The sequence below is a fragment of the Qipengyuania xiamenensis genome, assembly GCF_019711495.1.
Classification (GTDB): domain Bacteria; phylum Pseudomonadota; class Alphaproteobacteria; order Sphingomonadales; family Sphingomonadaceae; genus Qipengyuania; species Qipengyuania xiamenensis.
Genome location: NZ_JAIGNM010000003.1, coordinates 166,480 through 281,300, shown reverse-complemented (window position 1 = coordinate 281,300; position 114,821 = coordinate 166,480). Strand labels below are relative to the sequence as shown.

Here is a 114,821-nt window from a genome sequence, read left to right as displayed (position 1 = left end):
TGCGCGAGCGCTTGCCGACCGAATAGGTCACGCCGGTGACGCGGCCGTCCTCGATTTCCAGCTTCTGGACGGTGACCCCGATACGCACGTCGAGGTTCTTGCTGCCGCGTAGCGGTTCGACATAGGCGCGCGCGGCGGACCAGCGTTCACCGTCTTTCTGCGTCACCTGGTAAAGGCCGAAACCGGCCTGCTTCTCGCCGTTGAAGTCCTTGTTATGCGGCAGCTGCAGCTGGGTCGCGGCCTCGACAAAGGCACGGCTGCCCGGATTGGTGAACTTCTGGTCCGAAACGAAAAGGGGCCCCTCGTCCCCGTGATAAGCGTCTGCGCCGCGCTCGTTGGTTTCGGCGCGTTTGAAATAGGGCAGGACGTCGTCATAGCCCCAGCCCGTACAGCCGAGACTTTCCCAATTGTCGTAATCCCAGCGGTGCCCGCGGATATAGACCATGGCGTTGATGGCAGACGAGCCGCCCAGACCCTTGCCGCGCGGCTGGTAGCCGATGCGGCCGTTGAGGCCCTTCTGCGGGACGGTCTCGAAGCGGTAGTTGATCTTGTCGGTGCTGAAAGCGAGCATGCCCGGGATCGTCACCCGGAAACCGTCGTTCCGTCCGCCTGCCTCGAGCAGGCAAACGCTCTTGCCCGCCTTGGCCAGCCGCCCGGCAACCGCGCTGCCGCCGCTGCCGCCGCCAATGACCACTACGTCGAATTCGTCCATGGGTTCTCCTCTCGATTCGAGAGGTTAGGCAGCCTCGGCCTCGCCCGCAATCGGGTTTTCTTCCGAAACCGTTTTCCCCTCACGTTCCAGCCATGCCTCGCGGATTTCATCGCTGGTCTGGCGGCTGCCGTCGTGGGTCCAGCCGGGTTCGCGCAGGAGATAGGACAGCTTGTGCTTCCACGGGGCGCGCCACATGTCCTGCGCAATGCCGATCCATTCGTGGAAGACCGCCCACAGCAGGTTGAAGCTGCCGAGCTGCTTCACGATGCCATAGCGGATCTTCTCGTCCTCCACTTCTGGCTCGAACGTGCCGAACATCTTGTCCCACACGATGAAGACGCCCGCGTAATTGCGGTCGAGATAGCGCGGGTTGGTCGCGTGGTGGACGCGGTGGTGGCTCGGCGTGTTCATCACCGCCTCGAACCAGCGCGGCATCCGGTCGATCGCCTCGGTGTGGATCCAGAACTGGTAGATCAGGTTGAACCCGCCGCAGATGGCGATCATCGCCGGGTGGAAGCCCAGCAGGACCAGTGGCAGCGCGAAGGCGAAGCCCAGCGTCAGGAAGCCGGTCCACGTCTGGCGGAGCGCGGTGCTCAGATTGTAATGCTGGCTCGAATGATGGTTCACATGGCTCGCCCAGAACCAGCGCACGCGGTGGCCGAAGCGGTGGACCCAGTAGTATTTGAGATCGTCGAGCACGAAGCATGCGATCCACGCCCACCAAGCCCAGCCGATGTCGAAGGCGCGGAATTCCCATACGAACAGGTAGAGCGCGAAGAACAACCCGCCGAACAGCAGGCCGGCCACCGTGCTGCCAAGCCCGAAGGCGAGGCTGGTGAGCGTGTCCTTCGGTTCGTACGCGCGCGGGTTGCGTCGCCAGGCCCAGATCATCTCGATCAGGACCAGCGCAACAAAGCCGGGAACGGCATATTCGGTGGGCGAGAAATCGGGCATGGCGTTCGCGCTATCCTATAGCCTCGATGCGCTTAACCCAAGCTTGAGGATCTGCGATCGCCAGCCGCGCAGAACCGTAGCGGCGCTCTGCGGTGTCGATGACCAATGTGGTGCCGTCGATCCGCGCCTTTGCCTCGCTAGTCAGGACACGACCTGCGAAATGCGTTCCGTGCGGACGCAACAACAGGATCCGCCCCTGTGCATCGCCGAGAAGCGCGCCGCGACCTTCCTGATCCAGCGCGATTTCTGTCGCGCTGAAGCCGTCGATTGCTTCAATGGCGGCGAAACGCGCCTCGTCTTCGCTGGAAAGCGTGTTCTGCGGACCCAGCTTCATCCACCATGCCAGCCCTGCAAGCGCAAGTATCGCGACGAGGGAACCGAGGAACTGGAGGAGGGCGGGTGGCAGGTCCATTGCTTTGCCGGATTGGCACGGGCCTCGCTTTGCGGCAAGCAGGTGCAAGCTTCGGGGAGAGAAATTATGAGGACCGCCGCCTTTTTCGCCAGCGCCGCCATGGCATTCGCAATGCCGCTCGCCGCGCAGACGTCCGAACCGCTCGATGAAGTTGCCGCTCAGGAAGAGCTTACCGGCCGCGTCGCCCAGCAATTGTGGGACTGGGCTGAGCTTGGCTATCTCGAAACGCGCTCCAGCGCCCTGTTGCAGGACGAGCTGGAAAGCGAGGGTTTTTCGGTCGAGGCGGGCATCGCCGGTATCCCCACCGCCTTCGTCGCGGAATGGGGTGAGGGTGGTCCTGTCATCGCAATTCTCGCCGAATATGACGCGCTTCCGGGTATCAGTCAGACCGCCTCGCCGACGCGCGAGCAGTCCGCGCATGGTGCAGGCCATGCTTGCGGACACAACCTGTTTGCGGCCGGTTCGCTGACTGCGGCCATCGCTATCCGCCGCTGGCTCGAGAAGACGGGGACTCCGGGCCGCATCCGGCTTTACGGGACGCCGGCAGAGGAGGGCGGATCGGGCAAGGTCTACATGACCCGCGCCGGCATGTTCGACGATGTAGACATTGCGCTCCATTGGCATGCCGATGACGAGAACAGCGCGGCGGCACGCACCAGCCTTGCCAACCGCTCGGCCAAGTTCCGTTTCCGCGGCGTATCCGCCCATGCGGCAGGCGCTCCCGAACGCGGGCGCAGCGCGCTCGACGGCGTGGAAGCGATGAACATGATGGTCAACATGATGCGCGAACACACGAGCATGGATACACGCATCCACTACGTCATCACCGAGGGTGGGGCTGCGCCGAACGTGATCCCCGATTTCGCGGAAGTTTTCTATTACGTCCGCCATTCCGATGCCGACGAGGTTCGCGCGCTCTGGACGCGGCTTGAGGCCACGGCGAAGGGTGCCGCCATGGGTACGGGCACCGAGGTTGAGTGGGAAATCATCCACGGCAACAACCCGCTGCTCGTGAACGAGACGCTGGCGCGCATGATGGACCAGAAGCTGCGCAGTCTCGGCGGGATCGAGTACACTGCCGAGGAACGCAAATGGGCGGAGACGATCTCGGAGAGTTTCGGTGACAACGCCATCCCGCTCGAGGAAGCCGGGAAGGTACAGCCCTATGCCAAGAGCCTCGGCTATGGCTCGACCGATGTCGGTGATGTGTCGTGGGCCACGCCGACCGTTGGCGTGCGCACGGCGACTTGGGTACCAGGCACGAGCGCGCATAGCTGGCAGGCGGTTGCGGCCAGCGGTCATTCGATCGGTCACAAGGGCGCGCAGCACGCCGCGAAAGCGCTGACGCTCATAGCGGCGGAACTGTTCGCCAACCCCGAGCTGCGCGAAGCAGCGCGGTCGGAATTCGATGCCGCGCGCGGTGCAGATTACGAATACGTCTCGCTGCTAGGCGACCGCGATCCGCCGCTCGATTACCGCAAGTAACTAGCTGCCGGCACTGCCGGAAAGCATCTCGAGGGTCTGGCGGATGGGCGACACGTCATACCCGCCAGCCGCTGCCTTGCTTGCGATCTCGTCGGGATCGGCGCCGGCCTTGGCCTGCGAAAGCGCCCACAGGAAGGTCGAGCGAGTGCCCGACCGGCAGAAGGCGAGCACCTTGCCCTCGGCATTGCCAAGCGCCTCGGCCATGGCATCGACCTGAGGCTGGCTGAACCCTCCGCCGCTGACCGGGATTGCGACATAATCGATTCCGGCTTCGTGTGCGGCGCTTTCGATGGCGCTGCTGTCGGGCTGGTCGGGCGCTTCGCCATCGGGGCGGTTGTTGATGATCAGGGTCACGCCCTCGGCCTTGGCCGCCGCAACATCGGCAGGCTCGATCTGCGGCGAGGCCAGCAGGTTGTCGGTAATCTTCCTGAAGTCGGCCATCGATCAGCCCTCCTGTGCGCTGGTTTCGGGTACGCGGCGCTTGCGTTGAATGATGTTGAGGATTTCCACGCCGACGGAGAAACCCATCGCGGCGTAGATATATCCCTTGGGAACGTGGAACCCGAAGCCGTCGGCGATCAGGACAAGCCCGATCATGACGAGGAAGGCCAGCGCCAGCATTACGAGGGTCGGGTTCTTCTCGATGAACTTCGCCAGCGGATCGGCGGCGATCATCATGATGCCTACCGTGATGACCACCGCGATGACCATGATCGGGATGTCGTCGGTCATGCCGACGGCGGTCAGGATCGAATCGACCGAGAAGACGAGGTCGATCGCCACGATCTGCGCGATGACCGCGCCGAAGGTTGCTTTCACAGCGTCGACCGGGCCCGGCGTCTTGTCGAGCAGGTCGCCGGAATTGTCTTCCGGTTCCATCGAGTGGTGGATTTCCTTGGTCGCCTTCCAGAGCAGGAACAGCCCGCCGACCAAAAGGATCAGATCGCGGCCGGAGAAGGCCGTTTCGAATGTCGGCTCGCCGTAAGGCCCCGGCTCACCCGTGATGCCCAGATCGAAGAGCGGGGCCTGCAAGGTGACCAGCCAGCCGATCAGCATCAGCATGCCGATACGCATGATCAGCGCCAACGCGAGGCCAATCCGCCGCGCGCGCTGCTGCTGGTGCTCGGGCAGCTTGTTCGACAGGATCGCGATGAAGATGAGGTTGTCGACACCGAGGACGATTTCGAGTGCGATCAGGGTGAGGAGCGCCAGCCATGCCGCCGGGTCGCTGAACAGTGCGATAAGATCCATGAGAACGCTCGTTGCCGAAGCACAGGGCGCCTTGCAAGGGAAACGAGCGGGCAAGGCGCCATGCGAAAATGTCACATTTGTGCGCCAGACGGCCCCTCGACGCTAAAATATTCGCATGCTGTGAAGAATCACGCTATGCCTCGGTCCGTGCGGGAGGATTTCATCATGGAATCCACCTGACGTATGCGAACGGCACGCCTTGCAGCCTACGTGTCCTCGCGATGATTACTTGGCTGCGCGACAAGGTATTTTAGGACTTATGGGTTACGACAGAGGGCGGCGCCGCGGACGGGACAAGCGGGACAACATCGGCGAAGATAGCTACGATCCGTTTGGTGGTCCTCCCGGTGGTTTCGACCAGGGCGGCGGTTATGGCGGCGGAGACCGTGGTGGTTTCGGGGGCGGTGATCGCGGCGGCTATGGCGGCGGCGGTGGTGACCGTGGCGGCTACGGCGGCGGCAATCGCGGCGGTGGCGGCTTTGGTGGCGGCAACCGCGGCGGCGGTGGTGGCGGCGGCTTCGGCGGCGGCCCGCGCGGCGGCGGTGGCGGCGGTGGCAACCGCATGCCCGCGCAGGTCGTCGGCACCGGCAAGGGTACCGTGAAGTTCTTCAACTCGCAGAAGGGATTCGGCTTCATCCAGCAGGAAACCGGCGGCGAAGACATCTTCGTCCACATCAGCGCAGTCGAACGTGCCGGCCTTGAAGGTCTCGCCGAAGGCCAGGAACTCGAATTCAACCTCGTCGATCGTGGCGGCAAGGTTTCCGCCCAGGACCTGCAGGTCGTTGGCGACGTGATCCCGGTCGAAGCGAAGAGCGAAGCGCCCCGTCGTGAACTGACCGGCGAAAAGGCAACCGGAACGGTCAAGTTCTTCAACTCGATGAAGGGCTTCGGCTTCCTGACGCGTGACGATGGCCAGCCGGACGCATTCGTGCACATCAGTGCAGTCGAGCGCTCGGGCCTGTCCGTCATCAACGAGGGCGAACGATACGAGTTCGACCTCGAAGTCGACCGACGCGGCAAATATTCCGCGGTCAATCTGGTCCCGGCCGAATAATCCGGACCTCTCCTTTGCGCTGTGTTTGACCAAGCCTGCGCGAAGGAATAGATCGCTGGCAAATACGCAGATGGCGGCTCCCAAATCCGGGGCCGCCATTTGTCTTTGATCCCGTGAGGAGAGAATACGAGAAATGTCGATCAGCCCGTTGATGCCCGTCTATCCCCGTTGCGGCGTGCGCCCTGTGAAGGGGGAGCACTGCCACCTGATCGACGAGGACGGCACGCGCTATCTCGACTTTGCCAGCGGCATCGCGGTCAACCTGCTCGGCCACAGCCATAAGGGCCTGATCGGCGCGATCCAGAAGCAGGCTGAGACGCTGATGCATGTCTCGAACCTCTACGGCAGCCCGCAGGGTGAAGCGCTAGCGCAGCGCCTCGTCGACAAGACTTTTGCCGACACCGTGTTTTTCACGAACTCGGGTGCCGAGGCGGTGGAAACCGCAATCAAGACCGCGCGTGCCTATCACCAGCATGAAGATGGCGATGCGAACCGCACCGAGCTGATCACCTTCACCAACGCGTTTCACGGCCGCACGATGGCGACCATCAGCGCCTCGAACCAGGAGAAGATGCACAAGGGCTTCCATCCCTTGCTTGCAGGCTTCCAATATGCCGAGTTCGACAATCTCGAGAGTGCCAAGGCGCTCGTCAGCGACAAGACCGCCGGCTTCCTCGTCGAGCCGATTCAGGGCGAGGGCGGCATCCGCCCGGCTTCGGACGAGTTCATTCATGGCCTCAAAGCCATGTGCGACGAGCACGACCTCATGCTGGTTTTCGATGAAGTGCAGTGCGGCGTCGCCCGTACCGGCAAGCTATATGCCTACGAACACTACGGTGTGGAGCCGGACATCATGGCCAGCGCCAAGGGTATCGGCGGCGGCTTCCCGCTCGGCGCCTGCCTCGCGACGGAAAAGGCGGCGCGTGGCATGGGCTTCGGCACCCACGGCTCGACCTATGGCGGTAACCCGCTCGCAATGGCGGCCGGCATGGCTGTGATGGATGCGGTCGCCAATGACGAGTTCCTTGCCGAAGTGACCGAGAAGGGCGAGCGCCTGCGCAGCCGTCTCGAACAGTTCATCGGCAACTATCCCGACCTCTTCGATTTCGTCCGCGGCAAGGGGCTCATGCTGGGTCTGCGCATGAAGGTCGAGAGCCGGCCTTTCTTCGTGCACCTGCGCGACAATCACCAGCTGCTCTGCGTTGCAGCAGGCGACCAAACGCTGCGCGTCCTGCCCCCGCTGGTGGCCGACGATGCCGAGTTCGATGAATTCTTCGAGAAGCTTTCCGCTGGCGCGGCAAGCTTCGATCCGGCGGCAAGCTGATGGCTGGCGGCGACGCGCTCGACCTGGCCCCGGCAGTGAGGAGTTTCCTCGACCTGTCGGATGCTGGCGGGGATGCGATCGCCGCCATTCTCGCCGACGCGCAGGACCGCAAGGCTGCGCGCGCTGGCTGGCCCAAAGGACTACCGGACGCAGATGCTCCGCTCGCAGGGCATGTGCTCGGGATGATCTTCGAGAAGAATTCCACCCGCACGCGCGTCAGTTTCGACATCGGCATGCGCCAGCTCGGCGGCACCTCGCTGATCTTGGATTCGGGTACGAGCCAGCTGGGCCGCGGTGAGAGTATTGCCGATACCGCGCGGGTACTCAGCCGGATGGTCGATGCGATCATGATCCGGACCGACGATCACGCCAAGGCCGAAGAACTTGCGCATCATGCGCATGTGCCGGTCATCAACGGGCTGACGGATCGTTCGCATCCGTGCCAGATCGTCGCCGACCTGCTCACCATGGTCGAGCATGGCAAGGCATTGCCGGGCCTCGAAGTCGCATGGCTCGGTGACGGCAACAACGTTCTGCACTCGATTCTCGAGGCGGCAGGCATCTTCAAGTTCAACGTCCGCATGGGCGTTCCCAAGGGATACGAACCGGAAAGCGAGTTCGTCGAGATGGCCCGCAAGGGCGGTGCGAGTGTCACGCTGACGCATGACGCTGCCGAAGCAGCGCGCGGTGCCGACGTTATCGTGACCGACACATGGGTTTCGATGGGGCAGGACCACGCGCACAACAAACTTGCGGCGATGGCCCCATTCCAGGTCGGCAGCAAACTGATGGCCGAGGCCAAGCCCGATGCGAAATTCATGCATTGCCTTCCGGCGCATGTCGGCGACGAGGTTACCGAAGAGGTCTTCGAGGGCTCGCAATCGATCGTATTCGACGAGGCGGAAAACCGCATCCACGCGCAGAAATCGATCCTGCTCTGGTGCTTCGGGAAGCTCGGCGCCTAATCGCACCCCTGTTCAATCGGTCCGTGCGCACCCATATGCGCGCGCATGACCGAAAACCCGCATTCCGATACCGAGACCTATTCTGGTCACACGCTCAGCTTCACTATTCCTTCGCGCGACACGCGAGGCCGCATCGTGCGCCTCGATTCGACCCTCGACGAGATCCTGTCCGCGCATGACTACCCTGCGCCGATCACTCATCTCCTGGCCGAAGCCCTTGTGCTGACCACCCTGATGGGTTCGCTGCTCAAGGATGACGGCTCGCAGGTGACGATGCAGGCGCAGACCGAGGCCGGAGCCATCAACCTGCTCGCCTGCGATTACCGCAGCGGCGAACTGCGCGGCTATGTCGATTTCGACAATGACCGGCTGGTAGAACTGGGAGCAAACCCGTCGCTCTTTGCGCTGTTCGGCAAGGGCTATCTCGCGATCACCTTCGATATTGCGAAGGGCAAGGGCCGCTACCAGGGCATCGTTCCGCTCGAAGGCGAGACTCTGGCCGAGGCGTGCGAAACCTATTTCTTCCAGTCGGAACAGGTCCCGACCCTGATCCGCACGGCCGTGCGTTCGAGTAGCGAGGGGTGTCTTGCTGCCGGAATGCTGATCCAGCACCTTCCCGATGGCGAGGAGGGGCGCGAGCGGCTCCATGCACGCCTCGACCATCCCGAATGGGAGCATGTTTCCATGCTTGGTGGCTCGATCAAGCACGAGGAACTGCTCGACAGCGATCTTTCGATGGAGGCGATCGTATGGCGCCTGTTCCACGAAGAAGAGGAGGTGCGCATTGCAGCCGGGACCGAAATTTCGCGCGGTTGCCGCTGTTCGATAGAGCACTACCAGACGGTGCTGGCCAAGTTCCCGGAAGCCGATCGCGCCGAGATGCGCGACGAGAACGGGATCATTATGGTCGACTGCGCATTCTGCTCCCGGAAATTCCCGGTCGAGGCGTAACCTAGCGGGCGAGCTGCCCGAAATACTCCGGTTATCGCTGTTATGGAACGGTTCATCGTCCGCGTATACTATATTGGGTAAGTTCGTGCGGCTTGCACGTGTGATAAAGGTTGAGTGATGAAGTCCATGTCGAATCGCAAACTCGTCGTATTGAGTGCGCTGCTGGCTGCCGTTCCGGCGGCTGTGTTCGGCGGGCCTGCGCTTGCGCAGTCGTCGCTTGCCATGCTCGACACGCTTGAAAAGGGTGCGTGGGAAGTCCGATTCCGCGATGGAACCGCGCCTCGCTCGATTTGCGTGCGAAGCGGGCGAGAGCTCATCCAGCTTCGCCATAGCGAGTCGGGTTGCAACCGCTTCGTGGTCGAAGACGGCGCCAATGAAGTGACCGTCCAGTATACGTGTCGCGGCAATGGCTACGGTCGCACCAATATCCGCAAGGAAGGTAGCAATCTCGTCCAGATTGACAGCCAGGGGATTGCGGACGGCCGCCCGTTCCAGTTTTCTGCCGAAGCGCGCCGTACCGGAAGCTGCCGATAAACTTGCAGCGCGGGCCGCTTGCGCTTAGCTGCGCGGCATGAACCAGACAGCCGAAAATCCGACCGAAACCGCAGTTGTCCTGCTTTCAGGAGGGCTCGATTCCATGGTGACCGCCGCGATTGCTCGCGAACGGGGCCATGCTGTTCACGCGCTGACTATCGATTACGGCCAGCGCCATGTTCGCGAATTGCAGTCAGCAAAGGCAATCGCCGCAAAGCTTGGTGTAGAGCGTCACGTCGAACTGCCGCTGGATCTCAGGCGCTTCGGAGGGTCTGCCCTGACCGATGATATCGACGTGCCGAAGGAAGGTGTCGGCAACGATATTCCGGTCACATATGTGCCTGCCCGAAACCTCGTGTTCCTCGCGCTGACCACCGCCTTTGCCGAAACATCGCATTCCCGCGATATCTTCATTGGCGTGAACGCGCTGGATTACTCTGGCTACCCCGACTGCCGGCCAGAATTCATCGCGAGTTTCGCGGAGACTGCGCGGCTTGGAACCAAACAGGGTGTCGAAGGCGAACCCTTCACGATCCACGCGCCGCTCCAGCATATGAGCAAGGCCGACATCGCCTGTGAATGTCACCGGCTCGGTCTCGACCCTGCTTGGAGCTGGTCCTGCTACGATCCGACGCCGGAAGGGCTCGCTTGCGGGGCATGCGATTCATGCCGACTTCGCCGAAAGGGGTTTGACGAGGCAGGACTTGTCGATACGACAGTCTACGCAAAAGACGCACCTGCCCTGACGGAGTAGTAATTTGACCCAGCCGACGCCTGCCGAAGCAACCGAAGTTCCAGCAGGCGAGGCCGATACGAAGGTCCCCGCATACAGCTGGTATGCGCTCGGGGTCCTCGTGATCGTCTATGTGCTGAACTTCGTCGATCGCAATATCATCTCGATCCTTGCAGAGGACATCAAGGCAGACCTCGGCCTGCGCGATGACCAGATCGGCTTTCTCTACGGCACCGCCTTCGGTGTGTTTTACGCGCTCTTCGGCATCCCTCTCGGCAAACTGGCCGACAGCTGGCACCGCGTGAGGCTGATGACGGCCGGCTTGGCAATCTGGTCGGCGTTTACTGCCCTCTCCGGTTTTGCGAAGAACTTCACCACGCTTAGCGTGGCACGCATCGGTGTGGGCGTGGGTGAGGCGACCGCCAGCCCGAGTGCCTATTCGCTGATCTCCGACTGGTTTCCCAAGAAGATGCGCGCAACGGCGCTCGCGATCTATTCGTCGGGCCTCTACATCGGCGGTGGTATTTCGCTGCTGATCGGTGGCGCGATCGTCGAAAACTGGAACCAGTCGTTCCCGACCGACGCGCCGCTTGGACTCGCAGGCTGGCAGGCCGCTTTCATTATCGTGGGTCTTCCCGGCCTGCTTCTCGCAATGCTGGTGTTCACCCTGCGCGAACCGCTGCGCGGTCAGAGCGAGGGCATCATCACTCCCGCACCCAAGGACCCGTTCCGTGGCTTCTTCAAGGAACTGGTTGCGGTCATCCCGCCTTTCACCCTGATTGGCGCCGCCCAAGCAGGTGGCCGTGGGATAGCTCTCAATCTCGCAGGCGCGGCAATCATCGGCGGTATTGCCTATCTGATGGCTGATCTTACCGGTAATGCGCAGCAGTGGGGCGCAGTCGGTGTTGGATACTACGCGATCTTCTCGTGGGCCTCGACCCTCAAGCGTCGGGACGAACCGACCTTCTCGCTCATCTGGGGAACGCCGGCTTTCCTTTCGACGATCCTCGGATACGGCATGGTCGCCTTCATGTCCTACGCGGCGTCGTTCTGGGCGGCACCCTACGCCATCCGCATTCTCGAAGAGGCTCCGTCGACTGCCGGCTGGTGGATCGGTGGACCCGGCGCCGTGGCCGGTTTCCTCGGTGTGATCATCGGCGGACGTATGGCCGATTATCTTCGCGAACGCATGCCGACGGGGCGACTTTTCGTCGTGGCATTCGGCCTCGTGGCAGCGGCGCCGTTCCTCTACATCATGTTCACGACGCTCGACCCTACGACCTTCTATATCGCAGCGTTCATGCAATCGCTCTGCGGCAGCTCTGCGCTGGGCGCGGCTGCAGCAACCACACAGGACCTTGTCCTTCCGCGGATGCGCGGCACTGCAACGGCGACATTCTTCCTCGCCACGACGCTGGTCGGCCTTGCGCTAGGCCCGTACATGGCAGGTCAGGTGTCGACGATGACGGATAGCCTCTCGACGGGCGGTCTCAGCCTCTTGATTGCGGTTCCGATCGGACTGGTCATGCTCTTCATTGCATACCGCACGGTTCCGACGGCGGAAGCGACACTGCTCGAGCGTGCTCGCGCGGCTGGCGAAGAGGTCTGACGCGGCCGCCTAGCGGGTTTGCATGAGCACTCCGCAGGCTACCCGTGAGCCTGCATCGCCTGCGGGGTCGCTGCGGTAATCATCGGCCCTGGCGTGGATGACGATTGCGGTACCATCAGCATCGAAGATCTGTTCCCGCAGGATTGCGGTGTCGGCGCCAAGATCAACATCGGCACTGGCACTACGCGACGCACCGACGACGAGATTGGGCAGATCTCCCAGATGTTTGCCCTGCGGGTTCAGCGAGCCATGCTCGTTCCCTCCGGGATTGAGGTGACCGCCAGCGCTTGTGAAGCCGGGCGCTTCGCACTTGCCCGTCGTGTGGAGGTGGAAGCCGTGCTCGCCGGGTTCGAGACCGGTAGCCAGTACAGCCAGTGTGAGGGTCTGCCCGTTGGAAACCAGCTGAGCGGTTCCGGCAGGCACTCCGTTAGCGAAGGTCAGCCGGGCCTCGGCGACCCGTTCACTGGGTAGATCGCCCACGGTCGAACAGGCTGCAAGAGCTGCGGTGGCGGTGAATGCGAGGGCGATCTTCATTGGCGTGCGCGTCATCATTGGTCCTTAGCTAAGCAAAACGTTTCGATAGCCCCAACGAAAAAGGGGCCGGATTGCTCCGGCCCCTTCTCGATGTTTCAACTCTTGCGAGTGAATTACATGCCCGAACCCGGACCGTAGGTGACTTCCACACGACGGTTCTGGAGTTCACGGACGCCGTCTGCGGTCGGAACGCGCAGCTGGCTTTCGCCGAAGGCTTCGCTGCTGATCCGGCCATCGGGGATGCCGCGGGCGGTCAGGTAGTCGCGAACCGACGAGTTACGACGCTGGGCGAGGCCCATGTTGTACTGCGTCGAGCCCGAGGTGTCGGTGTGGCCAGCGAGCATGACCGAAGCCGTGCCGCAGTTGGCGTAAGCCGAAACCGCGTTGTCGAGGATCGTCGCTGCTTCCGGCGTGATGTCCGACTCGTCCCAGTTAAAGAAGACGATGTACGGGCCCTGCTGGCAAACCGGAGGCGGCGGCGGAGGCGGCGGCGGCGGCGGAGGCGGCGGAGGCGGCGGCGGAGGCGGCGGAGGCGGCGGCGGAGGCGGCGGCGGCGGCGCCGCGCCGAAGTTGTAGCTCAGAGTGCCCATCAGCGAGTGGGTGCGCCACTTCGCATCAAGATCAGCACCGGTGACATCAACCAAAGCGACGTCTTCGGCGGTGAACATGCGGTACCGGAGACCAACATCCAAATTGTCAGTCAAAGGAGCGCGGACGCCAGCAAGCAGCTGCCAAGCAAGGTCGCTGCTGGAATCATCAATAGCCGTTTGAGTCTGTGAAACAATCGCCTCGAGGTTGGTACGGGCTACACCAATACCGCCGCCGACATAGGCTTGAATGCCATCGTCGGCACCAAAGTCGAACATTCCGTTGAGCATGAAGCTCAGGGCATTGATGCTACCATCAACGGGATCAATGATAGTACCATCACCAAGCGCCACTGTATCATGTTCGGCATCGCGGTAGCTAACTTCCGCTTCAAGCCGAAATGCACCGAAGTCATAGCCGACATAACCGCCGCCATCGAAACCGGTGTCGGTATTGACGCTAATCTCATCGGAACCGTCATTGACGTCGATATCGAGATCTTCAGCGATCATCGGCCCAAATTCTGCGCCGATGTACCAAGAGTCTTCTTTTGCGAGAGCAGGCGAAGCAAGGGCCGTGGAGGCCATCGCCAAACCTATAACGAGATTTCGCATTATTTATTTCCCCTTTTTGCGAATTGGAGCCACCGAGTAGACGTTATCTAACTTCGCCTTGTCGCGGTGGCAAGCGGGCAATGGTTGGGAACTGTTGCAAGAATGTCGCGCGTTCTGATTGATACTTTTCAGAAAACTGACTGCGAAGTCCCTCCATGACCATGGCCCAACGTAGGATGCCGTTGGTGGTTCCCTGTTGGGTATGAAATACACTACAATCCTGCAAAGATCTCGAAGAAGCCTAAATGGCGTTGGGCCTCCCGAAGTCGCGCGGCCTACCACGCCGATGGCGTGGTATAGTGCTGCTAAGGATCTGGAAAAACTAATCCGTAGTCCTGCAACCTATTTTGCCATTTCATCCCATTCTACCTCAAACGCTCTGTGTCTATGAGCACGTCGCTGCGCTGCCAAAGACAAAGAGCCAATTAGCTTAATCGCGCGATTGCCATTGAGTCTCGCCTCGCTTAGGTCAGCGGGCCCCTTTCGGGACGCGAGGAATCACCCCCAATGTTGATGAAACCGCTGCGCGGGCTCTATGACTGGACGATGGACAAGGCCGCGCATCCGCATGCGGTGTGGTGGCTGGCGTTTTTTTGCTTTGTCGAGTCGAGCTTCTTCCCGATCCCGCCGCACCCGCTGCTGGGCCTCATGTGCCTGGCCGAGCCCAAGAAGGCGGTGAAGTTCGCCACGATCGCCACACTGTCTTCGGTCGCAGGCGCTCTGCTCGGCTATGCAATTGGCTGGGGCCTGTACGACACGGTGGGAGTATGGCTGATTTCGACGCTCGGCCTGACTGACGCCTTCCCGGTCGCTGCGTGTCACCTGAAAGAGTACGATTTCGAGGCGATCCTGATCGCCGGCGCCACGCCGGTGCCGTTCAAGCTGTTGACGATCACGGCGGGCTTCGTCGGCATGAACCTTGCTACCTTCGTCCTTTCCAGCCTCTTCGCCCGCGCGCTCATCTTCATGACCGTTGGGATCCTGTTCCGTGTCTTCGGTGCACCGATCAAGCGGGTGATCGACAAGTATCTCGGTACGGTGACCACCGTTTTCGTGGTTCTGGTGGTGGGCGGTGTGCTCATCCTCACGCAGCTCGGCGGCAACGACGAAGAAGGCGGTCCCTGCTCGGCTGCACAACTGGAGCAGGCTCAGTGACCTACTCTCTGCCGCGCCGTCTCGTGGCAGAGGCGGTCGGTAGCTTCTTCCTGTTCGCGGGCGTCATCGGCTCGGGCGTGATGGCCGAGGCGCTGGCCCAGGGAAACGACGCGCTCGCGCTTCTCGCAAACACCATCGCAACAGGCGCGATCCTTTACGTGCTGATCGCCATGCTCGGACCGATATCGGGCGCGCATTTCAATCCGGCGGTGACGCTGGCCTTCGCGCTTCGACGCGAAATCGCGGTGCGAACGGCGCTGGCATTCGTGCTCGTTCAGGTTGCTGCGGGCGTGATCGGCGCCTTCGTCGTGCACCTGATGTTCGACATGGAGATCATCCAGTTCTCGACCAAGGCGCGCGCGGGGCTGGGGCAGTGGAAGGGCGAATTCGTGGCGACCTTCGGGCTGGTGCTGACCATCCTGGTGCTGCTGCGCACCCGCGTGGAGGCGATCCCCATGGCAGTCGCGCTCTACATCACCTCTGCTTACTGGTTCACCAGCTCGACCAGCTTCGCCAATCCCGCGATCACGCTGGTCCGGAGCCTGTCGGACAGTTTTGCCGGCATCGCGCCAGCCGACGTGCCGGGCTTCGTCCTCGCGCAGATTGCAGGAGCGATCGTAGCGACAGTGGTAGCTGGCTGGCTGGCGAGGCCGGAGAATGCGGAAGGCTAGGCCAGCGCAAAGCGGGCCAGCCGGTCGCGGTCGGGAACCCGGACCGATCCATAGCCGCGTTCGACGAGCCCGCGCTGCTGGAGCTCCTTCAGTGCCGCATTGGCCGTCGCCCGCGTCACGCCCAGCAGGTCGGCAAGTTCCTGCTGTGTGATCGTGATCGAGGCGGTCCCGCCTTCCTCCCCCGCCATCGTCGCAAGAATACCCGCCAGGCGCGCGGGATTGGTCCCGTGGCGCAGACCGGCGACGATCGAAAGCGTATCCTGCAATTGCTCCGACAGCGCACCGAGCAGGGCCCGGGTCGAGGCCGGATAATTGCCGAGTGCCTCCAGAAAGGGTTTCGCCGCGATCAGCCGCAGGCGACTTTCGCCGCGCGAAACAGCATCCACGATTCGTGGCTTGCCGGAGAATACCGCCAGTTCGCCGTAGGAGTCGCCCGCCCCGAGCAGCGCCACGGCGCGAAACTCTCCATCCGGCAGGAATTGCCCTACGCGCACGGCGCCTTCTTCGATCAACCAGAAGCCATCAGCCGGATCGCCGCGTTGCTGGATGATCTGGTCATCGGCGAATGCGCGCTCACGCGACGTGCGGACCAGATGCGCCTGCAGTGCAGGGTCGAGCGCCGAGAAAAGCATCGGCGTGACAAGGGAGCGCCGAGTCGCGCTCAATTGTAAAATTCTCGACATTCTTACGCTTCGGTAAAGGCTAGGCAGGGATTCGACAAGTTTGCCCGGAGAACGCCCGTGCCCTCATCGACCATTGCCATCCTCGCCATCTACCTCGGTTTTGCGGCGCTCGAACTGTGGCGATCGAACCTGTTTTCAAAGGCAGAGCAGACCCGCGATGACGGAATCGTGGAGGCAGTGAGCATCATCGTCCTGCTCGGCTTCACGCAGCCGATGGTGCTGTTCGGTGCAGCCGCGGTGGCCGGGCTGATCGCTCCGCAGTACGAAGGCGCTCTGTCGGGTCTCAACGTCTTCGCGGCGATCGGGCTGTTCCTGATCCTCGACGACATGATGCAGTACTGGTGGCACCGTGCCGCGCACACGTTTCCGTGGCTCTACAATCTGCATCGCCCGCATCACAACGCGCGCTACATGAGCATCCGGCTCGTTTACCGTAACAACCTGTTCTATTACGCGATGATGCCGGGAATCTGGCTTTCCGGCGTACTGATTTACCTCGGCCTTGGCTGGGTATATGCAGGCTATATCGTGGTGAAACTGCTGGTGATCACCGGCGCGCATTCGGACGTCGCCTGGGACAAGCCGCTCTATGCGAAGAAATGGCTGTCGCCGGTGATGTGGGTGGTCGAGCGCACGATCTCGACGCCATCGACGCACCATGCCCATCACGGGCGCCATGCCGACGATGCCGCGACCCACTACAAGGGCAACTACGGGAACTTGCTGTTCTTCTGGGATGTGCTGTTCGGTACCGCGAAGATCACGCGCAGCTATCCGGAAAGCTATGGGGTCGAGAACCTTCCAGAGACGTCGCTGGGCGAGCAGCTTGCATGGCCGCTGTTCGGACGCATCCCGCAAGAGACCAAGCCACAGGACGAGGTAGGAGAGGGGACGGCGCAAAGCGCCGCCTGACGGAAGGGCCGGTCGGGTTTGCGACCCTCCCGGCCGGCTCTTCTTTTCCTCAGCCCTCGAACTTCGTCTCGAGCGTGATCTCGCAATCGAGCAGCTTCGATATCGGGCAGTTTGCCTTGGCGTCAGCGGCCAGTTCCTCGAACTTGGCCCGGTCCATCCCCTCAACTTTGCCCTTGGTCGCCAGGGCAGACTTGGTGACCCTGAATCCGCCATCTTCCTCTTCGAGCGTAACCTCCGCGCTGGTGGTTACGCGACCATCGCTGAACCCGGCTTCGGCAAGCTTGAAGGAAAGCGCCATGGTGAAGCAGCTCGCATGGGCGGCGGCCACCAGTTCTTCCGGATTGGTGCCGGGTGCATCTTCGAAGCGGGTGTTGAAGCCATAGGGCTGGGCGGCCAAAGCACCCGAACCGGTTGACACGTGACCCTTGCCGTCCTTGCCGAGGCCCTCGTAGGTCGCGCTGCCGCTATTCGTCGTCTTCATCGCAGAAATCTCCTTTCCCCGATGAGACGGACGAGCAGGCAGCCGCGTTCCCTGACGGCCTAGATGATGCCGATTTCCTTGCCCGACTTCTCGAAGATGTCGAGGATCTGGCCGACTTCCTCTTCGGAATGTTCGGCGCACAGCGAGCAGCGCAGCAGCGTCATGTTCGCAGGCGTCGCCGGCGGGCGCGCGAGGTTCACGTAGAGGCCGTTCTTGATCAGCGCTTCCCACATGGCTGCGCCCTGCTGGAGGTCGGGCATGATCACCGCGATGATCGCGCTCTGCGGTTCCTCGGTGCCAAGCTTGAAGCCGAGATCGCGCAGACCCTTGTGGAGGTTCTTCGAATTCTCCCAGAGGTGCGCGCGCTTGTTCGAACCGTGCATCAGCTTGCGGATGCTGGTCGCCGCAGTCGCGACAACGCTCGGTGGGAGCGAGGCGGTGAAGACATAGGGGCGACAGACGAGGCGCATGATCTCGAACTTGGGATGGTTCGAGACGCAGAAACCGCCGACCGTGCCGACGCTCTTGGAGAAGGTGCCGATGATGAAATCGACATCGTCGATCACGCCGGCATCTTCGACCACGCCACGACCGTGTTCACCGATGAAGCCCATCGAATGCGCTTCGTCGACCAGCACCATCGCGCCGTATTTCTTGGCGACGGCGACCATTTCCTTCAGCGGAGCGACGTCGCCCAGCATCGAGTAGACGCCTTCGAGGATGACGAGCTTGCCGGCATCTTCCGGAATGCGCTTGAGGCGCTTTTCCATCGCTTCGATGTCGTTGTGCTTGAACGGCACGACTTCGGCATTGCCCATGGCGCAGCCGTCCCAGATGCTGGCATGGCTGTCGATGTCGAGGATGATGTAGTCACCCTTGCCGGCGATGGTGCTGATGATCCCGAGATTGGCCTGGTAGCCGGTCGAGAAGACCATCGCGTGGTCCATGTCGTAGAACTCGCGCAGGGCTTCTTCGCATTCCTTGTGGCCCTGGTAGGTGCCGTTGAGAACGCGGCTGCCGGTGGTGCCCGAACCGAAATCGGCCAGCGCCTGCTTGCCCGCTTCGACCACGTCCGGGTCGAAGGTCATGCCCATGTAATTGTAAGTGCCGAGCAGGATCGTCTCGCGACCGTTGCAGATCGCGCGGGTCGGCGAGAGGACCTTTTCCATCACCAGGTTGAAGGGGTCGGTCTGGCCGGTTGCGAGCAGTCCTTCGCGTAGAGCGATGATGTCGTCGAACTTGGAGAAGAGGTCCTTGTCGCCTGCGTGGCCCTCGATCGGTTCCGGCTGGTCCGGCTGGATGATACCTTCGCTCATGCGTCGGCCTGCAGCTTGTTTACCGCGTCGACCAGCTGGCCGTAGTTTTCGATCTCGGCCTGCTGGTTCATCGAGATGATGATGTCGAACTCGTCTTCGATATCGGCAACGAAATCCATGACCGTAAGGCTGTCAAATTCCAGATCGTTCTGGAAGGTCGTCTCTTCGGTGATGGTAACGCCCTTCTTGTTGAAGGGTTCGGCGAGTTCGCGGATCTTCGCGTCTACCTGGGCACGGTCCATGAAAAGGTCCAATTCTAACTTGTGCAGTGCGACCCGCATTCGCGGATCGTAACGAATGAGGCGGCAAAGCGGTTTCCGCCGCGTTTTGTCAAGCGCGGGCTAATCCATTCGATTGCATGCCGCGCCCCCGATTATCCGTCGAGCAGCTTGCGCACGGCGGCCATGAAGGGCCCGATCGACACCGGCTTGGCGAGATAATCCTGCGCGCCTGCTTCGCGAATGCGTTCTTCGTCGCCCTTGCCGGCATAGGCGGTGACCGCCAGCACGGGAACCTCGTCGAAATCGGAATCCGCCTTCAGTTGGGTGATCAGGTCGACCCCGCTGATATTGGGCAGCTGGATATCCATGATGACCAGCTCGGGGTGGAACTTCTTCGCGGTCGCCACCACATTGCTGCCATCGGAAACCGGCACCACCTCGTATCCGCTCGCTTTGAGCACGTCGCAAAACAGCTTACGGTTGAGGTCGTTGTCCTCGACAACGAGGATTCTCTTTGCCACGGGGCGGGTCACTCCTGTCACTTGCTGGCAGGGCTTAGGAGTTAGCAGGACCAGTGACAATTCCGAGAGGTGACAAATCGGCGGATGGAGACGCTCGCGCGCCCGAAGTCCTCGCGCTCGAGGCACTCGGCTGGGCGCTGACCGACGAACGCCGCGCCGATCGCCTGCTGTCGCTGACCGGCCTCACGCCCGAGCGCCTGAGGCACGGGATAATGGAACGGGCCGTGCAGGCCGCCGTTCTTGAATTTCTGGCGGCTCATGAACCCGATCTCATCGCCGCCGCCGATGCACTGAACACCAAACCGGAAACGCTGGTCGCCGCTGCCAGGGAGCTGAATTCATGACACGCCCGCTCATCATCTCGGACTGCGACGAGGTGCTCCTCTATATGGTCTCGCCGTTCAAGGACTGGCTGGCCGAAACGCAGGGCGTGGAATTCCGCATGACCGGAAACGATTTCAGTCAGGCGTTGCGCTGGCAGGATAGCGGCGAGGTGCTTGCACCCGACGATATCTGGAAAATGCTCGGCCGGTTCTTCGATACGGAAATGCATCGGCAGGATCCCATCCCCGGCGCAATCGAAGGCATCAATACGCTGGCCGAGGAGGCCGATGTCGTCATCCTCACCAACCTCGTCGACAAGCGGCAGCAGATGCGTACCGAACAGCTGGCGGGCCATGGCCTGAACGCGCGGGTATTCACCAACCAGGGCCCGAAGGGTCCGGCACTGCAGAGCATCCTTCAGGAGTATTCGCCCTCGAAGGCCATCTTCATCGACGATCTCGCGCAGCATCACCGTTCGGCCCGCGAGGCGATCTCCGAAATCACGACGCTCCATTTGTGCGGCGAACCGATGCTCGCCCCGCACATCGATTGCGCGCATAGTTCGGGCCATGCCGATGCCCGGATCGACACTTGGGCCGAAGCGCTGCCGTGGCTGCGCAGGCAATTGGAAAAGGAAGAAGCATGAGAGTTCACGAACGACTTGAGGAAATGGGAGTGAAGCTCCCGAAGGCAGCGGCTCCCGTTGCCAGCTACCAGCCGGTCGTCGTCGATGGTCATATCGCCTATGTTTCGGGGCAGCTGCCGTTCGTTGACGGCAATCTCGTCACCGGCAAGCTCGGCAAGGACGTGTCGATCGAGCGCGGGCACGAAGCTGCGCGCGCATGCGGCCTGATGATTCTCGCGCAGCTCGAAGCTGCCGGCCTGCTCGAACGGGTCGCGCAATTCGTGAAGCTGGGTGGTTTCGTTGCCTCGGTTCCCGAGTTCACCGACCAGCCCAAGGTCATCAACGGAGCGTCGGACCTGATGTACGAAGTCTTCGGCGATGTCGGCAAGCACGCCCGTAGTGCCGTCGGCGTGCCGGTCCTGCCGCTCGACGCTGCTGTCGAAGTCGATGCGATCGTTGCTCTCAAGGCTTGATGCACTGATTGTCGGCCAGCCCGACCCGGCGCGGGTCGGCTGGCTGCGCGACTGGACCTATGCCCATCGCGGCCTGCATTCGGACGGCGTTCCGGAAAACTCGCTGGCCGCTTTCGCGCTCGCGGCCGAGCGCGGGCTCGGCATCGAATGCGATATCCAGCGCAGCCGCGACGGCTGTGCGATGCTCCTCCACGACTGGGAGCTAGACCGATTGACCGCCGTCAGCGGTCCCACCGCCAGCCATTCCGCCGAGGAACTCTCGCAAATTGCCTTCCTCGACAGCGAGCACAAGATTGCCCGCCTCGACGATCTGCTACCAATCCTGGGCGGCAGGGTCCCGATCCTGATCGAGATCAAGTCGAAGCGCGGCTATGACGTAAAGCGATCCTGCCGCGCGGTTGCCCATGCGCTGAAAGGCTATGCAGGACCGCATGCGGTGATGAGCTTCGATCCTCGCGTTTGTGTGTGGTTTGCAGAACATTCGCCGCAAACGGTGCGCGGCCTCGTCATGCGCGAAGACGAACAAGGGATGACGCAGAAGGCGTGGCAACGCCACGTCGCACTTTGGGCGGCGCGACCCGAATTCATCGCCTACCATGTCGCGGCCCTGCCGAATCCGATGGTCGAGGGCCTGAGAGAGCGCGGCCTGCCGGTGCTCACATGGACCGTGAATTCGACCGAGACGCGGGCGCATGCCGGGTTGCACGCCGACGCGTCGATTGCCGAAGGGGAAGGGCTGGCGTGAACGGCGAGGGGCTTGCTGCACGTGTCGCCGGATCGGTCGGCGCGATCGACCGTGCGGCATGGAATGCGCTGGCGGGCGACAATCCCTTCATGAGCCATGAATTCCTGACCTCGCTGGAGGATTCGGGCAGCGTGGGGCCGGGCACCGGATGGCAGCCCGTCCCGCTGGTCATTTCTTCCGAAGACGGCCCTCCGCTCGCCGCAATGCCGTCATATGCGAAGGGGCACAGCCAGGGCGAATATGTCTTCGACCATGCCTTTGCCGATGCGTGGGAGCGGGCAGGGGGGCGCTATTACCCCAAGCTCCAGATTGCAGCGCCGTTCACGCCAGCCACCGGGCCGCGCCTGTTATTGTCCGACACCTCGCTAGCCGCGCCACTTTTGTCCGCAGCCGAGCAACTTTGCCTGCAAAACGGTTTCTCGTCGGCACATGCGACCTTCATCGAACCCGACCAGGTCGGGCTTTTCGAAGAGGCCGGATGGCTTTTGCGCAGCGACATCCAGTTCCACTGGGTCAATCAGGATTTCGGCAGTTTCGAGGATTTCCTCGCCACATTGACCTCCCGCAAGCGCAAGGACCTGCGCAAGGAGCGGGCCGCCGCGCAGGAGGGTCTGGAAATCGTCCGGCTGAGCGGTGACGCGATACGCGCAGAACATTGGGATGCCTTCTGGCTTTTCTATCAGGATACGGGGGCCCGCAAGTGGGGCCAGCCCTATCTGACCCGCGAGGCGTTCGACCTGTTCGGCGAGCGGATGGGCGGAAAGATCGTACTGGTACTTGCGCTCGAAGATGGCCAACCGATTGCCGGTGCACTCAATTTCATCGGTGGCGACGCGCTTTATGGTCGCTATTGGGGCTGTTCGAAGCAGGTCCGTTTCCTGCATTTCGAGCTGTGCTATTACCAGGCGATCGACGTGGCGATCGAACTGGGACTCTCACGCGTGGAGGCGGGTGCCCAGGGCGGGCACAAACTCGCCCGCGGTTATGAGCCCGTCGAGACGGTTTCCGCCCACTGGTTCGCCGATTCCGGCTTCCGCGCGGCGGTGGCGGAGTTCCTCGAGCGAGAGCGCGAAGGCGTGGCCGCCGACCGCAATTATCTCGAGCGAAGAACGCCCTTCAGGAAATCCGTCTAGGTCAGGCAACCTTGCGCGATCCGGCAATGAGCCATTCGCGGGCACGGCGCTGGGCCTCTGCGATCTCGCGAGCGGTCATTTCGTCCGAAACGTCGGCGCGGCACCATGCAGCTTCCTCGTGACCCTTCGAGGCCGCGATATTGAACCATTTGTGCGCTTCGATCATGTCGGTGGTGCAGCCATGGCTTCCGGTCGAGAACGCGACGCCGAGCGCATAGAGCGCGTCGATGCTGCCTTGCTCGTAATCGGCCAGGTGTTCGGCGATGGTGACGAGTGCCTCGTCGCTCTGTTCGATCCGGCCTGCGCCGCCTTCGATGGACTTGAGTTGCATCTTACAAACTCCCCCAATTCAACCCGGCTCCCCTGCCGGACAAGCTCAGGTGTCGGCCTTTATGGTCAATAAATGGTTAACGCCGATCTTCACTATTTGCTGGGGTCCTTGCCGGTAGGCTGCGCTTAATGTGTCACAGGCTATGGGATGAATTCGGAAAGCCGCTTGTGCCTCCAAGGCACGGCTCCTATAGGCCGCGCCATCGGAGCGCTGCGGGTACCGGAAAAATCCGGACCGGCGGGTCAAGCGGCTCTTCGGATGCGATTTTGGAAGAAGGGTGAAAGGCTCAATGGCCACCTCGGCGTCGAATGTTTCCGAAAAACTCAAGCAGGCCAAGGCTGCCGTCGACAAGGACTATGTCCCGTCAGACGATGAAGAGTACATGGGCGAGCGTCAGCTCGACTATTTCCGCATGCTGTTGCTGGACTGGAAGAAGTCGATCCATGATGCAGCCGGCCAGACGCTCCAGTCGCTGCAGGACGGCCCGATCCGCGAGCCCGACCTCAACGACCGCGCGTCTTCGGAAACCGACTGGGGCATCGAACTGCGCACGCGCGACCGCCAGCGGAAGCTGATCTCGAAAATCGATTCCGCCCTGCGTCGTATCGATGCGGGTGAATACGGCTGGTGCGAAGTCACCGGCGATCCGATCGGCCTGCGCCGCCTGATTGCACGGCCCGTCGCGACCATGACGGTTGAGGCGCAGGAAGCGCACGAGCGCCGCGAAAAGATTTCGCGCGACAACTGAGCGACTGTCCCTTTTCGGGAAGTTTCCAAATTAACCATTGGCCGAAACCAATGCTTATGAGAGCGGCGCCTAAACCCGTGCGTGGATCGTACTGACGGGTGAGCATCCAACTGGAGACGCTTGGGATGACTGCTATCGATACCCGCAACCTCAAGCGGGACAGCCTGTTTTTCATGGCCGGCCTGCGCCGTGAAGGTGCGGCCGAGGCCGAGCGCGTCAAGATCCGCAACCTGTCCGACGGCGGCATGATGGTGGAAAGCACCGCCATGCTTCGCAGCGGAGAGCGGGTCATGGTCGAACTGCGCAACATCGGTTCGGTCATGGGCAAGATCGCCTGGACTCAGGGTTCGCGCGTGGGTGTGGCTTTCGAAGAGCCCATTAATGCATCTCTCGCCAGAACCCAGCTGGTTGGCGAACAGAGCGAAGCGCCGCGTTATGCCCGCCCCGCAGTAGCACCGCGCAATGCCGACTGGAACATTCGCCGCGTCTAGATTGGACGTTTGCGCCGCACGGCCTGCCTGCTAGGCCGCTGCGATGCATCGTATCGGCCCATCCCTACTTGCCCTTGCAGTACTCGCCTCGTGCACTGCATCGCAGGACGATGGCGTTGTCGATATCGCTTTCATCGATCCGGGCCCCGATGCCTCGGCTGGCCCTGAGGCAGCATCCCAATCGCAGCGAGCCATAAGGGCTGCCAGCCGTCAGGGTCTGGTGCGATTCAACCAGGTGGGCGAAGTCGTCCCGGCGCTGGCAGAGCGGTGGATCGTCACCGACGACGGTCGCAGCTATATTTTCCGTATCACCGAGTTCGACCTGCCCGACGGGTCCCGCCTGACGGCTCAGGCGGTTGCCGAATCCTTTCGCCGGAAGATCCGCCAGCACGAAGGTGACAGCCTGGGCCTGGACCTTGCCAAGGTGACCGAAGTGCGGGCGATGACCGGCAGGGTCATCGAGATCCGGCTGAGCAGCCCGATGCCTACACTGCTCCAATTGCTCGCCCAGCCAGAACTCGGCGTCGATCTGGAACGGGGCGAGGCCGGCCCGATGAGCGTTACGCGCGAGGGGGATGCGGCCATGTTGATCGCAATCCCTCCCGAACAGCGCGGTATGGCCGAGCAGTCGAACTGGGACGAAATTACGCGTGCCGTGCAGGTCATCCCGACGCAGGCCCCGGATGCGGCGAGAGCCTTCTCCCGCGGCCAGGTCGACGCAATCTTCGGTGGGCGCATGGCGTCACTGCCGCTGGCGGTCACCGACGCACTTTCCCGCGGAACGGTGCGGCTGGATTCCACCTTGGGGCTGTTCGGCCTCGATGTGATCCGCACGGACGATTTCCTGGCCAGCGCCACCAACCGCGAGGCCCTGGCGCTGGCCATCGACCGAACCGGCCTCGTCCAGCAGTTCAATCTCGGGGGTTGGGCAGACACCACTCGAATCGTGCCGGCTGGTCTGCCGGCATATACCGCCGAACAGGGCGAACGATGGCCTGGCGTTACCCTTGAACAGCGCAGGGCACGCGCCTCTTCGCTCGTACGGGCATGGGAAAGCGCAACGTCGAATTCAGCCGAAGTGATTATCGACCTTCCCCCGGGGCCCGGGTCCGACATCCTGTTTGCGGCATTGCAGCGCGATTTCGCGACCGTCGGGATCGACGCAAAGCGGGCCCGTCCGGGTCAAGGCGCAGACCTTGCCTTGCGGGACGAGACGGCGCGCTATGCCGGGGCACGCTGGTTCCTCAACCAGTTCCACTGCAGCGTTTCGCCGCGCGTGTGCTCGCCTGATGCCGATTACCTTATGCAGCTCGCGCTCGATGCGCTGAATTCCGCCGAAGAGGCGTCTTACCTCGCGGAAGCGGAATCGACGCTGCTCTCCACGAACCTGTATATTCCGCTGGGCGCACCCATCCGCTGGTCGCAGGTTCGCGCCGGCGTGGAAGGCTTCTCGGAAAACGCCTGGGCGTTCCATCCCTTGTTCCCACTCTCGCGCGCCCCCATCTAAGTCGCATGGAAGACAATCGCCTTACTCCGATAGAACCCGATGCCAGCAGGCAGGACGGTTTCGGATCGCAGGCCGGTGCCGGCCCGCTTCGCTTCGATTTTCCCACGGGAAATGACCCGCACTCGATCCGTCGCAGGATCGAGGCGATGGAAATGATCCTCGAGCGGAGCATGGTCCTGCCGGGGACGAATTACCGCATCGGTCTCGATACGATCGTCGGGCTGGTGCCTGTGATCGGCGATATCATCACCGCAGCCATGGGCAGCTATCTGGTATGGGAAGCGCGCAATCTCGGCCTTCCCAAATGGAAGCTGTGGCACATGATGGGGCGCATCGGTATCGACACGGCCGTGGGTTCGGTTCCGATTGTCGGAGATGCCTTCGACATCGTCTACCGGTCCAATTCGCGGAACCTGAAGACGGTGAAGAAGCACCTCGACAAGCACCACCCCCAAACCCGCGTGATCGACCAGTAGTTTCATCTGTGACGAAGTCGCGCTAGGGCTTCGTACATGAGTTCAGACGTCACCTATTCGAGCTATCTCGATCTCGACCGCATCCTGGCCGCGCAGCATCCCGCAAGCGACGCGCATGACGAGATGCTGTTCATCATCGTCCACCAGGCCAGCGAACTCTGGCTCAAGCTCTGCCTGCACGAATTGCTCGAGGCGCGAGAGTGCATCCGGGAGGACCGGCTGAGGCCCTCGTTCAAGATGCTTGCGCGTGTCGCGCGCGCGCAGGGCCAGTTGATCCAGAGCTGGGACGTGCTCAGCACGATGACCCCGCATGACTACTCGACCATCCGCCCGCATCTGGGCGGATCGAGCGGGTTCCAGAGCGCGCAGTACCGGATGATGGAATTCCTCCTCGGCGGGCGCAATCCGGACATGATTACGATGCACGAGGCAACGCCCGAAGTGGCAGCTGGGCTGCGCGAAGAGCTTACCCGCAAGAGCATCTATGCCGAAGCCATAGCCCTGCTGGCGCGGCGCGGTTTCGATATTCCCCAAGAGGTTCTCGAACGCGCTCACGCTGCCACGTGGGAACATTCGCCCGAAGTCGAGGCCGCGTGGGCGCAGATTTACCGCGACCCGAAGGAATATTGGGATCTCTACGAACTTGCCGAAAAGCTGGTCGATCTCGAATATCATTTCCAGCGCTGGCGCTTCGGCCATCTCAAGACGGTCGAACGCATCATCGGCTTCAAGAAGGGGACCGGCGGCACGCCCGGCGTGCCCTATCTCGCCGGAGTGCTGAAGGCAGCATTCTTCCCCGAACTGCTCAGCGTCAGGACTGCACTGTGAGTTCGTACAAGAGCAAGCGCCGCATCTGGGACATCAGCCAGGTCCTGCGGCCGGGCCTGCCGGTGTGGCCCGGCGATACCGAATTCTCGTTCGAGCGGACGTGGCGGATGGAGGAAGGCTCGCCGGTCAATGTCGGCAGGATGACGATGAGCACGCATTCGGGCACACATGCCGATGCGCCGCTCCACTATGCCGAGGACGGTCTCGATGCCGCCAGCATGGAGATCGATCCGTACATCGGAACGTGCCTGGTGGTGGATGCACGAAGTGTGACGAGGCGGATCGATGTCGCCGACCTTCCCCATATCGACAGCGTGGACCGCGTCCTCTTCAGGACGTGGGACGAATTCCCGCATGACGAATGGCGCAGCGACTGGTTGCCGATCGCCGATGAAACCATCGAATGGCTCGCGATGCAGGGCGTCAAACTGGTCGGCACCGACGCGCCGAGCGTCGATCCGCAGGACAGCAAGACCATGGATGCGCACAAGGCAGTGCTGAAGCACGATATGCGCATCCTCGAAGGGCTGGTGCTCGATGACGTGGAGGAAGGGCGGTACGAACTGATCGCTCTCCCGCTGAAGGTCGGCGGCGGCGATGCAGGCCTGTGCCGCGCGATCTTGCGGGAGCTGGCCGATGATTGAGCGCGCAAGACAGCTCGATGCGGGTGACCCGCTGACGCAATTCCGCGACCGTTTCGATGTGCCCGAAGGGGTCATCTACCTCGACGGCAATTCGCTGGGATGCCTTCCCATCGCGACACCCGCACGGCTTGAACAGGTCGTGCGCGAGGAATGGGGCCGCGACCTCATCCGCAGTTGGAACAGTGCTGGCTGGATCGACCTGCCCACCCGTGTCGGTGCCAAGATCGCCCCGCTGATCGGTGCAAAAGCGCATGAAGTCATCGTTGCCGACAGCGTCTCGGTGAACCTGTTCAAGCTGATGTCCGCTGCTCTGGCCATGCGGCCGGGCCGAAAAGTGATTCTCAGCGAGCCGGGTAATTTCCCGACCGACATCTACATGATCGAAGGGCTGGAAGGGCAGGGCCTTGCCGAACGCCGGCTGGCCGAGCGCGACAAGCTGCTCGAGGCGCTGGACGAAGATGCCGCGCTGCTGGTGCTTACGCACGCACACTACAAGACCGGCGAACTGTTCGACATGGCCGAGCTGACGCGCGCTGCGCACGACGCCGGTGCGCTGGTGCTGTGGGACCTGTCGCATTCGGGCGGCGCGCTTCCGGTTGATCTCAACGGCTGCAACGCCGACTTCGCCGTGGGCTGCGGCTACAAATACCTCAACGGCGGCCCCGGCGCGCCCGCCTACGCCTTCGTTGCCGAGCGGCACATCGAGAACTCCAATCAGCCGCTGTCCGGCTGGATGGGTCACGCAAAACCCTTCGCCTTCAGTGATGACTACACGCCGGCACCGGGCATCGAGCGACTGCTGTGCGGGACGCCCGGCATCCTTGGGGTCGCGGCGCTGGAAGTCGGCGTCGAGCTGATTGCTGAAATAGGCGTCGAGCAGCTTTATGCTAAGTCGCAGAAGCTGTCCGAATTCTTCCGCCAGTGCCTCACCGAGCGAGGCCTCGAACTGGACCTCGTCAGCCCGTCGGAGCCCTCGGCCCGCGGCAGCCAGCTCTCCTTCCGCCATCCCGAAGCCTACGCCATCTGCCAGGCCCTGATCGCCCGCGGCGTGATCGGCGACTTCCGCGATCCCGACATCCTCCGCTTCGGGTTCGCGCCCGCTTACTTGCGTTTCGAAGACATGGCCGAGGCCGCGCGCCATCTGGCCGAGGTGCTGGAAAGCGGCGAGTGGCAGCGCGACGAATTCCGCGAGCGAGCGGCTGTCACGTGAACCTGGAAAGCGCACACCTACGCACAGCACTGATCTGGATGAGCGTTGCCGCGTTTCTAGTCAGTCTGTTCGCCGATGAAGGGCTTTACACGTGGCTATTTGGGGTTGTCGCTGCGGGTTGGTTCTTCTGGATCTATCTCGAGTGGGTCCAGAGTGATTTCGCGAATGGCGACTTCGTTAGCTGGAAAGTTCTTCTCTTCCTGATTGCCTGCGCCTTCTTGACCGCTGCGCCCGTGGTGCTTGGCATAGTCTTTTGGGATCTGGACGGCCGAGCAGCTGCCGGTTTGGCGATGATAATCGGCGCGATATGTGTCGGTGCCGGGAAACTGGTGTTTCGCGGCGACCGGAGACAGTCCAGGGAACTACCTGACTAGGCCGCCAAAAACGGGGAGTCCTCACTCCTCCAGTTCGATGTCCCAATAGAGCCAGTCTCGCCACGTTTCGTGGAGGTAGTTGGGCGGGAACATCTTGCCGTGCTGTTGCAGCTGCCAGTGCGTCGGGCGGATCGGCTCGGCATAGAGCTGCATCCCCGCCTGTTTCGGCGTCCGTCCGCCCTTCCTCATGTTGCAGGGCGCGCAGGCGGTGGCGATGTTTTCCCACGTGGTCTTGCCGCCCAACCGGCGCGGGACGACGTGGTCGAAGGTCAGGTTGCTCTGGTCGCCGCAGAACTGGCAGGAAAACCGGTCGCGCAGGAACAGGTTGAAGCGCGTGAAGGCCGGAAATTCGGACGGCTTCACATATTGCTTCAGCGCGATCACGCTGGGGATTTTCATGTCGAGATTGGGCGAATGGACCTCGCGCTCATAGGTCGCGATGACGTCCACACGGTCGAGGAAGATCGCCTTGATCGCTGTCTGCCACGGCCACAGGCTGAGCGGGTAATAGGATAGCGGCGTGTAGTCCGCGTTCAGTACCAGCGACGGGCAGGACTGGAGACTGCGGGTCGGATCCTCCGCTGCGGAGCGGAACCTTGCGGCTCTCTCGATCAGTTCGGCTTTGAACACTTCTTGCGTCCCTCCCTGACTGCGCCGATACATCCATGCGCAGATTCAAGCGTCAAGACTGTTACGCACCAGCTATCCACAGGCTTATCCCGTGCCTATGCACCGGCGGGCCGCTAGAAAGGGGCCAATGACCGTTACCCGCTTCGCCCCAAGTCCGAATGGCTCGCTGCATCTCGGTCATGCCTATTCGGCCATAGTCGCGCATGATCTTGCGAAGGAACGCGGAGGTCGTTTTCTTCTCCGCGTCGAGGATATCGATGGCGAACGCTCGCTTCCCGAAAAGCCGGAGGAATTCCGCGAAGACCTCGCCTGGCTCGGGTTGGAGTGGGAAGAGGTGCCGGCGCAATCGACGCGGCTCGAAAGCTATGAGCAGGTCGCCCGTGACCTGCTGGGGCGCGGATTACTCTATCCGTGCAGCTGCACGCGCAAGCAGATCTTGGCGCTCAAGCCGCGCATGGGGCCGGAAGGCGCGATCTATCCCGGGACCTGCAAGGGCCGCCTGCTCGACCCGGAAAAGCCTGCTGCCCTGCGGCTCGATGCAGACCGCGCCATGGCCGAGGTTGGCGAACAGTTCTGGGAGGACGAGGTCGGCGGAACGCAGATCGCCGATCCGCGCGTGTTCGGGGACGTGGTGCTGGTGCGCAAGGATGCGCCTGCCAGCTATCACCTCGCCGCGACGCTCGACGATGCAGCCGATGGCGTCACGCTGGTCACGCGGGGGCAGGACCTCTTCGCGGTGACGCATATCCACCGCGTCCTGCAGGAACTGCTGCACCTGCCCGTGCCGACGTGGCACCACCATCCGATCCTGCTCGACGATACCGGCGAGAAACTGGCCAAGCGCCGCAATTCGCCCAGTCTCGCCGATCGCCGCAAGCAAGGCGAGGATGGCAAGGAGCTTGCAGCCCGCCTGAGGGCAGGGGAATTCCCCACTGGAATTACGCTGGCGAGTGCCTAAGTAGGCGGCATGAACACTGTATTCATCATCGTCCTGCTCGCAGCCATGGTCATGGTCGTCGTCTCGCTCGTCCGGGGAGTGATCGCATTCCTCAAAAGCACGAAGGTCGATCTCGAAAGCGGCCAACAGGTCGATGCGACCGAGATGCAGCTCAAGCAGAACAAGGCGATGATGGCGCGCGTGAAGTGGCAGGCCGCCGCGATCGTCGTGCTCGCCGTTATGATGGCTGCCGCCAGCTGACGAGCGGCCGGCAGTGGTCAAGCTCAACAAGATCTACACCCGCACAGGCGATGACGGCACGACCGGGCTGGTTGATGGCTCGCGCCTGCCCAAGCACGCCGTCCGGATGGAAGCCATCGGCGCGGTGGACGAGGCAAACAGTTCGCTCGGCCTTGCGGCAGTAGCGCTGGGCGAGGGCGGGCATGCGGATGCAATCTATCGCATCCAGAACGACCTGTTCGACCTCGGTGCCGACCTTGCTACGCCTGCGGAAGATGGCGACTTCGCCCCTTCGGAAATGGTCCTGCGGATCGTGCCTGCGCAGGTCGAATGGCTGGAAAAGGCTATCGATGCGCTCAACGAAAACCTCGAGCCGCTCACCAGCTTCGTGCTGCCGGGCGGAAGCGAGCAGGCCGCCCGCCTCCATGTGGCCAGGGCCAGTGCCCGTCGCGCAGAACGCGCGATGACCGCCATGGCGGATGCCGAGCCCACCAATCCGCAAGCGCTCGCCTACATCAACCGGCTGTCCGATTATCTCTTCGTCCTCGCCCGCGTGGCCAATGACGGGGGCAAGGGCGACGTGAAGTGGATTCCGGGCGCTAACCGCTAGCCAGCCCCTCCTCCCTTCGCTAAGCCGCGCGCTTTGCTGCACATGCGAAGGGATTTCTCGATGAGCAAGACGATCGCCATCATCGGCGCCGGACAGATGGGTTCGGGTATCGCCCAGACTATTGCCCAGCACGGCATGGACGTGCTGCTGGCCGACGTCAGCCTCGACGTGGCCGAGAAATCCGTGGCGGGCATCGACAAGGCGTTCGGCAAGCTTGTCGGCCGCGGCAAGATCGAGATCGCCGAGGCGGAAGCCGCCATGAAGCGCATCACTCCGGTCGGCGACTATAGCCGCATGGGCGAGGCCGAACTGATCATCGAGGCCGCAACCGAGAAGGAAGAGATCAAGAAGGCGATCTTCGAGAAGGCGGGAGAGCAGCTTGCCGCCGATGCGATCATGGCATCGAACACCAGCTCGATCCCGATCACGCGCATGGCGAACTATTCACCCGATCCGGCGCGCTTCATCGGACTGCACTTCTTCAATCCCGTGCCCGTGATGGGCCTGATCGAAGTCATCCCCGGCCTTGCGACTTCGGCCACGACCACCGACCGCACCAAGGCCTTCGCCGAGGCGCTGGGCAAGGAAGTGGTCCTTAGCCAGGACGAGCCCGGCTTCGTCGTCAACCGCATCCTCCTGCCGATGATCAACGAGGCTGTCTTCGTGCTCGGCCAGTCGACTGCCGGGATTGAGGATATCGACAAGGGTTGTCGTCTTGGCCTCAACCACCCGATGGGACCGCTCCAGCTGGCCGATTTCGTCGGGCTCGATACCTGCCTCGACATCCTGATGGTGCTCTACAAGACCACGCGTGACACCAAGTACCGGCCTGCGCCGCTGCTTGTGAAATACGTCGAAGCCGGATGGCTCGGCCGCAAGACCGGTCGTGGCTTCTACGATTACTCGGGCGAAGAACCGAAACCCACGCGGTAGGAACCGGACAATCGATAGGAACTGGCCTACTAGATAGGAACTGGGAAGGGTCGCCGCCCGTTGGTTGTGCAAAGGAGAATTTGCATGACCGACAGCAAGTTAGAAAGCCAGGAAACGCGTCAGTCGGGCCTCGCGCCCGAAACGCATAATGACGAGCAGGACGATCACCGGTCGCAGGCACAGGAAGTCGCCGATCAGGCGCAGCACCTGACCAGCAAAACCGGGTCGCCGACCGAAAGCATCAAGGGCGACAACAAGTCCGGGCTGCTGGGCGATTCCACGCAGGACACGATCGACCACATGCGCGACATGGAAAGCTCGGGCCGGATCGACATGGCTGCCTATCGCGGCGAGCCCAACCACGACGATAACGAGGGCAAATACGGCAAGAGCAACGAGGTCGATCCGGACCTTCCGAACGAGAACGACTGATCAGCCGGCAATTTCGCCGTCGTTGAGGATCCACAGGCCCGCGGTAAGGATCGCGGCGCCTGTGGCCACGGCATAGGCCATGATCTTGAAGTTGGGGGTGGGGATGGCCTCGAACTCGTGCGGATCGAGCCTTCGCAGCGTTTTGCATGCTCGCCGCTCCGCCGTCACCGCCAGCCAGGCTCCGCCGACGATGAACATCGTCGCAATGGCCTTTGCGAGCCACGGCGGCTCAAATTCACCGAATACAGCGCGAAAGCCCAATCCGATGCCGATTGCGGCAAAGGCGGTACGCATCCAGCCTGCAAAGGTCCGCTCCATCGCCATGATGTTGCGGTCTTCGGCGAGATCGGTGCGGAACTCCGCCCACTCGGTGCTTTTATCTTTACCTTCCGGCGGATCGTCCTGAGCCATGCCCCTTCAAGCGGATAAAGCTTGGATGGGTTCCTGACCGCTTACAGCGGGTCGGTCGTGGAGAAAGGCTCGGTATCGTTGATGAGGTAGCTATTGTCGGGTGGCGTCGTGTCTGCAGGGCCGTCATTGGACCCTGCTGCAGCATACCAGCTGTCGAGGTTCGGCGTTCCGCCATCGGGCCCGCTTTCCGCATACCAGCTATCGAGATCGAGTTCTTCTTCTGCGGGCGGCTGGACTTCCGGTCGCGTGCTCCTCGACGAAGAGCCGCTGCCGGACTGCATCTGCCGCGAAGGGGCCACCGTCTTGGTCCCGTGCTTTTCCTGGAACGCCATCTCCGCATCGCGCATGCCGGTTTCGCGGCTGAAATAGCTCGAAATGCCATAGAGCATTGCGGCGCACAGGCCGACGATGACGCCCAGTCCGATGAATGTGGTGCGTAAGGACATGCCCGCGTAATTAGCGCGGATTGGTTAATTTGCGCTTTTCGCGGCTTCCGCCTTGAGCCGGTACAATTCCTCCAGCGCTTCGCGCGGAGAAAGGGCATCGACGTCCAATGCTTCGATCGCATCGCGAAGCGCATCGCATTGCTCTTCTTCAGCCTGTGCAGTGACTGCGAAAAGCGGGAGGTCGCCAAGCCCTGCGGCAAGCCCGCCGGTCTGTTCGCGGCCTTTTTCCAGCTTGTCGAGCACGGCCTTGGCCCGCTTGATCACGGGCTTGGGAAGGCCAGCCAGCTTGGCGACAGACAGGCCATAGCTGCGGTCCGCCGCGCCTTTCGCAAGTTCGTGCAGGAGGACGAGGTCGCCCTTCCATTCGCGCGCACGGACATGGTGGAGGCTCAGGGCATCGCAGGTCTCGGCGAGGCGTGAAAGCTCGTGATAATGCGTTGCGAACAGGCAGCGGCATGCCAGTTGCTCGTGAACCGCCTCGACCACCGCCCAGGCCAGCGCCATGCCGTCATAGGTCGAGGTGCCGCGCCCGACCTCGTCGAGGATGACGAAGCTGCGGTCGGTTGCCTGGCTCAGGATCGCTGCGGTCTCGACCATCTCGACCATGAAGGTCGAGCGGCCCCTCGCGAGATTGTCCGATGCGCCGACACGGCTGAACAGCCTGTCCGCAAGACCGATGCGGGCGGAGGTCGCCGGCACGAAACTCCCGGCCTGCGCGAGCAAGATAATGAGCGCATTCTGGCGCAGGAAGGTCGACTTACCGCCCATGTTCGGGCCGCCGATCAGCCACAGCCGGTCGTCGGGGCCGAGGGTGCAGTCGTTCGCCACGAAGCGTTCGCCGGTCTTGGCCAGCGCCTGCTCCACCACCGGGTGGCGCCCGCCGATGATCTCGAGGCACGGCTCGTCCAGCATTTCGGGGCGCGACCAGTTGCCTTCCACGGCGCGTTCGGCAAGAGCAGCGCAGACGTCGATCCGCGCGAGTGCGGCAGCCGTCGCGGCAATGGCTTCACGCGCGGCAAAGACTTCGCCGACCAGTTCTTCGAAATGGGCCTCTTCGGCGGCGAGTGCATGCGCGCCTGCCTCCGCAATCCGGCTCGCTTCCTCGTGCAAGCCGACCGAATTGAACCGGACTGCGCCTGCCATGGTCTGACGATGGGTGAAGCCGCTGTCCTGCGCCATCAGCTTGTCGCCGTGCTTGGCGGGCACTTCGATGAAATAGCCGAGTACCTTGTTGTGCTTGATCTTCAGCGATGCGGTATCCGTTTCCTCGCGATACTTCGCCTCGAGCGCCGCAATCGCCTTGCGGGCATTTCCGGAGGTTTCACGCAACGCGTCGAGCGCATGATCGTAACCGCTGGCGATGAAGCCGCCCTGGCTGCGCTCGGTCGGCGGTGAGGGGACCAGCGCGCGGGCAAGGTGATCCACCAGCGCCGCATGGCCGCCAAGCGCATCGATCATTCCCGATAGCAGGGGTGGCAGGTCGGCGCTCGCACCGAGCATGTCGCGGACGCGGCGCGCTTCGGCAAGACCGTCGCGAATTTGCCCGAGGTCGCGCGGACTCCCGCGTCCTGCGACCAGCCTGCCAAGGGCTCGCCCGATATCGGGCGCCTGCCGCAGGACCGCGCGCAGGTCTGCCCGCAACAGCGGGTCCGCGTGGAAATGCTGTACGCTGGCGAGACGCGCCTCGACTGTGCCCAGATCGGCAAGCGGGGCGGATAGGTCTTCGGCCAACTGGCGCGCACCCGCGCCGGTCGCGCAGCGGTCGAGACAGGCAATCAGGCTGCCCTCGCGACCGCCATTTTGCGCTGCGAGTATTTCGAGGCTCGAACGTGTCGCCGCGTCCATCGCCAGATGCGCATCGCTGCCGCGGGCAACAGGCGGCAGGAGGAAGGGCAACTTGCCGCGGCCCGCATGGTCGAGATAGGCGACGAGCCCGGCGGCAGCCGCCAGCATTGGTCGCGAAAAATCGCCGAGGCCGTCGAGAGTGGCCAGCCCGTGAATATTCTTGAGCCGCGCTTCGCCGTCTTCACTGCGGAAATTGTGACGCGGACGGGCAATGATGCCCTCTGCCGCTTCGTCCCAGTCCTCCGGAGCCACGATCTCGCTCGCGCCGAGGCGGGCAAGCGCCGCATCGATCCGGTCGGGCGCGCAGTCTTCCAGCTCCATCCGGCCGGTCGAAATGTCGCACGCAGCGATGCCGATCCCGTCGCGAACCGGCGCGATAGCGACAAGCAAATTGGCGCGGCGCGGTTCGAGGAGTGCCTCTTCCGTCAGCGTTCCGGCCGTGACTAGCCGCACGATATCGCGGGCGACCAGCGCCTTCGACACGGGCTTGCCTTCGCGCTTGGCGCGCTCCTTGGCTTCGTCGGGTGTCTCGGTCTGTTCGGCAATCGCGACCCGGCATCCGCCCTTGATCAGGCGCGCGAGATAGCCTTCGGCGGAATGGACCGGCACACCGCACATCGGCACCGGTTCCCCGCCATGTTCGCCGCGCGTGGTGAGCGCGATGTCGAGGACCTGCGACGCGATCTTCGCGTCTTCGAAGAACAGTTCGAAGAAGTCGCCCATACGATAAAACAGCAAGGCATCGCCCGCCTCGCGTTTGAGCGCGAGATACTGCTGCATCATCGGTGTGGGTTTGTCGGCCATGCCCCTGGCCTAGCGAGGGCGAAGGCGATTCGGGAGTCGGCCAAACGCCCTTTCCCCTATGACTTCGCGCAAAATCCTCTTAGGGGCTGTCCGCAAGATATCAGAGGACACAGATGGCTGAAGAAAAGCAGACCGGTTTCACCACTCGCGAGGCGCTCTTTTACCACGAGACCATTCGCCCCGGTAAGATCGAGATCATTGCCTCCAAGCCCATGGCGACCCAGCGCGACCTCGCGCTAGCCTATTCGCCCGGTGTCGCTGCGCCGGTCGAAGCGATTGCCGAAGATCCGCAGAATGCCGCGCGCTACACCGCGCGCTCGAACCTCGTCGCGGTGATTTCGAATGGCACCGCGATCCTCGGCCTCGGCAATCTCGGCGCACTGGCATCGAAGCCGGTGATGGAAGGCAAGGCCGTGCTGTTCAAGCGCTTCGCCGACGTGGATTCGATCGACCTCGAACTCGATACCGAAGACCCGGAAGCCTTCATCAATGCGGTTGCGCTGATGGAGCCGAGCTTCGGCGGCATCAACCTCGAAGACATCGCGGCACCCGAATGTTTCATCATCGAGCAGGCGCTGCGCGAGAAGATGAACATCCCGGTGATGCATGACGACCAGCACGGCACTGCGATCATCTCCGCTGCCGGCCTGATCAATGCCTGCCACCTGACCGGCCGCGATCTCGACAAGGTCAAGATGGTGGTGAATGGCGCAGGTGCTTCGGCACTCGCTTGTACCGCGCTGATCAAGGCGATGGGCGTCCGGCACGAAAACGTGATCGTGTGCGATCGCACCGGTCCGATTTATCCCGGCCGCGAGAATGTCGACCAGTGGAAGAGCGCGCATGCGGTCGAGACCGAAGCGCGCAGTCTCGAAGAAGCTCTCGAAGGTGCGGACGTCTTCCTCGGCCTTTCGGCCGCCGGCGCGCTGAAGCCAGAATGGGTGGAGAAGATGGCCGACAAGCCGATCATCTTCGCGATGGCCAACCCGACGCCCGAAATCATGCCTGAAGAGGCAAAGGCGGTACGCCCCGATGCGATCATCGCCACTGGCCGCTCGGACTATCCGAACCAGGTCAACAACGTCCTAGGCTTCCCCTTCATCTTCCGCGGTGCACTCGACGTGCAGGCGACTTCGATCAACGAAGAGATGAAGATCGCCGCAGCACAGGCCATTGCCGAACTCGCCCGCGAACGCGTGCCCGAGGAAGTCGCCGCAGCCTATGGCGTGAGCCACCAGTTCGGCGAGGAATACATCATTCCCGCCCCCTTCGACCCGCGCCTCATGGAGGTCGTTTCCTCTGCAGTCGCGAAGGCGGCGATGGACAGCGGCGTGGCCAAGGCCCCGATCGAGGATTTCGAAGCCTACCGCCACGCGCTCAAGGCCCGACTCAACCCGACCACGGGCGCGCTGACCAACATCTACGAGCAGGCCAAGGCCAACCCCAAGCGGGTGGTTTTCGCCGAGGCGGAAGAAGATGTCGCACTGCGTGCTGCCATCCAGTTCCGCGATTACGGCTACGGAGAGCCGATCCTCGTCGGGCGGACCGACAAGGTCCTCGCCAAGCTGGAGGAACTGGGTGTCGATGATCCGGACGACTGGATCATCGAGAACTCGAAGCTGTCGGACAAGGTGCCGGCGATGGTCGACTATCTCTACAAGCGCCTGCAGCGCCGCGGCTATACCGAGCGCGACGTGGGCCGCATGGTCAACCAGGAGCGTAACGTCTTTGCCGCCCTGCTGGTCGCCCTTGGCCATGGCGAGGCGATGATTTCCGGCCTTACCCGGACCTTCAGCCAGACGGCACGTGAAGTGGCGCGGGTGCTCGATCCGAAGCCCGGTGCGACCCCCTTCGGCATTCACATGATGGTCGGCAAGAACCACACTACCTTCCTTGCCGACACGACGATTAACGAGCGTCCGAGTGCGGCCGAACTGGCGCATATCGCCAAGGAAACGGCTGGGGTTGCAAGGCGCATGGGCCACGAGCCGCGCGTTGCCTTCCTCTCCTATTCGACCTTCGGCAATCCGTCGGGCCAGTGGCTCGGCAACATCCGCGATGCCGTGGCGCTGCTGGATGCGGACGAGGGCGTGAACTTCGAATATGAAGGCGAGATGGCGCCCGACGCCGCGCTCAATTCCAAGGTGATGGAACTCTATCCCTTCAGCCGCCTGTCGGGACCGGCCAACGTGCTGATCATGCCGGGCCTCCAATCGGCGAACCTGTCGGCGAAGCTCCTGCGCGAGCTGGGCGGCGAGACCACGATCGGCCCGATGATGGTCGGCATGGAAAAGCCGGTCCAGATCGCTCCGATGACCGCCATCGCGCCCGACGTGCTGACACTGGCGGTTCTCGCCAGTGCAGGCGTGGTGGGTTAGGGTTCCTAAGCGGGGGCGAAGCCACTAGGGCGAACGAATGTACCAGGGTCTGTAGCGTTTCATCCTCGCATCGATGGTCGTCTATGCACACCTGCTTCCCAACGTCGCGGACGTGGGGAAGGCAGCGGTGGCAGGCTTCTTCAGGCTGTCCGGCTTCCTCGTCACCCGTATCGTGAACGGGCGCTACTCCGACGGGGTGCGCGGTTTTGGAATCTTCGTGCTCAACCGGGCGCTGAGGATCTATCCCACGTTCTGGGTCTGCCTCGCCTTCGCTTTCGCGGCGATCGCTCTTTTCCCGACCGTGGCGGCCAATACCAACCCGCGCATGGTGCTGACCTCCGACATCGGCGAGATCGCCAAGCAGATCCTGATCTTCGGCCAGCTGGGCCCGGAAGGTCGGGCACCGGTCGGCTGGATCTCGGTCGGCTGGAGCTTGTCGGTAGAGCTCGTCTATTACCTCTTGATTGCCACCGTCCTTGGCCGCTCGAAAATCGCGACTGCGCTCTGGCTCGTCTTCGGCGTTGGTACGATGGTGTACGCGATCGGCAACCTCGGCCTCGACGAGGCCTATTTCTCCTATCTCTACATCACCCTGGTTTTCGCCATCGGTGCAGCGCTCCACCACTTCGGCGAATGGTTCGACAAGGTGTTCTCGCTCATCGCCAACAAGGGCTCGCCCAAGGCGGCGATCGCGGCGATCGCGCTGCTGCTGGTATATGTCTTCTGGCAGGAGCCGATCGGGATCTACATTTATCTCGAGACACGTTCGATGGACGAGATCGCCCGTGTGTTGCCGCTGGATTCCATCTGGATTTTCTACGGCACACTGCCCTTTGCCGCCTTTGCCATGTGGGCGACGCTGGCAGTGCGCGTGGACGACAGCTCGGTGCTGACAGGATCGAAGCTCGCCAAGGTTTCGGAATATCTCGGCGAGTTGTCCTATCCTGTCTTCCTGCTCCATTTCGCCATGCTGATACTGGTCACCGGTCTGCTCGGCGGAACCGGCGGGCAGGGGCCGGAGCGCGTGCTGTGGCATTCGCTCGTCGCCATCCCGCTGGTCTACATCCTCGCCATGCTGGTGGTTCGCTTCGTCGAACAGCCGGTCCAGCGCCTGCGCGACAAGGTACGCGACCTGACCGACGGCAAGTCAGCCGATCCGCGGATAAAGAACGTCCACGTCCCCTGATTTTCCGGCTGGTCGCAAGGGCGGTGCAGTTCGTCCGGCTGTTCATCTTTTCGCAAGCGCGGCGACGCTCTGCATCCTCTCACGTGCAAGGGATCGCATGTGAAAGGATCGCAAATGAAAAAGATTATCGCATTCGCCGTCATTGGCGCAGGTTTTGCCGCTACCCCCGCAATGGCGGACGATACGGAAGCCCCCGGCGGCTTCTACATCGGCGCCCTCGGCGGCTATGAAGGTGTCGATGTTGAATCGGCCGACGGCACGGCCACGGCAACCGCCGACAGCGCCGTTTACGGCATCAATGCCGGCTACGACCTCAGCCTTGGCGGCGCGTTCGTCGGTCTCGAAGGCGAGCTGTCGACCAGCGACGGATCGACCAGTTTCCCGGGCAGCTTTGCCGGCGCTCGCGAAGGGCTGGAAACCAGCGGCCAGTATTATCTCGGTGCCCGTGCAGGCTTCGCCCTGACGCCCGGCATCGCCGCTTATGGCAAGGTCGGCTACACCTCGCTCGACACGACGGCATTCACCTCGAGCGGCTCGCTGTCGGATCTCGAAGAGAACACTGACGGCATTCGCTACGGCGCGGGCATCCAGATCGAGCTGCCTTCCGCACTCGAGGCGCGCATTGAGTATCGCCGCTCGCAGTACAATGAGCTCGCCGACATCGACCAGGGCGAGGCGACGACCGACCAGATCGTCGCCGGGATCGGCCTGCGCTTCTAAGCTAGGTCTGGATCAGAACGGCAGGGCCTTGCCGGTGTAGTCGACATATGCGTAGCCACCGCTCGCATTCTCGACGACATCGGCGAGGCCCTTTGCACTTTCCTCGACCGTGATGTGGGCATTGGGTCCGCCCATGTCGGTCTGCACCCACCCGGGATGGAGCGAGAGAACGGCGATGTCGCGCTCCTTCGCATCCTGTTCGGCAATGCCCTTCGCAAGCATGTTCTGCGCGGTCTTGCTCGTGCGGTAGAGCTCGTATCCGCCCGAACTGTCCTCTATTGAGCCCATAAGCGAGCTCATGAAGGACAGCGAGCCGCCCTGCTTGATCTGGGGCAGCAGCCTCTTGCCGAGATGTGCCGGGCCGAAGGCGTTGGTCATCATCACATTGGCGACTTCGTCCGGTGTCGCCTGCTCGCTCGATTGGTGCTGCGGGCCGGTGATACCTGCATTGACGATCACCGCGTCGAATTCACCCGTCACATTGCCGAAGGTGGAGGGATCGGTGACGTCCAGCGTTTCGACCGTGACGCCTTCGAGCGCGTGGAGCTCGTCGCTTTTCGAGCGCTCGGTGCCGGTTACATCCCACCCGCGCGATTTGAATTCCTCTGCAAGGCCGAGGCCGATGCCGCGCGATGCGCCGACGATGAGGACGTGTTTGGTCATTGTGGTTTCTCCTAGGCCGGGTGGACCAGCGTCTTGAGGTTCATGAATTCATGGAGGCCGAATTCGGCCAGTTCGCGGCCATGGCCCGACCGCTTGATACCGCCGAAGGGCGCTTCGATCTTCGATCCGTTGACCGCGTTGAAGGTCGTCATTCCTGCCTCGATGGCATTTGCGAAATGCTCTTTCTCGTCCTCGTCATTGGTCCAGACGGCAGAGCCCAAGCCATAGGGAATCGCGTTGGCGATGGTGGTCGCCTCGTCGATGTCTTTCGCCTTGTAGAGCTGCCCGACGGGGCCGAAGATCTCGTCGGTCGCGGTCTCGCTGGCGAGCGGGACATCGGTGAGCAGGCCGGCGGTCATCCACGCGCCGGGCCGGTCGATCTTTTCGCCGCCGAAGACCAGCGTGCAACCTTGCTCCTGCGCCATCTTAACCTGATCGAGGACGGTATCGCGCTGTCCCTCGCTTGAAAGCGGGCCGAGCTCGGTCTCGTCATCCATCGGATCGCCGAGCTTCACATCTTTCAATGCCGTGACGAACCTGTCCGAGAACTCGTCGTAGATATCGGCATGCACGATCGTGCGCTTGCCGCAGATGCAGGATTGGCCATTGTTCTGGATGCGGGCGAAGACCGCGTCCTTCACCGCCTGATCCATGTCAGCAGAGGGCATGACGATGAACGGGTCGGTGCCGCCGAGTTCGAGCACCACCTTCTTGAGGTTCTTGCCTGCCCTTTCCGCGACCGCGCTGCCCGCGCCTTCGCTCCCCGTGAGCGTCGCGGCTACGATCCGCGGGTCGTCGATGACCTTGCCGATCGGATCGGATGACACGCACAGGTTCTGAAATACGCCCTCGGGCCCGCCTGCTTCGAGGACCAGTTCCTCCATCCGCTTGGCGACACCCTGGACGATGCTCGCATGCTTCAGGACCCCGACATTGCCTGCAAGGATGGTCGGCGCGAGGAAGCGCACGACCTGCCAGTACGGGAAATTCCAGGGCATGACTGCGAGCACAGGCCCCTGCGGCAGCCAGCGCGCTTCCGCACGACCGCCATCGGACAGGTCCCAGAATTTGGAATCCAGCATTGGCGGCCCGTTTTCGGCATAATAGCGGAACAGGCTCGCGCATTTCTCTACCTCGCTGCGGGCCTGCGTGATCGGCTTGCCCATCTCGGTCACGGCGAGGCGGGCGAGGTCTTCCTTGTTGGTTTCGTAGAGGTCGCCGAGCGCATTCAGCAGGTCGGTGCGCCGGTCCATCGGCGAGCTCTTCCAGTCGGCATAGGTGCGCGTCGCCTGTTCCAGCTTCCGGTCGATGCCGTTCTCGTCGAGCGTTTGATACTCGGCGATGGTCTCGCCGGTCGCGGGATTGGTAGTGGTGATCAAGCGGAAGCTCCTCGGGTCTCTTTCCCACACAATGGGTGCGAGGCGAGCGCGTTCCGCAAAGCCGCTTCGCAATCGTGGCGCGACAGGCTAGCTAACCCACATGAAGTCGATCGAAAGCCAGCGCCACCGCTTCGCCATCCCGGACGACGTCCACTATCTCAACTGTGCCTATATGGCGCCTTTGTCCGATGGCGTTTCGAAGGCCATGGTCGAAGGCGCGATGTTCAAGTGCGAGCCGTGGAAATATACGCCGGGCGATTTCTTCACCGGAAGCGAACGCTTCCGGGAGCGTGCGGGAGAGCTGTCCGGCACGCAGCCGGACAATATCGCGATCGTACCCTCGGCGAGCTACGCGCTCGCGATCGCAGCGCTGAATTGCCCGGTCGAACAGGGCCAGTGCATCGTCACGTTGGCGGGTCAGTTCCCTTCCAATGTCTATGTCTGGCGAGACCTCGCTGCCGAACGCGGCGCCAAGGTCGTCACGGTTATGCGTGACGAGAACTCCTGCTGGACCGACGCCGTTCTGGACGCGATCGATCAGGACACGGCAATTGCTGCGCTCCCGCATTGTCACTGGGCTGACGGGCGACTGGTCGATCTGGAAAGGGTGGGGGCAAGGTGCCGCGAGGTCGGGGCGGCTTTGGTGCTGGACCTGACGCAGTCGCTTGGCGCCATGCCGCTCGATCTGGGCGCCGTCCGGCCGGATTTCGCGGTCGCCGCCTGTTACAAGTGGCTGATGGGGCCCTATGGCATCGGCCATCTCTATGTCGATCCGCGCCACCATTCCGGGCGCCCGCTGGAGCAAAATTGGATCAATCGCGGGGGTTCGGAAGATTTCACACGGCTGGTCGATTACCGCGACGATTACCAGCCCGGCGCCCGCCGTTTCGACATGGGCGAGCGCTCTAATCCGCCGCTCCTGAACGGAGCGGTCGCGGCCTTCGATTTCCTGCTCGAATTCGGAATCGAAGCGGTTGCAGAAGAGCTGGGGAGTAAAACGACGGCCATCGCTTCGCAGGCGGCCGACCTCGGCCTTACCGCAGCCCCGATCGGACAACGCGCCGCCCATTTCCTCTCGCTCGGCTTTCCGCAAGGCGTGCCCGATGGCCTCACGCAGCGCTTGGCCGACAGGAACGTGATGGTGTCGCTGCGCGGCAGGTCGCTTCGCGTGACGCCCCATCTCTACAATGACGAGCGCGATGCAGCCGCCCTGATTGAGACCTTGCGCGAACTCCTCTGAATCGCCTTACTTGCGGCGGAAACGGAAGTACCAGACCTCGTGCCCGTAAGTGTTGCGGGCCTTGTGCTCGTAGCGCGTCTCGCACCACCCAGAGGGTCGGTTTTCCCAGCTGTGGCGATCTTCCACGACCCATTCGAACACATCGGTAAAGCGCCGCATCACCATCAAGGCGTGACGCAGGTAAACGGGATGGTCGGTGCCGAAACGGAATTCGCCGCCGGGCTTCAACTTGTCGGCGAACATGCGCACCGGGCCGTCGTTCATCATCCGGCGCTTGGCATGCTTGTTCTTGGGCCAGGGGTCGGGATGCAGCAGGTAAAGCATGGTCAGCGCACCGTCGGGGACGCGGGCAAGGGCATCGAGCGCATCACCATGGTGGATGCGAACATTCGCCATGGTCCCCTCGTGCACATGGGTCAGCGCCTGCGCGACGCCGTTGAGAAATGGCTCTGCGCCGATGAAACCGTGATCGGGCAGGAGATCCGCGCGATAGGCCATGTGCTCGCCGCCACCGAAACCGATCTCGAAATGAAGCGGGCGGTCGAAGCCGAACAGCGTTTCCGACGTCACCGGACCTTCTGCAGGCACCGCGATTTGCGGCAGAAGCTTGTCCACCAGCTCCTGCTGGCCGGCGCGCAGGGGCTTGCCCTGGCTGCGGCCATAGAGCCGGTTGAGCGTGGTCGGATCGCCTTCCTTGAATGCTGACATGGCGTGCCCGCTAGGCGATATTGGCGCAGATTGTCCAGCAATTCGGGGTTGAGGCGGGCAGGCGCCTTTCGCTAGGCGCCGCAGACATATGGACGACTTGCTCAAAGACTATTTCGAACTCGCGCTCTGGCTGCAATCGCTGATTGCCCTGACGGGGCTCGCGCTGATCGCGCTGCTGGTGAACTGGATCATCAAGCGCGTGCTGCTGCGCATGGCCGCACCCTATCTCGATACCCGCAGTCTGACGGCGGACAAGGCGGCCGCGTGGCTGGCGACAGTCATTCCGCTCCTGATCGTATCGCGCGGTATCCAGGCGGTGCCGAACATGCCCGAAGAGGTCGTAACCGTGACGGTGAACGTCGCGGAGGCTTTCATCGTGTTTTCGGTGGCGATGGGGATCAACTGGGCGCTCAACTACGCCAACGAACTCTACGCGCGCAGGCCCGAGGCACGCAGCCGACCGATCAAGGGTTATGTGCAGGTCCTGAAGATCGCGATTTTCTGCGGCGCGGCGATCCTGATGATCGCGGTGCTGATCGAACAATCGCCCCTGCTACTTTTGTCGGGCCTCGGCGCCATGGCAGCGGTCCTGCTGCTCGTCTTCAAGGACACGATCCTCAGCCTCGTCGCAAGCGTGCAGCTGACCAGCAACGACATGTTGCGCGTAGGTGACTGGATCGAGATGCCGAGCATGAGTGCCGACGGCGACGTGATCGATATCGCGCTGCACACGGTGAAGGTTCAGAACTTCGACAAGACCATCACGACGATCCCCACGCATCGGCTTATCTCGGACAGCTACAGGAACTGGCGCGGGATGAGCGAAAGCGGCGGGCGGCGGATCAAGCGCAGCCTCGTGATCGACCAGAATTCCGTCCGGTTCCTGGACGAGGACCAGCTTGCCGGTCTCAAGCGCTTCAAGCTCCTCGATGGCTACCTTGCCCGCAAGGAAGAAGAGATCGCCGAATGGAACCGGCACGAGCTGGCAAGCGGCATCGACGAGATCAACGCGCGGCGAATTACCAATATCGGCACGCTACGCGCCTATGTGATCGCTTATCTGAAGAGCCATCCGCGGATTGCGGGCGAGGGCTTTACCTTGCTCGTCCGCCAGCTTCCGCCGGGCCCGCAAGGCCTGCCGCTGGAAATCTACTGCTTCACGGATACTGTGGACTGGGGCGAATACGAGGCGATCCAGGCGGACATCTTCGACCACATGCTCGCGATCCTGCCGCAGTTCGGCCTGCGCATCTTCCAGGAGCCGAGCGGGCTGGACCTCGCGAGCGGGCTGAAAGGCAATTCGCGCGACTAGATCGCCTTAGTGCGTGGTGACCGGCCCGGCTTCATCGCGGCGGTCCTGCTTTGCGGCAAAGCTGGTTTCGATGAGGCTGGTGAGGACATGCGGCATCACCGGCTTGCGCAGGATGCGATCGGGCTCGATCCCGTCCAGGCGCGCGGCGATATCGTTGAGGTCCCATCCGGTCACGAGGATGGTGAACATGTCGGGGCTGGCCTTTTTGACGGCTTCGAGCACTTCGAGGCCGTCATGGTCCCCGTCGAGTGCGAAATCGAGAATCAGGAAATCGGGCGGGGCATCGCGCAGGAGCCGCAGCGCGTCGCGGGCGTTGGCCGCGCGGCCGACAACCTGGCATCCGGCAGATTTGCAGGTTTCATCGAGCATGAAGGCAAGGATTTCGTCGTCCTCGACGATTGCTACCTTCGGTTGTCCAAGTGCTGGCATTGCGAAATCCTCCGCCGGTATCCGGCAAATGCGTCGCATGCGCAGCCCCCTTGCGCTCGACTAAAACTCCCCCTGATAGAAACGCTTAGTGATGCAAATCACATAGCTAAATTACGTAACAACCCTTAGCACAAGTCGTTCCCAATAAACAGAAAATCGGCGATCTGTTCATATTCAAAGGTAAAGCCCCGGCACCCAATTAGGTGACCGGGGCCTCCTCCCGTCGCGAAAAGCGACTTTGTTCTTAGGCGGCTTCGGCCTCTTCGTTCGGATCGCGAAGAACGTATCCCCGGCCCCAGACGGTTTCGATGTAGTTCTCGCCGCCGCATGCATGGCTGAGCTTCTTGCGCAGCTTGCAGATGAAGACGTCGATGATCTTGAGTTCTGGTTCGTCCATGCCGCCATAAAGGTGGTTCAGGAACATTTCCTTGGTCAGCGTGGTGCCCTTACGGAGCGAAAGCAGCTCCAGCATCGCATATTCCTTGCCGGTCAGGTGGACGCGGGCGCCGTCGACTTCGACGGTCTTCGCGTCGAGGTTCACAGCGAGCTTGCCGGTGCGGATGATCGACTGGCTGTGGCCCTTCGAACGGCGCACCACGGCGTGGATGCGGGCGATCAGTTCTTCGCGGTGGAACGGCTTGGTGACGTAATCGTCGGCGCCGAAACCGAAGCTGCGGATCTTGCTGTCCATCTCGGCAATGCCCGAGAGGATGAGAACCGGCGTCTGCACCTTGGCGACGCGGAGCTTCTTGAGCACGTCATAGCCGTGCATGTCCGGCAGGTTGAGGTCGAGCAGGATGATATCGTAATCATACAGCTTGCCCAGATCGAGGCCTTCTTCGCCAAGATCGGTCGAGTAGACGTTGAAGCCTTCGGTAGTGAGCATGAGCTCGATCGCCTTGGCGGTTGTCGGCTCGTCTTCGATCAGCAGTACACGCATGGGTTAGTCCCCCTAGCCCTGTTTCCCCGGCCCCGATGAGGGGCGATGTCCTTCGTTAACCAATATGGGTGTGAATGGAAAAGGTTAACGTGAGGTAAAAGCCGTTAACTTTTTCGACTGTGACGGGGGTGCACCAGTCGCCTTATCAAATGTTGCGAAGCTTCTTCTCGCGGCGGCGCTGTGCGCTCGAACCGATGCCGATCGCCTCGCGATATTTCGCCACGGTGCGCCGCGCGAGATTGAAGCCCTCTTCATTGAGCATGTCGGCAAGTTTCTGGTCGGACAGGACTTTCTTCGGGTCCTCTGCGTCGCACAGCGCCCTGATGCGCGCCTTGATTGCCTCGCTGCTGGCGCCTTCTCCGTCGGCAGCCGCAACTCCGCTGGAGAAGAAATACTTCATCTCGAAGGTGCCGCGCGGACAGGAGAGGTATTTGTTACTCGTCACGCGGCTGACGGTGGATTCGTGCATGTCGATTCGCTCCGCGACCTCGCGCAGGGTCAGCGGGCGCATCGCCGAAACGCCTTCGCGGAAAAAGCCTTCCTGCAGGGTCACGATCTCGCTCGCCGTCTTGAGGATGGTCTTCTGCCGCTGGTCGAGGGCGCGGATCAGCCAGTCGGCCTCGCCCAGCTGTTCGTTGAGCCACGCGCGCGAGGCCTTGTCGCGCGCGCCTGCTTCCAGCTCGACGTAATATTCGCGGTTCACGACGAGGCGCGGGAGGCTGGCCTCGTTGATCCGGATTTGCCAGCCGCCGCCTTCACCGGGCGTCACCAGCACGTCGGGTACGATCGCCGCCTCTGCCTCGCCTCCATATCGGCAACCGGGCTTGGGATCGTAGCTGCGCAGTTCGGCCAGCATGTCGGCGAAGTCCTTTTCATCGACTTCGCACAGGCGGCGCAAGCGGGCGATATCGCCCGATGCCAAGAGGTCGAGGTTCTCGATCAGCCGCTGCATGCAGGGATCGAAGCGATTGGCCTCCTTCGCCTGCAGGGCTAGGCATTCGCCAAGGTTTCGCGCGCCAACGCCGGTCGGATCGAGCGACTGGACCAGCTCGAGCGCATCCTCCACCTCTACCAGCGGGGCGCCGAGTTCGTCGGCAAGGTCGCGCAAGGAGGTGTACAGGTAACCCGCCTCGTCGAGCTCGTGAATGATGCGCGTCGCGATCAGCGCTTCCTGGGGGTTGTAGGAAAGCGAGCCGATCTGGGCGGTCAGGTGTTCCGCCAGGCTGATACTGTCATTCGACCGGTTTTCGAGGTCGGGAAGTGCCTCTCCCGACGGGCCCGCGCTGGCAGTTTCCGACCAGTCCCCGCGGTCGCCGGGTGCAGCTTCGGTATCCTGCGCGTAATTGGCGATGTCGAGCGCGCTGTCGCCGTCGAAATCGGGCGTGGCCTCGTGCTCCCCTGCCGGAGCGTCACTAGTATCCTCGCCCTTCTCGCGGGTCACCTCGCCCACTTCGAGCAGCGGATTGCTCTCGAGCGCTTCGGATACGAAAGTCTCGATTTCGAGGTTCGACAGCGCAAGCAGCTTGATCGCCTGCTGCAACTGCGGCGTCATCACCAGCGACTGGGTCTGCCGTAGGTCTAGCCTCGGACCAAGCGCCATGCCTTCAACTCCAGGCGCGCGCCGTCATCACAGCGTGAAGTTTTCGCCGAGGTAGAGTCGCTTGACGTTTTCGTCGGCGACCAATGCCTCGGGCGTTCCGGCGAACAGCACCTGTCCGCCATAGATGATGCATGCGCGGTCGACGATCTCGAGCGTCTCGCGGACGTTGTGGTCGGTGATCAGCACGCCGATGCCGCGCGTCTTGAGGTCCTTCACGAGATCGCGGATGTCGCTGATCGAAAGCGGGTCGATCCCGGCAAAAGGCTCGTCCAGCAACATGATCGAAGGCTTCGCCGCCAGCGCGCGGGCGATTTCCGCACGGCGACGCTCACCACCCGATAAGGCCATGGCTGGGCTTTCACGCAGCCGGGTCAGGCCGAATTCGTCGAGCAGGCGGTCCAGCTCGGCAGCACGCGTCTCGGCGTTGGGTTCGACCATTTCGAGCACGCAATTGATGTTCTGCTCGACCGTCATGCCGCGGAAAATGCTGGTTTCCTGCGGCAGGTAGCCGAGGCCGAGGATCGCGCGGCGATACATCGGCAGCTTTGTCACGTCCTCGCCGTCCATCAGGATACGGCCCGAATCCGGGCGGACGAGACCCATGATCGAATAGAAACAGGTCGTCTTTCCGGCGCCGTTCGGGCCGAGCAGGCCGAGCACTTCGCCCTTGCCCACGGTCAGCGAGATATCGGTGAGGACCTGCCGCTTGTCGTAGCTCTTGGCGATGGAGATTACCTCGAGCCCACCCTGCGGGATGGGGGGTGCTGCATCATGGACAGCTTCGTTGTCCGCGCTCAGGAGATCTTCAGCCATGGCCAGCGCCATAGCATGCCGGACATTCAGGAAAACCCCCGAGACCCATGAATTCGATCAACTTGGCAGGATTCGTGCATGGACGACATGAATCCGCGCATGAGTCGCCTCTTTGCTTGCCAGAAGCCCGCATTTTTGAAAGGTTGCCCATCTGGAGAGAAACACGGGGAGTAGATCGATGGGTGAGGCGATCGACAACACGCATAAGGACGGTGACGGCAACAGCGGCCACCTGCATGACTGGCGCAAGGCGATGAGTGACAATGTCGCACTCGCGCTGATCGTCTATACCGGGCTCCAGATCTTCGTGACCGTGAACGCGATCAAGCAGGGGGTCTCCTCGACACTTCCGTATTTCGCGCTCGTCTTCCTCGTCGCCGCGATCATTCCTGCCTGCCGCTGGTTCGAACGTCGCTGGGTCAATCTTCCCGAACACGTGGCTCATGACGAGGCGCTTTCCGGCGCTTTCCGCCGCGACCAGATCATGCTCTGGCTCATTGCCATCGGCCTGCCCTTCGTGTTGACGGGCATAGCCAAGGCGATTTTTGCAGCGATCGCTTGAGCAACGGTCGAAGCGTACCTACCCGGACCCGCAATCGGGTTTCGGAGTTTCAGTAAGATATGATCGATAGCAAGACAGCACTGGCGCATTGTCAGGACCTCGTCGCGCTGGCGCAGCAAATGGGTGCTGATGCCGCGGATGCGATAGCGCGCGCCAACTCCTCGGAAAGCGTGTCGATGCGCCTCGGCAAGCTGGAGGAGGTCGAGCGTTCGGAAAGCGAGGAGATCGGCCTGCGCGTATTCGTCGGCAAGCGGTCCGCTTCGATCAACACCAGCGATTTCGCGCCCGAAGGCCTCAAGGCACTGGCGCAGCGTGCCGTTGAAATGGCAGGCCACGCGCCCGAAGACGAGCATGCCGGCCTCGCGCCTGCAGAAGCGCTGTTTACCGGCGATCTGCCCGATCTCGATCTCGACGATCCCGAGCGACCCGAGCCGCAGTCCCTGCGCGAAGCAGCCCTGGCAACCGAGGAAGCTGCGCGCAGTGTCGAGGGTGTGACCAACAGCAATGGCGGCAGTGCAGGGTTCGACCGTTCAGTGGTCGCGCTTGCTACGTCGAACGGATTCGGACGCGCCTATTCGGGCAGCGGTCATACGCTTTCGGCAAGCGTGGTCGCGGGCGAGGGCGGTTCGATGGAGACCGACTACGCCTCGCGCGGTGCGCGCTTCCGCTCGGACCTCCCCAGCGAGGCCGAAATCGGCGAAGAGGCTGGGCGTCGTGCCGTCGCGCGACTCAATCCCGGCTCCATGCCGAGCGGCAAGTATCCGGTCGTGTTCGACCCCCGCATCGGCGGCGGGCTTATCGGCCATTTACTCGGAGCGATCGGAGCGCCCGCCGTCGCGCGCAAATCGACTTTCCTGCTTGGTCGCGAAGAAGACGAACTGTTCGACCCCTCGATCCGGATTCTCGAAGAGCCGCTGCGCAAGCGCGGCGTGCGTTCGCGCCCCTTCGACGGTGAAGGCGTGGCCTGCACCTCGCGGGCGATCGTCGAAGGCGGCCGACTGACCGGCTGGCTCACCAATGTCGCGTCCGCCGACCAGCTCGGCCTCGGCCTGACCGGCCATGCCGCACGCGCTTCGGGCGGATCGCCCGGCGTTAGCGCGAGCAATGTCCACCTCGAAGCAGGCAGTGTATCGCCCGAAGAACTCATGGCAGATATCGAGGACGGCCTCTACGTAACCGGCCTCTACGGGCAGGGTGTGAACATGGTGACGGGCGACTACAGCCGCGGTGCGACCGGGTTCCGGATCAGGAACGGCGAGTTTGCCGGTGCCGTTTCAGAAATCACCATTGCCGGCCATCTCGCGGACATGTTCCGCGGCCTTACTCCTGCGAACGATCTCGAGATGTACCGCTCGGTCAATGTCCCGACCCTGCGGATCGACGGCATGACGGTAGCCGGCGAATGAAGCGACTGTTTGCAGCCTTCGCCCTCCTGATGGCCGCTCCTGCGGGAGCGCTCCTGCCTACGGCGCCTGCTACGGAAGCGCCTGCCGAAGTCGAAGCTGCCGGTCCTGAAATCGATGACACGCTGGATGCAGGGGCGGACGACCGGATTACGGAGCGTATCGAGGGTATCTTCGCCGAGCTGCCAGCATTTGCGAACGTTTCGGTCGAGGTTAGCCAGGGCGTCGTGTCGCTGTCAGGCGTCGTACCGAAACAGGAAGACATCGCCCGGGCCGAAGCCATCGCCTCACGCGTCTCGGGGGTTGTAACAGTCGAGAACAGTCTCGAGCGCGACCTGTCGATCAGTGCCGAGGGTACCGGCATCGCCGACCTTGCCGACAAATGGGCAGGCTTCGTCGACATGCTTCCGCTCATCGGGCTGGCATTGCTCGTCTGGACGGCGATTTCCGTGATCGGCTATCTGATCGCCGGGCTCGGCGCGCTGTGGCACCGGCTCGCACCCAACAGCTTCCTGGCCGAGCTTATCGCCAGCGCTATCCGCTTCATATTCGTCGTCGGCGGTCTTGTCGTCGCGCTCGATATCCTCGGGGCAGGGGCCTTGCTGGGCGCGGTGCTTGGTGGGGCCGGCGTCATCGGTCTCGCCCTGGGCTTCGCCCTGCGTGAGACAATCGAGAACTATCTGGCATCGCTCATGCTCAGCTTGCGCCAGCCTTTCCGTGCGAACGACTGGGTCAAGATCGACGATCTGGAAGGTCGTGTCATTCGCCTGACCAGCAGGGCAACCGTGCTGATGACGCTCGATGGAAATCACCTGCGCATTCCCAACGGGCAGGTCTTCCGCGCGGTCATCACCAATTACACGCGCAATCCCCAGCGCCGCTTCGAGTTCGACCTGGGCGTCGACGCCGATGACGATGCGCGTGCCGCCCGCCAGCTTGGGCGCGATACCTTGGCGGGCCTCGACTTCGTCCTCGACGATCCGGCACCCGAAGCGCGGATTATGGAAGTGGGCGATTCGAACGTCGTGATCCGTTTCCTCGGCTGGATCGACCAGGAAAAGACCGACTGGTGGAAAGCGCAAAGCCAGGCGATCCCGGCAGTGAAGGAAGCGCTCGAGGACGCAGGTTTCGGCCTGCCCGAACCGATCTACCGCCTCCGCTTCGATCCGCGCAGCGCGAGTGTTCCCTTCCAGCAGGGAGCGGCCGCGACTCCCGCGCAGGAATCGAAACCGCCAGCGAAAAAGACCGTCCAGCAGATCACCGTTACCGAGACCGACGAGGACGTCCGGCCAGTCAACGAGATTGCCGACATGGTGGAGCGGGAGCGCCGCGAGAGCGGAGGAGAACAGGACAAGGACCTGCTCGATTCCTCGCGTCCGGTCGAATAGGCGCAGCGCAAAAAAAGGGGCGCTCTGTGGCGCCCCTTCGTCTTACTTCTTGCTGTTCTCGTAGCGCTCGATGCATTCGAGCACGATGCGCCGTGCATCGTCCGCATCGCCCCAGTTGCCGATGCGGACCCACTTCTCGGCCTCGAGGTCCTTGTAGTGGGTGAAGAAGTGCTCGATCTGCTGGAAGATGATCGAAGGCAGGTCCTTCGTCTGACCGACGTCGGAGTAATAGGGGAAGGTCGTGTCGACGGGCACGCAGATCAGCTTCTCGTCGCCGCCATGCTCGTCTTCGAGGTTGAGCACGCCGATCGGACGGGCACGCACCACGCAGCCCGGGATGAAGGGCGAGCGCGAGATCACGAGCGCGTCGAGCGGGTCGCCATCGTCCGAAAGAGTATGCGGTACGAAGCCGTAGTTCGCCGGATAGCGCATCGGCGTGTGCAGGATGCGGTCGACGAACAGCGCGCCCGATTCCTTGTCGAATTCATACTTCACCGGTTCGCCGCCGGTGGGGACTTCGATGATGACGTTGAGACTTTCGGGCGGGTTGTCGCCCACGGGGATCATGTCGATGCGCATTTATGCTCTCTAGCTATTGTGCGTGTGTTCGGCCCCTCCCCCCAGAAAGACTTCGCGGGGCGCCCTAGCGAAAGGGTGAGGATTGCGGAAGGGGGCAGTTGCCACTAATCGCGCACACCATGCCAAAGACACCGCAAGCCATCCGTGGCACCCAGGACATCTTCGGGCCCGACGCCGAAGCCTTCGCTTTCGTGGTCGAGACCTTCGAGCGCGTCCGCAAGCTCTACCGCTTCCGTCGCGCAGAGATGCCGGTCTTCGAGAAGACCGAAGTGTTTGCCCGTTCGATCGGCGAGACGACCGATATCGTGTCGAAGGAGATGTATTCCTTCGAGGATCGCGGCGGCGAATCGCTGACACTGCGCCCGGAATTCACTGCGGGGATCGCGCGCGCCTATCTTTCCAACGGATGGCAGCAGCATGCCCCGGTCAAGCTTGCGACGCATGGTCCGCTGTTCCGTTACGAGCGCCCGCAGAAGGGCCGCTATCGCCAGTTCCACCAGATCGACGCGGAAATCATCGGTGCCGCCGAACCGCAGGCCGATGTGGAACTGCTCGCCATGGCCGACCAGCTCCTCAAGGAACTCGGCATTAGCGGCGTTACGCTGCACCTCAACACGCTGGGCGACGGCGACAGCCGCGAGGCATGGCGCGCTGCGCTGGTCGAGCACTTCCGCGCGGTGAAGGATGAATTGTCCGAGGATTCGCAGGGGCGGCTCGAAAAGAACCCGCTGCGCATCCTCGATTCGAAGGATCGTCGCGACCAGCGCTTCGTCGCCGACGCGCCGAAGATCGACCAGTTTCTCTCGGAGGATGCGCGTGCGTTCTTCGACGCGGTCACCAGCGGTCTCGATGCGGCGGGCGTGAAGTGGCAGCGTGCAGAAAGCCTCGTGCGCGGGCTCGACTATTATCGCCACACCGCCTTCGAATTCATTCCCGACGAGGGCAGTGAAGCGGCCGGCAAGCTTGGTAGCCAGAGCACTATCCTCGGCGGCGGTCGCTATGACGGCCTCATGGAAAGCCTCGGCGGGGCAGCGACGCCTGCCGTCGGCTGGGCCGCGGGCATCGAGCGCCTGGCCATGCTGGTCGGCGACAAGAGCGAGCCCAAGGCAGACGTGATCGTCGTCGTCGAGAACGACGAGCTGGTCGACCGCGCGATTGCCGCGATCGGCAAGATCCGCGCCGCCGGACACTCGGCCGAACTGATGGCCTCGGGCAGCCCGCGCAAGCGCTTCGACAAGGCTGTCAAAGCCGGCGCCGAGAAGATCGTGGCCTTCGATATCCGCGACGGGACCGAGCACGTGCGCATCAAGGCGGACGATCATGCGCGCGGCTCCATCGAACAGCTCCTGGGCTGAGCATGCAGGTTCCTGCCGAACGCCTCGACCAGATTGCCAATCGCTTCGCCGAGCTCGAGGCGCGGATGGCTTCGGGCACGCTCGAGGGTGACGAATTCGTCAAGGCGAGCCGCGACTATGCGGAGCTGGAACCGGTGGCCAAGGTCGCGGCCGAGGTGAAGGCGTCGCGCGAGGAGATTGCGAGCCTCGAGGAAATGCTGGCCGATCCGGAAATGAAGGCCATGGCGGAAGAAGAGCTTGCCGAACTGCGCAAGCGGCTGCCCGAAGCCGAACGCCAGCTTGCCATCGCCATGCTCCCGCGTGACAGCGCCGACAACAAGCCGGCCATGCTCGAAATCCGTGCGGGGACGGGCGGCGACGAGGCAGCGCTCTTCGCGGGCGACCTTTATCGCATGTACGAACGCTATGCCGCGGAGCAGGGCTGGAAGGTCGAGCCGGTAAGCATGAACGCCAGTGAAGTGGGCGGCTTCAAGGAAATCGTCGCGAATGTCACCGGCACCGGCGTATTCGCCAAGCTGAAGTTCGAAAGCGGCGTGCACCGTGTCCAGCGCGTACCCGAGACCGAAAGCGGTGGACGCATCCACACCTCGGCAGCCACGGTGGCGGTCCTTCCGCAGCCCGACGAGGTCGATATCGACCTCGCTCCGGGCGACCTCAAGATCGACACTTATCGCGCCAGCGGCGCGGGCGGCCAGCACGTCAACACGACCGACAGCGCCGTGCGCATCACGCACGAGCCGAGCGGCCTCGTGGTGACCTGCCAGGACGAGCGCAGCCAGCAGAAGAACCGCGTCAAGGCGATGCAGGTCCTGCGGGCGCGCCTCTACGAGAAGATGCGCGATGAGGCGCAGGGGGCCGAGGCGGAGGCGCGCAAGGCCATGGTCGGCAGCGGCGACCGGTCCGAGCGCATCCGCACCTATAATTTCCCGCAAGGCCGCGTGACCGACCACCGGATCGGCCTCACCTTGCACAAACTGCCCGAGATCATCGCCGGGCCGGGCCTTGGCGAAATGGTCGATGCGCTGATTGCAGAGGACGAGGCGAAGCGGCTCGCCGCGCTCAATGACTAAGGCGACGACACCCACTGTCGGCGATGCGATCCGCGCGGCTGCTGGCAGGCTCGAAGCAACCAGTCCGACCGCGCGGCTGGATGCGGAATTGCTGATGGCCAATGCACTCGGCATGCAGCGTTCGGACATGCTGATCCGCGCCATGCAGGACGATGCGCCCGAAGGCTTTGCCGCGCTGGTCGACCGCCGCGCCAATTGCGAGCCGGTGGCCCATATCCTCGGCCACCAGGAGTTTTACGGCCGCGAATTCCTCGTGACCGCCGATACGCTGATCCCGCGCGGGGATAGCGAACTGCTCGTTGCGTGCGCCCTCGAGTCGCATCCTGCGCCATCCCGCGTGCTCGACCTCGGCACGGGAACGGGCGCGCTCTTGCTGAGCGTGCTGGCCGAAACATCGGCGAAGGGCGTCGGAACCGACCGTTCCGCAGCTGCCCTTGCAGTCGCGCATGACAATGCGGACCGGCTGGGCGTGGAGGATCGTACGCGCTTCTACCTGCTCGATTGGCACAAGGAGGGCTGGGCGGATGAACTGGGCCGGTTCGACCTGATCCTGTGCAACCCGCCCTATGTCGAGGAATCCGCCAAGCTGGAGCCCGATGTACGCGGGTTCGAGCCGCATGGCGCACTGTTCGCCGGACCCGAAGGACTAGACGATTACCGCGTCATCATTCCCCAATTGCGCAATTTGCTGACCTATGGCGGCAGCGCGATTCTCGAAATCGGACACGAACAATCGGCAAGCGTAAGCGAAATTGCGCAGGCTGCAGGGTTCTCCGTCGAGCTGCGCCGCGACCTCGCCGACAGGCCGCGCGCCCTGATTTTGACATAAAGGGGTTGGCAAAGCCGATTCGAGGCTTTAACTCTGGCCACAGGCCAGTGGTGTGCGGTTGTTTCCCACCCACCGGTTCCAAGCTCCGACATGGCAGTTCTGGTGCAAGGCTTCGGGCCTTGCATACCGTGCACAGACAGGAGCGCACATGTTGCGAGAGGGCGCAGCATGTTCGATGGATTACGCGGCCAGAGGCGAACCGAGGGTTCGCGCCGCGCCATGAAAAGGACGAGTATTCCTTGAACAACAATCGTAACAACCGTCGTCGCGGTCGCAACACCAACCGCAATCAGGGCGGCGGCAATTCGGCAAACCGGATCGATAGCCGGGCACGCGGTAACGCGCCCCAGCTGCTCGACAAGTACAAGAAGCTTGCGCAGGACGCCCAGCACAACGGCGACCGCGTGCAGGCCGAGTACTACCTGCAGTTCGCCGATCACTATTTCCGCGTCATCGCCGACAACAAGGCGCGCCAGGAAGAGGCGAAAGCCAAGCGCAATGACGAGCGCGGTAACAACCAGTCGGACGATGATGACGATTCGGACGACGATGGTGACGATCGCCGCAAGAATCGCCGCTCGCGCTCGCGCCGCGATGACGATCAGGGCCAGAAGAAAGAAGGCCGCGGTCGCAAGCAGCGCGGCAACGGCTCCGATGACGACGGCAACGATTACGAGCCTTCGGATAACCCCTTCACGCGCAAGGGCGACGATGAAGAGGATGCTCCGAAGAAGCGCCGCGCTCCGCGCAAGGCCAAGAAGTCGGAAGAAGGCGCACCCGGTAACGAGGGCGAGATCGACGTCGCAGTCCTTCCGCCGGCGATCGGCGGAGAAGACGACAAGCCGGCTCCGCGCCGCCGTCGTCGCAAGGAAGGTGAAGACGAGGATGTAAGCGCGGTCGGCTGATCGCGCTTCACCCGCCGCTTTCCCTTGCCAATATCGTAGGCGGCCCTAACAGGCGGAGGCGATGGATCGTATCTCCGCATTCTCGTTGCGGCATCCGTACTGGACGGCGCTGCTGCTCGGCCTCGTTTCGGCCACGGGTTTCCAACCCCTGCACCTCTGGGCGCTGGCTCTTGCCGCGATGGGCGCGCTTGTCTGGCTGGTGTCGAAGCAGCCGGGCAAGGGCAACGCATTCCTTGTCGGCTGGTTGTTCGGCGTCGCGCATTTCACGCTGACCAACAACTGGATCGCCACCGCTTTCACTTATCAGGCCGAGATGCCGGCCGCGCTCGGCTGGGCCGCCGTTCCGCTCCTGTCGCTCTACCTCGCCGTCTGGCCCGCGCTTGCGGCTCTGGCGGCATGGATGATCGCGCGAAACCACGGCCTGCCGGCATTCGCGCTCGCTTTCGGAGCTCTCTGGGTGCTGGCCGAATGGCTGCGGAGCTGGGTCTTCACCGGATATGCTTGGGGGCCGTTTTCCATGGCCTTGCTGGGAGACTGGTCGCGGCCGGGTGTCGCAGGGGTACTTGGTCTTACGGGCACCTACGCGCTCTCGGGCATCGCGGTCGCTTTGTCCGGGCTGCTGGCCTCGCTGGTCACGAGCCGCCGCTGGGCTGGACTGGCCATTGGCGGTGCCATCCTCGTCGCTGGCATGTACTGGCCGGCGCCCAAGCCGGTGGGCGGCTATCTGCCGCTGACGCTGGTGCAGCCGAACCTGCGCCAGGAAGAGCTAGACGATCCGACCAAGTTCGAAGAACAGTTCCAGCGCATCGCCTCGCTTAGCAAGCCGCTCCGTCCCTTGAGCCGGCGGCTTGTCCTGTGGCCCGAAAGCGGCGTTCCGGATTACCTGCGTGAAGGCTACCCGCAGCGCTACTACGTCCAGATGACTGCTGGCGGCGACCCGGCCTTCGCGCGCTACCGGATCGGGCAGACCATCGGCGAGGGCAGCCTCTTGCTGACCGGGACCGTCGATCTTGAAATCGGCGAGGTGGACGGCCGCGAGAGAGCTGTCGGCGCCTATAACGCCATCACCCCCATCGACGCCGAGGGCACGCTCGGCCCGCGCTATTCCAAGGCCCACCTCGTGCCTTATGGCGAATACCTTCCGATGCGGGCCCTGCTCGAACCGCTCGGCCTGTCGCGGCTTGTGGCAGGCTCGATCGACTTCATTCCGGGTCCGGGTCCGCAAACCTTCGACTTCGGTCCGCACGGCAAGGCTGGGATGCAAATCTGTTACGAGATCGTCTTCTCCGGCGAGGTCGTCGAGCCTGACGCGCGACCCGACTACATTTTCAACCCGTCCAATGACGGCTGGTTCGGCGAGTGGGGTCCTCCGCAGCATCTTGCCCAGGCGCGGATGCGCGCAATCGAGGAAGGTCTGCCGGTCCTGCGCTCCACCACCACCGGAATAAGCGCAGTGATCGATGCGCATGGCATCGTGCGCAATCACATCGGGCGGGGCCGCGCAGATCGCATCGACACCCATGTGCCGCCAGCAGGCGATCCCACCCCGTTTTCCCGGTTGGGGCACTGGCTGACCCTCCTTTGGGGGATGCTCCTATTAGCCGGATCGCTGGTTGCCATGCGCCTTCACCAGCGTTACGTGTCGCGCAGCACATAAAGCTTTCTTTATATCTTTCAGTCGGGGTCCTTCATGCGCACCAATTACCTGTTCACTTCCGAGAGCGTTTCGGAGGGTCATCCCGACAAGGTGTCCGACCAGATCAGCGATGCGATCGTCGACCTGATGCTTTCGAAAGACCCCGAATCGCGCGTCGCCTGCGAGACAATGACGACCACGCAGCGCGTGATCCTGTCGGGCGAAATCCGCTGTGCGCCGATGTACGACATGAACAACCCCGAGTGGGCGGTGAACGGTGGCTGGGCCCCTGGCGCGAAGGACGAGATCGAGCGGGCCGTGCGTCGCACCGTACGCGAAATCGGCTACGAGCAGGAAGGCTTCCACTGGAAGACGCTGACCTTCGAAAACCACCTTCATGGCCAGTCGAGCGAAATTGCGCAGGGCGTGGATGCCAGCGGCAACAAGGACGAGGGCGCGGGCGACCAGGGCATCATGTTCGGTTTCGCCTGCGACGAGACGCCCGATCTCATGCCCGCGACGCTCGACTATTCGCACAAGATCCTCGAGCGACTGGCTGCCGACCGCAAGAGCGGTGCTGCGCCCTTCCTCGAACCCGATGCCAAGAGCCAGCTCTCGCTGCGTTACGAAGACGGCAAGCCGGTGGCCTGCACTGCGGTCGTCGTGTCGACCCAGCACGGCAAGGGCTATCACGAGGGTGAGAAGGAGGCCGAACTCAAGGCCTATGTGAAGGGAGTCGTCAGCGAGATCCTGCCCGATGGCTGGCTGACCGACGAAACCGAGTGGCACATCAATCCCACGGGCGCTTTCGAAATCGGCGGGCCCGATGGCGACGCTGGCCTGACCGGTCGCAAGATCATCGTCGATACCTATGGCGGCGCGGCCCCTCATGGCGGCGGCGCTTTCAGCGGGAAGGACCCGACCAAGGTCGACCGTTCGGCAGCCTATATTACGCGGTACCTGGCGAAGAACATCGTGGCGGCAGGCCTGGCCAAGCGCTGCACGATACAGCTGTCCTATGCGATCGGCGTGTCGAAGCCGCTCTCGCTCTATGTCGACACGCACGGCACCTGTGCCGAGGGCGTTTCCGACGAGGCGCTCGAGAATGCGATCGGCAGCATCGAAAAGCTGGGTGGTCTTACCCCGCGCGGGATCCGCATGCACCTTGGCCTCAACAAGCCGATCTATCGCAAGAGTGCTGCATACGGCCATTTCGGTCGTCAGGCCGATGGCGATGATTTTCCGTGGGAACGCACCGACCTCGTCGACGACCTCAAGGCCGCGCTTGGCTGAGGGTTAGTCGGGGTCGTCCTGCCCCTTGGCGGGTGAGGCAGTCTCGAGCGCTAGTTCGGCATCGGAGAACACGAAGGGGCTGCGCACCGACGGCATTCCGTCGATATCCAGCCGCATTCCCCGTGCCTGCGTCTGCGGATCTGCGAAAACCTCGTCGATTTCGTTGATCGGGCCGGCAGGGATTGCCGCTTGGGCGCAGGCAGAGAGAAGGTCGTCTCGCGTCCATCGCGCGGTGGCTTCGGCGATCAGCGCGTCGACCTCATCTCGGTTCGCGACGCGGTTCGCATTGGTCGAATAGCGCTCGTCTTCCAGCAGGTCCGTGCGTTCGAGCACCGTCAGCAGCTTGCGGAACAGCGCGTCGTTTGCCGGAGCGAGCACGACCTTGCCGTCCTTGGTCGGGAAGACGCCATAGGCGCTCACCTGCGCGTGGGCATTGCCCATACGTGGCGGGTTCTCGCCGGTCGCAAGATAGCTCATCGCCTGGTTGGCGAGCAGGCCGACCGAGCAGTCGAGCAGGCTCATGTCGATCCACTGTCCCTCGCCCGTGCGGTAGCGCATCAGCAGGGCGGCCTGTACCGCATTGGCCGCCCAGAGGCCGGTAGACAGGTCGCTGATCGAGACGCCCATTTTCATGGGATCGCCATCGGGTTCGCCGGTCAGCGCCATGAAACCGCTCATCGCCTGGATGACGAAATCGTAGCCCGGCTCGTCGCGACGCGGCCCGGTCTGGCCGAAGCCGGTGATCGAGCAATAGACCAGCGCGGGATTGGCCTTCGCCAGTGTCTCGTAGTCGAGCCCGAACTTGGTGAGGCTACCGGGCTTGAAGTTTTCCAAGACGACGTCGGCCCCGCGTGCCAGTTCGGCAATCCGTTCGAGATCCGCAGCATCGCGAAAGTCGGCCACGATCCCGCGCTTGCCGCGATTGCAGGCGTGGTAGTAGGCGCTGGTCTTTTCGCCGCCATGCTCGACCCAGGGCGGGCCCCAGATCCGCGTATTATCGCCTTCCGGGCTTTCGACCTTGATCACATCCGCGCCGAGATCGGCGAGGATCTGGCCTGCCCACGGCCCGGCAAGGACCCGGGCAAGCTCAAGCACCTTGAGCCCGGAGAGCGGGCTATTCTCGTTGCGCGGTTTGTCGAGCCAGTCGGCCATCGTCTCAGCCGAGAGCGACCTCGTATTTCGCAGTCGTGCTGGCGGCGATGTCCTCTTCGGTCACGCCCGGGGCCAGCTCGATAAGCTGGAACGCGCTTTCGTGATCCTTGCGACGGAAAACACCCAGATTGGTGATGATCATGTCGACCACGTTCTGGCCGGTCAGGGGCAGGGTGCAGGCGGGAATGAACTTGGGATCGCCAGCCTTGCTGGTGTGGTCCATCACCACGATGATCTTCTTCACGCCGGCGACGAGATCCATCGCGCCGCCCATGCCCTTGATCATCTTGCCCGGGATCATCCAATTGGCGATGTCGCCGTTCTCGGCCACTTCCATCGCGCCAAGGACGGTGAGGTCGATATGCCCGCCGCGGATCATCGCGAAGCTCTGCGCGCTGTCGAAATAGGCGCTGTGCGGCAGTTCGCTGATCGTCTGCTTGCCGGCATTGATCAGGTCGGCGTCTTCTTCGCCTTCATAGGGGAAGGGGCCGATGCCGAGCATGCCGTTCTCGCTCTGCAGCGTGACATGCATGCCTTCGGGAATGTGATTGGCGACCAGCGTCGGAATGCCGATGCCGAGATTGACGTAATAGCCGTCTTCCAGCTCCTGAGCGGCGCGGGCGGCCATCTGGTTGCGGTCCCAGCCGGTGCGTGCTTGCGTGTCGGTCATCTCAATTGCCTTCGTTCATTATTGCGGGCGCATCGGCGGGGGCGGTCTCGGGCGACCAGCGGGTGCCTTCCGGGAACACCTGCTCCACGGTGCCCTTAAGCGAATAGCCGTAGACGGGGTTGGGCAGGACGAACCAGCCATTGCCCCACAGTTGCGCGAGGTCGCCGCGAGCAGCCAGTTCGCGGCGTTCGAGCGGCGCGCGCGTGTCGTCGTTGAAGATGTCGGCGAAGTCGCCGAGGTTGTCACCGGCGAGTGCGACGACGCAGTAACGCTCTGCGATCATGGCGCGGCGACCGTCCTTGTCGCCGCTGTTCACGCCGTCATCACCGCGCAGGAACAGCGTGTCGCGGTGGATCGCCTCGCCAAGTCCGGCAGCGGCAATCGCTTTGGCCGCACCTTCAGGACTGAATTCGCGGTTCGTGTTGAAGACGGGAGTGATGCCCGCTTCGCGCAGGCGGCGAATGCCGGTCACCGCGCCGGGGACCGGGCGGACATAGCTAGCGCCGGTCTTTTCCCACTTCTCCCAGGTCTCCTTGGAGAAGCTGGCGCCCGAGGTTGTGGCCCAGTATTCATATCCCTGGTTGAGGATCACCGTCTCGTCGACATCGAAGACGACGGCGAGCGGCTTCCAGCTATCGCCCTGCGCGCAGCTCTGCGGCTGGGCAATCGCGCCGTCGATACCCATCGTGACCGACTGCGGGACACGGCGCTCGCGAGAGCGGGCAATCGCGTAATCGGCAATGTTCCGCCACGTCTGGATCGAGGCCCCGGCAGCTTCGCCCGAGCCATAGAGCCACTGCATGGTATCGGGTGCATCCGCCGAAGCTACGGGCGCTTCCGCCGCCGGTACGGTCTGGCAGGCAGCCAGAGCCAGTGCGGCGCATGAAACCAGTCCGGCGCGCATCATGCGGTTGCCCTTTCGCGCGTCGTCACGAATTCGATCTTCTTGTCGTAGGGTGCGCCCACGATCATGCGCTGGACGTATACGCCGGGCAGGTGGATGCAGTCCGGATCGAGGCTGCCGGTCGGCACGATCTCTTCGACTTCGACCACGCAGACCTTGCCGCAGGTCGCGGCAGGCTGGTTGAAATTGCGCGCGGTCTTGCGGAACACGAGGTTGCCCGTCTCGTCGGCCTTCCACGCTTTCACGATTGCGAGATCGGCAAAGATGCCGCGCTCGAGGATGTAGTCTTCTCCGTCGAAGCTCTTCACTTCCTTGCCTTCTGCTACCTGCGTGCCGACGCCTGTCTTGGTGTAGAAGCCCGGGATGCCGGCACCGCCTGCACGCATGCGTTCGGCCAGCGTACCCTGCGGGCAGAATTCCACTTCGAGTTCGCCCGAAAGGAACTGCCGCTCGAACTCCTTGTTCTCGCCGACATAGGAGGAGATCATCTTCTTCACCTGCTGCGTGCGCAGCAGCATGCCGATCCCTTCGTTGTCGATCCCGGCATTGTTGCTGGCGAAGGTCAGGCCCTTCACGCCGCTTTCGCGGATCGCCTCGAGCAATCTTTCGGGAATACCGCAAAGGCCGAAGCCTCCGCTGGCGATGAGCATGTCGTCATGCAGGAGCCCTTCGAGGGCGGAAGCGGCGTCGGGAAAGAGCTTGTTCATCGGACCTCCGTTACAAGCGTGGCTGCTAGCGCCGAGTTTATGATAAGTCACCCCCGGACAAGGAGATGATCGATGCGCGCGATACCATTGCTGGCATTCCTGCCGATCCTTGCCGCCTGCGAAGTCGAACCGGCACCCCAGCCGGAACCGCGCGAGGCCGATCCGGTCATCGTGAGGGCCGAAGTTGATCGCAGCGATCACTTGGCGGGCGCAGCGTCGCCCGGCGACTTCAAGGCAAACTTCGGCGAGCCTTTCATCAAGTTCGAGAACCGCGGTTCGAAAATGGCAATCAGCCAGGCCTATTCCGGCGCGCGTTACCGCGTGTTCGATGTCGAACGGGTCAGGGACGGAGACTCCTATGTCTTCCGCGGCAGCGAGGGCGCGGTCCCGGGTGAGCAGCCGTTCGTCCTGACGATCGAGCCGGGCCCCTGCACGAGTGAATTCTCGGGAGAGAAGACCCGGCATACGGCGTGGCTCGGGACGGCGGCGAATCCCCGCGCCATCCGTGCTTGTGCTGCACCAGCGAGATAAGACTTCGACCCGCCCTGTGTAATTTCAATGCCTTGCAAGAGTGAGTTGCGCCTGGCTCAACAAACCTTGTTCTTTTCGCACTTGCACAATTTTCGCCTGACCAGCATATGTCTACCTGCCTTTCAGGCATCCTCTCCCAAGACTTTTCTAGCCCGGTGGTTCGTCCGCCGGGCTTTTTTCTTGCCCTGTTGCGGTCTGGCCTTGGACCTCTCGGGCCGCTCCCTCATTGTAGTTTCTGAATGCGCCCCCAATTGGGAGCGAGAGAATTGAAGAACTACGAGGGAGCTTGCCCATATGGCCGATGCTGACACTGCGACGGCGGCAGACGAGAGAACGGTAAGGCTGCAGGTCGCGGCGGCACGCCAGGAAGAAAGTGGGCAGGGCATCGCCCGTATGCCGCGATCCGCTTTTCAGGCGCTCGGCATTACCGAAGGTGACACGGTCGAGATCACCGGCAAGCGTGCCACTGTGGCGATCGCCATGGCCGCATATGATGAAGACCAGTCGCTCGACGTGATCCGCCTGGACGGTCTCCAGCGCGGCAACGCCGAGGTCGGCTCGGGCGAGCATGTGCATGTCATTGCCGCCGAATCGCGTCCTGCAACCCGCGTCGTATTCGCTCCGGCACAGCGCGAAATGCGCCTCCAGGGTCCGGCGCAGGCGCTCAAGCGGAACTTCTTCCGCAAGCCGCTGACAGCTGGTGACCTCGTCGCGACGACGGGCCAGCAGCCGGTGCAGAACATGCCGCCCGAAGTGCGCCGCATGTTCAATTCGCCCGCCTATGCGCTCACGCAGATCCGCCTTTCCGTCGTCTCGACCACGCCAAAGGGCATCGTCCATATCGACGAGGACACCGAGGTCGAACTGCGCGCGGAATTCGAGGCCCCGCGCGATGCGCGCGCCGTAGTCAACTATGACGATGTCGGCGGTATCGACGACACCATCCAGCAGCTTCGCGAGATGGTCGAACTGCCGCTGCGCTATCCGGAACTCTTCACGCGTCTCGGGGTGGACCCGCCCAAGGGCGTCCTGCTGCATGGCCCGCCGGGTACCGGCAAGACCCGCCTTGCCCAGGCAGTCGCCAATGAAAGCGATGCCAATTTCTTCACCATCAACGGACCCGAGATCATGGGTTCGGGATATGGCGAAAGCGAGAAACGGCTGCGCGAAGTCTTCGAAGAGGCGAGCAAGTCCGCGCCCGCCATCGTCTTTATCGACGAAATCGATTCCATCGCGCCGAAACGCGACAGGGTCCCCGGGGAGGCCGAGAAACGCCTCGTTGCACAATTGCTCACACTCATGGACGGTCTCGAGGCACGCTCCAATCTGGTGGTCATCGCGGCGACCAATCGCCCTGATGCCATCGACGAGGCACTGCGCAGGCCGGGCCGGTTCGACCGCGAGATCGTCATCGGCGTTCCGGACGAAAAGGGTCGCCGCGAGATCCTCGGCATCCATACGCGCGGCATGCCTCTCGGCGACAAGGTCGACCTCACCGAACTGGCCAAGGCAACCTATGGCTTCGTCGGCGCCGACATCGCTGCGCTCGCGCGCGAAGCGGCTATCGACGCAGTCCGCCGCATCATGCCCAAGATCGACCTCGACGAGCGGACGATTCCGCCCGAAGTGCTCGACGAGCTTTGCGTCACCCGTGAGGATTTCCTCTCCGCATTGAAGCGAGTCCAGCCGAGCGCGATGCGCGAGGTCATGGTGCAGATGCCCAATGTCGGCTGGGACAATATCGGCGGCGTCGGCGATGCCATCGAAAAGCTGAAAGAGGGTATCGAGCTTCCGATGAAGAATCCCGATGCCTTCCACCGGCTCGGGATCAGGCCGGCAAAGGGCTTCCTGCTCTATGGCCCTCCCGGAACCGGCAAGACCTTGCTGGCCAAGGCCGTTGCGAAAGAGGCGAAAGCGAACTTCATCTCGATGAAGAGCTCCGACCTCCTGTCGAAATGGTATGGCGAGAGCGAGCAGCAGATCGCGCGCATGTTCAAACGCGCCCGCGCTGTCGCACCCTGCGTCATCTTCATCGACGAGATCGACAGCCTCGTACCGGCGCGCGGAAGCGGGCAGGGCGAACCACAGGTGACGGGACGGGTCGTGAATACGATCCTTGCCGAAATGGACGGTCTCGAAGAATTGCAGTCCGTCGTCGTGATCGGCGCCACGAACCGACCCGCGCTGGTCGATCCGGCCTTGCTGCGGCCGGGACGGTTCGACGAACTGGTCTATGTCGGCACTCCCGACGAGCCAGGGCGCGAGCAAATCCTCGGCATCCACACCAAGAACATGCCGCTGGCAGACGATGTCAGCCTCGCAGCGGTGGCGGCCAAGACCGCCCGCTACACTGGCGCGGACCTCGAGGATGTCGTGCGCCGCGCTGGTCTCAACGCCTTGCAGCGCGCAGGCGGTGACGTTCAGGAAGTGACCGCGGCCGACTTCGCCGAAGCACTAGAGGACAGCCGCGCGACGGTGACCAGCAAGATGGAAGCCGAATATCGCAAGATGCGCGGCGAACTGAAGAAGCGCGCCGCCGAGGTTCACCCGATCGGCTTCATTCACGAAGGCATGGTGGAATCGACCCGCGACGCGAAGCACGGGGCATAAAAAGCCTAGCTGCCCGAGATTCGCTGGTTCGCCGCTTCCACTTCGAGGCGGTGGCGGATCAGTGCATCGGGCTGGTTCTGGCGGAGCCAGGCCAGCATGTGCTCACGCACAGCGCAGCGCAGGGTGAACAGGTCGCCAATGGTTTCCGAACTCATCGACAGGCGTAGCTCGATACTCTCGGGATAAGCCTCGGTCATCAGCAGCGCGATATTGCGGCCGTCCCAAAGCGGATGGGCCTTAACGAAACGCTCGAATTCTTCGCGGATCGGTTCGATCTCTGCGATCGGGTCGAGATGCAGCATGACCGGCCCGGTCAGTTGTTCGCTGATCCTCGACCAGTTCTCGAAGCTTTGATCGAGAAACCGGCTGGTGGGTACCACTAGAACGCGTTCGTCCCAGGTGCGCACGGTGACGAAGCTCATGCGGACTTCCTCGACCCTGCCAGCCTGGCCATCGACCTTGACCAGGTCGCCGATCCGCAGCGGCTGGGTCAGCGCCATCTGGAGCCCGGCAATCAGCGATTTGAGCGCCGGCTGCGCAGCTGCACCGACGGCAAGGGCGGCAAGACCGGCCGAAGCCAGCATCGTGGTGCCAACATCGCGTACGCCCGGAATATTGAACATGATCAGCGAGATCGTGATGATGATGATCGCGACGCGGGCAGTGCGCGAGAGGATCGCAATCCGTGTGCGATAGCCGCGCGTGGAAACTTCCTCGCCTTCGATTTCGAGCTGGCGTTCGTATCCCGCGGCAAGGCCTTTGACCAAGGCGAAGGCGACCCAGCCCAGCGCTGCCGGAATCAGGAAATCGGCCAGCCTGTCCCAGCCATCGCCAACCAGCGCATCGTGTTCCGCCGCGATGGAAACCGCGAAGCCGAACAGGGCCCAGCGAACGGGCTTGCGCACCTTTTCGACGACGACATCGTCCATCTGGCTGCTCGATCTGCGCACGACGCGGCGCAGAACGGCGAAGGCAATCCAATGGAACAGGAATGCGACCAGCAGGCCAGCGCCGAGCGTGATCAGCGTGTGGATCAGGCCGTCATAGGAGATAGGCCAATTGCGCGGGTCGTAGCGGTCCAGCATTCGGCCGATTGTCTATGAAGCTGCGACCGTGGTGGCAAGGCTCGCGGGATCGCTTTCCGGAAGCGTGATTGTTACCACCAGCCAGTCACCCGTGAAGTCGCGCTTCACACTGCCTCCGAACTGGCGGGCTGCGCTTTCCATCAGGAGGCTGCCGAAGCCCTTGCGATCGGGTTCCTTGTCGAGCTTTACGCCGCTCTCGCGCCAGACCAGGGTTACGACGTCATTCGCGCGGGTCCAGCTCACGTCGATCTCGCCGCCATTCGCCCAAGCCCCGTACTTCACCGCATTCGTGGTGAGCTCGTGGAGGACCAGTCCGAGCGGTGTGATTCGCTTGGCCGGTAGCAGTACTTCGGGACCGTTGATGGTCGCGGTCTGCTTGGAGGAGCGATAAGGCGCAAGCGAGGTGTCGACGAGTGCTTCGAGCGAGGCCAGTTCGCGGTCGAGTTCGCCTTGGCTGACCTCATGTGCGGTGAGCAGGGCGCGGATCCGCTGGGCGATCGCGTCGGTGACGGGCTTGGCCTCCGGCTTGTCGCGCGCACTCATCTGCACGATCGCCAGCACGACGGCGAAGAGGTTCTTCACCCGGTGATTGAGTTCGCGCGCAAGCAGGTCGGCGCGGTCGCGGGCTTCTCCAAGTGCGCCCGCCTGCGCCGCTTCGGCTTCGGCTTTCGCTGCGCGGGTAACGAGCCGCGAGCCGAGGTAGATCGCTACCAGCAGCAGGATGATGAGGCCGCCGAGCAGCGGCAGGACACGGCCCTCGATACGCGCGGTCTTCTCTGCTTGCTGTGCCAGGATACGCCGCTCGATCTCTTCCATTTCCGCGAGGGCACGGCGCAGGCGTTCCATCGTTTCCTGCCCCTCATCGGTCAGTATCTCGCGCCGGGCATCAAGCAGGCGTCCGTCCTCGAGCAGGATGACTGAGCTTTCGAGTTCGTCGAACTTGGCGCGCGAGAGGGCGTCGATCTCGTCGAGCAGTTCTTCCTGCCGCGTCGTCGCATTATCGCCGAGCAATTCGCGCATACGGCGCAGAGCCGGGTCGATCTGCTCTTCGCCTTCCTGGTAGGGGCGCAGGTAACGGCGATCGAGAGTGATCAGGTAACCGCGCTGGCCGGTTTCGCCATTGAGTGCAGCCGTGTGCACTCGCTGCAGTTCCTCGAGGATTTTGGAGGTCAGCTGCGCCTGCTCACGCTCGGCCCGCTCCGCCTCGACCGTCTGGTAAACTAGGTAGATAAGCCCCAGCATCGCGCCGCCGATAAGCAGCAACAGTACCGCGTTGGGCCAGCGCATGGGCAGGCGGAGGCGATTCAGGATCATCTTAGTGTGCTGCTCCCCAGCTCTTGCCCGTGCCGATTTCGACGCCGAGCGGGACCGAGAGTTCTACAGCTGGCTGTGAGGCTCCTGCCATCACACGCTCGATAACTTCCGATGCCTTTTCGACGTCGCCTTCTGGCAATTCGAACACAAGTTCGTCATGCACCTGCAACAGCATGCGGACCTTGTCGAGACCCGCTTCGCGAAGCGCCGGGATCATGCGTACCATGGCCCGCTTGATGATGTCGGCGCTTGTGCCCTGGATCGGCGCATTTATCGCCGCACGTTCGCTGCCCTGTCGTTCGGCCTGGTTCTTGGAATTGATCCGCGGGAACCACGTCTTCCGGCCGAAAAGTGTTTCCGAATAGCCCTTCTCGCGCACGCTCTCGAGCGTGTGGAGGATGTACTTCTGGATGCCCGGAAAGCGCTTGAAATAGGTGTCGATCATTTCCTGCGCCTCGTCGGGTTCGACGCCGAGACGCCCGGCGAGCCCCCAGCGCGAAATGCCGTAAAGGATCGCGAAATTGATCGTCTTGGCGCGGGCGCGGGTGTCGCGATTGACCTCGCCGAACATCTCGGTCGCCGTACGCGCGTGAATGTCCTCGCCATGCTCGAAGGCTTCCTTGAGCGGGTCGACATCGGCCATGTGCGCGGCCAGTCGCAGTTCGATCTGCGAGTAGTCGGCAGCGAGAAGGACGTTGCCTTCCTCGGCCACGAAGGCATCGCGGATCTGGCGGCCGATCTCGGTGCGGATCGGGATGTTCTGCAGGTTCGGATCGGTCGAGGACAAGCGCCCCGTCTGCGCACCGACGAGGCTATAGCTCGTGTGCACGCGTCCCGTTTCCGGGTTGATGGCTTCCTGCAGCGCGTCGGTATAGGTCGACTTGAGCTTGGCCAGCTGGCGCCATTCGAGCACCTTGTCGGCAATCTCCGCACCGTCGCCCGAAAGCCTCTCGAGGACCGACTGGTCGGTCGAATATTGACCGCTCTTGCCCTTCTTGCCGCCCTTGTATCCCATCTTGTCGAACAGGATTTCGCCAAGCTGCTTCGGGCTGCCGACAGTGAATTCCTGTCCGGCGATTTCGTGGATTTCCTTCTCCAGCCGCGAAGTTTCGGTGGCGAATTCCTCCGACAGCTTGGCGAGCCGGGTGCGATCGACCTTGATCCCCTCGCGCTCCATGCCTGCGACGACGGGGACGAGCGGACGGTCGACGCGCTGGTAGATTTTCGTACCGCCCTCGATCGCGAGGCGGGGTTTGAGATGTGCGTGGAGGCGCCAGGTCACGTCGGCATCCTCGGCAGCGTATTCAGTCGCCTTGTCGAGCGTGACTTCGCCGAAGGGGATGGCCTTCTTGCCGGTTCCGCAGACTTCCTTGTAGCTCAGGCACACGTGGCCGAGATGGCGCTGGGCGAGTTCGTCCATACCGTGTCCGCCGCCGATGCCTGCTTCACCGCGGCCTGCGTCGAGCGCGAAGCTGATGATCATCGTGTCGTCGATCGGCGTGACGGCGATGTCCTCGCGTGCGAGTACGTTGAGATCGTATTTGCCGTTCTGGAAGACCTTGAGGACCGCCTCGTCCTCCAGCAGCGGCTTCAGCGCGGCGAGCGCCTCGGCCTTGTCCACCTGCTCGGGCTTTTCAGCGAACATGTCGCTGCCACCATGGGCGAGCGGGATGTAGCAGGCATCGTTCGGGCCAAGCGCGAGGCTCACCCCGACCAGGCGCGCACGAATCGAATCGAGGCTATCGGTCTCGGTATCGACAGCGACGAGGCGGGCCGCCTTCGCCCTTTCGATCCACTCCTGCAGCCGGTCCATCGACTGGACGCATTCGTACTTGGTCCGGTCGATGGCGGGCATTTCGGGAAGCGGCTGGCTGTTGCCTTCACTGCTCGCCTCGGCTCCCTTGGTTTCCTGTTTCGCAGGATTGAGGTCGTTTGCCCTCGTCGGGCTGCCCGTGCCGGCATCGAGACGGCGGCGCAGGCTCGTGAAGCCGTGCTTTTCGAGGAAAGCGGCCAGCGGTTCGGGTGGCACGCCGTCGAGCTTCATGTCCTCGAGCGCGACGGGAAGACCGCAGTCCTCCTTGAGCGTGACGAGGATGCGGCTCAGCTCGGCATCCGCGCGATGCTCGATGAGCCGTTCCTTCAGCTTGCTCTTCTTCATGTCTTCGGCGGCATCGAGTGCGGAGGTCAGGTCGCCATGCTCGGCGATCAGCTTGCTCGCAGTCTTGGGACCGACGCCGAAGATGCCCGGGATGTTGTCGACCGAATCGCCCATCAGTGCGAGCACGTCGCCGACCTTTTCCGGCGGGACGCCGAATTTCTCTTCGACTTCCTCGATATAGATGCGCGCGTTCTTCATCGTATCGAGCATGTCGATGCGCGCACCGTTCTCCTCGCCTACTAGCTGCATCAGATCCTTGTCTGACGACACGATCGTCACGTCCCAGCCTTCCGCCTGTGCGGCCCGGGCATAGGAAGCGATCATGTCGTCCGCTTCGACATCGGGTTCCTCGATGCAGGGCAGGCTGAACGCGCGCGTCGCGTCGCGGATGAGCGGGAATTGCGGCACCAGGTCTTCGGGCGGATCGGGACGATTCGCCTTGTACTGGTCGTAAATCTCGTTGCGGAACGATTGGCTCGATTTGTCGAGCACCACGGCCAGATGGGTCGGCCCGTCGGCCTTGTCGAGGTCGTCGGCCAGCTTCCACAGCATGGTCGTGTAGCCGTAGACCGCGCCAACCGGCGTGCCTTCCGGATCGGTCAGCGGCGGCAGGCGGTGGTATGCCCTGAAAATATAGGCGGAGCCATCGACGAGGTAGAGGTGCTTCTTATCGGCCATCGCCGGTGGGGTTAGCAGCGAGTCGCGGCCTTGGGGAGCGGAAAGACCGCGAAAATTGTTGGCGGAAAAATGGCGGAATTACGGCGAATTGAGGCAAGATGATGGCGAAATGTGGCGAATTCGCTTGCTAGGCCACAATCCCGCCACTATTTAGACACTGTAAGGCCCAATTGTCGGACCTTGCGCGGGGGGACTGCCAGACTTTCCCTTCGCATCAAGAACTCGCTGTTTAAGGATTATCATTATGCGCAAGATCGCACTCGTCGCCGCCGCTTCGGCAGCCGCTCTCTCGCTCGCCGCTTGCTCGGAAGCAACCGAAGAAAACGCTGAAGCAGCTGCTGAAGGCGCAATGGCTGACACCGAAGCCAACATGGAAGCAGCTGGCGACGAAGTCGAAGCAGCTGGTGAAGAAGTTGCTGCTGAAGCAGACGAAGCTGCTGCTGAAGTCGAAGCTTCGGTCGAAGGCGAAACCGAAGCAGAAGCACAGGCTGACTAATCCAGCTGGCTTCGCAACGGTCTACCGTTTCGAAAAAGGAAAGGGCGGCACCGCGAGGTGCCGCCCTTTTCCTTTGCCTGTCGCGGTTTCGCGCCACGGGCGTTAGCGATCAGCCGCCGTAGTCGGCGTCGGCCCATACCCGGCGATTGTCTTCGGGCCGTGTGAAGCCCCGGTATAGCGCTTCGGTGATTGTCGAAATGCGCGCATCGCGCATCTGGCGAGCCTCGAGCTTGCGTCCGCGGTTGCCGTTCTCGACTGCCATCGAAGGGCTCTGGCCCGTGACATAGATCGCCACAGCGATGGCCCGGCCATCGGGCGTATGGAAAATGCCGATGTCGCTGGCGGTCCGGCTGAGGGTTCCGGTCTTGTGCGCGAGCCCGGCACTGACGGGCAGGGCAGAACGCATGCGCTTCTTGCCGGTGGTGGTGGCCCGCATGGCGTCCATGATTACGCCGCGCGACGATGCGCTGAGCCATTTGCCCTGGTAAATGCCGGCGAGGAGCTTGCCCATGGCGCGTGGCGTTGCGCTATCCCTCGTGTCGACGCTGGAGGCGGGGTCGATCTGTCCGTCTTCGCGGATCAGGGTCGCGATATCGCGCGTAAGTGTGAAGCCCTCGATCCCGGCATCACGCATCCACTTGTTGACGACGCCGGGGCCACCCACTGCATCGAGGATCGCATCGGTGCAGGCGTTGCAGCTCTTGCTGATCATCAGGTCGATATGCTCGCGAGCGGTCAGATAGGCGCCGCCGCGACGCGGAAGGCGCCATTCGCTGGTCAGCGACCATTTCCCTGCATCGACACCGGCCAGGTAAACCGCCGCGATCGCGACCTTGCTGGTGCTCGCCATCGGGAAGCGCTGGTCGGCGAGGACGTCGACTTCGAGGCCGCTGCTGAGATCGATCGCGTACACCCCGATCCGGCCGCGAGAACCATCGGCAAGCTGCGCGATGCGTTGTTCCAGACCGTTGTCGTAAACCGCATCGAAATCCTGCGGTGCACGCATTTCGGTGCCGAGAAGGCTGTCGAACTGCGACTGGTACGTGGCTTCCTGCGACTGTGCATGGGCCGCGCCAGACAGGCCAAGCGCCATGGCGCCTGCTGCAAGCAATGTTCCGATCGACTTCATCCGCATGCCTCTCACATACCAAATTCATGGTTGTTCAAACATTAACGCGATTGCCGATTCATGCGCAAGCACGGACGCGACAAATTGTGTCTCGTCCGCGCCCGATGCTTCTAGCGCAATGAAATTTCGTAAGGGCCGTCAGGCCGAAGCAATCACCTTTTCTATCTGCGATGTCGTTTCGCCGGTCACGGTCTTGTCGATCTCTCCGACGAGTCGCTTTTCCAGCTCCGAATGATAGTGTCGGCGCATCTCGCCGAGCGTCTTGGGATCGGCGATCACGAGGACATCGGTCAGCTCGCCTGAAATCGCCTTCGCATTGAGCCATTCGGCAGCCGCAGCGCCATGCGCCAGTTCGTTGAGATCGGTGGCACCGGTCCGCTGGCCCACCTCGTCCTGATGCCGGACGCCTGCGCTGAAATTGGTGGCTTCGAGATCCGGCTTCTGTGCACCCTCGAGCTTGGGCTCGAACGGCTTTCCGCCGTTGCGCATGACGGTGAAGTTCTCTCCGTCGACGATCGCGACATGGGCCTTGTGCGGCAGTTTCATGAATGGTCTCCTCGTTCGATTTCGTGTTCTTGTGAGACCAACGTTCGAACCGCCCGAGAGGTCCGGCTCTTGCTCGTGTCGAAAGCCTCGGGCAGGGTGCCTGCATGGGAGAGAGCGACGGCGCGAGCCGCCTGCACGACGGTTTGGAACGCGCCCTTGGCCGCGTGTCTCTTGGCGCGCCCGAGAAGCTCGCCCGGCTGACCGGCGGGGCAACCATGGAAAGCTGGCGGTTCGAAGCGGGAGGCGAGGCTTTCGTTTTGCGCCGTGCACCCAGCCTAGCCTTCCTCGGCGACCGGCCATTCGGGCACGACACCGAAGCCGAGGTGATCCGCGTGGCGCGAGATGTGGGCGTCACCGCACCCGAAGTGGTGGTGGAACTGGAAGAGGCCGACGGGATCGGCAGCGGCTTCGTCATGCGCGCGCTTCCCGGAACACCCGACCCGCGCGCAATCCTGGCGATGGAGTCGCCCGACCAGATTCTTCGAGAAGCAGCGCGCGACCTTGCACGCATTCACGCAATCTCCCCTTCCGACCTGCCCGGCGATGTCCCGACGCTCGATTATGCAGAGGGCGTGGCGAAGCTTCGGGAGCAGTTCGAGGAGGCGGGCGGCGACCGTCCGATCATCGCGCTGGGCCTGCGTTGGCTGACGGACAATTTGCCGGAGGCGGTCGACCCGGTGCTCAACCACGGTGACTATCGGCTGGGCAACGTCCTTTGCGAGGACAGCCATCTAACAGGCGTGCTAGACTGGGAGCTGGCGCATTTCGGCGACCCCCATGAAGACCTCGCCTTCGGCTGCATGCCGGTCTGGCGCTTCGGAGCATATGACCGGCCGGCCCTGGGTCTCGGCTCGCTGGAGAACTATTTCGCGGCATACGAAGCGGCAGGTGGTCGCAAGGTCGATCCTTCGCGCTTCCGGTTCTGGACGATCTACCGCACGGTCTGGTGGGCGCTCGGCTGCCTCAGGAATGCGCAGATGTGGCGCAGCGGCGATGACCGCATGCTCGAACGGGTCGTGATCTCGCGCCGGACCAGCGAGCAGGAGCTGGACCTGCTCCTGCTGCTCGAAGAAGACATGCCCGAGGAATTACGCTCGAGCAGGCTCGAGAAGCTCGATCCCGAACTTGCCTACCGACACGTCGAGAAGGGCGAGGCAACGCCGGGCGAGATTGCCACCGCGGTCTCCGAATGGCTGGCGCAGATAAAGGACAAGGTGTCGGGCCACGACAGGTTCCAGCTCGCGGTAGCCCGCAATGCCCTGGGCATGATCGCCCGCGAGGACGAATGGGGTCGTCTCGCTGTCGTCGACGGCGAGCTGTGCGATGATATCTTCGCCGGGAAAGTCACACTCGAAAACGGCGACATGCTCAATGAAATGCGTCTGGCAGCACTCGACAAGGTCGAGGCCGACGTGCCCAAATACCCCTCGCTAGCGGTCGCTCGCTCCAAATGGCTCGGAGACAATTGATGGATTTCACCGTCCCGCAGGATCTCGAAGACTATTACGCCGAACTCGAACGCTTCATCGAGGCAGAGATCGAGCCGCTTGTCGCAAAGGACGACAATATCCGCTTCTTCGACCACCGCCGCGAGAACGCCCGGACCGACTGGGAACGCGAGGGGCTGCCCAATCACGAGTGGGAAGACCTGTTGCGACAGGCGCGCAAGGTTGCGGACAAGGCGGGCCACTGGCGCTTCTCCGCGCCGAAGAAATACGGCGGAAAGGATGGCTCGAACCTCTGGATGGCGGTCATCCGCGACCGGTTTGCGCAGCGCGGGCTGGGTCTGCACAACGATCTGCAGAATGAGCATTCGATCGTCGGCAATTTCCCCTTCGTCGCCATGTTCGAGCAGTGGGGCACCGAGGAGCAGAAACAGGAATTCATCCTCGGCGGGTTCGAAGGAACGCGCCGCGTCGCCTTCGGCCTGACCGAAGCGAACCACGGCTCCGATGCGACCCACATGGAGACGACGGCGGTGCGCGAAACGCGCGACGGTGTCGACGGCTGGCTGATCAATGGCGAGAAGATGTGGATCACCGGTATGCATGTCGCCACCCACTGCGCGATGTTCTGCCGCACGTCAGGCGAGGCGGGCGATGCGCGCGGGATCACCTGCCTGCTCGTCCCCAACCCGACCGAGGGGCTGGAGATCGAGGAGTGGATGTGGACCTTCAACATGCCCACCGACCACCCACGCCTGTCGGTGAAGGATGTCTGGGTGCCGGAAAGCGCGATGCTCGGGCGCGAAGGCCTCGGCCTCGCGCTCGCCCAGAGCTTCGTCCACCAGAATCGCATCCGGCAGGCCGCAAGCTCGCTGGGTGCGGCGCAGTTCTGCGTCGAGGAAAGCGTGCGCTATGCCCGTGAGCGCAAGCCGTTCGGCGAGGAGCTTGCGCGCAACCAGGCGATACAGTTCCCCTTGGTGGAACTCGCCACCCAGTGCGAGATGCTGCGCCTGCTGATCTACAAGACCGCCTGGGAAATGGACAACATGCCGCACGAGGAGATCGAGAAGACGATCTCCGACAAGGTTTCCATGTGTAACTACTGGGCGAACCGGCTCGTCTGCCAAGCGGCCGACCGCGCGATGCAGGTGCACGGTGGCATCGGCTATTCGCGCCACAAGCCTTTCGAGCACATCTACCGCCACCACCGCCGCTACCGCATCACGGAGGGCGCGGAGGAAATCCAGATGCGCAAGGTGGGCGCATACCTGTTCGGCTATCTGGGTCCGCGCAAAGGCAAGTTCGCTTCCGGTTAGTCCCTGCGCTCATGTCGTTCGCAGAACAGGTGCTTGACCTTGGCGAGGCGCGACATTCTCAATCACGCTGCAAATACTTGGGGACTCAACACATGACACATTCGATGCGCGCGCTTGCTGCGGGCCTGCTGATTTCGACCTCCACTGCCGCGATCGCGCAGGAAGTTCCGATCGTCCTTCCCGGCGCGCCGGGCGAAGCGCCGCGCGTCATCGGCGAGGCCGAGGCCATCGCGCTTTCGGATACGCGCTATTCGCCTGCCGACGTGCGCTTCATGCAGGGCATGATCGTCCACCACCAGCAGGCCGTGGACATGGCGCAGCTGGTCAAGGCGCGCACCAATAACGATGCCATCCTGAAGACCGCCGACCGTATCGAGGCGGGCCAGAAGGACGAGATGAAGTTCATGCGCGAATGGCTCGAGGCGCGCGGCGAACAGGTCGAGATGCCGCATTCGATGCACATGGGCCCTGACGGCCATGGTGCGATGAAGGGCATGGCAAGCAAGGAGCAGATGGCTGCGCTCGCTGCTGCCAACGGCACCGCATTCGACGAACAGTTCCTCCAGCTGATGATCGCCCACCATCAGGGTGCGCTCGACATGGTGCGCGAACTGCACCGCTCGCCGGGCAGCGCCTACGAGCCGGTGATGTTCGAATTCACCAACGAGGTCGTGAGCGACCAGCAGGCCGAAATCGACCGGATGAACAGCGTCCTTGCCGAGCTGTCGCAGGACCCGCGCGCCACGCTGGCTGCCGGTTTCCGCGATGCCGAGGAAGCGATCTCGAACCTGCGCCTCGTCGTTTCGCAGCCCAAGCCGACCGGCTTCTTCGATCCGGTCAACCCCGCGCAGCTGCAGCCGCGGATCGAGAAGGACGAGGAAGAGGGCGAGGAAAGCAAGAAAGACACTTCCAACGAGGAAGAAGAGGAAGAGAAACCCCGCTTCGGCCAGCGCGGATCGCTGCTGAGCTTCGCCAACACCGATATCGCCTTCTCGGGCGAACTCATGGTGGCGGGCAGCTATCACGGCTTCAATGCCTATCGCCTTGGCGAAGATGGCGTGCCGCAGCTCGTATCAAGCACGGTCTGCCCGGGCGGGCAGGGCGACGTTTCGATCGTGGGCGACCTCCTCGTGATGAGCGTGCAGGACAGCCGCGCGCGCATCGACTGCGGCCTCCAGGGTGTCGCCGGCCGTGTCAGCGAAGAACGCTTCCGCGGCCTGCGCATCTTCGACATATCCGACATCACCCGCCCCAAGCAGGTCGGCCTCGTCCAGACCTGTCGCGGCAGCCACACGCATTCGATCGTGAGTGCGGATGACGAGACGATCATCGTCTACAATTCGGGCACCAGCTACGTGCGCGACAACGAGGAGCTGGAAGGCTGCTTCGACACCGCCGGTGACGAGACCGCGCTGTTCAGCATCGACGTGGTCGAGATCCCGGTCACCAATCCGGCAGCTGCGCGCGTCGTTGGCAGCCCGCGCGTCTTTGCCACTGGCGACCAGATCGCCGGACTGTGGCGCGGCGGCGACCATGGCGAAGGCACTCAAAGCACCAACGTCACGAACCAGTGCCATGACATCACCGTTTTCCCGGCGAAGAATATCGCCGCGGGCGCCTGCTCTGGCAATGGCATCATCCTCGACATCAGCGACCCGATGAAGCCGGTGCGCATCGACGATGTGACCGACAAGGGCTTCGCCTACTGGCATTCGGCCACCTTCAACAATGACGGCACCAAGGTGCTGTTCACCGACGAATGGGGCGGGGGCGGCCGTCCGCGCTGCCAGGCCGGCGATCCTAAAAACTGGGGCGCGGATGCTTTCTACGCGATCGAGGACGGCAAGCTGACCTATCGCGGCATGTACAAGCTGCCCGCGCCGCAGGGCGACAAGGAGAATTGCGTCGCACACAACGGTTCGATCATCCCCGTGCCGGGCCGCGATATCTTCGTGCAGGCATGGTACCAGGGCGGCATCTCGGTGATCGATTTCACCGATGCTTCGAACCCGTTCGAGATCGCCTATTTCGACCGTGGCCCGGTCGACAAGGACCAGCTGGTCACCGGCGGCTACTGGTCGTCCTACTGGTACAACGGCCGCATCTACGCGACCGAGATCGCGCGCGGCCTCGACGTTTTTGCGCTGGAGCCGAGCGAACACCTCACGGCCGAGGAAATCGCTGCTGCAGAAGCAGCCCAGTACGAAGGCAACCTCTTCAACCCGCAGACGCAGACTCAGGTCACCTGGCCCGACGAAGTGGTCCGCGCGGCAGAGGACAGCCGCAAGGGCGGCTGACCCGCCTCAAGGACGCAAAGAAAAGGCCCGGCAGGAGCGATCCTGCCGGGCCTCTTTGTTTGTAGCCTGTCGGCTGGGGTGCTGAGCTTAGAAGCCCATGCCGCCCATGCCGCCCATGCCGCCCATATCGGGCATTGCAGGGCCACCGCTCTTGTCTTCCGGAATGTCCGTGATGGTCGCTTCCGTGGTGATCAGCAGGCCGGCAACCGAAGCTGCGTCCTGGAGAGCGGTGCGGACAACCTTGGTCGGGTCGATGACGCCGGCAGCCACGAGGTTTTCGTAAGTGTCGGTCGCGGCGTTGAAGCCGAGCGTGTCGTCATTGGCGTCGACCAGCTTGCCGGCGACAACTGCACCGTCGTGACCTGCATTGGTCGCGATCTGGCGAACCGGTGCCTGCAGCGCACGGCGGACGATGTCGATGCCGCGGGTCTGGTCGTCGTTCTCGCCTTCGAGGCCGTCGAGCGACTTCGTGGCGTAGAGCAGGGCGGTACCGCCGCCCGGGACGATGCCTTCTTCAACGGCTGCGCGGGTTGCGTGCAGCGCGTCGTCGACGCGGTCCTTGCGCTCCTTCACTTCGACTTCGGTAGCACCGCCGACCTTGATGACTGCAACACCGCCAGCGAGCTTCGCGAGGCGTTCCTGCAGCTTTTCACGGTCGTAGTCCGACGAGGTGTTGTCGATCTGCGTGCGGATTTCCGCAACGCGGGCCTTGATGTCGTCTTCCGAACCGGCACCGTCGACGATGGTCGTGTTGTCCTTGTCGATGGTGACGCGCTTGGCTTCACCGAGCATGCCCAGCGTGACGTTCTCGAGCTTGATGCCGAGGTCTTCGCTGATCATCTCGCCCTTCGTCAGGATCGAGATGTCCTGCAGCATGGCCTTGCGGCGATCGCCGAAGCCCGGTGCCTTGACCGCTGCAACCTTGAGGCCGCCGCGCAGCTTGTTGACCACGAGGGTAGCCAGCGCTTCGCCTTCGATGTCTTCCGCGATGATCAGCAGCGGACGGCCCGACTGGACAGCTGCTTCGAGCACCGGAAGCATCGCCTGCAGGTTCGAAAGCTTCTTCTCGTGGATCAGGATGTACGGGTTTTCGAGTTCGACCGTCATCTTTTCCGGGTTGGTGATGAAGTAGGGCGAGAGGTAGCCGCGGTCGAACTGCATGCCCTCGACGGTTTCGAGCTCGAATTCGAGACCCTTGCTCTCGTCGACGGTGATCACGCCTTCCTTGCCGACCTTTTCCATGGCTTCGGCGATCTTCTCGCCGACTTCACGGTCGCCATTGGCCGAGATGATGCCGACCTGTGCGATTTCGTTCGAGCCCGAGACGTCCTTCGAACGGCTCTTGAGGTCTTCGACGACCTTGGTGACGGCAAGATCGATGCCGCGCTTGAGGTCCATCGGGTTCATGCCGGCTGCGACCGACTTCATGCCTTCGGTCACGATCGACTGGGCAAGAACGGTTGCAGTGGTGGTGCCGTCACCGGCGGCGTCGTTCGCCTTCGATGCGACTTCCTTGATCATCTGCGCGCCCATGTTCTCGAACTTGTCCTTCAGTTCGATTTCCTTGGCGACGCTGACGCCGTCCTTGGTGATGCGGGGGGCGCCGAAGCTCTTGTCGATCACGACATTGCGGCCCTTGGGACCGAGCGTGACCTTCACGGCATTGGCGAGGGTGTCGACGCCGCGCAGGATGCCTTCGCGCGCGTCGCGGCCGAACTTTACGTCCTTGGCTGCCATTGGTGTTTCTCCTGGAATTCTATTGAGTGACTGGAAGCGTTATGCGGATCGGGCTCAGCCCATGATCCCCATGATGTCGCTTTCCTTCATGATCAGCAGGTCTTCGCCGTCGAGCTTGACTTCGGTGCCCGACCACTTGCCGAACAGCACGCGGTCGCCAGCCTTCACGTCGAGCGGGGTGACGGTGCCGTCTTCGGCCTTGGAACCCGAACCGACGGCGACGATTTCGCCTTCGCTCGGCTTTTCCTTGGCGCTGTCGGGAATGATGATCCCGCCGGCGGTCTTTTCTTCTGCTTCGATGCGGCGCACGAGAACTCGGTCGTGCAGCGGACGAAATGCCATGATGATGACCTTTCTACTGAGAGTGAATATCTAGATTGGCACTCCCCCATCGAGAGTGCCAGCGAGGCGCATTTGGGAGCGCCGATGCGGGGAGTCAACGGGTCGGCGGACAAAAATGTTGCCTGTTTTTCGCCGAAGCGTGGCGCGGGGTGGCCAGAGTGCGCTCCAGTCCCTATCCCGCGCGGCAATCCATCCGGAAAGACAGATAGCGGAGCGCTACCCATGCAGACCGATCAGGCCATTTCGGCTCTTACCATTCCCGAACAGGCGCTGCTCTGGCTTCGGCTCAACATGATGGACATTGCGGGCGCCTTTGCAGTGCTCATCTTCGGCCTGTTGGCGGCAAAGCTGATTTCGAGCTGGGTCCAGCGCGCGCTCAACCGCTCGCCGCGGTTCGATGCGACGGTGGCGAATTTCCTTTCGAACCTGGTGAAATATGCGCTCTGGGCGATGGTCATCGTGACCGTGCTGACGCAGTTCGGAGTCGAGACGACCAGTATCCTTGCGGCGCTGGGCGGCATGGCACTGGCGGTCGGCCTCGCTCTGCAGGGCACGCTCAGCAATGTCGCATCGGGCGTGATGATCCTGGTGCAGAGGCCGTTCAAGATCGGGGAGGCTATCTCGGCAGGATCGGTAACGGGCGTGGTCCAGCAGATCGGGCTGTTCACGACCGAATTGAAGCAGTTCGACGGGCTTTTCGTCATGGTGCCCAACTCGCAGCTGTGGAACCAGGCGATCATCAACTTCCACCGCCACCCGATCCGCCGCTTAGAGCTGATCGTGGGCATCGCCTATGGCGATTCGATGGAGCAAGCGCGCAAGGAACTGCTCGAGATCGCAGCCGCCGACGAACGCGTGCTCGCCGATCCGGAGCCTGTCGCCTTCGTCGCCTCGCTCGATGACAGCTCTGTCGGCATCGGCCTTCGCGTGTGGTGCGCGACTGCCGATTTCGCGCCGCTCGGCTGGGCGATCACGGAGGCTGCCAAGGCGCGCTTCGACGATGTCGGTATCTCGATCCCCTTCCCGCAGCGCGAGGTTACGCAGAAAGCGGCGTAACGAGTTAGGGGCGGGCGGTAAGACCGAGACGGTCCCGTCGCGCCCAGCGCGAGGTGAGGAGCAGGGCGGCGACCGTGAGACCCACGGCCAGCCCGATCCACACGCCCACGCCCTCGAGCGGGGTGTAGAAGCCGAGATAGAGCGACAGGCCGATGCCCGGCACCCAATAGGAAAAGGCCGCGATCCACATCGGCACGCGCGTATCCTGCAATCCGCGCAGGGCGCCTGCCGCCACCGCCTGCATCCCGTCGAACAGCTGGAACGCGGCCGCGATGACAATGTATTTGAGCGCGAAGGCGACAAGCACGGCGTTCTTCGGGTCCCACGGATCGATGTAAATCGCGAGTAGCGGCTTGGGGATGGCGATCATCGCAATGGCCGTCAGCATCATGAAACCGGTTCCCACGGCAAGGCCTGCCCAGCCGGCGCGCTTCATGCCTTCGCTATCGCGCGCGCCATAGAAATAGCCCACGCGGATCGTCGCCGCCTGACCGACGCCGAAGGGAACCTGGAACGCGAGCGCCGCGATCTGCAGCGCTACCGTGTGCGCGGCAAGCTGGGTCGCTCCGATATTGCCCATCAGGAAGGCCGCGGCGCCGAAGATGCCGGCCTCGGCAGTGATCGTCAGCGCGATCGGCGTGCCGACACGCGCGATGTGCCACAGCCGCGCCCAGTCGGGCGACCACCAGCGGCCAAGGATGCGGTATCGGTGAAGTCTCGGGTCAAGCCTGATCGCGATGACGTATGCCGCCATCACGAAGAGCGAAGTGATGATCGTCGCCACTGCTGCACCGCGCAGGCCCATTTCGGGCGCACCGAAATTGCCGAAGATGAAGGCATAGTTGGCCAGCGCATTCACGAAGATGCCGGCGGCCGTGATGGCCGTGGCGAATATCGGCCGGTCGAGCGTCGAGACGAAGCTCCTGAGCACATTGTTGATCAGCATCGGGATCATCGAGATGACGAGAACCGTGTTGTATTCGAGCGCCATGCCAATAATCGCGGTCTCCTGACCGGTCGCGCGCATCAGCGGGCCAAGCAGGAGGCAGATGCCCATGCCGGCAAGGCCCGACATCACTGCCAGCCACAAGGCCATCCGGACCGAGCGACGGACCGGGCGCAGGGCAGGTGCACGCTCGCCGAGTTCGGCTGCTGCAACGGGGGCGACGGCCCCGGTCAGTCCTGAAAGCGCCCACATGACGAGGCCGAAGAGTGCGATCGCCAGCGCGGATGCCGCCAGCTGCGCTTCTCCCAACCGCGCAATGAAGATCACGTCGATGGCATAGGTCAGCATCTGCAGCAGGTTCGCTGCCGCCAGCGGCCAGCTCAGCCGCAGGGTCGCGGCAAATTCGCCGCGCCAGCCTTCGCTGCCGGTCGGCAGGGGCCTGGAGGGAGCAGGTTGGCTCATAGGGTCGAGCTCCCCCCGAATCGGAAAGAGCCGACCCGCTTAGGCGGATCGGCTCTTCGAAACAATTGTGAGGCCTTCAACGCCCGCCGGCGGGCCGGGCCTTTTCGAGCGCGTGGATCAGGCGCGAAGCGTCGAGCGGCGCGTGCCCTGCGAACGCATCTGCGGGCTGCGGTCGGTGCGGCGGCGATTGCGCGGGGCACGGCGACGGCGGCCATAGGCAAAGTAGGAATACCTGTCTCGAGTGATCAGGCTGCGGCCGGAAAGTACCTCGAAACTGCGGCCGACAAGCGCATGCAGGCCGCGACCGATTGCATCGATGCTGGTCAGCGCGTCCACCACGAGGAGGAACGGCAGGACCGTGACCAGAACCAGGTTCTTGCGGATCTGGCGGGCGGAATAACTGCGCGGGAGGAACCTCACGAGCAATGCGCTGGCGAGATAGGCTGCGCCCAGATAGCAAACCGCCATGACTAATGCGTTCAACATGATTTGACCCGTTCCGGCTTTTTTCTTGGTCTCCTTTTGCCACCTAAGGGTAAACCGAAAGCTACCGGTTCACGATTTTTTCGCAGAATCGCGCGCTTTTCGGACCAAGCCTTTGAATCGCATCAAACTTGGCATCTGGCTCAGAGGGTGCCACAATGGGACACACCGCCAATTTTCCCGGATATTAACCGTGCGGACTGGCGATTGTTAGGATTTCGGTCGCTAAGGGTCGGGCCGTTGGCATCCGCATTGCGGCTCTGCCGAGAGTTGAGCAATTGCCTGCGGCCTTCGGGGGGAGGCATGGCGATTCGCTGAAGCGAGGGGATATGCAGGAAACTACCTTAGAGGGCCTGGGCGACCGCGGACGCCGGCAGCCGCGATTGGTGTTGCGGCTGAATACCGGTGTGGGGCAGGCCGGACGGGCGTTCGACGCCGAGGTCCTCAACCTGTCGCGCAACGGCATGCTGGTTCGAACCGGTGCCGAACTCTCGCTCGACGATCCGCTCGAAGTCGTCCTTCCGCAAAGCGGAGCGGTTCGGGCCAAGGTCGTCTGGTTCGCCGACGAACTCTATGGCTGCAGCTTTCCCGAGCCCATCTCCGAAGAGGAAATGCAGGCGGCGAACGATGTCGCCTCGATCGAGGATGGCGGAGGAGCCGCGCGCTTCGGCGTCGATCACGAGACGCTGGGCCAGCGGATCAAGCGCCTGCGCGTTGCCAGCGGCAACTCGATGCGCGCCTTCGCCGAACTCGTCGGCGTCAGCAAGCCGACCCTGTGGAAGTGGGAAGGCGACCAGGTTCGCCCGCGCCATGAAACGATGCAGCGGCTAGCAAGCCAGCTTGGCGTTACCGAACTGGAACTGGTCTATGGCGCTCCGGGTCGGGGCAGCCCGGCACCGAGCGACGATGCCAATGCCTCGCTTGCCGACATCGTTCGTGCGTGCCGCCAGCGCATAGCGAAGGCCGCCGGTGTCGATACGGCCTGCGTCGAGATCAATATCGACTGGGACCGCGACGGAGACGCGACCACCTAGGGGTGGAGCACCAGCCTGTCACGAATAGCGTCATAGCGAAGATCGAGCCCGGCCTGCCGCACCCGGTCTAGCGACAGACGGCCATTTGCACCTGCGGGCGGCAATGCCTTCGAGCGCTCGCTCGCGCCGATTGCCGCAAGGGCACCGGCCAGTTCGCTGCGCTCGATCTCGATGATCGATCCGCCGATAAGGAAGATGGTGAGCCCCGTCATGGCGCCTTGCTCGTTGGCGATGGTCTTGGTCACACCGACCCCGCCAGATGCCGAGGTGAAGCCCTGTTCGATGGAAAAGTCGATCGGCAACACGCCGTCGCCATCAGGTTCGACATAGGCGACGGCAGGCTGCAGGCGATCCGCTCCCCTCATCGCCGCCCGATCCGTTTCCCCGCTTGGTATGCTCTCGACCGCAGAGAGCGGCACCGGCATGACCATGGCGAAGGCACCGTCCTCGTGGCCGAATTCGACCACCCGTTCTACCGGGACCTGGTCGAGGGCAATCCGCACCACCGCACGGTTCTGCAATTCGGCATGGACGAGCGCCGCGACTGCGATCGCAAGGCACAGGCCCGCGACAAGCAATGTCGCCCGGCCGAGGATCTTCAGGACAAGCCCGGCCCCGTCGCGGCTATGATAGGCCGCGCTGGTCATTGCAGAGTGTAGAAGGCCAGTGCCAGGCTGCCGATGGCGATTGCCATGCCATAGGGAAGCTTGGCGAAATCGTCCTGCGAGCGCTGGCGGATCTTGAAGCCGCGCTTGGCGGCGAACCAGACCAGCGCCAGCACGAAACCGGCGAAGGTCATCGCAACGAACAGCATCAGGACCTTGGTGGCAGGGAAGAAGGTCGCGCTGGCGGCATAGAACTTGCCGTCACCACCGCCGAAGACACCCCAGCTGAACAGCAGGAAGCCGATGCCGAATGCCAGCACGCCATGAAGTGCATGCAGGCCGAGCCCGGTCCATCCGTCGAGCAGGAAGCCGAAGGTCAGCCCGGCAAGCGCCATGGCGATGCACAGCCAGTTCGGCAGCTTTCGGGTGAAAGCGTCGAGCAGGGCGCCAAGCCCCGACGTCGCGCCAAGGACTGCGAGCCAGATCGAGGTCAGCGCCATGCGAGGTGCTTAGTCGTCCGAAGCGGTCGCCGGGCGCGAAGGCAGGCGGACGCGAACCGGATAGCGGCTGCCCGTGTCGGCGCTGCCGATGCGCACGCGTGCCGGGTAGGGCGCGCTCGTGCTGCCGCCGCCGATCGAAATCTCTGCCGGGCGCGACGCCGAGCTTGCCGGGCGGATCGTGCCGCCGGAAACGCGCACGCGTGCCGGTGCCGGTTCGGGCGCTGCCCGCTGTACAGGGGCGCTGCCGCGGCTCACGCGGGTCGACTGGCTTGCGCCGGAGACGGTGATGCTGCGGGTTTCGCCGCCGCTCAGCACGAGACGCGTGTCCGGCTCGGGCTCGAACGGCTTTTCGGGTGCCGTGCTGGCATAGGCAGCATAGCTTTGAGCGGCCTTTTCACGCTGCGCGTAAGCCAGGCGCATGTCGCTGGCGAGATCGCTATTATAGAAGCGCGCGAGGTTCGCAGCGTAGCGTTCGTTCTGGCGATCGGTCTTGACCGCAGCGACGAAATACCGCTCGGCAAGATCGGCACGGCCGAGCTTTGCATAGGTCACGCCGAGCGCATTGAGCGCATCGCCGCTGGTCTGCGGGTTCAGCGCGGCGCGGTGAAGCGGCGCAATCGCATTTCCGAGACGGCCTGCGCGCAGATGCTCGCGTCCTTCGTCGAGATCGGACTGCCCGAGCTGGTAGGTCGAGGCGGAGGACTTTCCGGAGAAGCCGAAGGCATCGACGATCGACTGGCAGCCGCCAAGGCTGACTGCGAGGGCCGCGAGGGCGAGAGTGGTTGCAGGTTTCATATTATCCTCCAAGAGCCGGACTGATTTCCCGAATGACGGCGATTGCTGCGGGAAGGATGAGAACCCCGATCATCGTCGGGAGCATGCAGACTACGAGTGGTACCGATATCAAGACCGGCAGGCGGTGTGCCTTTTCTTCTGCGCGCATGCGCCGGGCCTCACGCATTTCTTCTGCGTACACACGCAACGTGTTGGAAATGCTCGTACCCAGTTTGTCAGACTGGATAAGCAGCGTTGCAAAGGAGCGGATTTCGTCAACACCAGCGCCGTCTGCCATTCGGCGCATGGCATCCTCGCGCGATGCACCGGCGCGCATCATCAACGTGGTTTCCGTGAACAGTTCGGCGACCTGCGGATGAGTGGTCGCAATCTCGCGTCCAACGCGATCGAGCGCAGATTCGAGTCCGAGACCTGCCTCCACGCAGACAAGCAGGAGATCGAGCGCATCGGGGAAACCATTGATGATAGCTTGCCGCCTGCGATCGGCTTTGGCCTCAATCAAGAGAAAGGGAAGATAGAAGCCGAACATCGCGGCGATAGCCGAAACGACATAGATCGTCATCACGCCGGTATCGCGACCGGAAACGGTGACCAGCAGCAACCAGATCGCCGGTAGACCGAAGGTCAACAGGATGCGCGCCAGCGTGTAAATCCGCGGCGCAGCCTTGCTGCGAAAACCGGCAGCCTTGATTTTCTCTGCAAGCCGGTCATTCTTCTTGTCGGTGAGGTCTATGCCTGCCCTTTCGATCGACTCTGTAATTCGCGCCCAGCGCCCCTCGCGCTCTTGATCGAGCAGCGACGATTGATGCCGCCGGTCTTCGCCGGTCCCCAGCTTCGCGAGTTGGCGGCTCGAGTCTGCGCGAGCAGTGAACCAGTTGCTGGTGACGAGCACCAACCCTACGGCCACCGCAAAAATCAGCGCCAGAACGAGCAGGCGAACAAAGGTGTTTGAGACGGCGAGTTCGAGCATATCAGACCTTGATGTCGACCAGTTTGCGAATGATCAGCAGGCCGATCACATAAAGAGTCAGAAGCGTGATCGAGACAAAGATGAAGATCGGATCACCTGCAACGTTCAGATAGAACTGCGGTGCGGCCAGGAACGTCGTTACGAATGTAAACACGGGCAGCACGGACAGCATCCAGCCGGTCATGCGACCTTCCGAACTGAGCGCACGCACCTTCATGAACATCGAAGCGCGGGCACGAATGACCTCGGCCAGGTTTTCAAGAATTTCGGCAAGGTTACCGCCGGTCTCGCTCTGGACGGCCAATGATACCACGAACATGCGCATGTCCTCGAGATCCCAGCGCTCCGCCATTGCATGGAGTGCGCTGACCAGGTCCGCGCCATAGGTAATCTCATCGGCCACAATGCCGAACTCGGTTCCGATGGGATCTTCCATTTCCTTGGTCAGGAGTTCGATGGCGGATGCAACGGGGTGGCCCGACCGCAACGCGCGCACGAAAATATCCAATGCGACGGGGAACTGCTTCTCGACCTTTTTGCGGCGCGAGGCTGCAATCCTCTGCAGGATCATGAAGGGAAGGACAAAAGCGATTGCCACTGCAATCAGCAGCGCGAGCCAGATCGTTCCAAATCCAAGCGACGCACCCAAGCCAGCCGCACCGAGCATTACTAGCGTGAAAACCAACAGGCCCGCGATCAGCATGATCATACCCAGCGTGCTCGTGCTGTATGGCACGGCGGATGCAAAAACGGCGCGCTGGAAGCTTTCGACCAGTCCGCGGATGACGGGCGGCAAATGGTTCTGCTTCTTCGGGCTGTTCTTGAGCAATTGTTCGATCAGGTGATCCCTGTCGGCACCGGATTCGATCATCGAAAGGCGGCGATTGACGGCGCTTGCGTGCGACCGGCGCTGGGCTGTTGATCGGGCAAGCATTTGCGCCACGATGAAGACGGCCACGAAGACCGCAATCAGGAACATGACGCGTATGGCGATTGCGGTCATAAGTCAGTCGATCTTCAGGTCGGGACGGAACAGGTTGGTCGGAAGCGAAATACCGTGCGCCTCGGCGTCCTGGAGGAACTTCGGCCGGATGCCGGTTGCCTCGAAATGACCCTTCACGGTGCCATCATCTTCGCGGCCGGTCATCTTGAAGCGGAAGATTTCCTGCATCGTAATGGTTTCGCCTTCCATGCCGGTCAGTTCCGAAAGGCTTTTTACCTTGCGTCGGCCATCCGAGAGACGGCCAACCTGGACCACTACGTTGAGTGCCGATGCGATCTGCGCTCGCGAACTTTTCGCAGTGATGTCGATGCCGCTCATGCCGATCATCTGCTCGACACGCGAAAGCGCATCGCGCGGCGTGTTGGCGTGGACCGTGGTCATCGAACCGTCGTGGCCCGTGTTCATGGCTTGAAGCATGTCAAATGCCTCGCCGGCGCGAACCTCCCCAACGATGATGCGGTCGGGACGCATGCGCAGAGCGTTCTTCACCAGGTCGCGCTGCGTGACTTCGCCGGTGCCTTCGATGTTCGGCGGACGGGTCTCGAGGCGGGCGACATGCGCTTGCTGGAGCTGGAGTTCGGCCGAGTCCTCGATCGTGACGATGCGTTCCTGCTCGTCGATATAAGTCGACATGGCGTTGAGCAGCGTCGTCTTACCCGAACCGGTACCGCCCGAGATGAGCACGTTGCGGCGCGAAGCGACGATGGCGTGCATCACCTCAGCCATCTGCTCGGGGATGGAGCCAAGGCCGATCATCTTTTCGATGCTGATCGGGGTTTTGGAAAATTTACGGATCGAGAGTAGCGAGCCGTCGATTGCAAGCGGCGCCACGATCGCATTGACACGGCTGCCGTCTGCAAGACGCGCATCGACGAAAGGCGAGCTTTCATCGACGCGGCGACCGACCGCGCTGACGATCTTCTGGATCACGCGCATCAGGTGCTTTTCGTCCTGGAAGCGGGTGGGAACAGCTTCGAGCTGGCCGCGTCGCTCCACGAAAACGGTTTTGTAGCCATTGACCAGGATGTCGGTGATCGTCTCGTCCTGCAGCAGCGGTTCGAGCGGGCCGAGGCCGAGCAATTCGTCGACCACTTCCTGAATCAGGGCTTCGCGTTCCTGCCGGTTGAGCGGATATTCCTGATCGCTCACCAGCTCGGGCATGATTCCGGCGATCTGCGACTTGATCTGGTCGACCGGCGTCTTGTCGAGCATGCCCAGGTTCAGGCGGTCGAGCAGGGCCTTGTGGATCGAGACTTTGAGGTCGAGCATCGCTTCGCGCTGCTTGTCCTTTTCGCCGAACAGGATGCGTTCCTGCTCCTCTGCGCTCGAAACGATGGCGTTGCCTTCGTCATTTACCGCCGGTTCGGGCGAGGTTTTCACCTTCCACATGTCACTGCTCCCTTTCGAGCAGATTGAGCAGATCGTCAGCCAGCTTTTCGATATCGCTCGTAAAGCGGTTCTTGCGCTGGATCCTGCGAGCGAGGACTCCCTGCGTTTGTGCCTGTTCGATCAGTTGCGGGTCGGAAGCGATAATCGCGGAAATACGGTGTCCCAGCGCGTCTTCGATGCCGCGACGATCGACTTTCTTGAAGAGGCCCGATGCCGAGTTGTTCAGGGCAATGGCGACGCGCGAGGCGTGATAATCCATATCCTGTAGCAATCGTAGCTTGCGCTTGACCTGGCGCAGTGCGCTGATCGATTCATGGCCGACCAGAAGGACTGCATCGGCCGCCAACATCACCGACATCGCCCAGTTCGTCAGCGCGCCTGGCATGTCGAAGATCACAATATCGTAGCGACGGCGCGCCATGGCGATGACCTGCTGCAAGCCAGCCAGTTTCAGTTCTTCAATGGGCTGGATTTCGGCAGGAGCTGAGATGATGTCGCTGGCCGAAGTGGCTTCGGTGGCCACAGCCTGCATGAGTTCGTCGTCGAGCCTGGAGCCGGCCTCGACAAGGTCGAGAAGGGTCTGGCGCGATGAACTGTCGAAATACGACGCTACGTCACCGCTCTGGAGGTCAAGATCAATTATGCAGGCGCGGCAAGCTTCACCCATTTCACGCGCGATCGCATCGCCGAGGTGGGTCGCGATCGTCGTGGCACCTGCTCCGCCGTGGCATTTCTGCACTGCAATAACCGGAGCCAGGGCAACATCCTGTTGGGCCGAGGCGCCGATCTCGCGCTCGACGTCGAGGATTGCAGTCAGCAGGTCGTCGACCGTGAACGGCATTTCCACGACATCGCCAATGCCCTTGCGCAGCAGAAGGCGCGTGACATTGAGGTCGACCCGGCTCAGCGCGGCGATGACCGGAAGATGGGGCCGCATCCTGCGCAGGGCATCGAGGCGGGCGATCGAGCGGCTGTCGGCGGGATCTACCTCGACGACAGCGATATGTGCCTGCGCGATGCAAGCGTCGGGCAGCATTTCGCCAGGTTCGATTTCGACAAGCGAAACGGTGTCTGCGAGCGAGCCAAGTCCGTCCAGCTCACCGGTGCGCGCGAAGACAAAGACCTTGTCTGGAAGGCCCGTCTCCGCGGTATTCGACACTTTGAAGATGCTTTCGAAGCTTGTCATGTTCTTGCCGTTCAATGCGAAAAGGTTCCTTCGCCGTCTTCGCTGGTGAGCGAGTAGGCGAACTCGGGCAGGCCTACGGATCCGAAGATGAAGCCGTAGAGCGGGCGATGTTCCATATTCACTAGGCGAACCGTTATTATTGGAGCCACATCGGGCCCATTCGGATCACCGGCATAGCCGAGTCCGGACCAACTGTATTCCACCTCGACATTCTCGGATGCGACGTCGGACTTGAAATCTTGTATACGCGCAACGATCGCATCGAAGGAGGCCGTATTCGCGGTTGTGCCAAAATTGCACGTTCCCGAACAGGTGCATCCGGTGCTGGTGCAGGTCACTCCGGGAAATGCGGACTGAGGCACAACGGTTCCCTGCGGGATGCCGCCATCGGTTGCGAAGCTGTAGCCTGCGAGTCCGGAGGGAATTAGATCAGTTGCCACAGCCCAGCGCGCGCCCATCTGGGTCGCCTTTTCCCCGCGGTTCAGTTCCCAAGCATAGTAGCCGACATCCATGATTCCGAAAAGGAACAGCACAAGGATCGTCAGAACGAGCGCGAACTCAGCCGCGATTGCTCCGCTCGTATCGCGAATAAAGGCTGCGATGCGTCTCATATTCCGTTCACCACTGCTTCCGAGCTCGCCTGGACGACTGCCGAGGTGTCCATGAGTCCCATTGCCCCCAGGAGCGAATTGTACCCGGTCTCCGCCCTGACCAGCACGATCGGTGCTCCGCCCGTGGTGCCCTTGAAGATACCGGAATCGGTGAAGTTTGCGTCGCAGCGATGTGTCACCGTGATATCGCTAAGTGCTAGACCGCTCACGCGGGGCTCGGTCCCGGTAACCGTACCGGTACGCGTCACCTGCTGTATGTTGGCCACAGCGGTCGGATCGGCAGAGCCGCCGCACGGGAAATTCGCGAAACCAAGCCGGCCAGCATAGCGAGAGCCTTCGCGCACCGCCTTGATGACCTGGTGTTCGGTGTAGAAATAATGGCCTGCCTCGAAGCCGCTGAACATGAGGATCAGCAACAGGGGAACCATCAGCGCCATTTCGGCGGCTGCAGCGCCATGCTCGTCACGTAGGAATTCTTCGAAGCGGCTCATTCGATCAGATACGGGACATCCTTGCGGATCTCCTGCCCCTGGTCCGAACCGCCACCGAGGACGGTTTCACCGATGATCTCGACATAGACGTCGCTCGCTGCAGTTCTAAGGTTGGAGCCGCTGCCCCGACGTGCGGAGGGCTCGACGAGGAAAACGTCGACGAACTTCTCGATTCGAGCGTCGGTAGTGCTCGACCCCACGCCTTCTGCGGTGCAATTGATGACTGCGATGCTGAGGATGCGGCGATCGGGCGTCGAAGCTGGTGGAACCCCAGGCGTGTTGCAAAGCGGCGAGCGCTGCACATCAAAGCCGCCTGGAATGGTGGAAGGATTGGTTAGCTGACCGCCGCCCGCAACATGCTGGTCATACTCCCAGCGATATTGCTGGTAACGCGTCGGCGTAGAGCGGCCTGACAGCTCGGAGTAGCCATAATTTGACCAAGTTGCCGGCATGCTGCCAAGCCCATTGGTGGTGTAATAGGCGTTCCTGTCCCAGTTTCCGTCACCCATGGTGCCTTGTGCGCAGGATCCCAGCTCGCTCACTGCGTGACATTTGTCGCGCGGAAAGCCCATCGGATCGAGACCTGTGAGCTCGGAGGCAGTCAGATCGTTGACCGGCGAAGTAGGACGGTACGGGTTGGGGCCAACCTGGAAACCGCTGTTGCCGATTGCGCAGCTGCCGCCTTTTTGCAGCAGGTCGATCCGCGCATTGGCTGGCGGCGGGCACAGGTCGTCGCCCTGTCCGCAGACGTTGTTGAGGCCGTTGGCATAAACCCCGACGCGCGTGTTGAGAGCATCGAGCACGCTGATCTGCTGACCCGGTTTGACGTCCGCCCCATCGGTGGAAATGCAGTCTCCCGGGGGAATTTCGCGACCCAACGTACGCGCGGTGGCGATCGCGCCGCTGCCGGCATTGGTTTCCAGATATCCGAAGACGCCGGGTCCGTAGAGGCCGCCCTGATCGTTGGCGATCAGGCGAACGCCATGCCCGGCGTAATTGGCGGTCTTGAAGGCGGGATCCGAGCTTTCGTTCGGATTGCACATCATCACCGGCGGGACCTTGCAAATTGCAGATCCAAGCCCGGCAAAGGCAATTCCGTTCAGGTCTTCACCTGCCAGCGCCCCGGTGAACGGAAGGATCGCATAATCCAGGCGGCGGGCGTCGACGAACACTTCGACATAATTCGCATTCTCGTCGCTTGTCGCGGCGGTGGCCTTGGCCTTGTCCTGGAAGAAACGGATCTGGCCAGTCGCGTCGCACGCGGCTTCCGCCGTGACACTTACCGTCCGGTCATCGGATGCGAGCAAGGCATTGTTGTTGAGCATGGTTACCGCCGCTTGCGAGGCGCGGGCACAAGCCCCGGTGCGCCCGTCAAGCTGGCTGGCTGCCGCAAGCGCAGCCTGGTCCGCGCCGTTCTGGAGCTCGCTATCGAGGCCCATCAAGCGCGCGTAATCGAAGGCGACACCGGCAAAGGCGATAAGCGGTATCAGGGCGAGCGCGTAGGTGGCCGCAACTGCCCCGCTTTCGTTCGCTAGGAACTGCTTACTGTGTGTCGCCCTCATAACTCATGCCCTTAGTCTGGACCGGCATCCGTGGTCCGGATGCGCTCGGGTTGCTCGACATTTCCTTCACGATAGGCATCCGCTGCACGGACCGCATTGGCTGCGGAAGTCGGCGGGATCGGCGTGTCGTATTCAGGCGAAGGGTCGATAACCTGCGCTGCCATGGTCGCGCGGTTGGCATCGCCCCAAGTCGGATCGCCCTGCGTTAGGTCGAGCCTGCCGTCGTTGTTCGTGCAGGCCGAAGCGGAGAGAATGGCCGCGCTGGCCAGCAGGATGCGGGTGCGCTCAGTATTCATAGTCGCTTCCTCCGGTTGCGGGAGTTTCCGCATCGGCGGGCACCGTGCCCGTGATCGGCTCCATCGGGCGCGGCTTGTAAGCCTCGCCGTCGAGAATGAGGACGTCAGCCTCGCTCGGGTCGTAGATCCTGTCGGTCGGCAGACGGACCTGCTCCGGCTTGATCGGCGCGACGAGGCGCGGCGTTACGATGATCAGTAGCTCGGTCTCGCCCTTCTGGAAGGAGGTCGAGCGGAACAGCGTGCCGATGATCGGAATCGAACCCAGCAGCGGGACCTGGTTGACCGTTGTCTTGAAGTCCTGTTGCAAGAGGCCGGCGATGGCGAAGCTCTCACCGTCGCGCAGTTCCAGCACCGTGCTGGCACGGCGGGTTTGGAGACCCGGGATCCGAAGACCGTTCAATGTGATCGAGGCGGTCGGGTCGATGGCCGAGACTTCCGGCTCGACGATCAGGTTGATGACCTTGTCCGAGAGCACGGTCGGTGTGAAGCCGAGGCTCACACCGAAGGGCTTGAACTCGACCGTAACAGCGTTGTTTCCGTCAGTCCCACCGTTGCCGCCGCTCTGGACGACGGGGATTGGGAATTCACCACCTGCTAGGAACGATGCCCGTTCACCCGAAAGCGCGACCAGAGTCGGCTCCGCGAGTGTCTTGGCCAGACCCTTTTCCTCGAGCGCGCTGATCGTGGCGTCGATGTCGAGGCCGGTGCCGAGGAAGTCGCCGAAGATGTTACGCAACACACCAAACGAACCGGAGACTGCATCGAGCTCCACCCCGTTCTGGATCGTGCCAGCGCCGTTGCCGATAGCTCCGATGAAGCCGTCGTTATCGTTGAGGAAGCTGCGAACGCCCAAGTCCTTGCCGATGTTTCGCGAAACTTCTGCAAAGCGCACCTCGAGCATGACCTGCTGGCTTCCGCCGAGTGTCATGAGGTTCACGATCTTGTCTTCCGGAGCATAAGCGCGGGCAAGCTGGACCGCGCGGTCTGCCACGCCTGCATCGCTGACAGTACCGGAAAGGACGATCGCACCGTTGGAAACGCGCGTCTGCACCGGCTGGCCGGGCATCAGCTGTTCCATCTGGTCGCGCAATCCGGCGACATCGGGCCCGACCGAAATGTCCATCACTGCGATCACGCGGTTGGAACGATCGTAAAGGGTAAGCGACGTCGTGCCTACATCCTTGCCCAGGACGTATACCGAGTTGGAAGACACGGGCAGAATGTCGGCAATTTCGTCATTGCCGATCATGGCGCGGTCGATCGTAGTGTCGGCCGTGAGCACCTGGCTCTTATTGACCGCAATCTCAACCGTGCCGGCGTGCATCGACATGCCGTCCTGGCTATGGACCTGTGCCTGTGCGGCAACGGGCGCCAGCGTGGTGCCGGCAACCGCCAGCGCGAGCGCGGCGAGCGGCTTGTTGAATTTAGCCATCTTAACGCTCCACTTCATATGTTTCGGCCTCGGTGCCACGCACAACGCTCATGGTCGGGCCGCGCGGGCGACGGGGCGCCGCAGCGACGGTGGCGCGGGGCGATGAGGGGCGTGTGTACGGAACGTCGCCGCCTGCATCACGGATGCTGGCCGTTGAGCGCGTGCCGTAGATCCTGCGCCCGGCGCCGCCGAGATCGTTGGTGACGACCGTTTCGGTGCCTCCGACCGTCTGGTTTTCGACGTTGCGAAGCGCCAGGGTGAATGTGCCGACCTCGCGGGCAAGCGCCAGTTTCTGAGCGCCATAAAGATCGGTCTGAAGAGTCGCGGTCTGCGAAATGGCCGGAGCCGTCTGGTTCTCGTCCGCGATCAGGTCCGCCGCCAAGACGAGCACATTTTCAAGCACGACGGTGGTCATCTTGTCGGTCGGCTGCGATCCTTCGCCTGGAATTTGGCGAGTATGCAGGACGTCGACGACATCGCCCGGTCTCACGAAGCCGCCCACCCCGGCAACATTGTTCACCGGAATTGCGACTGCGCGCATATCTTCAGGAAGGTTGGATGCAAGTGTCGCGCGCCCATTGTCGCCGCTGACCTTGCTGGCAAGTATCGGTTCTCCGACGGTGATCGGGCGCAGCGCCACGCGGCCACCAGATGTGGCTTCCTCAATGCTCGTGAAAGAACCGACCGGGACCGAGCTGGCCGGCCAGTTGACCAGTCGCGTATTCGTGTCCGTAATCTGCTGGCCGAAAGCAAGGTCTTGGGTCGCTACGGCGATGCGTGCCATTTGCCCTTGTTCGGCAAGGCGTTCTTGACGCTCTTCGGCACTGCTGAAATAGACATTGGCAAGGTAGACGGCAAAAAGGCCGGCCACGATGGCGATGCCCAGGATTATAAGATTACGCCCCCGCATCTTACTTCCCCCCAATTAGAAACCAGAGTGATCAATCACCACTCCTGATTCCCCGTATACAACAAATTTAACGATTGTTGCATTGTAAAAAACCGCCCCCGGCCCAGTTCGGGACGGAGGCGGTCATTGCACTGCGATTAGCAGCTGGCGGCAGGAGTGGTGCCGTCGATGCAGTCAGCTGCTGCTTCCATTTCGCCGTCGATGGCGGTGCCGAGAGCAAAAGCTGCACCGGCGATGCCAGCGCCAACGATGGCGAGGATCAGAGCGTATTCGGCAGCCGAAGCGCCCGATTCGTCACGAAGAAAAGCTTTGAACATGATGTATTACCCCAAGTCTAAATAGACGTCCCCCGAAGGGAATGTCCGATTTTTCAACAAGGTCGCCGGCATCTATTTCCGACTGACCGCTCGAAGGGGGTTTGTGTGGAACCGGCGCGGCCCGATTATTGTATCCGGCCTTGCGCCGGTCCTTGCACGCTGGCTCCCTTCGAAGCCATTGAAGAGTCACCGAAACGGGCCTTCCGGTCAACTTTCTTGCAACGATAATGCAGTTTCTCGGAAAATCAGGGGCTTACAACCCACAAAATAATAATAGAACTGGTTAATTCTTAAAGGCTTCGAGAATTGTTCTGCGCGAATCGTCGCAGCTGCCGCTCAATTCGTCGAGCCGGTCATGCAGGTGATTCACTGGCGCCGCCGCGAAAGGAGTGCGCGCGGGATTCCCTATGGGGGAGGGGCGGTGTGCATGGCGCACGCGAATCGGCTTATCGTATCCCCCTGATTTTTCCTCGAATCACCGATTCGCGGGACCGCACCGGCCTCGCCAGGCCGACATCCGGTGACCAGCTCGATCGTCTGTAAACGGGCCATGATCCAGCAGGCAGGTCGTGGGGCGGGAATACCGTTAACGCTCACAATTTTCGCCACGGCACTATCCGGCGGCGATCGACGCCAATTGCTTCTGCCTTGTCCCAATTCTGGACCATTCGCAGTTATCCCATAAAAACAACGTTCTAATGGAGATTTAATGGCTCTTTTGGACAGGTCGGTTTTGCGCAAAGGGGTAAACAACAGTTAATTGGTTTGCATGCGCCCCGAAGTAGTGGTTTCTTTCTATGCAACGGCTCATCCGACTACAGACGCGATTCGTCTGTGGGATGGAGACAATTGAAGCCGGGTCGCGGACATGACGGAAGGATCGCAGGCGAGGGGGGCATTTCCATTCGCGCGATCAGCCAGACGCCACCTGACGTGGCAGATGCTTTCGGACTTGTCCGCTCGGCCAGGGGGAAACCGCTGACCGCCCGGCAATAGTAAGGACGGAAGACATGGATAGCTTCGAATCGCGCAACGACTTCTCCGATGCCCAGGCTGGCACCGAAGGTTCCGATGAGCAGATGCAGGGCAATGCCAGCCAGGCGCAGCCCAGCTCGCGCGGCGATATCATTCTCCAGCCCGACGCCAACGGCGTCGTCGTGCTTCCCGAAGGGGCCTCGCTCGACAATCTGCGCGCAGAGGGACGTGACCTTGTCCTGATCCTCGAAGACGGCAGCCGGGTGGTCATCCCCGAAGGCGCCATCATCGTCCCGCAGATCGTTGTCGACGGCGTCACCGTTCCCGCCGCCAACCTCGCAGCCCTGCTGACCGGAAACGAGCCGCAGCCTGCTGCCGGCGACCCGCAGAGCTCGGGCGGTAACTTCGAAGTCGATCCGGGCAACATCCAGGATGCCTACGGCCTCGGCGACCTCCTTCCTTACACCGAGCTGCAGTTCCCGCAGCCCGAAGAAAAGGAAGTCATTCCCTACAACGTGAACGAAGATCCGGTGATCGTGATCGAGACGCCCGACAATCCCGTCGGCGTCATCAACGCCATCGCTACCGTAGACGAAGCCGGCCTGCCGGCTCGTACCGTTGACGGTATCGACGAAACCGCAGGTACGCGTGACGAGACCAACGCCGAAACGGCTACCGGTACCATCGTCTTCGAAGCGCCCGACGGCGTCTCGGCAGTCCTGATCAACGGCGTCGAAATCACGGCTGTCGGCCAGACCTTCACCAGCGACGACGGTACGCTGACCATCACCAGCATCGATCTGGAAAATGGTGAGATCGGCTTCTCCTACACGCTCGAGGACAACCTCGTCGGCGGTACCGTCGATGGCTTCTTCACCATGACCGTCGTCGATGTCGACGGCGACAGCGCTGATGCGAGCCTGCTGATCCAGGTGATCGACGATGCGCCGATCGCCAATGATGATGTCGACAGTGTCGATGCCGGCACCTACGGACCGATCGACGGCAACGTCATGACCGGCGCGGGCACCGATACGGGCGCAGCGGGCGCCGACGAAGAAGGTGCCGACGGCGCAGAAGTCACCGACTTCAGCGGCGCAGGGGGTTCGGGTTCGGCTGGCGACAGCATCGACGGTGAATACGGCACGCTGACCCTCGAAGCCGACGGCAGCTACACCTACACCCGTTTCGACGATGCCCCGGGCGGCGTCTCGGACGAATTCACCTACACGCTCACCGATGCAGACGGCAGCACCGCCACGGCGACCCTGACCATCAATATCGGTGACAGCACGCCTGATATCACCCGCCTGCCGAGCGGCGATGCTGAAACGCTCGTCGACGAAGCGGGTCTTCCCGCACGCACCGGCGAATCGGAAGGTTCGGACGAATCGGCTGACAGCGAAACCGTTGCGGGTACGATCTCTTTCGTATCGCCCGACGGCGTTGCCAGCGTGGAAATCAACGGCGTTGAAGTCACCGGCCCCGGCCAGACTTTCGACGTGGGCGAGGGTACGCTGACGATCACCGGCTACGACCCGGTCGCCGGCACGATCACCTATGAATACACGCTCGAAGACAACACCTCGGGCGACGACGTTTCCTATGATGTCGACCTGACCGTGACCGACCTCGATGGCGATACCGCCACCGGCACCTTCACCATCTCGGTCACCGACGACGTGCCGACCGCGAATGACGACAGCGAAACGCAGGACAGCGAAGACGCTCCCGTTACGGTCGATGTCTTCACCAACGACGTACAGGGCGCCGACTCGGTCCAACTCGACGCGATCGCACTGGTCGACGGTACGCTCAGCGGCAACGGCACTGTCACCTACAATGGCGACGGCACCTTCACCTATACGCCTGCACCGGGTGAAGAAGGCACCGTAACCTTCGACTACTCGATCACGGATGGCGACGGCGACGTTTCGACCGCCACGGTCACGATCACCCTGCTTCCCGATTCCACGCCCGAAATCACCATCGAAGGCGCGGACATTGTCTATGAAGCGGGCCTGGGTGCGCGCGGCAGCGAACCGGCAGGTTCCGACGAAGCCAGCGACAGCGAGTTCACCGGCGGCGTCTTCAACCTGAATACCGGCGGTGACACCGTCGCATCGCTCGTCATCAATGGCGTCGATGTGACCGGCGGCGGCACCGTGACCACGGCGCGCGGCGTGCTCACCGTAACCGGCTCGGGTTCGGACTATACCTACACCTACGAGCTGACCGACAACACGCTTTCGGATCCCGACAGCGATACCTTCACCATGGTCGTCACCGACAGCGACGGCGATACGGATCAGACCACCATCGTCATCACGATTGTCGACGACAATCCCTCGGCTGAAGACGATGCCAACGGCATCGCAGCCGGTGAATACGGTCCGGTCGGCGGCAATGTCCTCGACAACGATACGCAGGGCGCCGACGGCGCGACCGTCACGTCCTACACCGGCGCCAACGGCTCGGGTTCGGCAGGCGACACCATCCAGGGTGAGTACGGTACGCTGACCATCGAAGCCGACGGCAGCTACACCTACACCCGCGATGCGGGCACGGAAGGCGGCGTCACCGACACCTTCAGCTACATCATCACCGATGGCGACGGCGACACCGCCACCGCCAACCTCGTGATCACCATCGCCGACAGCCCGGTCGTGCTCGACCTGCCGGTTGCAGGCGAAGACGGTACGCTGGTCGACGAAGCAGGCCTTCCGGCCGGTTCGGATGCTGCCAGCGACAGCGAGTTCACCAGCGGCACCTTCACCTATGACGCGCCCGACGGCCCGGCCTCGGTCACGATCGACGGCGTTGCAGTCACCTCGGTCGGCCAGACCTTCACCGGCAGCTTCGGCACGCTCACGATCACCTCAATCGCTGACGGCGTGATCGGCTACACATACGAGCTGACCACCAACACCAGCGGCGACAACACCTTCGACAGCTTCGCAGTCGTCGTCACCGACCAGGATGGCGACACTTCCTCGGGCGATCTCGAGATCGCGATCATCGACGATGTCCCGACCGCGGTTGCCGACACCGACAGCGTGACCGAAGACGGTCCGCTGACCGCCGACGGCAATGTCATCACCGATGCCGAAGCCAATGGCGACAATGGCGCCGATACGCAGGGCGCCGATGGTGCAAGCGTGACCGGCGTTGCGTTCGGCGCGACCGACGGCACAGTGGGTAGCTCGCTCGACGGCATGTACGGCTCGCTCGTCCTCAATGCAGACGGCAGCTATACCTACACGCTCGACAACACGAATCCGCTTGTCCAGGGCCTCGACTCCACCGAGAGCCTGACCGAGGTCTTCACCTACACCATCACCGATGGCGACGGCGATCCCAGCACCACGACGCTGACGATCACCATCAATGGCGATGACGATATTGTGACCATCAACGGTCTCGATCTCCAGACGCCGGAACTGACCGTCGATGAAGACGATCTTGCCGACGGCTCCTCGCCCGATGCAGGCGCTCTGACGCAGGCCGGCAGCTTCACCGTGGACAGCCCCGACGGACTCAGCGTCCTGACGGTCGGCGGCACCCAGGTCTGGGGTGGCGGCGAAACCTATCCGATTACGATCACCGGGGACTACGGCGCGGTCCGCATCACCGCCGTCGACGTAGCGACCGATGCGAACGGCGATGTCGTCGCAGCAACCGTCTCCTACGAATACGTCCTCAGCGACAACACGCTCGACCACTCCGTTTCGGGTGAAGATTCGCTGGTCGACAGCTTCGACGTCGTCGCAACCGATACCGACGGTTCGAACGACACCGCCTCGCTCGACATCGAAGTGATCGACGATGTCCCGACCGCCAATGACGACAGCGCCGACCAGGCCGTCGAGAACGATCCGATCGTCATCGACGCGCTCGACAACGACGTGTTCGGTGCAGATGGCGTCGACACCTCGAACATCGCGAGCGTCTCGGTCACTACCCAGGGTACCCAGGGTACGGTTACCTACGATCCGGACACCGGCCTGTTCACCTACACGCCTGCTCCGGGTGCTGGCAGCAACGGCCAGCTGACCGACAGCTTCACCTACACCATCGTCGACAATGACGGCGACAGCTCGACTGCGACCGTGACGGTCAACCTGCTTCCCGACAGCGAGCCGACCGGTGGCACCGTCACCGCGACCGTCGATGACGACGGCCTTGCCGGCGGCAACCCGGATTCGGTCACGGGCGACCTCGATGCCAATGTGGGCGACGATCCGGCCGACACCAGCGAAGCCAGCTTCACGGGTTCGCTGACCTTCGACGTCGGCAATGACGGCCCGGCCACCATCACCTTCGATCCGTCGCTCGACGGCACGACGGCAATGCTCGGCAGTGAAATGGTTACTTTCACGTTGAACGGTAACCTCCTGACCGCATCGAGCGGTCGCGGCGATATCTTCACCGTCGAACTGACCGATGCACAGACCGGTGCCTACACCGTCACCTTGCTGCAGAACGTCCTGCACACCGCCGGCAATGACGAGAACGACGCTTTCGCCAGCATCGGCTTCATTGTCATCGACAGCGAAGGCGACACGGTCGGCACCACGCTCGACATCACCTTCGACGACGATGCGCCGACCGCCACCGACAACACCAACTCGGTCACCGAAGGCGACACCGTCACCGGTAACATCCTGACCGACGACGACGGCTTCGGCGTCGATGCCAATGGCGCTGACGGCTCGCTCACCATCCTGAGCGTTTCGGGCACCGGCGGCGCCGACAATGGCGCGCCCTTCGTCGTCACCGGCACCTATGGCGAACTGACCGTCAATGCGGACGGCAGCTACAGCTACGAAAGCTTCGCCAATGCGACGAATGCCGACGTCAGCGACGTCTTCACCTACCAGATCGTGGACGCAGACGGCGATGTCGCCGAAGCGACGCTCGAAATCGACATCACGAATGTTGCAGGTGCGGTCGAAGACAACGGCGCGACCGTCAACGAAGCCGGTCTCGATATCGGTAGCGATCCGACCAGCGACAGCGAGTTCGGCAGCGGCCAGATCACGGTCACCAACGCAAGCGGCACCTTCACCTATGTCCTGGTGAGCCCGGCGACGGGTACCTATGGCACGCTTACGCTGGATCCGGACACGGGTGCCTACACCTACGAACTGACCACCAATGTCGACGGCGACAGCCTCGTCCCGAGCCAGGGCGGCGACAATGGCGCGAATACGGTCACCGGCCAGGAAAGCTTCGACTACGAAGTCTATGACGACCTGGGCAATCTGATCGGCACCGGTACGATCGACGTGAACATCATCGACGACGTTCCTTCGATCGACGCTTCGGTGGTTGACGGTAACGCGGTCACGCTGACCACGCAGGACGCCGACACTGTCGGCGGTACCGACACCGATGTGTCGACTGCAGACTTCGGCGGCGCCTTCTCGATCGACAGCAGCGATTACGGCGCAGACGGCGCAGGCAGCATCGCCTGGACCTACAGTCTCAATGTCGAAAACTCGGTCTCGGGCCTCACCAGCGACGGCGTTGCCATCGAGCTTTCGATGAACGGCGACGTAGTCGAAGGGCGCGCGAACGGCGTGCTCGTCTTCACTCTCGAAGTGAACGACGCCACCGGCGTCGTGACGCTGACGCAGTATGAAGAGATCGACCATGCCCTGCCGGGCGACAGCAGCAACTACGACGCGCAGCTGGCTGTACTGGGTGACGGCCTCGTTACCCTCTCGGGCACTGCAACTATCGTCGATGGCGATGGAGACATTGCCGACGAAACCGTGGTCCTCGACCTCGGCGGCAATGTCCGCTTCGCAGACGACGGCCCGGTCATCGATGCTGCGGTCACCGACGGCGATGCAGTCACGCTGACGACCTTCGACGCGGAAACCGTCGGCGGTACCAGTGTCGATGTTTCGGTTGCCGACTTCGGCGGCGCGTTCTCGATTGCCTCGAGCGACTACGGCGCAGACGGCGCAGGCTCGATTGCCTGGGACTACAGCCTCGTGATCAACAATGCGACCTCGGGTCTCACCAGCGATGGTGTTCCGGTCACGCTCTCGATGAACGGCGATGTGGTCGAAGGTCGTGCCAACGGCACGCTCGTCTTCACGGTCGCAATCGACGACACCACCGGTGTGGTCACGCTGACCCAGTATGAAGAGATCGACCATGATCTCCCGGGCTCGGACAGCAATTACGACAGCCAGCTCGAAGCGCTCGCCAATGGCGTGCTCTCGATCTCGGGCACCGCAACCATCACCGATGGTGACGGCGACACGGCTGAAGAGACCGTCCTGCTCGACCTCGGCGGCAACATCCGCTTCGCCGACGATGGCCCGAGCATCGACGCTTCGGTCACCGACGGCGATGCAGTCACGCTGACCACGCAGGATGCCGACACGGTCGGTGGCACCGACACGGACGTGTCGACCGCAGACTTCGGCGGCGCCTTCTCGATCGACAGCAGCGACTACGGCGCAGACGGCGCAGGCTCCATCGCCTGGGATTACGGCCTCTCGGTCGTGAGCTCGGCCTCGGGTCTCACCAGCGACGGCGTTGCCATCGAGCTTTCTATGAACGGCGATGTGGTCGAAGGCCGCGCCAACGGTGTGCTCGTCTTCACCCTCGAAGTGAACGACACCACCGGTGTCGTCACGCTGACGCAGTACGAAGAGATCGACCACGATCTCCCGGGCGACAGCAGCAACTACGACGCACAGCTCGAAGTGCTCGGCACGGGCTTGGTCAACCTGACCGGCACGGCGACCATCACCGACGGCGACGGCGACACGGCTGAAGAGACCGTGGTCCTCGACCTCGGCGGCAACGTCCGCTTCGCAGACGATGGCCCGGCCATCGATGCCACGGTCACCGATGGCGATGCGGTTACGCTGACAACCTTCGATGCGGAAACCGTCGGCGGCACCAGTGTCGACGTTTCGGTTGGCGACTTCGGTGGCGCCTTCTCGGTTGCGTCGAGCGACTACGGCGCAGACGGCGCTGGCTCGATTGCCTGGGATTACAGCCTCGTCATCGACAACGCGACCTCGAGTCTCACCAGCGATGGTGTTCCGGTCGAGCTCAGCATGAACGGCGATGTGGTCGAAGGCCGCGCAAATGGCGTCCTCGTCTTCACGGTTGCAGTCGACGACACCACGGGTGTTGTCACTCTGACTCAGTACGAAGAGATCGACCACGACCTCCCGGGCGCAAGCTCGAACTATGACAGCCAGCTCGAAGCGCTCGCCGATGGCGTGCTCTCGCTGAGCGGCACTGCTACCATCACCGATGGCGACGGCGACACGGCTGAAGAGACGGTCGTTCTCGACCTCGGCGGCAACATCCGCTTCGCAGACGACGGCCCGGCCATCGATGCCACGGTTACCGACGGCGATGCAGTCATGCTGACCACCTTCGACGCGGGAACCGTCGGCGGCACTAGTGTCGATGTTTCGGTTGCCGACTTCGGCGGCGCATTCTCGATTGCGTCGAGCGACTACGGCGCTGACGGCGCTGGCTCGATTGCCTGGGATTACAGCCTCGTCATCGACAACGCGACCTCGGGCCTCACCAGCGATGGTGTTGCCGTGACGCTTTCGATGAACGGCGATGTGGTCGAAGGCCGTGCCAACGGCACGCTCGTATTCACCGTCGCAATCGACGACACCACGGGTGTGGTCACGCTGACCCAGTACGAAGAGATCGATCATGATCTCCCAGGTTCGGACAGCAATTACGACAGCCAGCTCGAAGCGCTCGCCAATGGCGTGCTCTCGATCTCGGGCACCGCAACCATCACCGATGGTGACGGCGATACGGCTGAAGAGACGGTCGTTCTCGACCTCGGCGGCAACATCCGCTTCGCAGACGACGGCCCGAGCATCGACGCTTCGGTCACCGACGGTGATGCAGTTACGCTGACCACGCAGGATGCCGACACCGAAGACGCAAACTTCGATGTCGACGTTTCGACTGCCAACTTTGGCGGTGCCTTCACGGTTGCCAGCAGCGACTACGGCGCCGACGGCGCTGGTTCGATCGCTTGGGAATTCTCGCTCTCGATCGTCGGATCTTCAGGCGTCAACAGCGGCCTCACCCAGAACGGCGTTGCCATCTACCTGTACGACGTGGCTGGTGAAATCATCGGCTCGACCCAGACGCCGGGCGGCGGTGTGATCGACGGGACGAACATCGTGTTCTCGCTCGATGTCGACGCTTCGACCGGCGAGGTCACCCTCGTCCAGTACCAGGAAATCGACCACAGCCTCCCAGGCGACAGCTCGAACTACGACGCACAGCTCGAAGTGCTCGGCACCGGCCTCGTCAACCTGACCGGCACGGCGACCATCACCGACGGCGACGGCGACACGGCTGAAGAAACCGTGGTCCTCGACCTCGGCGGCAACGTCCGCTTTGCCGACGATGGCCCGGCTATCGATGCCGCGGTCACCGATGGCGACGTGATCACGCTGACCACGCAGGATGCCGATACCGAAGGCGCTGCCAGCGACACCGACGTGTCGACGGCCAACTTCGGCGGTGCATTCTCGATCGCATCGAGCGACTATGGCGCCGACGGCGCGGGTTCGACCGCCTGGTCCTACTCGCTGGTCATCGACAACGCCGTTTCCGGCCTGACCAGCGGCGGCAACCCGATCACGCTCAGCATGAACGGTTCGGAAGTCGAAGGCTTCGCCAACGGCGTGCTGGTCTTCAGCGTCTCGGTCGATGCGTCGACCGGTGAAGTGACGCTGACGCAGTACGAAGCGATCGATCACGATCTGCCGGGCGACAGCAGCAACTACGACAGCCAGCTGGCAGTGCTTGCCGACGGCGTGCTCTCGCTCTCGGGCACCGCGACCATCACCGATGGTGACGGCGACACGGCATCCGAAACCGTGGTCCTCGACCTTGGCGGCAACATCCGCTTCGCCGATGACGGTCCGATCGCGGTTGCCGATACGAACACGATGACCGAGGACACCGCTTCGGTCGTGGGCAATGTCATCGTGACCAATGCCGACGACTTCGGCGCGGATGGGGCAGGCAATCCGGCCGTCACCGCGATCTCCGGCTTCGGCGGTGCAGGCACCGTCGGCGGCTCGACCACCGGCGAGTTTGGTACTCTGACGCTCAACGCAGATGGCACCTACACCTACGCGCTCAACAACGCTTCGGTGCAGTACCTCAACGACGGCGACAGCGAGACCGACACCTTCACCTACACCATCATCGACAGCGATGGTGACACCAGCACGACGACGCTGACGATCACCATCACGGGTTCGAACGATGCTCCGGTCCTGACGCCCGATGGGGTATTCGTGTCCGAAGAGGGCTTCCTCGCAAACGGCAATCCCGACGATGTCGGAACGCCGAGCGACAATACCAACAATGCTGTGGCGTCGGGTCAGATCGGCATCACCGATGTCGATAATTCGACCTTCACGGTTACGATGGGCATTCCCACTACACCGGGCCTCACTTCGAACGGTCTGCCGGTCACTTGGCAGCTGTCGCCCGACGGCCAGGCTCTGGTGGGTTCGACCACCGAAGGCAATGTCATCCTGATCGGTATCGATAACACTGGCGCCTACACGGTAAACCTCGTGGGACCCGTTGATCACTCGAACACTTCGGTCGAAGACATTCTTGGCTTCAGCATCCCCGTTTCCGTGAACGACGGCACCACCACGACTACCCTGAATGGAGGCATCACCGTGGTGATCGAGGACGACAGCCCGATCATCGGCGACATGACGCCCGACAGCGTCACAGTCGGCAACTTCGACAATGCGACCGGAACCGGTACGTTCGACTACTCGCCTGGCGGCGACGGACATGGTGAATTCCAGATTACCTACACCGGCACGCCGATCGACGGTCTGACCTATACGCTGACGCAGCTCGACAACGACAATGACGGCCAGAACGACGGCGCGATCCTGACGGCTTCGGCCAACGGAACCGACGTTTACACGCTCGAAGTCGATGTCGACGGCAACTACACCTACACGTTGCTGGCACCGGACACCGGTTCGACGGAATCGATCTCGCTGCTGAACCTTTCGGCAGGGGGCCCGGGCTTCCGCGAACTGGAAGACGATCCGGCAACCGCGCTCGACGAGGACGGCCGCATCGAATTCTCGTCCAATGGCAACGGGGTGAATGCGTCGACGCAGGGCTTCGGCGTCAGCAACCAGTGGACCGACCCGACCGAATTCTTCACGATGGAATTCCACGTTCCGGGTAACCTGGGTGTCGACGACGATCCCGAAACCGATGCGGATATCCTCACGGGTATCATGCTGAACGTCCAGCAGGTCCGCTCCGGACCGGTGGACTTCCGCTGGACTGTCACTCGTTACAACGACGATGGCACTGTGGCCGAGACCGAAACCGGTATCATCACCATCACCAGCGCGGGTGATCTGGTCATCCCGACCACGATCTCGTTCAGCGAGCTGACCATGGAGAACATCGACACCTCGGGCAGCGTCCGCTTCCGTGCCGACGTTACGGTCGAACGCTCGATCCTCCCGCAGGATCTCACGCTCGACTTCGACATCAGCGCGACCGATAACGACGGCGACACCACCAGCGTCTCCGACCTGTCGATCTTCATCGATGCCGACATCACTTCGGCAGCAACCATCAAGGTCCTCGACGACACGCTGATGGCCGACGCCGAGGTGATCGACATGGCAATGTTCGCCTCGGCCAGCACTGCCCAGCAGGACGGTTCGCGCATGATGGCTCGCGCCACGGAGACGACGGCGATTGCGGCAAGCGCCGCAGCCTTCGCCATGCCGACCATCGAAGCGGGCTTCGAGCAGGACTTCGGAGAGACCGCTTCCGCCGGTGATCTTATGGTTAATTTCGAGTTTGCGGCAGCGCCGACGCTCGAAGCGCCTGAGATGCCCGAAGGTTACGCGATCGCATTCGACGGCCGCGTGGAGCTCGATGCCGGTGCCGGCCAGGATATCGCAATGGCGAACATCCTCGGCAATGGCGGCGACTTCCAGGCAGCCATGGGCGACGCGGTTGCCGCGCCGGACATGGGCGGCTTCGAATATGCCGCAGCCGACGAAGGCTTCGCTGCAATGCCGAGCGCTTTCGAAGGTCTCGCCATCGGCGACACCGGAAGCACGATGGAAGCCCTGCTGATGCTCGAGGCGAACGCGCCCGCAGCAGACGCAGCCGAGCTGGCCGATGCCGGCAAGGCGCTGGGTGAAGCGGTGGCAGAGCTTGCTGCCGAGGCACAGGTCGACGATGTGGTCGCGCACTTCGCCGCCAACGATACGGGAGCCGGCAACGGCGATGCGATCAGCGTCCCGGTCGAGGGCCTTCTCGACGGGATGATCGGCAACGACCTTCCCTTCCACACCGTCGGCATTGCTCAGACGGACCAGACCGACGAAGCGGCGCTTGTCGCAGCTTTGGCTTGAAACTAAACGGGATTTTGCAACAGGGGACCTTTGCAATGAAGAACACAACAGCGATTATCGCGTTGGCCGGAGCCGCGGTGGGCATGATGCCCGCTGCGGCTTCCGCGCAGGACGATCTGATGAGCATGGACGGCAGCGAGCTGCGCGGCGAAGTGGAGCGGCGTTATGACGCTGCTCTCGCGATGACCAACAATTCGGCCATCGTGAACGCCAACGACCCGCGCTATACCTGGGCGAGCGAGGCGAAGGCACAGTGCGGCATCGCGTTCGGCTTCCTCAAGTCGAACACCAAGGACGAGACCAGCCTGTCGAAGTGCGCGCTGGCCTACGACATGATGAACCGCGAGCCGACGCCCTATGTCGCGCCGCCGCCGCCGGCACCGCCTGCTCCGCAGCCGGAAGTTTGCAACGCGGAAGCGCCCGGCCTCATCTTCTTCGAGTTCGATTCTGCCATTCCGCAGCAGGATGCGATCGAGACGGTCGAATATGTCGTCGAGAACGCTCCGACCTGCAACTGGCGCAGCTTCACCGTCGTCGGCCATGCCGACCGTGCGGGCAGCAACGCATACAACATCGGCCTGTCCGAACGCCGGGCCGAGGCAATCGAAGAACTGATGACCGCTCGCGGCATTTCGGCAGGCGCCATCACTACTCAGGCACAGGGTGAGGAATCGCCGCGTGTCCCGACCGCCGATGGCGTACGCGAGCTGCAGAACCGCCGCGTCGAAATCCTGGTCAGCGAGTAAGAGAGGGGGATAAGACAATGTACAAGAAAACCCTTGCAACCGCCGCCGCAATCCTGCTCGCAGGTTCGGCTCCGGCCGTGATGGCACAGACCGCCCAGGCGGAACCGGTAACGATGCAGGAAGCGATCGAGATCGCGATGCAGTCGAACCCGGAAATCCTGCAGGCGCAGTACAACAAGGAGGCGATCGAGTTCGAACGCCGCCAGGCGCAGGGTCTCTACCTGCCGCGCGTCAACATCGAGGCAAGCGCGGGTATCCGCCGTCTCGAGAACAACACGCGTCGCCAGCTCGGCATCGCCGATGACGAACTCTATCCGCTCGAAGCCGGCATCACCGGCGAATGGACCGTGTTCGACTTCGGTCGCCGCCGCGGCGAACTGCTGCGCCAGGCCGCCCGAGTGGATGGTGCGTCGCTGCGCGTCGTGGAGCGTTCGGAATTCGTCGCCCTGCAGATCGCCCGCCAGTATCTCGACGTGCTGCTCCAGCAGCGCGTTGCAGCCGCTGCGCAGGACAATGCCATGTTCCACCAGTCGCTGGTCACCGACCTGTCGCGCGGCGTGGACGAGGGCTCGATCTCGATCGCCGACCAGCAGCAGGCCGAAGAGCGCCTGCAGTCGGCACTGGTCCGCAGCGAAGAAGCGAACCTGGATCTCCAGAACGCCTATATCTCGCTGCGCCGCCTGACCGGTCTCGATATTTCGGCTGGCACCCTGCCGCCCGACCTGTCGGCGGCTATGCCGTCCGATCTCGCGACGGCCATCGGCCAGGCACGTCTCAACAACCCGCTGGTGCGTGAAGCACAGGCCGATGTCGATGCCGCCAACGCGCTGGTCGATTCGGCTGAAGGCGACCTGTGGCCGACCATCGGCGTCGAAGCCCGCGGCCGCGTGGGTGAAGACATCGACGGCTTCCGTGGTGAGACCAACGATGTCCAGGCACGCGTCGTGCTGCGCTGGGACGTTTTCGACGGCGGCATCAACCGTGCCAAGCTGCAGGAAACCGTCCGCCAGGCAAGCCTTGCTCGCTATGCCCTGCACGATCGCCAGCGCGAAGCGGAAGAAGATGTCCGCCTTGCATGGCAGCAGCTCGATACGCAGCGCCGCATTACGCAGCAGCTGGGCCGCCAGAGCCAGGTCAGCGACGACCTGCTCCTGAGCTATCGCAGCCAGTTCAACATCGGCCGCCGGTCGCTGCTGGACGTGCTCGATGCGCAGAACACGCGTTTCAATACGCAGGTGCGTCTCGAAACGGCACGCTTCTCGCAATTGTTCGCGCAGTACCAGACGCTAGCTGCTACGAGTAACTTCCTAGACGCCCTCAATATCGCACCGGGTGCCGGTGCGGGCGAGGCTGAACGTGCGCGGTTCAACTACGGACCGCCTGCGGAAGCCGAGCTCCAGAGGCGCGTCGACGGAGATTAATCGCGCGGAGCAAGGGCCGTAACGGCTATGGAACAAGCAATTGCCGAACAGATCGACGGGCGGGTCCTGGACCCGCTCGTCGAATGCATTGGAGAGGGAGCTCGTCGCTACGGGCTCCCTTTTGCGCGTGACCTGCTCGCGCAACTGCCCCGCAATGCCGAAGGGCTGCTGCCCTATCACCAGGCTCCTGCAGCTCTCGATCTCGCGGGCCTGAACTATGACGTCGTCGAACGTAGCCGCCTGCCGGCAAGCGCGACCCATCTTCCCGCCATCGTTGCGCTGGAAGGAGGGCGTTACGTCATCCTTCTCGACGCCCAGGAAGACGAATTGCTCGTCTGGCGTCCCGAGACGGGCAACGAGGTCTGGGAAAAGCGCGAGGATCTTGCCGGGGCCTATGCCGGCCGCCTGATCCCGATCTACGGCGATCCCGACCGCATGCGCGCCGACGAGGCGCCGTGGCACACCAAGGCGCGCACGCACTGGTTCTGGGGCGAGCTGCGCCGCGAGCGCAAGGCCTTCATGCCGGTGCTGCTGGCCTCGCTCATCATCAACCTGCTCGCCGTCGCGCTGCCGATCTTCACGATGAACGTCTACGACCGCGTGATCCCGAACCAGGCGCAGGAAACGCTCTGGGTGCTGGGTACGGGCGTGCTGCTCGCCTTCGCGCTGGAATTTGCGCTCCGCCGTGCGCGGACCTCGATCGTCGACGAGATCGCGCAGAGGCTCGACCTCAAGCTGAGCCAGAAGATCTTCTCGCGCCTGCTCGCCGTCCCGCTGGCAGAGCGCAAGGGCCACACCGGCTCGCTCGCCGCGCGCGTCGCCGAATATGCGACCGTGCGCGATTTCTTCGCCTCGACTTCGGTCGTGCTGGTGGTCGATGCGCTATTCCTGGTCATCTTCGTCGCCGTCATCGCGATCATCGCCGGGTGGCTTGCGCTCGTCCCGTTGACGATCATCCTCGCCATGACGATTGCCGGCTTCATCCTGCAGAAGAAGGTCGTGGAAGCCTCGCAAGATGCGCAGGCTGATTACGGCCTCCAGCAGACGCTGCTGGTGGAATCGCTCACCGGTGCGGAAACGCTGAAGGCCATGGGCGGGGAGGGCGGCATGCTGTCGCGCTGGCACCGCCTCGCCGAGGTCGGCGGCCATTCGCAGCTGCGCCTGCGCAACATCAACTCGGTCGCCGTGGGCCTTGCGCAGGTCTTCCAGCAGCTTTCGACCGTGTCGCTGATCATCGGCGGCTACTACCTGTTTGCCGCCGGCGAGATCACCATGGGCGCGATCATCGCGATCGTCATGCTGGCCTCGCGTTCGCTGGCCCCGGCCGGCCAGATCGCCTTCCTGCTGACCCGCGGCCGACAGGCCAAGGAAACGCTCGGCAGTATCGAGCGCATGTTCGAGGGCGGGGACGAGCGCAAGCTGGGCGCGAGCGTCGCACCGAGCGCGATCAAGAAGCCGCGCATCGTCTTCCAGGATGCCGAGTTCCGCTACAGCGAGGAATCGCCGGTGGCGCTGGCAGGCCTGAATCTGACCATCGAGCCGGGTGAGCGGATCGCTCTCGTCGGACGCGTGGCGTCGGGCAAGTCGACCTTCGGCCGCCTCCTGTGCGGTCTCTATGCGCCGACCGAAGGTTCGATGACGGTCAACGGCATCGACAGCCGCCAGTACCGACCGCACCAGCTGCGCGATGCGCTCGGCTTCGTCGGTCAGGATGCCGCGCTCTTTTCCGGTTCGGTTCGCGAGAACCTGACGCTGGGCAAGATGGGCATTTCCGAAGAGGAACTCGTCGCCGCCATGCGCGC

Annotated in this window: 107 protein-coding genes (2 of these 107 only partly in view); 55 read left to right on the top strand and 52 right to left on the bottom strand. The window is 62.7% G+C overall.

Annotation, left to right across the window (positions count from 1 at the left end):
* The 3 genes in view from K3165_RS12855 to K3165_RS12845 are tightly spaced (at most 24 nt apart) and all read right to left on the bottom strand, a layout consistent with a single transcriptional unit that may run on beyond the window.
* Positions 1-712: the 5' portion of a GMC family oxidoreductase gene (locus K3165_RS12855; RefSeq protein WP_221549290.1), read on the bottom strand. The gene continues 875 nt to the left of window position 1, outside the view; the window shows 712 of its 1,587 coding nt (coding positions 1-712); its start codon is at positions 710-712; its stop codon lies beyond the left edge, outside the window.
* Between the two features lie 24 nt (positions 713-736).
* The gene (locus K3165_RS12850; protein WP_221549289.1) at positions 737-1,666 is read right to left on the bottom strand and encodes a sterol desaturase family protein; all 930 of its coding nucleotides are present in this window, start codon (positions 1,664-1,666) and stop codon (positions 737-739) included.
* 10 nt (positions 1,667-1,676) lie between these two features.
* Complete coding sequence (locus tag K3165_RS12845) at positions 1,677-2,078, bottom strand: hypothetical protein (protein ID WP_247714132.1); 402 nt, start codon at positions 2,076-2,078, stop codon at positions 1,677-1,679.
* Positions 2,079-2,144: 66 nt separating this feature from the next.
* Between K3165_RS12845 and K3165_RS12840 the strand changes: the two genes are divergently transcribed.
* Positions 2,145-3,563, top strand: coding sequence for an amidohydrolase (locus K3165_RS12840; RefSeq protein ID WP_221549288.1), 1,419 nt, complete (start codon positions 2,145-2,147; stop codon positions 3,561-3,563).
* Here the strand turns inward: K3165_RS12840 and K3165_RS12835 are convergent, their stop codons facing one another.
* Together K3165_RS12835 and K3165_RS12830 are read right to left on the bottom strand one after the other, a co-directional pair.
* Positions 3,564-4,004: a protein tyrosine phosphatase family protein gene (locus K3165_RS12835; protein WP_221549287.1), complete on the bottom strand. Its 441-nt coding sequence runs from the start codon at positions 4,002-4,004 to the stop codon at positions 3,564-3,566. It lies immediately after the preceding gene.
* Between the two features lie 3 nt (positions 4,005-4,007).
* Entirely contained in the window at positions 4,008-4,814 is an 807-nt protein-coding gene (locus K3165_RS12830; RefSeq protein ID WP_221549286.1) for a TerC family protein, read from the bottom strand.
* 259 nt (positions 4,815-5,073) lie between these two features.
* Between K3165_RS12830 and K3165_RS14125 the strand changes: the two genes are divergently transcribed.
* From K3165_RS14125 to K3165_RS12795, 7 genes are all read left to right on the top strand, one after another.
* Positions 5,074-5,868, top strand: coding sequence for a cold-shock protein (locus K3165_RS14125; protein ID WP_221549285.1), 795 nt, complete (start codon positions 5,074-5,076; stop codon positions 5,866-5,868).
* A gap of 133 nt (positions 5,869-6,001) precedes the next feature.
* Entirely contained in the window at positions 6,002-7,192 is a 1,191-nt protein-coding gene (locus K3165_RS12820) for an aspartate aminotransferase family protein (RefSeq protein ID WP_221549284.1), read from the top strand.
* Entirely contained in the window at positions 7,192-8,157 is a 966-nt protein-coding gene (gene argF / locus K3165_RS12815) for an ornithine carbamoyltransferase (RefSeq protein ID WP_221549283.1), read from the top strand. The genes K3165_RS12820 and argF overlap by 1 nt, the downstream gene beginning before the upstream one ends.
* Positions 8,158-8,202: 45 nt before the next feature.
* Positions 8,203-9,108, top strand: coding sequence for an Hsp33 family molecular chaperone HslO (gene hslO, locus K3165_RS12810; RefSeq protein ID WP_221549282.1), 906 nt, complete (start codon positions 8,203-8,205; stop codon positions 9,106-9,108).
* 117 nt (positions 9,109-9,225) lie between these two features.
* The gene (locus K3165_RS12805) at positions 9,226-9,642 is read left to right on the top strand and encodes a hypothetical protein (protein WP_221549281.1); all 417 of its coding nucleotides are present in this window, start codon (positions 9,226-9,228) and stop codon (positions 9,640-9,642) included.
* Between the two features lie 37 nt (positions 9,643-9,679).
* Entirely contained in the window at positions 9,680-10,396 is a 717-nt protein-coding gene (gene queC / locus K3165_RS12800) for a 7-cyano-7-deazaguanine synthase QueC (protein WP_221549280.1), read from the top strand.
* 4 nt (positions 10,397-10,400) lie between these two features.
* Positions 10,401-11,984, top strand: coding sequence for a spinster family MFS transporter (locus tag K3165_RS12795; RefSeq protein WP_221549279.1), 1,584 nt, complete (start codon positions 10,401-10,403; stop codon positions 11,982-11,984).
* A gap of 9 nt (positions 11,985-11,993) precedes the next feature.
* On the opposite strand, the gene K3165_RS12790 is transcribed toward K3165_RS12795, so the two are convergent.
* Positions 11,994-12,518: a superoxide dismutase family protein gene (locus K3165_RS12790; protein WP_221549278.1), complete on the bottom strand. Its 525-nt coding sequence runs from the start codon at positions 12,516-12,518 to the stop codon at positions 11,994-11,996.
* Positions 12,519-12,631: 113 nt separating this feature from the next.
* Positions 12,632-13,720, bottom strand: a complete 1,089-nt coding sequence (locus K3165_RS12785) for an OmpA family protein (RefSeq protein WP_221549277.1) — start codon at positions 13,718-13,720, stop codon at positions 12,632-12,634.
* A 507-nt stretch (positions 13,721-14,227) separates the two neighbouring features.
* On the opposite strand from K3165_RS12785, the gene K3165_RS12780 reads away from it, so the two are divergent.
* Together K3165_RS12780 and K3165_RS12775 are read left to right on the top strand one after the other, a co-directional pair.
* Complete coding sequence (locus K3165_RS12780; protein ID WP_221549276.1) at positions 14,228-14,875, top strand: YqaA family protein; 648 nt, start codon at positions 14,228-14,230, stop codon at positions 14,873-14,875.
* On the top strand, positions 14,872-15,546 hold the full coding sequence (locus K3165_RS12775; protein ID WP_425594407.1) for an aquaporin: 675 nt from the start codon (positions 14,872-14,874) through the stop codon (positions 15,544-15,546). Before K3165_RS12780 ends, K3165_RS12775 begins: the two co-directional genes overlap by 4 nt.
* On the opposite strand, the gene K3165_RS12770 is transcribed toward K3165_RS12775, so the two are convergent.
* Positions 15,543-16,178, bottom strand: coding sequence for a Crp/Fnr family transcriptional regulator (locus K3165_RS12770; protein ID WP_221549275.1), 636 nt, complete (start codon positions 16,176-16,178; stop codon positions 15,543-15,545). The two genes, K3165_RS12775 and K3165_RS12770, sit on opposite strands and share 4 nt — an antisense overlap.
* 108 nt (positions 16,179-16,286) lie before the next feature.
* Between K3165_RS12770 and K3165_RS12765 the strand changes: the two genes are divergently transcribed.
* A complete protein-coding gene (locus tag K3165_RS12765; RefSeq protein ID WP_221549274.1) occupies positions 16,287-17,141 on the top strand; it encodes a sterol desaturase family protein in 855 nt (284 codons plus the stop codon).
* Positions 17,142-17,190: 49 nt separating this feature from the next.
* On the opposite strand, the gene K3165_RS12760 is transcribed toward K3165_RS12765, so the two are convergent.
* The 4 genes from K3165_RS12760 to K3165_RS12745 form a co-directional block, all read right to left on the bottom strand.
* Positions 17,191-17,622: an OsmC family protein gene (locus tag K3165_RS12760; RefSeq protein WP_221549273.1), complete on the bottom strand. Its 432-nt coding sequence runs from the start codon at positions 17,620-17,622 to the stop codon at positions 17,191-17,193.
* 59 nt (positions 17,623-17,681) lie between these two features.
* The gene (gene spt, locus K3165_RS12755; protein WP_221549272.1) at positions 17,682-18,938 is read right to left on the bottom strand and encodes a serine palmitoyltransferase; all 1,257 of its coding nucleotides are present in this window, start codon (positions 18,936-18,938) and stop codon (positions 17,682-17,684) included.
* A complete protein-coding gene (locus tag K3165_RS12750) occupies positions 18,935-19,180 on the bottom strand; it encodes an acyl carrier protein (RefSeq protein ID WP_221549271.1) in 246 nt (81 codons plus the stop codon). The genes spt and K3165_RS12750 overlap by 4 nt, the downstream gene beginning before the upstream one ends.
* Positions 19,181-19,311: 131 nt before the next feature.
* Complete coding sequence (locus tag K3165_RS12745; protein WP_221549270.1) at positions 19,312-19,680, bottom strand: response regulator; 369 nt, start codon at positions 19,678-19,680, stop codon at positions 19,312-19,314.
* Between the two features lie 53 nt (positions 19,681-19,733).
* Between K3165_RS12745 and K3165_RS12740 the strand changes: the two genes are divergently transcribed.
* From K3165_RS12740 to K3165_RS12720, 5 genes are read left to right on the top strand one after another with little or no spacing between them, the layout of a single operon-like run.
* Positions 19,734-20,024, top strand: a complete 291-nt coding sequence (locus K3165_RS12740; protein ID WP_425594347.1) for a DUF3572 family protein — start codon at positions 19,734-19,736, stop codon at positions 20,022-20,024.
* On the top strand, positions 20,021-20,650 hold the full coding sequence (locus tag K3165_RS12735) for an HAD family hydrolase (protein WP_221549269.1): 630 nt from the start codon (positions 20,021-20,023) through the stop codon (positions 20,648-20,650). Before K3165_RS12740 ends, K3165_RS12735 begins: the two co-directional genes overlap by 4 nt.
* Positions 20,647-21,102 (top strand): RidA family protein, encoded by a 456-nt coding sequence (locus K3165_RS12730; protein ID WP_221549268.1) that lies wholly within the window; start codon positions 20,647-20,649, stop codon positions 21,100-21,102. The genes K3165_RS12735 and K3165_RS12730 overlap by 4 nt, the downstream gene beginning before the upstream one ends.
* Positions 21,077-21,847: a glycerophosphodiester phosphodiesterase family protein gene (locus K3165_RS12725; RefSeq protein ID WP_221549267.1), complete on the top strand. Its 771-nt coding sequence runs from the start codon at positions 21,077-21,079 to the stop codon at positions 21,845-21,847. The genes K3165_RS12730 and K3165_RS12725 overlap by 26 nt, the downstream gene beginning before the upstream one ends.
* A complete protein-coding gene (locus tag K3165_RS12720) occupies positions 21,844-22,980 on the top strand; it encodes a GNAT family N-acetyltransferase (RefSeq protein ID WP_345721129.1) in 1,137 nt (378 codons plus the stop codon). The genes K3165_RS12725 and K3165_RS12720 overlap by 4 nt, the downstream gene beginning before the upstream one ends.
* Before the next feature lies 1 nt (position 22,981).
* Here the strand turns inward: K3165_RS12720 and K3165_RS12715 are convergent, their stop codons facing one another.
* Complete coding sequence (locus tag K3165_RS12715) at positions 22,982-23,311, bottom strand: SEL1-like repeat protein (protein WP_221430091.1); 330 nt, start codon at positions 23,309-23,311, stop codon at positions 22,982-22,984.
* Between the two features lie 289 nt (positions 23,312-23,600).
* On the opposite strand from K3165_RS12715, the gene dksA reads away from it, so the two are divergent.
* The 8 genes from dksA (at position 23,601) to K3165_RS12675 (ending at position 29,589) form a co-directional block, all read left to right on the top strand.
* Positions 23,601-24,059 carry an RNA polymerase-binding protein DksA gene (gene dksA / locus K3165_RS12710; RefSeq protein ID WP_221430092.1) on the top strand — a complete coding sequence of 153 codons (459 nt, stop codon included), beginning with the start codon at positions 23,601-23,603 and terminating at the stop codon, positions 24,057-24,059.
* Positions 24,060-24,184: 125 nt separating this feature from the next.
* Complete coding sequence (locus K3165_RS12705; protein ID WP_221549265.1) at positions 24,185-24,550, top strand: PilZ domain-containing protein; 366 nt, start codon at positions 24,185-24,187, stop codon at positions 24,548-24,550.
* A 43-nt stretch (positions 24,551-24,593) separates the two neighbouring features.
* The gene (locus K3165_RS12700) at positions 24,594-26,057 is read left to right on the top strand and encodes an ABC transporter substrate-binding protein (RefSeq protein ID WP_221549264.1); all 1,464 of its coding nucleotides are present in this window, start codon (positions 24,594-24,596) and stop codon (positions 26,055-26,057) included.
* Between the two features lie 5 nt (positions 26,058-26,062).
* Positions 26,063-26,533, top strand: a complete 471-nt coding sequence (locus tag K3165_RS12695; protein WP_221549263.1) for a DUF4112 domain-containing protein — start codon at positions 26,063-26,065, stop codon at positions 26,531-26,533.
* 36 nt (positions 26,534-26,569) lie between these two features.
* A complete protein-coding gene (locus K3165_RS12690) occupies positions 26,570-27,361 on the top strand; it encodes a tryptophan 2,3-dioxygenase (protein WP_221549262.1) in 792 nt (263 codons plus the stop codon).
* A complete protein-coding gene (kynB, locus tag K3165_RS12685; RefSeq protein WP_221549261.1) occupies positions 27,358-28,005 on the top strand; it encodes an arylformamidase in 648 nt (215 codons plus the stop codon). The genes K3165_RS12690 and kynB overlap by 4 nt, the downstream gene beginning before the upstream one ends.
* Positions 27,998-29,215, top strand: coding sequence for a kynureninase (kynU, locus tag K3165_RS12680; RefSeq protein ID WP_221549260.1), 1,218 nt, complete (start codon positions 27,998-28,000; stop codon positions 29,213-29,215). Before kynB ends, kynU begins: the two co-directional genes overlap by 8 nt.
* Complete coding sequence (locus K3165_RS12675; RefSeq protein WP_221549259.1) at positions 29,212-29,589, top strand: hypothetical protein; 378 nt, start codon at positions 29,212-29,214, stop codon at positions 29,587-29,589. Before kynU ends, K3165_RS12675 begins: the two co-directional genes overlap by 4 nt.
* Before the next feature lie 21 nt (positions 29,590-29,610).
* Here the strand turns inward: K3165_RS12675 and K3165_RS12670 are convergent, their stop codons facing one another.
* Positions 29,611-30,219: an HNH endonuclease gene (locus K3165_RS12670; RefSeq protein WP_221549258.1), complete on the bottom strand. Its 609-nt coding sequence runs from the start codon at positions 30,217-30,219 to the stop codon at positions 29,611-29,613.
* Positions 30,220-30,346: 127 nt separating this feature from the next.
* On the opposite strand from K3165_RS12670, the gene gluQRS reads away from it, so the two are divergent.
* From gluQRS to K3165_RS12645, 5 genes are all read left to right on the top strand, one after another.
* Complete coding sequence (gluQRS, locus tag K3165_RS12665; protein ID WP_221549257.1) at positions 30,347-31,177, top strand: tRNA glutamyl-Q(34) synthetase GluQRS; 831 nt, start codon at positions 30,347-30,349, stop codon at positions 31,175-31,177.
* 9 nt (positions 31,178-31,186) lie between these two features.
* A complete protein-coding gene (locus tag K3165_RS12660) occupies positions 31,187-31,417 on the top strand; it encodes an HIG1 domain-containing protein (protein ID WP_221549256.1) in 231 nt (76 codons plus the stop codon).
* A gap of 13 nt (positions 31,418-31,430) precedes the next feature.
* Positions 31,431-32,006 carry a cob(I)yrinic acid a,c-diamide adenosyltransferase gene (locus tag K3165_RS12655; RefSeq protein ID WP_221549255.1) on the top strand — a complete coding sequence of 192 codons (576 nt, stop codon included), beginning with the start codon at positions 31,431-31,433 and terminating at the stop codon, positions 32,004-32,006.
* A 60-nt stretch (positions 32,007-32,066) separates the two neighbouring features.
* Positions 32,067-32,939, top strand: a complete 873-nt coding sequence (locus K3165_RS12650; RefSeq protein WP_221549254.1) for a 3-hydroxyacyl-CoA dehydrogenase NAD-binding domain-containing protein — start codon at positions 32,067-32,069, stop codon at positions 32,937-32,939.
* Positions 32,940-33,023: 84 nt separating this feature from the next.
* Positions 33,024-33,371 carry a hypothetical protein gene (locus K3165_RS12645; RefSeq protein WP_221549253.1) on the top strand — a complete coding sequence of 116 codons (348 nt, stop codon included), beginning with the start codon at positions 33,024-33,026 and terminating at the stop codon, positions 33,369-33,371.
* Here K3165_RS12645 and K3165_RS12640 read toward each other — a convergent pair whose 3' ends face one another.
* The 3 genes from K3165_RS12640 to mutS are packed head-to-tail and all read right to left on the bottom strand — an operon-like array spanning position 33,372 to position 36,877.
* Positions 33,372-33,782, bottom strand: a complete 411-nt coding sequence (locus K3165_RS12640; protein WP_221549252.1) for a YidH family protein — start codon at positions 33,780-33,782, stop codon at positions 33,372-33,374.
* A gap of 41 nt (positions 33,783-33,823) precedes the next feature.
* Positions 33,824-34,228 (bottom strand): hypothetical protein, encoded by a 405-nt coding sequence (locus tag K3165_RS12635; protein ID WP_221549251.1) that lies wholly within the window; start codon positions 34,226-34,228, stop codon positions 33,824-33,826.
* A 24-nt stretch (positions 34,229-34,252) separates the two neighbouring features.
* Entirely contained in the window at positions 34,253-36,877 is a 2,625-nt protein-coding gene (gene mutS / locus K3165_RS12630; protein WP_221549250.1) for a DNA mismatch repair protein MutS, read from the bottom strand.
* 113 nt (positions 36,878-36,990) lie between these two features.
* On the opposite strand from mutS, the gene K3165_RS12625 reads away from it, so the two are divergent.
* The 3 genes from K3165_RS12625 (at position 36,991) to K3165_RS12615 (ending at position 41,161) form a co-directional block, all read left to right on the top strand.
* Positions 36,991-39,255 (top strand): NADP-dependent malic enzyme, encoded by a 2,265-nt coding sequence (locus K3165_RS12625; protein WP_221549249.1) that lies wholly within the window; start codon positions 36,991-36,993, stop codon positions 39,253-39,255.
* 61 nt (positions 39,256-39,316) lie between these two features.
* Positions 39,317-40,441 (top strand): acyltransferase family protein, encoded by a 1,125-nt coding sequence (locus K3165_RS12620; protein WP_345721226.1) that lies wholly within the window; start codon positions 39,317-39,319, stop codon positions 40,439-40,441.
* A gap of 114 nt (positions 40,442-40,555) precedes the next feature.
* Entirely contained in the window at positions 40,556-41,161 is a 606-nt protein-coding gene (locus tag K3165_RS12615) for an outer membrane protein (RefSeq protein ID WP_221549247.1), read from the top strand.
* A gap of 12 nt (positions 41,162-41,173) precedes the next feature.
* On the opposite strand, the gene K3165_RS12610 is transcribed toward K3165_RS12615, so the two are convergent.
* Together K3165_RS12610 and K3165_RS12605 are read right to left on the bottom strand one after the other, a co-directional pair.
* The gene (locus K3165_RS12610; protein ID WP_221549246.1) at positions 41,174-41,824 is read right to left on the bottom strand and encodes an SDR family NAD(P)-dependent oxidoreductase; all 651 of its coding nucleotides are present in this window, start codon (positions 41,822-41,824) and stop codon (positions 41,174-41,176) included.
* Positions 41,825-41,835: 11 nt separating this feature from the next.
* On the bottom strand, positions 41,836-43,203 hold the full coding sequence (locus K3165_RS12605) for an NAD-dependent succinate-semialdehyde dehydrogenase (RefSeq protein WP_221549245.1): 1,368 nt from the start codon (positions 43,201-43,203) through the stop codon (positions 41,836-41,838).
* A gap of 100 nt (positions 43,204-43,303) precedes the next feature.
* On the opposite strand from K3165_RS12605, the gene K3165_RS12600 reads away from it, so the two are divergent.
* Positions 43,304-44,443, top strand: a complete 1,140-nt coding sequence (locus tag K3165_RS12600) for an aminotransferase class V-fold PLP-dependent enzyme (protein ID WP_221549244.1) — start codon at positions 43,304-43,306, stop codon at positions 44,441-44,443.
* A 6-nt stretch (positions 44,444-44,449) separates the two neighbouring features.
* On the opposite strand, the gene trmB is transcribed toward K3165_RS12600, so the two are convergent.
* Entirely contained in the window at positions 44,450-45,151 is a 702-nt protein-coding gene (gene trmB, locus K3165_RS12595) for a tRNA (guanine(46)-N(7))-methyltransferase TrmB (RefSeq protein WP_221549243.1), read from the bottom strand.
* Between the two features lie 88 nt (positions 45,152-45,239).
* Here trmB and K3165_RS12590 point away from each other — a divergent pair, with 88 nt between their 5' ends.
* Positions 45,240-46,463, top strand: coding sequence for a mechanosensitive ion channel family protein (locus K3165_RS12590; RefSeq protein ID WP_221549242.1), 1,224 nt, complete (start codon positions 45,240-45,242; stop codon positions 46,461-46,463).
* A 6-nt stretch (positions 46,464-46,469) separates the two neighbouring features.
* On the opposite strand, the gene K3165_RS12585 is transcribed toward K3165_RS12590, so the two are convergent.
* The 4 genes from K3165_RS12585 to lptB form a co-directional block, all read right to left on the bottom strand.
* Entirely contained in the window at positions 46,470-46,892 is a 423-nt protein-coding gene (locus K3165_RS12585; RefSeq protein ID WP_221549241.1) for a response regulator, read from the bottom strand.
* Positions 46,893-47,136: 244 nt separating this feature from the next.
* Positions 47,137-47,832 (bottom strand): response regulator transcription factor CtrA, encoded by a 696-nt coding sequence (gene ctrA / locus K3165_RS12580; RefSeq protein ID WP_090477376.1) that lies wholly within the window; start codon positions 47,830-47,832, stop codon positions 47,137-47,139.
* A gap of 145 nt (positions 47,833-47,977) precedes the next feature.
* Positions 47,978-49,432 (bottom strand): RNA polymerase factor sigma-54, encoded by a 1,455-nt coding sequence (gene rpoN / locus K3165_RS12575; RefSeq protein ID WP_221549240.1) that lies wholly within the window; start codon positions 49,430-49,432, stop codon positions 47,978-47,980.
* A gap of 27 nt (positions 49,433-49,459) precedes the next feature.
* Entirely contained in the window at positions 49,460-50,245 is a 786-nt protein-coding gene (gene lptB, locus K3165_RS12570) for an LPS export ABC transporter ATP-binding protein (RefSeq protein WP_221549239.1), read from the bottom strand.
* 178 nt (positions 50,246-50,423) lie between these two features.
* Between lptB and K3165_RS12565 the strand changes: the two genes are divergently transcribed.
* The 3 genes from K3165_RS12565 to K3165_RS12555 are packed head-to-tail and all read left to right on the top strand — an operon-like array spanning position 50,424 to position 53,598.
* The gene (locus tag K3165_RS12565; RefSeq protein WP_221549238.1) at positions 50,424-50,807 is read left to right on the top strand and encodes a hypothetical protein; all 384 of its coding nucleotides are present in this window, start codon (positions 50,424-50,426) and stop codon (positions 50,805-50,807) included.
* A 59-nt stretch (positions 50,808-50,866) separates the two neighbouring features.
* On the top strand, positions 50,867-52,213 hold the full coding sequence (locus K3165_RS12560; protein ID WP_221549237.1) for a TldD/PmbA family protein: 1,347 nt from the start codon (positions 50,867-50,869) through the stop codon (positions 52,211-52,213).
* Complete coding sequence (locus tag K3165_RS12555; RefSeq protein ID WP_221549236.1) at positions 52,210-53,598, top strand: mechanosensitive ion channel family protein; 1,389 nt, start codon at positions 52,210-52,212, stop codon at positions 53,596-53,598. Before K3165_RS12560 ends, K3165_RS12555 begins: the two co-directional genes overlap by 4 nt.
* A 42-nt stretch (positions 53,599-53,640) precedes the next feature.
* Here the strand turns inward: K3165_RS12555 and ppa are convergent, their stop codons facing one another.
* A complete protein-coding gene (gene ppa / locus K3165_RS12550; protein WP_221549235.1) occupies positions 53,641-54,177 on the bottom strand; it encodes an inorganic diphosphatase in 537 nt (178 codons plus the stop codon).
* A 119-nt stretch (positions 54,178-54,296) separates the two neighbouring features.
* Here ppa and hisS point away from each other — a divergent pair, with 119 nt between their 5' ends.
* The 6 genes from hisS to metK all read left to right on the top strand — a co-directional run bounded on the left by hisS (position 54,297) and on the right by metK (position 61,265).
* Positions 54,297-55,532 (top strand): histidine--tRNA ligase, encoded by a 1,236-nt coding sequence (hisS, locus tag K3165_RS12545; RefSeq protein WP_221549234.1) that lies wholly within the window; start codon positions 54,297-54,299, stop codon positions 55,530-55,532.
* 2 nt (positions 55,533-55,534) lie between these two features.
* A complete protein-coding gene (gene prfA, locus K3165_RS12540; protein ID WP_221549233.1) occupies positions 55,535-56,602 on the top strand; it encodes a peptide chain release factor 1 in 1,068 nt (355 codons plus the stop codon).
* Entirely contained in the window at positions 56,595-57,431 is an 837-nt protein-coding gene (gene prmC, locus K3165_RS12535) for a peptide chain release factor N(5)-glutamine methyltransferase (RefSeq protein WP_221549232.1), read from the top strand. Before prfA ends, prmC begins: the two co-directional genes overlap by 8 nt.
* Positions 57,432-57,670: 239 nt before the next feature.
* Positions 57,671-58,336, top strand: a complete 666-nt coding sequence (locus tag K3165_RS12530) for a DUF4167 domain-containing protein (protein WP_221549231.1) — start codon at positions 57,671-57,673, stop codon at positions 58,334-58,336.
* Positions 58,337-58,397: 61 nt separating this feature from the next.
* Complete coding sequence (lnt, locus tag K3165_RS12525; RefSeq protein WP_221549230.1) at positions 58,398-59,993, top strand: apolipoprotein N-acyltransferase; 1,596 nt, start codon at positions 58,398-58,400, stop codon at positions 59,991-59,993.
* A 33-nt stretch (positions 59,994-60,026) separates the two neighbouring features.
* Positions 60,027-61,265, top strand: coding sequence for a methionine adenosyltransferase (gene metK, locus K3165_RS12520; RefSeq protein WP_221549229.1), 1,239 nt, complete (start codon positions 60,027-60,029; stop codon positions 61,263-61,265).
* Positions 61,266-61,268: 3 nt separating this feature from the next.
* Here metK and K3165_RS12515 read toward each other — a convergent pair whose 3' ends face one another.
* From K3165_RS12515 to K3165_RS12500, 4 genes are read right to left on the bottom strand one after another with little or no spacing between them, the layout of a single operon-like run.
* A complete protein-coding gene (locus K3165_RS12515) occupies positions 61,269-62,417 on the bottom strand; it encodes a CaiB/BaiF CoA transferase family protein (protein ID WP_221549228.1) in 1,149 nt (382 codons plus the stop codon).
* Positions 62,418-62,421: 4 nt separating this feature from the next.
* The gene (locus K3165_RS12510; RefSeq protein ID WP_221549227.1) at positions 62,422-63,087 is read right to left on the bottom strand and encodes a CoA transferase subunit B; all 666 of its coding nucleotides are present in this window, start codon (positions 63,085-63,087) and stop codon (positions 62,422-62,424) included.
* Between the two features lies 1 nt (position 63,088).
* On the bottom strand, positions 63,089-63,994 hold the full coding sequence (locus K3165_RS12505) for an HAD family acid phosphatase (protein WP_221549226.1): 906 nt from the start codon (positions 63,992-63,994) through the stop codon (positions 63,089-63,091).
* Complete coding sequence (locus K3165_RS12500; protein WP_221549225.1) at positions 63,991-64,698, bottom strand: CoA transferase subunit A; 708 nt, start codon at positions 64,696-64,698, stop codon at positions 63,991-63,993. Before K3165_RS12500 ends, K3165_RS12505 begins: the two co-directional genes overlap by 4 nt.
* Before the next feature lie 72 nt (positions 64,699-64,770).
* On the opposite strand from K3165_RS12500, the gene K3165_RS12495 reads away from it, so the two are divergent.
* Together K3165_RS12495 and K3165_RS12490 are read left to right on the top strand one after the other, a co-directional pair.
* Positions 64,771-65,229, top strand: a complete 459-nt coding sequence (locus K3165_RS12495) for a hypothetical protein (protein WP_221549224.1) — start codon at positions 64,771-64,773, stop codon at positions 65,227-65,229.
* A 294-nt stretch (positions 65,230-65,523) separates the two neighbouring features.
* Positions 65,524-67,839: a CDC48 family AAA ATPase gene (locus tag K3165_RS12490; RefSeq protein WP_221549223.1), complete on the top strand. Its 2,316-nt coding sequence runs from the start codon at positions 65,524-65,526 to the stop codon at positions 67,837-67,839.
* A gap of 5 nt (positions 67,840-67,844) precedes the next feature.
* Here K3165_RS12490 and K3165_RS12485 read toward each other — a convergent pair whose 3' ends face one another.
* The 3 genes from K3165_RS12485 to polA are packed head-to-tail and all read right to left on the bottom strand — an operon-like array spanning position 67,845 to position 73,074.
* On the bottom strand, positions 67,845-68,924 hold the full coding sequence (locus K3165_RS12485; RefSeq protein ID WP_221549222.1) for a mechanosensitive ion channel family protein: 1,080 nt from the start codon (positions 68,922-68,924) through the stop codon (positions 67,845-67,847).
* 12 nt (positions 68,925-68,936) lie between these two features.
* Positions 68,937-70,238, bottom strand: coding sequence for a sensor histidine kinase (locus K3165_RS12480; protein ID WP_221549221.1), 1,302 nt, complete (start codon positions 70,236-70,238; stop codon positions 68,937-68,939).
* Between the two features lies 1 nt (position 70,239).
* Positions 70,240-73,074: a DNA polymerase I gene (polA, locus tag K3165_RS12475; protein WP_221549220.1), complete on the bottom strand. Its 2,835-nt coding sequence runs from the start codon at positions 73,072-73,074 to the stop codon at positions 70,240-70,242.
* 244 nt (positions 73,075-73,318) lie between these two features.
* Between polA and K3165_RS12470 the strand changes: the two genes are divergently transcribed.
* Positions 73,319-73,570 (top strand): hypothetical protein, encoded by a 252-nt coding sequence (locus tag K3165_RS12470; RefSeq protein WP_221549219.1) that lies wholly within the window; start codon positions 73,319-73,321, stop codon positions 73,568-73,570.
* Positions 73,571-73,679: 109 nt separating this feature from the next.
* On the opposite strand, the gene K3165_RS12465 is transcribed toward K3165_RS12470, so the two are convergent.
* Complete coding sequence (locus tag K3165_RS12465; protein WP_345721119.1) at positions 73,680-74,699, bottom strand: serine hydrolase; 1,020 nt, start codon at positions 74,697-74,699, stop codon at positions 73,680-73,682.
* Positions 74,700-74,837: 138 nt separating this feature from the next.
* Complete coding sequence (locus K3165_RS12460; protein WP_221549217.1) at positions 74,838-75,245, bottom strand: baeRF12 domain-containing protein; 408 nt, start codon at positions 75,243-75,245, stop codon at positions 74,838-74,840.
* A 104-nt stretch (positions 75,246-75,349) separates the two neighbouring features.
* On the opposite strand from K3165_RS12460, the gene K3165_RS12455 reads away from it, so the two are divergent.
* The 3 genes from K3165_RS12455 to K3165_RS12445 all read left to right on the top strand — a co-directional run bounded on the left by K3165_RS12455 (position 75,350) and on the right by K3165_RS12445 (position 80,303).
* Entirely contained in the window at positions 75,350-76,714 is a 1,365-nt protein-coding gene (locus K3165_RS12455) for a phosphotransferase (protein WP_221549216.1), read from the top strand.
* A complete protein-coding gene (locus tag K3165_RS12450) occupies positions 76,714-78,006 on the top strand; it encodes an acyl-CoA dehydrogenase family protein (RefSeq protein ID WP_221549215.1) in 1,293 nt (430 codons plus the stop codon). The genes K3165_RS12455 and K3165_RS12450 overlap by 1 nt, the downstream gene beginning before the upstream one ends.
* Before the next feature lie 92 nt (positions 78,007-78,098).
* On the top strand, positions 78,099-80,303 hold the full coding sequence (locus K3165_RS12445) for a DUF305 domain-containing protein (RefSeq protein ID WP_221549214.1): 2,205 nt from the start codon (positions 78,099-78,101) through the stop codon (positions 80,301-80,303).
* A gap of 87 nt (positions 80,304-80,390) precedes the next feature.
* Here K3165_RS12445 and groL read toward each other — a convergent pair whose 3' ends face one another.
* The gene (gene groL, locus K3165_RS12440; protein WP_221549213.1) at positions 80,391-82,040 is read right to left on the bottom strand and encodes a chaperonin GroEL; all 1,650 of its coding nucleotides are present in this window, start codon (positions 82,038-82,040) and stop codon (positions 80,391-80,393) included.
* A 54-nt stretch (positions 82,041-82,094) separates the two neighbouring features.
* On the bottom strand, positions 82,095-82,382 hold the full coding sequence (gene groES / locus K3165_RS12435; RefSeq protein ID WP_221427513.1) for a co-chaperone GroES: 288 nt from the start codon (positions 82,380-82,382) through the stop codon (positions 82,095-82,097).
* A 222-nt stretch (positions 82,383-82,604) separates the two neighbouring features.
* Between groES and K3165_RS12430 the strand changes: the two genes are divergently transcribed.
* Positions 82,605-83,438, top strand: coding sequence for a mechanosensitive ion channel family protein (locus K3165_RS12430; RefSeq protein WP_221549212.1), 834 nt, complete (start codon positions 82,605-82,607; stop codon positions 83,436-83,438).
* A gap of 4 nt (positions 83,439-83,442) precedes the next feature.
* Here K3165_RS12430 and K3165_RS12425 read toward each other — a convergent pair whose 3' ends face one another.
* Both K3165_RS12425 and K3165_RS12420 read right to left on the bottom strand, forming a co-directional pair.
* Positions 83,443-84,846 carry an MATE family efflux transporter gene (locus K3165_RS12425; RefSeq protein ID WP_221549211.1) on the bottom strand — a complete coding sequence of 468 codons (1,404 nt, stop codon included), beginning with the start codon at positions 84,844-84,846 and terminating at the stop codon, positions 83,443-83,445.
* 117 nt (positions 84,847-84,963) lie between these two features.
* Positions 84,964-85,332 carry a hypothetical protein gene (locus K3165_RS12420; protein WP_221549210.1) on the bottom strand — a complete coding sequence of 123 codons (369 nt, stop codon included), beginning with the start codon at positions 85,330-85,332 and terminating at the stop codon, positions 84,964-84,966.
* A gap of 326 nt (positions 85,333-85,658) precedes the next feature.
* Between K3165_RS12420 and K3165_RS12415 the strand changes: the two genes are divergently transcribed.
* Positions 85,659-86,363: a PilZ domain-containing protein gene (locus K3165_RS12415; protein ID WP_282098691.1), complete on the top strand. Its 705-nt coding sequence runs from the start codon at positions 85,659-85,661 to the stop codon at positions 86,361-86,363.
* Here the strand turns inward: K3165_RS12415 and K3165_RS12410 are convergent.
* The 14 genes from K3165_RS12410 to K3165_RS12345 form a co-directional block, all read right to left on the bottom strand.
* Entirely contained in the window at positions 86,360-87,010 is a 651-nt protein-coding gene (locus K3165_RS12410; RefSeq protein ID WP_221549208.1) for a hypothetical protein, read from the bottom strand. The genes K3165_RS12415 and K3165_RS12410 overlap by 4 nt on opposite strands.
* Positions 87,007-87,468, bottom strand: a complete 462-nt coding sequence (locus tag K3165_RS12405) for an A24 family peptidase (protein ID WP_221549207.1) — start codon at positions 87,466-87,468, stop codon at positions 87,007-87,009. The genes K3165_RS12410 and K3165_RS12405 overlap by 4 nt, the downstream gene beginning before the upstream one ends.
* Positions 87,469-87,477: 9 nt before the next feature.
* Positions 87,478-88,263 carry a tetratricopeptide repeat protein gene (locus K3165_RS12400; protein ID WP_221549206.1) on the bottom strand — a complete coding sequence of 262 codons (786 nt, stop codon included), beginning with the start codon at positions 88,261-88,263 and terminating at the stop codon, positions 87,478-87,480.
* A 1-nt stretch (position 88,264) separates the two neighbouring features.
* On the bottom strand, positions 88,265-89,233 hold the full coding sequence (locus tag K3165_RS12395) for a type II secretion system F family protein (protein ID WP_221549205.1): 969 nt from the start codon (positions 89,231-89,233) through the stop codon (positions 88,265-88,267).
* Between the two features lies 1 nt (position 89,234).
* Entirely contained in the window at positions 89,235-90,236 is a 1,002-nt protein-coding gene (locus K3165_RS12390; protein ID WP_221549204.1) for a type II secretion system F family protein, read from the bottom strand.
* 3 nt (positions 90,237-90,239) lie between these two features.
* Complete coding sequence (locus K3165_RS12385; protein ID WP_221549203.1) at positions 90,240-91,625, bottom strand: TadA family conjugal transfer-associated ATPase; 1,386 nt, start codon at positions 91,623-91,625, stop codon at positions 90,240-90,242.
* 1 nt (position 91,626) lies between these two features.
* Complete coding sequence (locus tag K3165_RS12380) at positions 91,627-92,826, bottom strand: CpaE/TadZ family protein (protein ID WP_221549202.1); 1,200 nt, start codon at positions 92,824-92,826, stop codon at positions 91,627-91,629.
* Entirely contained in the window at positions 92,823-93,422 is a 600-nt protein-coding gene (locus K3165_RS12375; RefSeq protein ID WP_221549201.1) for a TadE/TadG family type IV pilus assembly protein, read from the bottom strand. Before K3165_RS12375 ends, K3165_RS12380 begins: the two co-directional genes overlap by 4 nt.
* Positions 93,419-93,913, bottom strand: coding sequence for a TadE/TadG family type IV pilus assembly protein (locus K3165_RS12370; RefSeq protein ID WP_221427525.1), 495 nt, complete (start codon positions 93,911-93,913; stop codon positions 93,419-93,421). The genes K3165_RS12375 and K3165_RS12370 overlap by 4 nt, the downstream gene beginning before the upstream one ends.
* Positions 93,910-95,475 (bottom strand): TadE/TadG family type IV pilus assembly protein, encoded by a 1,566-nt coding sequence (locus K3165_RS12365; RefSeq protein WP_221549200.1) that lies wholly within the window; start codon positions 95,473-95,475, stop codon positions 93,910-93,912. The genes K3165_RS12370 and K3165_RS12365 overlap by 4 nt, the downstream gene beginning before the upstream one ends.
* Positions 95,476-95,486: 11 nt before the next feature.
* On the bottom strand, positions 95,487-95,771 hold the full coding sequence (locus tag K3165_RS12360) for a hypothetical protein (RefSeq protein ID WP_221549199.1): 285 nt from the start codon (positions 95,769-95,771) through the stop codon (positions 95,487-95,489).
* The gene (locus tag K3165_RS12355) at positions 95,761-97,203 is read right to left on the bottom strand and encodes a type II and III secretion system protein family protein (RefSeq protein ID WP_221549198.1); all 1,443 of its coding nucleotides are present in this window, start codon (positions 97,201-97,203) and stop codon (positions 95,761-95,763) included. The genes K3165_RS12360 and K3165_RS12355 overlap by 11 nt, the downstream gene beginning before the upstream one ends.
* Position 97,204: 1 nt before the next feature.
* On the bottom strand, positions 97,205-98,113 hold the full coding sequence (cpaB, locus tag K3165_RS12350) for a Flp pilus assembly protein CpaB (RefSeq protein ID WP_221549197.1): 909 nt from the start codon (positions 98,111-98,113) through the stop codon (positions 97,205-97,207).
* Positions 98,114-98,250: 137 nt separating this feature from the next.
* On the bottom strand, positions 98,251-98,430 hold the full coding sequence (locus K3165_RS12345; RefSeq protein WP_221549196.1) for a Flp family type IVb pilin: 180 nt from the start codon (positions 98,428-98,430) through the stop codon (positions 98,251-98,253).
* Between the two features lie 1,010 nt (positions 98,431-99,440).
* Between K3165_RS12345 and K3165_RS12340 the strand changes: the two genes are divergently transcribed.
* The 4 genes in view from K3165_RS12340 to K3165_RS12325 are tightly spaced (at most 35 nt apart) and all read left to right on the top strand, a layout consistent with a single transcriptional unit that may run on beyond the window.
* Entirely contained in the window at positions 99,441-110,852 is an 11,412-nt protein-coding gene (locus K3165_RS12340; protein WP_221549195.1) for a DUF5801 repeats-in-toxin domain-containing protein, read from the top strand.
* A 35-nt stretch (positions 110,853-110,887) separates the two neighbouring features.
* On the top strand, positions 110,888-111,598 hold the full coding sequence (locus tag K3165_RS12335) for an OmpA family protein (RefSeq protein WP_221549194.1): 711 nt from the start codon (positions 110,888-110,890) through the stop codon (positions 111,596-111,598).
* Between the two features lie 17 nt (positions 111,599-111,615).
* Positions 111,616-113,019 (top strand): TolC family protein, encoded by a 1,404-nt coding sequence (locus tag K3165_RS12330; RefSeq protein WP_221549193.1) that lies wholly within the window; start codon positions 111,616-111,618, stop codon positions 113,017-113,019.
* 27 nt (positions 113,020-113,046) lie between these two features.
* Positions 113,047-114,821, top strand: the 5' portion of a protein-coding gene (locus tag K3165_RS12325; protein WP_221549192.1) for a type I secretion system permease/ATPase. The gene runs 370 nt beyond the window's last position; 1,775 of the gene's 2,145 nt are visible here — the first part of the coding sequence; it begins with the start codon at positions 113,047-113,049; its stop codon lies off the right edge, out of view.

Bases quoted from the DNA above. Each gene is read 5' to 3' on its own strand.
- K3165_RS12850 (WP_221549289.1), bottom strand. From the start codon at position 1,666: ATGCCCGATTTCTCGCCCACCGAATATGCCGTTCCCGGCTTTGTTGCG.
- K3165_RS12845 (WP_247714132.1), bottom strand. From the start codon at position 2,078: ATGGACCTGCCACCCGCCCTCCTCCAGTTCCTCGGTTCCCTCGTCGCG.
- K3165_RS12840 (WP_221549288.1), top strand. From the start codon at position 2,145: ATGAGGACCGCCGCCTTTTTCGCCAGCGCCGCCATGGCATTCGCAATG.
- K3165_RS12835 (WP_221549287.1), bottom strand. From the start codon at position 4,004: ATGGCCGACTTCAGGAAGATTACCGACAACCTGCTGGCCTCGCCGCAG.
- K3165_RS12830 (WP_221549286.1), bottom strand. From the start codon at position 4,814: ATGGATCTTATCGCACTGTTCAGCGACCCGGCGGCATGGCTGGCGCTC.
- K3165_RS14125 (WP_221549285.1), top strand. From the start codon at position 5,074: ATGGGTTACGACAGAGGGCGGCGCCGCGGACGGGACAAGCGGGACAAC.
- K3165_RS12820 (WP_221549284.1), top strand. From the start codon at position 6,002: ATGTCGATCAGCCCGTTGATGCCCGTCTATCCCCGTTGCGGCGTGCGC.
- argF (WP_221549283.1), top strand. From the start codon at position 7,192: ATGGCTGGCGGCGACGCGCTCGACCTGGCCCCGGCAGTGAGGAGTTTC.
- hslO (WP_221549282.1), top strand. From the start codon at position 8,203: ATGACCGAAAACCCGCATTCCGATACCGAGACCTATTCTGGTCACACG.
- K3165_RS12805 (WP_221549281.1), top strand. From the start codon at position 9,226: ATGAAGTCCATGTCGAATCGCAAACTCGTCGTATTGAGTGCGCTGCTG.
- queC (WP_221549280.1), top strand. From the start codon at position 9,680: ATGAACCAGACAGCCGAAAATCCGACCGAAACCGCAGTTGTCCTGCTT.
- K3165_RS12790 (WP_221549278.1), bottom strand. From the start codon at position 12,518: ATGAAGATCGCCCTCGCATTCACCGCCACCGCAGCTCTTGCAGCCTGT.
- K3165_RS12785 (WP_221549277.1), bottom strand. From the start codon at position 13,720: ATGCGAAATCTCGTTATAGGTTTGGCGATGGCCTCCACGGCCCTTGCT.
- K3165_RS12780 (WP_221549276.1), top strand. From the start codon at position 14,228: ATGTTGATGAAACCGCTGCGCGGGCTCTATGACTGGACGATGGACAAG.
- K3165_RS12770 (WP_221549275.1), bottom strand. From the start codon at position 16,178: ATGCTTTTCTCGGCGCTCGACCCTGCACTGCAGGCGCATCTGGTCCGC.
- K3165_RS12760 (WP_221549273.1), bottom strand. From the start codon at position 17,622: ATGAAGACGACGAATAGCGGCAGCGCGACCTACGAGGGCCTCGGCAAG.
- spt (WP_221549272.1), bottom strand. From the start codon at position 18,938: ATGAGCGAAGGTATCATCCAGCCGGACCAGCCGGAACCGATCGAGGGC.
- K3165_RS12750 (WP_221549271.1), bottom strand. From the start codon at position 19,180: ATGGACCGTGCCCAGGTAGACGCGAAGATCCGCGAACTCGCCGAACCC.
- K3165_RS12735 (WP_221549269.1), top strand. From the start codon at position 20,021: ATGACACGCCCGCTCATCATCTCGGACTGCGACGAGGTGCTCCTCTAT.
- K3165_RS12730 (WP_221549268.1), top strand. From the start codon at position 20,647: ATGAGAGTTCACGAACGACTTGAGGAAATGGGAGTGAAGCTCCCGAAG.
- K3165_RS12725 (WP_221549267.1), top strand. From the start codon at position 21,077: ATGCGATCGTTGCTCTCAAGGCTTGATGCACTGATTGTCGGCCAGCCC.
- K3165_RS12715 (WP_221430091.1), bottom strand. From the start codon at position 23,311: ATGCAACTCAAGTCCATCGAAGGCGGCGCAGGCCGGATCGAACAGAGC.
- dksA (WP_221430092.1), top strand. From the start codon at position 23,601: ATGGCCACCTCGGCGTCGAATGTTTCCGAAAAACTCAAGCAGGCCAAG.
- K3165_RS12705 (WP_221549265.1), top strand. From the start codon at position 24,185: ATGACTGCTATCGATACCCGCAACCTCAAGCGGGACAGCCTGTTTTTC.
- K3165_RS12700 (WP_221549264.1), top strand. From the start codon at position 24,594: ATGCATCGTATCGGCCCATCCCTACTTGCCCTTGCAGTACTCGCCTCG.
- K3165_RS12695 (WP_221549263.1), top strand. From the start codon at position 26,063: ATGGAAGACAATCGCCTTACTCCGATAGAACCCGATGCCAGCAGGCAG.
- K3165_RS12690 (WP_221549262.1), top strand. From the start codon at position 26,570: ATGAGTTCAGACGTCACCTATTCGAGCTATCTCGATCTCGACCGCATC.
- kynU (WP_221549260.1), top strand. From the start codon at position 27,998: ATGATTGAGCGCGCAAGACAGCTCGATGCGGGTGACCCGCTGACGCAA.
- gluQRS (WP_221549257.1), top strand. From the start codon at position 30,347: ATGACCGTTACCCGCTTCGCCCCAAGTCCGAATGGCTCGCTGCATCTC.
- K3165_RS12660 (WP_221549256.1), top strand. From the start codon at position 31,187: ATGAACACTGTATTCATCATCGTCCTGCTCGCAGCCATGGTCATGGTC.
- K3165_RS12650 (WP_221549254.1), top strand. From the start codon at position 32,067: ATGAGCAAGACGATCGCCATCATCGGCGCCGGACAGATGGGTTCGGGT.
- K3165_RS12645 (WP_221549253.1), top strand. From the start codon at position 33,024: ATGACCGACAGCAAGTTAGAAAGCCAGGAAACGCGTCAGTCGGGCCTC.
- K3165_RS12640 (WP_221549252.1), bottom strand. From the start codon at position 33,782: ATGGCTCAGGACGATCCGCCGGAAGGTAAAGATAAAAGCACCGAGTGG.
- K3165_RS12635 (WP_221549251.1), bottom strand. From the start codon at position 34,228: ATGTCCTTACGCACCACATTCATCGGACTGGGCGTCATCGTCGGCCTG.
- mutS (WP_221549250.1), bottom strand. From the start codon at position 36,877: ATGGCCGACAAACCCACACCGATGATGCAGCAGTATCTCGCGCTCAAA.
- K3165_RS12625 (WP_221549249.1), top strand. From the start codon at position 36,991: ATGGCTGAAGAAAAGCAGACCGGTTTCACCACTCGCGAGGCGCTCTTT.
- K3165_RS12615 (WP_221549247.1), top strand. From the start codon at position 40,556: ATGAAAAAGATTATCGCATTCGCCGTCATTGGCGCAGGTTTTGCCGCT.
- K3165_RS12610 (WP_221549246.1), bottom strand. From the start codon at position 41,824: ATGACCAAACACGTCCTCATCGTCGGCGCATCGCGCGGCATCGGCCTC.
- K3165_RS12600 (WP_221549244.1), top strand. From the start codon at position 43,304: ATGAAGTCGATCGAAAGCCAGCGCCACCGCTTCGCCATCCCGGACGAC.
- trmB (WP_221549243.1), bottom strand. From the start codon at position 45,151: ATGTCAGCATTCAAGGAAGGCGATCCGACCACGCTCAACCGGCTCTAT.
- K3165_RS12590 (WP_221549242.1), top strand. From the start codon at position 45,240: ATGGACGACTTGCTCAAAGACTATTTCGAACTCGCGCTCTGGCTGCAA.
- K3165_RS12585 (WP_221549241.1), bottom strand. From the start codon at position 46,892: ATGCCAGCACTTGGACAACCGAAGGTAGCAATCGTCGAGGACGACGAA.
- ctrA (WP_090477376.1), bottom strand. From the start codon at position 47,832: ATGCGTGTACTGCTGATCGAAGACGAGCCGACAACCGCCAAGGCGATC.
- rpoN (WP_221549240.1), bottom strand. From the start codon at position 49,432: ATGGCGCTTGGTCCGAGGCTAGACCTACGGCAGACCCAGTCGCTGGTG.
- lptB (WP_221549239.1), bottom strand. From the start codon at position 50,245: ATGGCTGAAGATCTCCTGAGCGCGGACAACGAAGCTGTCCATGATGCA.
- K3165_RS12565 (WP_221549238.1), top strand. From the start codon at position 50,424: ATGGGTGAGGCGATCGACAACACGCATAAGGACGGTGACGGCAACAGC.
- K3165_RS12560 (WP_221549237.1), top strand. From the start codon at position 50,867: ATGATCGATAGCAAGACAGCACTGGCGCATTGTCAGGACCTCGTCGCG.
- K3165_RS12555 (WP_221549236.1), top strand. From the start codon at position 52,210: ATGAAGCGACTGTTTGCAGCCTTCGCCCTCCTGATGGCCGCTCCTGCG.
- ppa (WP_221549235.1), bottom strand. From the start codon at position 54,177: ATGCGCATCGACATGATCCCCGTGGGCGACAACCCGCCCGAAAGTCTC.
- hisS (WP_221549234.1), top strand. From the start codon at position 54,297: ATGCCAAAGACACCGCAAGCCATCCGTGGCACCCAGGACATCTTCGGG.
- prfA (WP_221549233.1), top strand. From the start codon at position 55,535: ATGCAGGTTCCTGCCGAACGCCTCGACCAGATTGCCAATCGCTTCGCC.
- prmC (WP_221549232.1), top strand. From the start codon at position 56,595: ATGACTAAGGCGACGACACCCACTGTCGGCGATGCGATCCGCGCGGCT.
- lnt (WP_221549230.1), top strand. From the start codon at position 58,398: ATGGATCGTATCTCCGCATTCTCGTTGCGGCATCCGTACTGGACGGCG.
- metK (WP_221549229.1), top strand. From the start codon at position 60,027: ATGCGCACCAATTACCTGTTCACTTCCGAGAGCGTTTCGGAGGGTCAT.
- K3165_RS12515 (WP_221549228.1), bottom strand. From the start codon at position 62,417: ATGGCCGACTGGCTCGACAAACCGCGCAACGAGAATAGCCCGCTCTCC.
- K3165_RS12510 (WP_221549227.1), bottom strand. From the start codon at position 63,087: ATGACCGACACGCAAGCACGCACCGGCTGGGACCGCAACCAGATGGCC.
- K3165_RS12505 (WP_221549226.1), bottom strand. From the start codon at position 63,994: ATGATGCGCGCCGGACTGGTTTCATGCGCCGCACTGGCTCTGGCTGCC.
- K3165_RS12500 (WP_221549225.1), bottom strand. From the start codon at position 64,698: ATGAACAAGCTCTTTCCCGACGCCGCTTCCGCCCTCGAAGGGCTCCTG.
- K3165_RS12495 (WP_221549224.1), top strand. From the start codon at position 64,771: ATGCGCGCGATACCATTGCTGGCATTCCTGCCGATCCTTGCCGCCTGC.
- K3165_RS12490 (WP_221549223.1), top strand. From the start codon at position 65,524: ATGGCCGATGCTGACACTGCGACGGCGGCAGACGAGAGAACGGTAAGG.
- K3165_RS12485 (WP_221549222.1), bottom strand. From the start codon at position 68,924: ATGCTGGACCGCTACGACCCGCGCAATTGGCCTATCTCCTATGACGGC.
- K3165_RS12480 (WP_221549221.1), bottom strand. From the start codon at position 70,238: ATGATCCTGAATCGCCTCCGCCTGCCCATGCGCTGGCCCAACGCGGTA.
- polA (WP_221549220.1), bottom strand. From the start codon at position 73,074: ATGGCCGATAAGAAGCACCTCTACCTCGTCGATGGCTCCGCCTATATT.
- K3165_RS12470 (WP_221549219.1), top strand. From the start codon at position 73,319: ATGCGCAAGATCGCACTCGTCGCCGCCGCTTCGGCAGCCGCTCTCTCG.
- K3165_RS12465 (WP_345721119.1), bottom strand. From the start codon at position 74,699: ATGAAGTCGATCGGAACATTGCTTGCAGCAGGCGCCATGGCGCTTGGC.
- K3165_RS12460 (WP_221549217.1), bottom strand. From the start codon at position 75,245: ATGAAACTGCCGCACAAGGCCCATGTCGCGATCGTCGACGGAGAGAAC.
- K3165_RS12455 (WP_221549216.1), top strand. From the start codon at position 75,350: ATGGGAGAGAGCGACGGCGCGAGCCGCCTGCACGACGGTTTGGAACGC.
- K3165_RS12450 (WP_221549215.1), top strand. From the start codon at position 76,714: ATGGATTTCACCGTCCCGCAGGATCTCGAAGACTATTACGCCGAACTC.
- K3165_RS12445 (WP_221549214.1), top strand. From the start codon at position 78,099: ATGACACATTCGATGCGCGCGCTTGCTGCGGGCCTGCTGATTTCGACC.
- groL (WP_221549213.1), bottom strand. From the start codon at position 82,040: ATGGCAGCCAAGGACGTAAAGTTCGGCCGCGACGCGCGCGAAGGCATC.
- groES (WP_221427513.1), bottom strand. From the start codon at position 82,382: ATGGCATTTCGTCCGCTGCACGACCGAGTTCTCGTGCGCCGCATCGAA.
- K3165_RS12430 (WP_221549212.1), top strand. From the start codon at position 82,605: ATGCAGACCGATCAGGCCATTTCGGCTCTTACCATTCCCGAACAGGCG.
- K3165_RS12425 (WP_221549211.1), bottom strand. From the start codon at position 84,846: ATGAGCCAACCTGCTCCCTCCAGGCCCCTGCCGACCGGCAGCGAAGGC.
- K3165_RS12420 (WP_221549210.1), bottom strand. From the start codon at position 85,332: ATGTTGAACGCATTAGTCATGGCGGTTTGCTATCTGGGCGCAGCCTAT.
- K3165_RS12415 (WP_282098691.1), top strand. From the start codon at position 85,659: ATGCAGGAAACTACCTTAGAGGGCCTGGGCGACCGCGGACGCCGGCAG.
- K3165_RS12410 (WP_221549208.1), bottom strand. From the start codon at position 87,010: ATGACCAGCGCGGCCTATCATAGCCGCGACGGGGCCGGGCTTGTCCTG.
- K3165_RS12405 (WP_221549207.1), bottom strand. From the start codon at position 87,468: ATGGCGCTGACCTCGATCTGGCTCGCAGTCCTTGGCGCGACGTCGGGG.
- K3165_RS12400 (WP_221549206.1), bottom strand. From the start codon at position 88,263: ATGAAACCTGCAACCACTCTCGCCCTCGCGGCCCTCGCAGTCAGCCTT.
- K3165_RS12395 (WP_221549205.1), bottom strand. From the start codon at position 89,233: ATGCTCGAACTCGCCGTCTCAAACACCTTTGTTCGCCTGCTCGTTCTG.
- K3165_RS12390 (WP_221549204.1), bottom strand. From the start codon at position 90,236: ATGACCGCAATCGCCATACGCGTCATGTTCCTGATTGCGGTCTTCGTG.
- K3165_RS12385 (WP_221549203.1), bottom strand. From the start codon at position 91,625: ATGTGGAAGGTGAAAACCTCGCCCGAACCGGCGGTAAATGACGAAGGC.
- K3165_RS12375 (WP_221549201.1), bottom strand. From the start codon at position 93,422: ATGAGACGCATCGCAGCCTTTATTCGCGATACGAGCGGAGCAATCGCG.
- K3165_RS12370 (WP_221427525.1), bottom strand. From the start codon at position 93,913: ATGAGCCGCTTCGAAGAATTCCTACGTGACGAGCATGGCGCTGCAGCC.
- K3165_RS12365 (WP_221549200.1), bottom strand. From the start codon at position 95,475: ATGAGGGCGACACACAGTAAGCAGTTCCTAGCGAACGAAAGCGGGGCA.
- K3165_RS12360 (WP_221549199.1), bottom strand. From the start codon at position 95,771: ATGAATACTGAGCGCACCCGCATCCTGCTGGCCAGCGCGGCCATTCTC.
- K3165_RS12355 (WP_221549198.1), bottom strand. From the start codon at position 97,203: ATGGCTAAATTCAACAAGCCGCTCGCCGCGCTCGCGCTGGCGGTTGCC.
- cpaB (WP_221549197.1), bottom strand. From the start codon at position 98,113: ATGCGGGGGCGTAATCTTATAATCCTGGGCATCGCCATCGTGGCCGGC.
- K3165_RS12345 (WP_221549196.1), bottom strand. From the start codon at position 98,430: ATGTTCAAAGCTTTTCTTCGTGACGAATCGGGCGCTTCGGCTGCCGAA.
- K3165_RS12340 (WP_221549195.1), top strand. From the start codon at position 99,441: ATGGATAGCTTCGAATCGCGCAACGACTTCTCCGATGCCCAGGCTGGC.
- K3165_RS12335 (WP_221549194.1), top strand. From the start codon at position 110,888: ATGAAGAACACAACAGCGATTATCGCGTTGGCCGGAGCCGCGGTGGGC.
- K3165_RS12330 (WP_221549193.1), top strand. From the start codon at position 111,616: ATGTACAAGAAAACCCTTGCAACCGCCGCCGCAATCCTGCTCGCAGGT.